The organism is Bradyrhizobium prioriisuperbiae (assembly GCF_032397745.1).
Classification (GTDB): Bacteria; Pseudomonadota; Alphaproteobacteria; order Rhizobiales; family Xanthobacteraceae; genus Bradyrhizobium_A; species Bradyrhizobium_A prioriisuperbiae.
Map to the genome: position 1 here is coordinate 1,204,487 of NZ_CP135921.1, position 113,898 is coordinate 1,318,384.

The following is a 113,898-nucleotide window of genomic DNA, read 5'->3' on the forward strand; positions in this document are numbered from 1 at the left end:
GGTGACGTCCGCCGGCCTCTCGGAACAGCAGAAGATCGCCGATGCTTTCTTTGGCGAGAACCTGATCCCCAAAAAGCTCGACACCACCGCCGTCAGGATCTGGACGCCCAAAGCGCCCTGAAATACTTTGTCGTCCCGGTGATATCGATATGAATCTGCACCATCGCCCGAGCGGACATCCCACCGTCGCGATCGTGGGCGGCGGCGTCTCCGGCGCCGCGGTCGCGCTGTTTCTCAACACGTTCGCGCCCGATACGGCCGAGATCGTCATCATCGAGCCCCGCGACACGATCGGGCGAGGGTTGGCCTACAGCACCAGCGATCCGGTGCACCGGATCAACGTTCCTGCCGCGCGGATGGTGCTCTATGCCGACGATCCCGGTCATTTCGACCGCTGGTTCACGGCCTCGGAGCTGGTGCGATCCGATCCGCACGCCGGCCTGCCGGACGGGCGGCAGTTTCCATCGCGTGATGCGTTCGGCCGTTACATCGGCGAACAGGTAGCCCTCATCGAGACCCTGTCGCATGTGCGCGGCAAGGTCGCCGACATCGTTCGCGTGGCCGATCGCTATCGCCTCACTTGCGATGACGGCCGTTGCATCGATGCCGATATCGTGGTGCTGGCGATTTGCCATCCGGCGCCAACCATTCCCTCCTCGCTTCGGGCGCTCGCAGGCAGCGACGTCATCGTCACCAATCCCTGGCAGGCGCGCGCCTTGGAGGCGATCGACGCCGACGCACGCGCTCTGATTGTCGGCACCGGGCTGACCATGGCCGATATCGTCGCCACGCTGGACCGGCAAGGTCATCGCGGCACGATCACCGCGATCTCGCGGCGCGGCCAGCGCGCGCAAACACACGCCACGACTCCCCAAGACCCGTATGGCGACTTCCTGAACCCGCCTCCGTCAACGGCAACGGCGTTGCTGCGCGAGATCCGGCGCACGCTTGCGCAGGCCGCAACCGAAGGCCTCTCCTGGCATGCCGTGCTCGACCAGGTCCGCCTGCAGGGCAGCAGCATCTGGCAGGCGCTGCCCGTCACTGAGCGCCAACGCCTGCTGCACCATCTGCGGCCGTTCTGGGATACGCACCGGTTTCGTCTCGCGCCGCAGGTTCATGCGGTGCTGGAGCGACTGCGCGAAAACGGTCAGCTGGCACTGCGCGCGGCCGCGATTCAATCCGCCGCACGTGGCGACGATGGCCTGCGGGTGACGCTGCGCGATCGGCGCACGCACGAGACCAATACACTCACGGTCGACCGGATCATTCTCGCGACCGGCCCAGCGCATGGCAGCCTGTTTCACGACGATCCATTGCTGCACAATCTGCAGCAGAACGGCCTCGCTTCTCCTGACGTCTATGGCCTCGGCATCGCCGTCGATCACGGCAGCCGCGTGCTGAGTGCGAACGGACAAGCGCAACATCAGCTGTTCGTGGCCGGCCCCTTGGCGCGCGGCACGTTCGGAGAACTGATGGGCGTGCCTGATGTCGCACGACAGGCCGAGCGCGTTGCCACGGCGATCGCATCACTGCCCGGGCTGAACAACCGACCGGAGATCGGCGCGCGCACCGCTGAATGATGGAACCGTCACATCAGCAAATCAGGCAAAATAGCGGCAAAACACGGCCGATTCGCCCACCCTTGTAATCTCGGTGACCCTCGTGTATATAGTCCGGATTCGAGTTGTAGCTCTGGCTTGTTGAGCGCGCCCTTGTGGCTCCTTTCCCCAAGACATCGCTGAAGATCGGATCGTACCTGCACGGTGGTCGTGCGGGCAGCATTTGCGCATTAGCGCGTTTTGGAGAAGATAAATGGCAAGCGGAACAGTGAAGTGGTTTAACGCCCAGAAGGGCTTCGGTTTCATTCAGCCGAGCGATGGCTCGCAGGACGTTTTCGTCCACATCAGCGCCGTCGAACGCGCTGGTTTGAGCTCGCTCAATGAAGGCCAGAAGCTCTCGTACGAGCTGAAGACCGACAAGATGCGCGGCAAGGTCAGCGCTGAGAACCTCAGCCTCGGCTAAAAGTTACGACGGTTGGCGCGGGATCACCGCGGATGTACCGGGATCCCGCCGACGTCGGTTGCGTCCTCACCCATGGGTGAGGACGTTGTTTTTGTGCTGCATTTACGCAGCCGGAATTCAGACCAAACTTTCCGGATCATGCTTCTAGAGCCTTTTCCGTTCTGGTTGAATCACGACAGAGGCTCTAGCTTTTTGTTTTGACGCGTTTTCTTCACGCGAACCGGTATCCACTTCGCTCGAAAACGCTCTAGAACTTCCGCTTCTTGGGCGGAGGAGGATTGAGCTCCGCGATCTTGGAAAGACATTCCTCGTGAGTGGCGTGCGGGCCGGTGACGAATGTCCCGCTCACCTTCGTGCTGTACCAGCCGGCTCCAACCCCGAGCCGCAGAGACTCCTCGGTTTTGACCTGGCGCGGGGAGAGAATATCCATAGCATTTCCTTTTTGATGAAGCGCCGACCGGCCGGTCAAACGCGTGTCGTCAGATCGATCGTTCGCCGGCAACGACCGGATACTGTTCAGGTATCCCTTTCAAGAATGCTTTTCAGATATACTTTTTAGATATCTTTGGAGAGCCTCGCGAAGTCCGCCAACACGGCGGCCACCAGATCGCGATGCTGCGAATCCTGCGGGCCGAGCGCCGCCGCATATAAATTCAGGACATAACGCGCTTTCGCCGCCGCCTCCGGCCATGACGCCGCAGGCACCGAAATCAACTCGGTCTCAAGAAGACGCTGCCGATCCCGCAACACGCGCGCATTGGCTTCGACCTCCGCCAGCGATCGCCTGATATCGGTCGCCTTCTGGGCCGCCATGCCACGATGCTTGTCGAGATCGACGGGCGTTTCACTCACGGGATGCGATCGCATCGATCGGCTGCGCATCCGACAATTCGATCGAACCGATCGAGATCATCTCAGCGGATGAACTGCGGGATGGCGCCGCCGGCACCATCATCATGGTGGCGGCGCGCCGAAAACTCGGAAACGACAGGCCTTCGATCATTTCTTCGTCGGTCACGACCTCATAAGCACCCGCCGGCAACAGCCGTTCGATGCTGGCAATCCGGAACGGATGCTTGAACACGATCGTCTCTCGCCGCGATCGGGTCATGGTCATGATCATACAACCACGCTGGCGACCGGACGTCGCTGCAGCGGATAATCGCCGTCATCATAGAGGCGCCGAATTTCGCTGGCGTTGAAACGCTCCTCGTTGACTTCGAGCATCGCGCCATGAAGCAGCGCCGGATCCAGCGTTTCGATGGCAAACTGGATCGCTTCCGCAGCCTGCGGAAAGCGCCGATATCCAATTTTCTTGCGAGCTTTCATCCCGGCATGCCCGGAATACAGTTCCGCGCCGGCGCGATAGTCGAACATCGATCGAGCCTGCGCCCTTTCAGCTGCAATAGCCAGCTGTTTCTGGGAACCAGAAACCCTGAAAACCTGAATGAAATCAGGCCTCATGCCTTTTTTAGGAACTCGGTCCGGAGCACCAGACCTTTCACCTTGTCGGTGCGACCTTCGATCTCGTCCTCGTTCTCGGTGAGATGAATATTCCTGATCATCGAGCCGCGCTTGAGCACGGTGGAGGAGCCCTTCAGCTTCAGATCCTTGATGAGGGTAACGGAATCACCCTCGCTCAGGATAGCGCCGTTACTGTCCCTGACCTTGATGTCCATGCCAACTCTGACTTACTTCGGCGGCTTCGCCGCCGCACGGGCGTCCGCAATCGCGCGCTTGAACATCGCCGCATCGAGCACGCCGGGCACGCGGAATGTGCCGACGATGAAGGCGGGCGTGCCGCGGAAACCAAAGGCTTCGGCCTGGGTGTTGTTGCGCTTCAGCACCGCATCGATCTCGCTCTTGCGGGCGACGAGATCGGCATCGGCCTTGACGAGGTCGACGCCGGCCTTGCTCAACGCCTCGCGCAGAGTGGTCTCGGTGAGACGGCCGGTCAAACCGATCAGCGCGTCATGGCTCGCCTGGTATTTGTCCTGGTAACGCGCCGCCAGCACCAGCCGCGCGGCGAGATCCGAAGGCGGACCGAGGATCGGCCAGTCCTTCATCACCAGCCGCACCTTGCCGTCCTCTTTCACCACCTGCGCCAGATCCGGCGCCACCTTCTTGCAGTAAGGGCACTGGTAATCGAAGTATTCGACGATGGTGATATCGCCGTCGGGATTTCCGAACGCCGGAATGTCGCGGTCACGCAGCACGCTGTCGCGCGAGAGGACATCGTCGTCTTCCGCGCGCACGCCGCCCGGCGCGCAGATCGCGACCACCGTACCGATCAGTGATGCGACGAGCGCCCGCCTGAGAACTGCAAATCCGAAGACCATGATATCCCGATGTCCTTTTGTGCCCGGCAAGTTACGCACCCCGCACCCGCGGTGTTACGCGCGCAACGCTACTTGTTCTCCATCATGTAGTCCTGGATCTTGCGCAGATCCCCCTTGCTCTTCTGCGATTGCATCGTGGTGGCGATATGATCGCGATCGCGGCGGCAATTGACGTATTCGTCGGATCCCGCCTTGAGGCCCCTGGCCCGGCAATACGCGTCATCATCGGGCGCAGGCACGGCCGCGGCTGCCGCCGGCTGTTCCTGCTGCGAGGCGCAGCCGCCGAGCAGGACACCGAGTAATCCCGCAGCTAGCAAAAATTTCATTGTCGATCGGCGCATATTGGTCCCGCTTCGTACGTCCCTCAATCGCGGCAGACTGTCGAACCAAAATCGTGGATTTGTAAAGGCGGAGATCGCAATTATCGGCATTTATTGAGGGACTTGCCGCGAGATCGGCGATCTAGTGTCCCGAATTCGAAGTTCGTATCACTTAGCAGCACGTCTGAGACGAACTTCGAATTCGATCAGGACACTAGAAAACTTTAGATTCTAGTGTGGCTTATGTTTCCGAAATCCCCCTCGAAGAGATCGCCGCGATGTTGAGGGGGATTTCGGAAACGCCACACTAGGCCCCCACACCCTTTTGCTTCAGCGCGGTTCCGATTTCGTCCAGGATGATGGGATCGTCGATGGTGGCGGGCATGGTCCAGGCATCGCCATCGGCGATCTTTTTCATGGTGCCACGCAGGATCTTGCCCGAGCGGGTCTTCGGCAGCCGCGCCACGGTGATCGCGAGCTTGAAGGCGGCCACCGGCCCGATGCGGTCGCGCACCAGGGCCACGACGTCTTTCTCGACCTCGGCGGGCGCTTTGGCCACACCGGCCTTCAGCACCAGGAAACCGCAGGGCACCTCGCCCTTGAGCTGATCCTTGATGCCAAGCACCGCGCACTCGGCCACGTCCGGATGGGACGCCAGCACCTCCTCCATGCCGCCGGTGGACAGCCGATGTCCCGCGACATTGATGATGTCGTCGGTGCGGCCCATCACGAACACATAACCGTCGGCATCCCTGTAGCCGGCGTCGGAGGTTTTGTAGTAGCCGGGGAACTCCGCCAGATAGGCATCGTGAAAACGGTCGTCCTGCCGCCACAGCGTGGGCAGGCAGGCCGGCGGCATCGGCAGCTTGATCACGATCGAGCCCATGGTGCCCGCCGGCACCGGCCTCGCCGCCTCATCCACCACGTCGACCTGATAACCCGGCATCGGCACAGTGGGCGAGCCGTGCTTCACCGGCAATTGCCCGAGACCGACCGGATTGCCGGCGATGCACCAGCCGGTTTCGGTCTGCCACCAGTGGTCGATGGCGGGCACGTTCAATTGCTGTTCCGCCCATTCCACCGTCGGCGGATCGGCGCGCTCGCCCGCGAGGAACAAGGTGCGGAACTGCGAGAGGTCGTGCTTGCGGATGAACTCGCCGTTGGGATCATCCTTCTTGATGGCGCGAAACGCGGTCGGCGCGGTGAACAACGCCACCGCCTTGTGCTGCGAAATCACCCGCCAGAACGCGCCGGCGTCGGGCGTGCCGACCGGCTTGCCCTCGTACATGATCGACGTCGCGCCATGGAACAGCGGCGCATAGATGATGTAGCTGTGACCGACCACCCAGCCGATATCGGAGGCGCACCACCAGACGTCGCCGGGGTTGACGCCGTAGAGATTGAACATCGACCATTTCAGCGCCACCGCATGGCCGCCATTGTCGCGCACCACGCCCTTGGGAATGCCGGTGGTGCCCGATGTGTAGAGAATATAGAGCGGATCGGTTGCCTTTACCGGCACGCATGGCGCGGATTTGTTGGCCGCAAGCGCCGTCATGCGCAAGCTCGCCCAGTCGTGGTCGCGACCCGCGACCAGATCGCAGCGCTGCTGCGGGCGCTGCAAGACAAAACAGGCTTCGGGTTTGGCTGTGGCCAGCCTGATCGCCTCGTCGAGCAGCGGCTTGTAAGCGACGATGCGGCCGGGCTCCAGCCCGCAGCTTGCGGACAAAATCAACTTCGGCTGGGCGTCGTCGATCCGGGTGGCGAGCTCCTTGGCGGCAAAACCGCCGAACACCACGGAATGCACCGCCCCGATGCGGGCGCAGGCCAGCATTGCAACCACCGCCTCCGGCACCATCGGCATGTAGAGCAGCACCCGGTCGCCCTTGGTCACGCCGAAATCCTGCATGACCGCGGCCAGCGCCGCCACCTCCCGCAGCATCTCGCGATAGGTCAATTTGGTGACGCTGTCCGACAGCGGCGAATCATGGATCAGCGCCACCTGATCGGCGCGGCCGTTCGCCACCTGGCGATCCAGTGCATTAAAACAGGTGTTCAGCACGCCATCGGCAAACCAGCGGCCATAGACGCCCTGAGCGGGATCGAAGATGGTTTTCGGGAATTCGATCCAGTCGATCTCGCGCGCCGCCTCGGCCCAGAAGGCCTCGGGATCGCGCATCGCCCGTGCATAAACCTCATTGTAGCGGCTGATGGCCGTCATCACATCGTCTCTCCCGAACGTCCCGGAGCCTGTTCCCGCAGCCCCTATTGGCGCTGGACACGCTCACCTTTTGGGACGTCATTGTCATGGGATTGCATGCCAGTTCAAGCCGAAACGACCGCAGCGCGGCATTTCGCATCATCACCATGCCCGGATCTCGAATGCGGCGGCACAACGGGTGGATCAGGATCATTGCGTAGAGAACACAGACCCCACTGAGACGGTCGCAGCGTCGGGCCTATAATGGAGGGAACGAGCGTTCGCGCCAGCACCTCCAAACGCCGGTAACGATACCCACGTGTTTTGGGTTGACCATTGGGCTCAGTTCGGCACATTGATTTATTGCTGCAAGTATCTGTGCCGCAGATGCCGGAGACGGTGCGTGTTGGTTAACGGGAAAACGGCTGGCTGCTCTGGTCGGATCGGCAACTTGCCGATCTCCAGCGCAGCGTTTGTGCGGCTGATTTTTCGACCGGCAGGCACCACTCTACCAGAACGCACTTCTCTACCAGAACCCACTGCTGCGATGCGCGCAGGTGTCTTGTTTGCAGGTGTCTTGCGCAGACGCACGGTCACGAGAACGATTGATTGGCGACAGCTCTTTATTGACGCAGAGGTCGCGTCAAGCTCGATTCAGTTGGGAAGACCAGATGATCCGCCCAGATATCAGCGCGAATTTCTTTCCCGAGATCAATGCGGGGGGATTCTCGCGTCTTGACGGAACGATCCAGTTCTATCAACGCGTCAATTCGATCTTGCATCCCGACGCCGTCGTGCTCGATTACGGTGCGGGACGTGGCGCACCGCATCTCGACGATCCGGTTCCGTTCCGCCGCCAGCTCAGTCGCATCCAGGGCAAGGTGCGCAAGGTCATCGGTGCCGACATCGATCCGATCGTCACAACCAACCCGGCGATCGACGAGGCGATCGTGCTCGACAATCTGGGACAGCTGCCGCTGGAAGATCGCTCGGTCGATATCATTCTGTCGGACCATGTGTTCGAGCATCTCGAAGATCCCGCCATCGTGGCGCGTGAATTCGACCGCATCCTGGTGCCCGGCGGCTGGATCTGCGCCCGCACACCCAATCGGTTCGGATACATCGCGTTTCTGAACAGGGCGATACCGGAAGCGTTTCGCCTGCGCACGGTCGGCATGGCGCAGCCGGGCCGCAAGGAGCACGACATTTTCCCGGCGTTCTACCGCCTCAACAGTCCCAGCGCACTGCGCCAGCATTTCGATCCGGCGCGCTACGACCACTTTTCGCACACCTGGGATTCCGAACCGGCGTATCACTTCTCATCGTCGGTTTTTTACGGCCTGTTCCTGGTCGCTCATGCCATTTCGCCGCCGCCGCTCAAGGCGATGTACCATATCTTCCTGCGGAAGAAGCCGGTCTGATCGCGCAGCGTCGTGACGGAGGCTTTATGGCTGAGGCTTTGGACGGCCGGGAATCGGCGGAAGCGCGGCCTGGTGCTTCTCGAACAGCTCGAGCCATCGCTTCTCGTCCGGCGACCGCCATTCGTCGGCCGACAGGGGCGGCAGCGTTTTCGGATCGGCGATCGTGGCATCGAGCTGGAAGAACTCTTCGGTTTCCGCGAACGTCAACCCGATCAGCACGCGATTGCCGTGCTCGTCGTGTTCATAGATATCGTCGTCGATGCTCATCGCCCCACATGAGAGTATCGCCACCAACGGTTCAATGCGAACCCGGTTTTAACGTAACCCGTCAAAGTTAAGAGCCCACGCGAGGGTACGATGATGTCATCGCATCGCGTAAAACTACCGACTCGATGTCGCTGCAGCCCGTCGCACGCGGTCAGTTGGCCGACGCCTTTGTCGCGCGCAAACGCGCGAGCTGCTTTTCCAGGACATCGCGGACATCATAGTCCGGCTTGCCGAATGAGGCATTGCGGGTGGCGACGAATTCGCGCTGCTGATCGCGCAGCGTTTCCGCAGCGCGCCGGTTGCCGCCCGCGGCCGCTTTGATCATCCCGGCATAGGTCTCGTTGATCTCGCGGTCGAGCTGGCTCAGACGCGGATCAGCGCAGATCACTTTCTCCACCGCACGCTTCGCCGTGGCGCAGTCGAACGACGGGACTGCCTTGGTGATCGCCGTGTTAGTGGCGGGCGGCTGCAGCGGCATATGCGCACCGACGCGCTCGATCTCCAGCGCCAGCGACTTGCGGCCGGCCACTGCATTCTCGAAGCGCGGATCGATCCGCAGCGCGGCCTCATAGTCGGCCAGCGCCTTGACGCGATCGCCCCTCTTGCGCCAGACCACGGCGCGGTTGTTGTAGGCGAGCAGGAATTTCGGATCGAGCCGCAGCGCCGCATCGTAATCCACCAGCGCGCGATCGAAATCGCCCCTGAACTGGTAGGAATCGCCGCGGTTGGTCAGGAAATTCGCCGCTGGACGGAGGCGGATGGCCTCGCTGTAATCAGCGATCGCCTTGTCGTAGTCACTGCTGCCCGCATAGGCCAGGCCGCGATTGTCGAAATATTCCGGCACCGTCGGATCGAGCCGGATGGCTTCACTATTGTCCAGCAGCGCAAGATCGTTGCGGCCGATTTTCCTGTAGGCCGCGCCGCGGTTGGTGAAGGTCCGGGGCCGGTTGGGATCGAGCTGGATCGCCTGGCCGTAGTCCCGGATCGCGGCCTGATAGTCGCCCTTGAAATAATATGCGGCGCCCCGATCGGAAAACGCCTGGGCGAAATTCGGATCGAGCCGGATCGCCTCATTGTAATCCTCGATCGCGCGATCGTATCTGCGCTGGTTGTTGAAGACGATGCCGCGCTGGCCGAACGCGGCGGCGTCATTCGGGTTGAGCCGGATGGCTTCATTGAAATCCGCAACCGCGCGGTCGAGATCGCCGCCGGCGCGGCGCAGCAGATCGCCGCGCAAACGAAATGCCGGCGCGCTGCCGGCATCCAGCTTGATGGCGCGATCGAGATCAACCATCGCCCGATCCGTCTGTCCCTTGCCATCGAACGCGCGCGCGCGCGTGACCAGCGCGAACACGCGATCCACGTCTGCGGTCGCGGTGTTATCGATCAGGGCGCCGCAGCTTTCAATCAGCCGGTCCGCGGGCGCTTTGCTGTCGGCGAGACACGCGACCGGATCTGTTGCCGTTTGCGCGAGAGCCGGCCAAACCATGCACCAAGCCATCGCCAACGTCGCAGCCGAAACCAGAACCGAAGCGACCCGCATCATCGAACTCCCGACAAGCGGTTTCACCGCGCGTGCAAATTCACTTCATCATAGTCTGCGGCCGCAACCGTCCGGTTCAAAAAACTGGCATCGGTTCCCCCCGGCAATATAATGGAAGGTCAGGGTTTCCCGCCTCGCTCAGCACTACCGCCATCAGACCAAGGAACCGTTTTGATCACATTTGAATGGATTATCGGCCTACTGGTGGCCTCGGTCATCGTGTCGGCGCTGGCGCGGCGGCTGGGCATTCCCTATCCGACCTTCCTCGCCGTCGGCGGCATGCTGCTGGCGTTCCTGCCCTGGGCCCCGGCCTGGGCGCTGGAGCCGGAACTGGCGCTGGCCCTGTTTGTCGCGCCGGTGCTGCTCGACGCGGCCTACGACACCTCGCTGCGCGATCTGCGCGACAACTGGCTGCCGGTCACGACCCTGGTGTTCGTGGCCGTGGGCGTGACAACCGCCTGCGTTGCGGTGGTCGCGCGCTGGCTGGTGCCGGACCTGCCGTGGTCGGCGGCGATCGCGCTCGGCGCCATTGTCGCGCCGCCCGATGCTGCGGCGGCCACCGCCATCCTGCGCTCGGTCAAGCTGCCCTATCGCATTCTCAAGATCCTGGAGGGCGAGAGCCTGCTCAACGACGCCAGCGCGCTGCTGATCTACCGCATCGCCGTCGGCGTTGCGGTGACGCGGCATTTCAGCTGGGAGTCCTTCGCGCCGACCATCGCCCTGGCCCTGCTCGGCAGCCTGATCGCAGGTTATCTCTTCGCCAAGCTCTCGATGCTGCTGAGCACGCGCATCACCGATGTTCCCAGCGCGATCATCGTGCAGTTCGCCGGCACCTTCACGGTATGGATTCTGGCCGAGCATCTCGGCCTGTCCGGCATCCTGACCATCGTGGCTTATGCCATCACCATCGCCCGGACCGCGCCGGCGCGAACACCGGCCCGGCTGCGCGTGCCGTCCTACGCGGTCTGGGAAACCACGGTGTTTCTGCTCAACGTGCTGGCGTTCATGCTGATCGGCATGCAACTGCGACCGATCTGGGAGCGAATGGACGATACCCTTCGCTTCGACTATTCGGTGGTGGCTGGCGCGGTGCTGGTCACGGTCGTTGTCGCGCGCCTGGTCTGGGTGATGTCCTACAACACGCTGGTGCGGCTGATGATGACGCGTTTCGGCCGCCGCACCGATTTGCCCCGCATGCCGCCGACGCTGCAGGGCGGCCTGGTCGTCTCCTGGTGCGGCATGCGCGGCATCGTCACGCTCGCCGCCGCCGTCGCACTGCCCGAGCAATTCCCGCATCGCGACCTGATGCTGCTGACGGCTTTTGCCGTGGTGCTGGGCACGCTGGTGATCCAGGGCCTGACGTTGCGGCCGCTGATCGCGGCCCTTGGGCTCAAGGATGACAACCCGGTGGAGCGCGAGGTCTCGCACGCACGCGCGATCGCCTATCGCGCGGCGCTTGCCGAGATCAGCAGTGATCCGTCGGAAGAAGCCGAGGTGCTGCGGCTGGAGTACAGCGCGGTGCTGCTGCGCGCGGAGAATGATCCCGACGGCCGGATCTCCGGCGAGCTCCCGGCCGATCCGATGCGGCGACGCGCGATCGAGGCGGCGCGGCGCTCTCTTTTGAGACTGCGCGACACCGGCGTGATCGGCGACGACGCCTTTCATTTGCTGGAAGAAGAATTCGACTGGGCGGAGCTGAGTGCACAGTCGGGCGTATGATTGCGCGGCCGCAAAGCTTCCTCAACCGAGCTCGGCCAGCCGCTTCTCCAGCCAGCGCCGTTCCGGCTCCAGCCGCACCAGCGCGAGCGCGTCGCGATAGGCCTGTCGCGCCTCCGTGATCCGGTCCAGCCGGCGCAGCAGGTCAGCGCGCACCGCGGGCAACAGATGGTAGCCGGCGAGACGTTCGCGTACCGCCAGCGCATCGACCAGATTGAGGGCCTTCTGCGGCCCGTCCACCATCGAGACGGCCGCGGCATGATTGAGCGCCACCACCGGCGAGGGATGCAGCCGCAGCAGCACATCGTAGAGACCGACGATCTGTGGCCAGTCGGTCGCCGCAAACCGTTCGGCCTGGGCATGCAGCGCTGCAATGGCCGCCTGGACCGCATAAACGCTGGGCAATCCCGGACCACGCAGCGCACGATCCACCAGAGCCGCGCCTTCAACGATCTGCGCGCGATCCCATCGCGTGCGGTCCTGGTATTCGAGCTGAATGAGATCGCCCTCCGGAGTCGTCCGCGCTCCGCGTCGCGCATCGTGCAGCAGCATCAGAGCCAGCAGTCCGAGAATGGCGGCGCGCTCCGGCATCAGCGTTTGAAGCAAACGGCCGAGCCGGATCGCTTCGCTGGACAGATCGGCGCGGATCAGATCGTGACCCGTGGTCGGTGCATAGCCTTCGGTGAACACCTGATAGATCACCGCCAGCACACCATCGACGCGCTCGTCGAGACGGTCGGATTCGGGCGTCTGGTAGGGAATCCCCGCAACGCGGATTTTGGTTTTGGCACGCACCAGGCGCTGCGCCATCGTCTCTTCGCTGACCAGAAACGCCCGCGCGACCGCTTCGGTGGACAGGCCACACACCGCCCGCAACGTCAGCGCGACCTGGATCTCCGTATTCAGGGACGGATGACAGCAGGTGAAGACCAGCCGCAGCATGTCGTCGTCGAGAGCGTCCCACCCCTCAATGGGGACCGCCTGGCTGTCGATCGCGGCTTCGATCTCCATCGCCCGTTGCCGATCGCGGAACATCCTCTCGCGGCGCACGCGATCGATGGCTTTGTGCCGCCCGACATTGACCAGCCAGGCCCGCGGATTGGACGGCATCCCCGACCCCGGCCACTGCTGCAGCGCCGCCGCGAAGGCTTCCTGCAACCCCTCTTCGGCCAGTTCGAAATCACCGACCAGGCGGATCAGTGTCGCCAGGACACGACCCGCCTCAGTCCGGAAGACACGCTCGGTGTCGCTATCGCTCACGCCGGCATCAGCTCATGGCCCACACCGGGCGCACCTCGATCGTACCGTCCCGCGCGCCCGGAATTCGGGCGGCGATGGCGGAGGCTTCGTCGAGATCCTTGGCTTCGATCATGTAATAGCCGCCGAGCTGTTCGCGGGTTTCCGCGAACGGCCCGTCGGTGGTCAGGGTCTTGCCGTTACGAACCCGGACCGTGGTCGATGCCGCGACCGGGTGCAGTCGCTCACCACCCTTGTAGTGACCACTCTGGATGATGCCCTGGGTAAAGACGCCGTATTCGGCGGTCATCGCCGTTCTCTCGGCATCCGACAGCGCCATCATTTCAGCCTCGTTCCGATAGATCAGCAGCAGATATTGCATGGGATCGCTCCATTATTCTCGTGCGTATTCCGATCGCAAAGCCGGTATCCACTTTTGCGGAATACGCACTGATTGGCGAGCAGGATAGCTCAACCCCCAGTCGAACGGGGCGGCGGCAGATCGACAGCGGCCGACGAAAATTCCAAAAAATGTCACTCCGGCGACGGCGCCTGCAAGCCTGTCCCGCTTCCAGCGCGGCCCGGCCGCTGTATTCTGCCGGGAACCAATGCGGCCGTGGCGCATTCGGACAGGGTTGTTTTGCGGAGACACGAGCCCCCATGACGTCCAAGGGTGAACCGGCCCGCCGACCTCTGGACGCCCTCAATTTCTTCCTGGCCGACGTCCGCGACGGACTGGGGCCCTATCTCGCCATCTACCTGCTCACGGTTCAGCAATGGAACGAGGCGCAGATCGGTCTCGTGATGTCGATCGCGGCGCTGGCGGGGATCGCCGCCCAGACCCCGGCCGGCGCCCTGGTCGATCATATCAGGGCCAAGCGCGGGCTGATCATCACGGCCGCTGTTATTGTGACGCTGGGCTCGCTGCTGCTACCGCTGATCTCGAATTTCTGGCTGGTCGCGGCCACCCAGGGACTGACCGGGGCGGCCGGATCGGTGTTCGCGCCGGCGATTGCGGCCATCACCCTCGGCATTGTCGGTCCCAAGGCGCTTGCCGCCCGCATCGGACGCAACGAAGCCTTCAATCATGCCGGCAACGCCACCGCGGCGCTGCTGGCGGGCGGGCTTGCCTACGTGTTCGGCCCCGTGGTGGTGTTCTGGCTGCTGGCGGCCATGGCCATCGGCAGCATCGTGTCGACGCTGGCGGTGCCGGCGGCGGCGATCGATCATGACGTCGCCCGCGGCCTCGACGGCGACACGGCTGCAGCGGCGCAGCACAAGCCATCCGGCTTCAAGGTGCTGCTGACCAACAAGCCGCTGCTGATCTTCGCAGCGGCAACCGTGCTGTTTCACTTCGCCAATGCCGCGATGCTGCCGCTGGTCGGACAGAAGCTCGCGCTGGTGAACCAGACTCTCGGCACCACACTGATGTCGGTCTGCATCGTGGCGGCGCAGCTGGTGATGGTGCCGGTCGCAATCCTGGTTGGCCGCACCGCCGACATCTGGGGCCGCAAGCCGCTGTTCGCGGTGGCGCTCGGCGTGCTGGCCCTGCGCGGCGCGTTGTATCCGGTGTCCGACAATCCCTACTGGCTGGTCGGCGTACAATGTCTCGACGGCGTCGGCGCGGGGATTTTCGGCGCGCTGTTTCCACTGGTGGTGGCGGATCTGACCCACGGCACCGGGCACTTCAATGTCAGCCAAGGCGCCATTGCCACCGCACTCGGCATCGGCGGCGCGTTGAGCACGACGGCTGCCGGCGTGATCGTGGTCGGCGCGGGCTACAGCGCAGCGTTCCTGTTTCTCGCCGCCGTCGCCGTTGTCGGGCTGGTGGTCTACGTGGTCTTCATGCCGGAGACCGCCCCGCACCTGCAGGCCGAGGTGCCGTTGCCGACAGAGGATTTGCCGCGGACAAAAGCTCCTGCACAGCCGCGTCCCACGTGATCGGCAAAACCGGTTTCCCCCTGATCCGGATCATGCTCTAAACCGACAAAATGCCGATCACCGGCTTCGCCATCCGAGCATGAGGAAACGATGTCCCAGCGCACACCCGCCCGCCTGTCCTTGCGCCCGACCCGGCGCGCGCTCCTCGCCGCCACCGCGACCCTGGTCGCCTCGCCGGCACTGCTGCGGCGACCGGCGTGGGCCGACGGGCCGTGGCCGAGCCGGAACGTGCGCTTCATCGTGCCGTTCGCGGCCGGCGGCACCACCGATATCCTGGCGCGGGTGACGGCGGCGAAGCTGTCGGAGGACTACGGCCAGCAGTTCATTGTCGAGAACAAGCCGGGCGCCGGCGGCAACATCGCCGCCGATTATGTCGCCAAGGCCGATCCCGACGGCCATACCTTCATCGTCGGCACGCCCGGCACTCATGTCATCAACCAGTTCGTCTACAAGGCGATGCCGTTCGACCCGATCCGGGATATCGATCCCGTTATCATCATCGCGCGGGTGCCGAACCTGTTTTCGGTGACACCGGACTTGCCGGTGAGGACAGTGGAAGAATTCGTCCGGCTCGCGAAGGGCAAGCCGGGCGGCTATTTCTACGGCACGCCGGGGCTCGGCAGCACCGCGCATGTCTCGACCGAATTGTTCAAGTCGATGACCGGGGTCGATATCGTGCATGTACCTTATAAAGGCAGCGCGCCGTCGCTGACCGATCTGGTGGCCGGCCGCATCCATCTCACCATCGACAACCTGCCGGCGTCGCAGCCGTTCGCGGAATCGGGCGCCATCCGCCCGATTGCCGTGTCCAGCGCCAAGCGATGGCCGCTGATGCCTGATATTCCGACCATCGCCGAAGCCGGCGTGCCGGGGTATGAAGCCCAGTCGTGGTTCACCATCGCCGCGCCTGCAAAAACATCGCCGGAAATCATCGGCAAGCTCAATGCGAGTGTCGAACGTTTCATCAAATCGGAGGACGGCACGGCGCGCCTGCGCAAACTCGGCGCCGAGCCGGCCGGCGGCTCGCCGGCGGACATGGGCCGTTATGTGCTGGCCGAAGCCGAGAAGTGGGGCAAGGTCGCCAAGTTCGCCGGCATCAAGCCCGAATAGCTGTTCGCAACTACTCGAACTTCATGTCGACGCAGCGCTGCACATCGGGCTGGTTGCCGCCGATGGCGATGGAGAAACAGGCCTTCGCGGCAAGCTTGGTATTCTCGCTGACCCAGATCACGAAACCGCCGGGACCGAAGAACGAATTGGTGTTGGGACCCTCGGTCTCCGCCGCGTCGAAGGAATAGCTGGAGTCGCCGGGGAACAGACGCTCCCGCTTCTGGCAGGCGCCACCTTCGGTCTGGATCTGGATGAAGTCCTTGTTGTCCTTGGTCACGGTGACCGAGGCCGCACACCTGTAATATTCGGTGGTCTTGGAATTGAAGATGTAGGCATAGGAGCGGCAGGTCGACGTCTGCAGCTTGCCGGCCATCAATCCGCGGCCGCAGGAGATGCGCTGGTTGCTGCTGAGCTTGATGTCATCAGCGGCCGCGGCCACAGAAATTGACAACGACATCGACGCCGCGGCCATCATAGCAGCGAGAGACAACGTTCTGAACAAAACGGACATCCACCGGCTCCGGAAATTCCTGAAATTACATCTAATCGGCGGCACGATAGCGGGACTGCGCACGGAGGGATAGCGGGAAATTCCCGCCGGGACTACGGTCGTCCAAGCGACAAGACCGCAATGGGAGATGGACACGATGGCCGGCCATATCGACCCGTCAAAAGAGCGTTATCAACTGTTCAGGGACCTGCCGCGCAGCGGAGCAATCCACATGCTCAATCTGGTGCGCTTCCGCAGTGAGGCGGCTTATCCGGATGGCCGCAAGGCGACCGGCGCGGAAGCCTATGCGGCTTACGGCCGCGACAGCGGACCGGTGTTCAACAGGCTTGGCGGCAAGATCATCTGGCGCGGCAGCTTCCAGTTCATGCTGATCGGCCCCGCCGAGGAACGTTGGGACGAGGTCTTCATCGCGGAATATCCGAGCGCCGATGCCTTCATCGAGATGCTGCGCGACCCTGTGTATCGCGAGGCGGTCAAGCATCGCCAGGCTGCTGTCGATGATTCCAGGCTGATCCGGCTATCGCCAGCGGAAACGGGCGCGCACTTCGGGTAACCGTTCCTCAGCCCCGGCGCCGCGTCCATGCTTGCGCATTGACGGCGCCTTCGGGCACCTCGCCGCGCGAGAGCGCCTGCACCTGCCGCACGGTATCAAAGGCCTGCGATTCCACCGCCTCAGGAGTCAACCCGCCGATGTGCGGCGTGGCGATGACATTGGGCAGAGCAGCGAGATCGGGCGATGGCATCTGATCGGCGGCGCGGCCGACATCCATCGCAGCACCCGCGATTCGTCCCGCACGCAGCGCATCAGCGAGCGCGGCCTCATCCACCAGATTGCCGCGCGACAGATTGATGAAACAGGCGTCAGCGCGCATGCGTGCAAGCGCCGCCGCATCGATCAGGTTCTCGGTCTCAGCCGTCGCCACCGCGAGACAGACGACATAGTCGGACCGCGCCAGCAGATCGTCCAGCGCCACCTGCTCGACACCTTCGTCGTCGATCGACACATAAGGGTCCGTCACCAGGACATTCATGCCGAGGCTCGATACCATGGGCGCGAGGATACGGGAGATGGCGCCATAACCGATGATCCCGACGGTTGCCCCTGCAAGCTCGCGGCCCATCCGAATCTCGGGCTTGCGCCCGGCATGATAATCGCCAGTGGCACGAGAGATCCCGCGCGCAAGGTCGATCATGAAGCCGAGCCCGAGTTCAGCCACCGCTGTCATGAAGCCGGGTTTCGCCCGCGTCACCAGCACGCCTGCGGCACTGGCCGCGGCGACGTCGATATTGCGAATATCGACCGCGACACGACAAAACGCCTTCAGCTCGGGCAGTGCCTGGAACACTTCGGCGGGAGCAGCGGTGAGCCGGTCTGCGACGATGACATCGATGCCGGCGGCCGCGGCCACCAGTTGCGCCGGTGCAAGGGACTCACTGGCTTCGTGCAGGCGAACATCAGCCATCTCGCGCAAGGCGGCCAACGCCCGCGCGCCATAATATTGCCCGCGCGCCTGCGGGATATGGGTCAGAAGAATCTTCATGGCGTCCTTAATACCCGAGCGCGTGCGGCAGCCACAGGCTGATGGCCGGCACAAAGGCGATCAACAGCAAGCAGAGGAACAGGAGGCCGAGATAACCGAGGATCGGCTTGACGGTCTGCTCGATCGGCACGTTGCCAATCAGGCAGGCGCCATAGAGCCCTAATCCGAGCGGCGGCGCAAACAGCCCGATGCCCATGGCGATCACCAGCACAACACCGAAATGCAGCGGCGCGATGCCGAGCTGCCCCGCCACCGGAACCAGCAGCGGCCCGAAGATGATCAGCGCCGCCGCGCCCTCCAGCACCGACCCCATCACGATCAGGATCGCGATGGAGAGCAGGATGAACATCCAGGTGCCGCTCGAATGCGACAGCTCGATCATCATGTCGGCGACCGCATGGGGCACCTGCTGCAGCGTCAGCACAAAAGCCAGCGCCTGCGCCGCCGCGACAATGAACAACACCAGTCCCGAGCGATTGGCCGCATGGATGAAGCAGCGCACCGCATTCGCCCACGACAGCTCGCGGAACACGGCGGCGCCGACCACGATGGCATAGAGCACGGCAAAAGCGGAAATTTCCGTCGCTGTCGCAAACCCGCTCTTGAAGCCGATAAAGATCATCGCGATCAGCCCGAGCGAGACGATCGCGCCCAGCCACATGCGATTGAGCGAGCCCGCGGGAATGATCTCCGCGGTTACCGCAGCCTTGGTGCCGAACAGGATCGACACACCAATCAACGCCGCCGCCATCAGGCCGGCCGGCAGGAGACCCGCCATGAACAGGCCGCCGATCGACAGATTGGCGACAAAGCCGAGGATGATCAGATTGATGCACGGCGGGATGGTTTCGGCCATCACCGCGGACGCCGCCAGCAGCGCCACGGCATTGCCGGGATTCTGCCGCGACTTGCGCGCGGCCGGAATCAGCACCGAGCCCACGGCGGCGACATCGGCCATCTTCGACCCCGAGATGCCGGAGAACAGCACCATCGACATCACCATCACCACGTTGAGTCCGCCACGCATGCGCCCGACCAGCCGTTGCAGCAACTCGATCAGGCGGACTGACATCCCGTTGGCTTCCATCAGGTAGCCGACCAGGATGAAAAACGGGATCGCCAGCAGCACGAAATTGTCGATGCCCCGCGCCATCTGCTGCGCGAAGATCACTCCCGGCAGCGTGCCCTCGGCCCAGATGTAGATCAGCGCCGCAAGCGCCAGCGCAAACCCGATCGGCAGGCCGCCGACCAGTGTCAGCGCAAAGCCGGCCAGCATCAGGGTGCGTGACGCAGGCACCGTCTCGGGCGAAGCCGCATCCCAGAGCAGGTAAAGTGCGACGACGGCCAACACCAGCGCGAGCCCGGCCGCAATGTCGCGCGTCGGACGGCGCAAAAACAGATCGGCCGCGAACACCGCCATGAACAGGCCGCCGGCCCCCATCGGATAGAACGTCCATTCCAGCGGCAATCCCGAGCCGGTGGTCTGTCCGGTGGTGAGCCAGCCGAGCTTCAAAGCGTTGAGCGCGGCATAGGCCGCGACGATGAACACCAGCAGCGCCTCCGCCGCGTCGACCACGCGGCGGACGGCACCAGGCGCCATGTCGATGAAGAAAGCGACGCCGGGATTTTCGGCGCGTGCGAGTGCACTCGCCGCGCCGAAAAAGCTCGATCCGACCATGAGGCCACGCGCGACGTCGTCGGCCCATTCCACCGGTGCGTTGAACAGCGAGCGCAGCAGCACCGAGCCGATCACAACGGCAAGATCGGCGGCCAAGAGCACCGCCGCCACCGCGTCGGCTAACGTGAGCAGGACCTTCGTCGCCGGACGCGCGACGGGCCCGGTGAGCGCGATATCGCCGGCCATTAGAGACGATCCTAGGCTTGGGTGGCGCGGATGGCGTCGACAATCGGCTTGGCCTCCGGCCGCGCCTTCACGAAATTGTCGGTTTGCGGCAACACGCGTTTGCGGAAGGCCTCGCGGTCGCAATCGATGATGGTGACGCCTTTCTGGGTCAGAACGTCGAGTGCTTCCTTCTCGACCGCCAGCCCGTGCACGCGGGTATCGGCCGCCGCCTTTTGCGCGGCATCGACAAATCCCTCGCGCAACTTCGCGTCCATGCGTCCGAACGTGGTTTCGCTGAAGTACACCGCCAGCGGCGAGAAGTTATGTTTGGTCAGTGCATAGAATTTCGCGGTTTCAAAGAACTTGCTCGACACAACCGTCGGCGGATCATGCTCCAGCCCGTCGAGCACACCGGCCTGCAGGGCGGTATAGATCTCCCCGAACGCCAGCGGCGTCGCCGCGGCCCCCATCAGGCGCAGGCACTCGGTGATGACGGGATTGGGCAAAGTCCTGATCTTGAGACCAGCGAGATCCTCCGGTGTCTTGACCGGCTTTTTCGCCAGTACGCTGCGCGAGCCGAAATTATAGGCCCAGGCGATGACACGGATGTTGGCGCCCTTGAGCAGCGCAGCTTCGATCGATTTGGTGGCGCCGGCATCGAATGCCTTGGTCTGCTGTTCGAAGCTCGAGAACAGATAGCCGAGGTCGAAGGTGCCGACCAGCGGCACCAGATTCGCCGAAATCGAGGAGCCGGACAGCATCATGTCGATGACGCCGAGCTTCACCGAATTGATGACGTCGATTTCCTGCCCCAGCTGGTTGTCGGGGAAAAACGCCAATTCGATCTGCCCGTCGAGACCAGTAGCTTTCAGCTGTTTGACCAGGTTGTCGAAGTAGACGCGGCCGTTGGCATATTTCGGGTCGTTGGCGAGCGACGACGACACCTTCATCTTCATGGTGGCGGCTGTGGCGCGACCAATGATCGCAGGCGAAACGACGAGACCGGTGGCCAGCACGGCCGAGCTTTTCAGCACCGTGCGGCGGGACAGGAATACGGGCATGGCTTTCCTCCGAAGGCAGGTCTGGCGCCTGCTTTTGAAAAGATGGGTGGTGATCCGCCCCATCTAGCCTTAATGTAAGACCAGATTCGGAGAATGAGCAAGCGCCCCGACGGCACTCACTGAGATTCTGGCCAGCCAGAAGCGTTTTGCGGGACTGCTGGACATTCTCGACCACAGGACACCATGCTGAAGACATCCGCGCATTTGGTGCGCAACATCCACAGCCAGATCGCGGAGCAGATCGGCGCCACCATCGTCCGCGGCGAAATCGGCCCCGGCGAGCAACTGCCGTCCGAAATGAAAATCTGCCAGATGTTCGATGTCTCGCGACCGGTGGTGCGCGAGGCGATGCGCATTCTCACCGGCAAAGGCCTGATCGAGTCCCGCGCCAAAAGCGGCACGCGGGTGCGGCCTCCGGAGCTCTGGAGCCATCTCGACCCCGACGTGCTGCGCTGGCGGCTCGCGACCACAAGTCTCGACAGTTATCTGCAGAAGCTGTTCGAGCTGCGCAATGCGGTCGAGCCGGCGGCGTCGGCCCTCGCCGCAACCGCCGCGACCCCCGACGATCGCAGCGCGATCGCCGAGGCGATGGACGGAATGGCGGCGGCGACCACCAACGACGAATTCGTGAACGCCGATATCGCGTTCCACAAGGCGATTTACATCGCCACCCGCAACGAGCTGTTCTGGCCGATCGCCCAGATGCTGGAGATCCTGTTGCGCCGTGGCTTTACCATCGCGGCGATCGGCGACCATCGCGCCCGCGCGCTTGCCGAGCATCGCGCGGTGATGCAGGCGATCTGCGCCGGCGACAGCGCCGCCGCTCACAAGGCAGCCACCGTCCTGCTCGGCAACACCGTCGACGATCTTCAGCGGATTCGGACATACGGGGAGTGAGGCGAGAGCATCCGGCAATCAGGCGGAGCTCGGTTCCATTACCGTAGGCAACAATCAGCGATCCATGTATGCGCGACGACAAATCGTTTGCTAGTCTCGTCTCCAACGCGCAGCAAGACGCGTTGCAATGACGAGAGGAAACGACATGGACATTGGTTACTTCGCCATGCCTTCGCATCCACCCGAGTGCGGTTTGAAGGAAGGCCACGACTGGGATCTTCAAGTCCTTCGCTGGCTCGACGAGCTCGGCTTCAAGGAAGCCTGGATCGGTGAGCATCATACCGCACCATGGGAACCGCATCCGGCGCCCGACCTCCTGCTTGCCCAGGCTTTCCTGCAAACCAAGAACATCCGGCTCGGCCCAGGCGGCTTTCTGTTGCCCTATCACCACCCAGCCGAACTCGCGAACCGCGTGGCGATGCTCGACCATCTGTCCGGCGGCCGCCTGAATTTCGGCGTCGCCGCCAGCGGCCTTCCCAGCGACTGGGCGATGTTCAATGTCGACGGCATGTCCGGACAGAACCGGGACATGACCCGCGAGGCGCTGGAGATCATCCTGCGGCTGTGGTCCGAAGATGCGCCGTTCACCCACACCGGCAAGTACTGGACGGTGACCAAGCCGGATACGATGTTCGACTTCCTGAAGCCGCATCTCAAGCCGGTACAGGCGCCGCATCCGCCCATCGGCGTCGCCGGTCTCAGCAAGAACTCCGACACCCTGAAGCTTGCGGGCGAACGCGGCTTCATTCCGATGAGCCTGAACCTCAACCCGGCCTATGTCTCAAGTCACTGGGACTCTGTCGAGGCGGGTGCTGCGAAAACCGGACGCAAGCCGAACCGGCAGGACTGGCGGCTGGTGCGCGAAGTCTGCGTCGCCGAAACCGACGAAGAAGCCTGGAAACTTTCGGTCGGTGACATGATGGGCCGGATGATGGGCGAGTATTTCCTGCCGCTGCTCGGGCATTTCGGCTTCAAGGACTATCTCAAGCATGCACCGGATGTGCCCGACAGCGACGTGACGGTGAAGTACTGCGCAGAGCGCAACTGGATCGTCGGTTCACCTACGACCGTCGCCGACAAGATCGAGAAAATCTATCAGGAGGTCGGCGGTTTCGGCACGCTGCTGGTGTTCGGGTTCGACTACAAGCACGAGCCCGAGGCCTGGCACAACTCGCTGCGGCTGCTGAGTCAGGAAGTGATGCCGCGGCTGGCCCATCTCAAGCCGGATGTCGTACGGGCGGCCTAGACACTGTCACGAGACGGCGCGGATCATCCCGCGCCGCTTCCTTCGGTATACGACGATGACCGGCTTTTGCTCAAAACGCTATCTGCTCGTCGACTCTCGCGTCGGTTCGCCCGGCGCGCGCTGCAGCGGCGGATGCGGACGGGCCAGCCCTGTCGTTCCCGGCGGCTGATCGGTCGCAGCAGTTTTGACGTCGACCCGATTCAATGTCGTGACAAACGCCAGCGCCACGATGGCTGCCACCAGAATGGCGAAGGCCATCACGGTCAGATGAGCGTTGCCCAATCTCGGCGGTTCGTTATCGCCGGCCATGCCATGCTCCGTCAGTCACCGGTTGGTGTCACCAGCGCACGTACTGATCGACCCCGGCCGTCTGTATCGGCTCGATCGCGAAGCCGCGATTGATCAGGATCAGCGACATCCCGACGAAGGCGGCAAGGACGATCACAGCGACCAGATCGAGATAGCGGGGGTCGCGACCAAAGTTTTTGTTCTCATCGCGCATGACGATGCACTCCTCTTTGCGGAAGTTGCACGTCAACGCGCGGCCATTTCCCCGGTTCCCCCGCTTGAAAGATTAGGATGGTCAGGCAAGCGAATGGGAGCGCCGCAGCATGACTTGCTGCGCCGCGATGCAGGCCGGGACGGACGATCCGGCTATTCGATTCGCCAGCGCGGCCTGCCCGGAAGGCCTTCGGGTTCATTCGGGGCCAGCGTACTGGCGCTGTGCTCGGATGTCCCCTCGCCACTTTCCAGTTCGATGACGGTACCAGGAAAGCGGATGGCTCGCTTTTCGCCATCCTGCACGACGCGCCCCACGGCGAGAATGTGCTTCAGGTCCCCGTTCGGCAACGCCAGACGGTACGTCGCTCGATACGCGCCGCCGGTCCGCCTGGCCCGATCGATCAACATCGTCACTCGGGCGACGTCCTCGGGCAGAATGCGGGGCAGGAAGGCCTCGATGGACGCGCCGAGTTCGGCGTCAAGCGTCGACACGCCGAACAGCTCAGCCACCTCGGCGTCGGCATAAATGCGATCGGCGACCAGATCCCAATCCCAGGAGCCCACAATCGTGAACTTTTCGGAATTGAAGCTCTTTCGATTGGTCACCGGATCGGCCCGGGCCTCATCGAATTCAGGACGCGAATCGATCAATTCCAGCAGGGCCATCGACAACAATTGCCTCAAGAACCCAAGATTCAGCCGGGAAGCGATCATCATCGCCGATTGAATATGCACACCAAGTTTAAGAACACGATCTCTATCGGACATGCTGCCTCCGAAAAAATACATCAGGCATTTTCACTTTCTCTAATCGAATACGAGCAATACGAACGGTTCGGGCAATGAGAGCACTTCAAGCAATACGAGCGTTTTCAAATGAATAAACAAATCAAGCCGCAGTTTTCTCTTTGGCTATTCCCTGTCTTACCTCGATCCGGATCGCCATGGGAGGTGGAATAAGCGTCACCGAGGCCTTGGGCCATGGGGCCGGGTTGGGAGCGACGCCAACGAAACGATAGGCTGCGGCCATTTCGAGCGCCAGCAGCTGGAGCTCCAGCATCGCGACCCCCATCCCGGCGCAGGCCCGCGGGCCGGCACCGAACGGGATATAGGCGTCGCCGAAGTATCGTCGGTTGACGTCGAACTCGTCGGGACGTTCCCAGAAGCGAGGGTCGCGCTGCATCTGCCATGGACAAATCAGCAACGAAGTTCCTCTGGCAAGATCCCGACCGCCGATTTGCGTCGGCGCCAGCACCTCGCGCGAAAACCACCAAGCCCCGGGATAGAGCCGGCAAACCTCGCGAACCAGATTGAGGCTGATATCCGCCCGCTTGACCTCTTCGATCCGCAGTTCGCCATTGGGATCGCTGCACCGGCGAGCCTCTTCCGCGATCGCCTCCGCCAAGTCGGGGCGAGCCGCCATGTGGTACAAGACCCAGGCCGCCGTCGTCCCCGTCGTATGATGGCCCGCAAGCAGCAAGGTCAGAATTTCGTCCCGCAGATCCTGGTCGGACAGGCCAAGCTCTTCGAGATCGCGCAGCGCGCTGGTTTTCATGGCGCACTCGCGTAAACGTTGTACCACCGTCGACATTGCAAGCTTGGCGAACGTCCGTCGCCGGCGGCGGCGCAGCCATCCGACCGGCCCGATCGGCAGCGCACGAAACATATCGTCCGCCAAGTCGTCTTCGATCAACCCAACGGCCCTGACCAGCGCCTGCTCATCACCGCCCGAGATCACTTGCGTGCCGAAAACGGCGATGCAAATGGTGCGCAATGCCAGCGCCGCGGTATATTTCTGCGGATCGAACGTACCTGCGGTTGCGATCCGGGCCCCCACCGCTCGAATTTCCGCGCACATCTGCGGCAGGTATCGCTCCACATTGCCGCGCGCCATGTGCTTGTGCAGAACAGCCCGCCGCCGCTTGTGCTCGTCGCCATGCAGCATCAGCGAGCTGCGGCCGAACACAGGCGTCAGTTTCTTGATCAGGCGGCCTTTGCCGATGAGATGCTCCGGCGCCTTGAGGATCGGCCTGATCAGATCCGGATCAGTCACCAGCATGACCGGGCTCGGCCCAAGATGCAGCCGTTCCAGTCCCAGCGGGGCGGCATTGCCTTTCTGAAGCAGAAATCCGAGCGGATCACGCCGAAATGAGCGCACGTCCGAAAACATATGCAGCATCTTCAACCTCCAGTTTATCAGACATGATCTTCAACGCATGGTAGCGGCGATCGCCATCCTGCTGGTTGATCGGGATCTCGCCTGCGACGGCCATAATGTCGCAACCGTCGCGATCGGCTCCGATGACTTGCGGCACACCGAAGCGGTGCGATCGAATGCCGAGGCTGGCCAAAAATCGCTCGTACGGAGGCTCCGCCGTCGCCACCAGAGCCGTTGCCAGGCGCAATTGCGCGAAGCGAAACATCAGCGCGTAATTCATCCGGGCGGCTTCCAGCCGCCTGGCCATCGGCAGCACGCCGAAGCGACTGATCTCCCAGACGTCCGGCCGGCGTGGATAGGGCTTGATTGTTGCCAGCTGCGGAAAGATCGTGGCCGACAGATACGGCCGATCGGTTCGAATGGCGCGGAAACCGCCGATCAGCTTGTCATCGCGAAAGAGCAGGCAATGCTCGGTCAGGCCGGTATCGAATTCGTCCCGCTCCAGCCCGCCGCGGCTGGCAAGCTCCCAGCCGCACTCCTCGACAAACAGCTTCCGGCGCAGCCGCAGCAGGCTTGCGACCAATTGAGGGTTTCTCGATTCCCTCACGATCGTTGCATGATACCGTTCGAGGGGGACGTGCATTCCTTCGCTCCCTTGGATGGCGCAGTTTGGGTGCAGAAGGCTTTGCCGCGGTACCCCGGGTTTCGGGGGGTTGACGATGGAGATCGAGGAATCAATTGCCGCAATAGAAAGTTGCCAGACGATCGGCGAGCTGCGGGACACGCTCCACCGCATTATTCAAGACTACGGATTTTCCGCGTTCACGTTCATCGATGCCGGCCAGCCTGAGCTGGATGTTCCCTACTACACGGGCACTCATGCGGCGGCGTGGGAGCAGACGTATCTGCAGTACGGATTCGTTCATATCGATCCGGCCCTCGCCCAGGTTCGCCGGAGCAACACGCCATTCCACTGGAGCTCACTCAAGCTGCCGCCGATCCTGGGACGACGAAAGCCGCCGGAAGTCCAGATGATGGATGCGGCGCGCGAGTTCGGATTCAAGGAAGGTTATGTGGTGCCGTTCCACTACCGCGACCGGATCGGAGCCACCCATTCCAGCTCCACCGTATTCTTCTGGGAAGATGAGCCGCGCTGGTTTCAACAGCTGTTTTCTCGCCACGGCTACGAGCTGCATCTCATCATGATCTACTGGATTCAAAGAGCGATCGACGTGGTTCGGCAAGACCAACGCAACGCGACACCCTTCTTTCGTGCCGCCGACATCGCGCATCCCGTTCACCTGACGCCGCGCGAGCGTGAAATCATGAGCTGGGCAGCACGTGGCAAAACCGTGCAGGACACCGCCGACATTCTGCACATATCGTCAGAAACGGTAGAATGGCACTTCAAGGGCGTGCTGAAAAAACTTGATGCGACGAACAAGACCCACGCCGTCGCGAAGTGCATCGCCTGGGGATTGATCGACCTCTGACGTACTTTTAAATGAGCGAGATACCGTCGCGCGTAAGTAAATTACGAAGGACGAATGCAACGCATGTGACGATTGCGCTCACTCTCGCGTGAATCCATGCCGCGTGATGAACCCGTTAACTCTCCGCCCTTTACCCTATGCAGCGAATTCACATCGACGCTCTGGCAACTGCGAACATCGTGTCGCAGAATCTCGCGCGCGACACAGACGTGCCCTGACAATCAATCCCCCACTTGCTGCAAGAATGGAGTCTCGCGGGATGTCGGTAAAACAGCGATCGTTCGATATGCTCGCCGCGCCACGCAGCGTCGATACCGTGCGCTCACCTGCCATTGCGATCGCAGATGAATCTTCCGTCGACAACCGGAAACAGCGCGGCGCCGGCAACGACGTCACCATCCGTGTCGAGCAGAGCACCGATATGGACCTGACGGTGTCGCTGCTCGAGCGCGCTTTCCCGCAAGGCTATCCTCACGACAGCCAATATCTGCGGTGGCTGTATGATCGCTCCGGACATCACGCGGCCGTCGTGGTGGCCGCCCTGAAGGAGAGCAGCAAGATCGGCCAGATGGTTCTTGTTCCCTACGAGATGGATGTCGATGGACACAGCAGGCTGTTCGGCCTGGTGGTGGATTTTTTCATTCTACCGGAACACCGCAGCGGCCCACTGACGATCCGATTGTGTCGCAAGGTCATAGAGTTCGGCGCGGCCGCCGGCTTCGATGCGATCTACGGTGTGCCGAACACGATTTCGATGAGTGTCACGCCGCGCCTGATGAAGACCCGGACGATCCGCAAGCTCAGCGTCCGCGCCGGACTTGCGCCACCGGTTCGGCGGCACGCAATCAACCTGAGCGCGCCGGTCGATACGCTACGCGATGAGGAGGTGCTGCCGCTGCTCGATCGTTTCGTCTCCCACCCCGCCGGGGGACGGATATGGAACGGCCCCTCGCTGCTGCGCCGGCTGCGGAGCCCAATTACGCGCTTCGCGCTTCACGTCAGCGACGACGCGATCGCGATCTCGTGCAGCCACAAGATCAAGGGGCTGGACTTCACCATGCTATGCGGCTTCCTGCCGGCCGGCGGCCAACCGATTTCGTCCGCGACGACCCGGGCCCTGATCGCTGCCGCCTGCCACAGCCACCGCAACCCGAAGTTCTGCTATATCGGCTTCAACGAGGCGCTGATACGGCCGCCGGGGTTTTCAATTCCCGAGCGATGGCATCCTTCGCCGGTGACCCTCATCACCCGCGCCTTCACACCGGGCGGGGACGCATTCCACCCGCGGCGCTTCGAACTGATCGACTTCGATCTGGTTTAACGTTCAGGGCACGCCGCTCATGGCGCCCATGGCAAATGCAGCGTCCACGTCCAGAACCCCAGGTAGTCCGCGCGCGTGGCGTTGTTGTGCGGCAGCCAGCCCCTGACGTAACCGTTGAACTGCACCAGGTTGAACGAGATCAGCAGCGCGACCACGGGGCCCGCCACTCGCCGCCAGCGCGACATCCGGTGAAATAATTGTCGACGCACAGCACCTCTGCACCATGGCCAAGCAGGCGCTCGCACAAATGCGATCCGATGAACCCGGCCCCGCCAGTCGCCAAGATACGTTTGCCTCTGTAAAAATCGTCAAGACGCCCCGATTGCATGATCACCGCGCCCCTCGATCAGTTTCCAGGACTGATCCGATAGCGGACCAGATACCACAGCGCCTTAAGACCATCCTTCCAGTTGATCTTCTTGCCCTCGTGATAGGTGCGCCCGTAATAATGCATGCCCATCTCGTAGATCCGCCATTTCTGCGCCAGCGCGGTCTGCGTGCTGATCTGCACCTCGAAGCCGAAATCGTTCGCGGTGATATGGAGCGACTCCAGCACCTCGCGGGGTCGCGGTCCGCATGGCGGTCTGGATCGCGCCGCCCTTGCCCTTGTTTTTCGCATGGAAGATGACGCGGACAGTGCATTCAGCGGACACCGTGCGCCCAGGTGATGCTGCCAGCGCGACACCGTCACCCTCGACCGTCGGGTCGAAATGCTGCGACAGCCAGTCGCGGGTGCCGTCTCGCGAACCGTCATCGACCAGGACAACCTCCTAGGTGACACCCGGCAGCGCCGCCTGCACGATCCGGAGGATGTCAGCGATGGTACCGATCTCGTTGTAGACGGGCATCAGGATGGAGATGTCGGGCAATGCGGAGGAATCCATTCCAAATCCAACTCAGAATCTGCGCTTCAAAATCCACACGTCGAAATCTACACTTGGCGAAGCGGTCCTTCACCCATCAACCGCGCCTGGGCGATGCTACTTTGGAATACGGATCAGTTTTAGTCTCCACCGAATCCTGTCGCTGCAATTCGGACGAACGAAAACCGCCTACCCAGATCGCGACCCAGCAAGGCAGCGAACCGGAGGGGATCAAAGTCCATCGCAGCAAACGTCGCTCCAGGCGAAAGTACGCAGAGGCACGTTACCGGGCTGTTCAATGCCAGGTCAGCCTCGGAGAACAGCTTCAGCCGGCGAACTGTGCGCTGAGACGGACAGCCGCCCCACAAGTTGATTGTCGGATGACTTCGAGTTTTGCAGGCGGCATTCGGTGTGCAGGCCCAAAGCTGACCATGATGCCTACGAGATCCCCTCCCCTGCCCGTTACAGCAGCGGCGACGGCATTTGCGTCCTCGACCCACTCCCCCTGCACAAGGGCGTGTCCGTCGCGACGGACCATCTCGATACGCGCCATCTGTTCCGTGACGTAGGATGGCGGATAGCCCAGCTCCTGCGAGATTGTCTCCAACGCGCGCCGCACCTCGTCCTTTGGCCGGAATGCATAGACGACCAATTGGAGCGCGCTGATTCCCCGCCCGGACAAAAGCACGTGGTCGACAGGGTGCGTGTCGCCAACGGAATAAAAAACACGAACGGTATGTGGGGTTTCCACCTGATCTATCATCACAATATTCTTGCCCTCGACGATTGCGAAGGATGCACTCTCGCCAGTCTCGACGACAAGTTCGCTCAGAACGGGATGGACCAGTGCGAGAAGAGTGTTCTGCTGGCGCTGCATGCGGGAGAGACGCCACAACTTGGAAGTCAGCACGTAGCGGTCGCCTCCGGCGTCTCGGGCAACGAAGCCGCTCGCGATCAGTGTTTGCAGCAGTCGATGTACGTTACTCCGTGTGAGCGACAATTCGTTCGCAAGATCCGAGACCCCACGTGATCGCTCACTCCGGCTGATGGCCTCAAGGAGAAGCAACCCTTTCGTCAGGGTTTTGTCGACACCTGGCACGGCTCCGCTTCGCGCGTCATTCCCAGTTCCGGCCTGGCGATCAAGCTTCATCGAACAGTCACCAACGTCCTCACAACGAACCTGATTGTGCCCGGACTTCTACGTTCCTCATCAGCGCGCGGGCAATCAGCTGCAACGTATCGCAAATCCGCAGGGGAATAGCGCCCCGGACGCGAGGGCACGCGCTGACCCGCCTCGATCCATTGACCACGCATCTTATTGTTCATATAATGGAATCTAATTCTGAAATACAGAACAAAATGCCAAGAACGGGCGGAAATAGATTTAATGTTACCACTAGGAAAAAGTGCATGGTGGAGCGTCGTTGGGGCCAACTTGGGCTTGATGGTATCGAACGGTCCGATCGTTCAATTCAGCTTCGGATCCTTGATCAAGCCGCTCGCCGACGAGTTCGAAACCGATCGGGCGACCCTCTCCAGTGCGGTCCTGATCGCCTTCACAGCCACCGCTATTTTCACGCCGTTCGCGGGCCGCCTTGTTGATCGCTTCGGCGTCCGCCCGGTCGTGCTGCCCGCCATCGTCCTGTTCGCACTGGCGATCGCGGCACTGTCCCTTTCGCCATCGTCGGCGTACGGCTTTCTCTTTTTCTATGGCGTCTTGGGTATTTTCGCTGCGGGGCAGACGCCCCTACCCTACGCGAAATCCGTCGCGGGCTGCTTCGACGCGAAAAGAGGCTTGGCGCTCGGCATATCGATGGCAGGCGTGGGTCTCGGAGCGGCCATCATCCCGCAGGTAACCCAAGCGCTCATTACAAGTGTGGGCTGGCGCAACACCTACCTCGCGCTTGCTGTGATCGTGTTCGCGGTGGGCTTTCCAGCGGCATTGCTTTTGTTGAAAGAGCCCGCAAGAGCCGGCACGGGACCGTTGCAATTGGAAGGCCTCGGCGCCCAGGAGGCTGCCCATTCGCGTCAGTTCTGGTCTCTTGTCATTATCTTTCTGACGATGGTCATGGCTTGTGCGGGTGTGATCGCGCATATCGTGCCGATACTGACGGATGCGGGCGTTAATCCCCAACTGGCGACGAGCGCCGTCGGTTCGGCGGGGCTGGCTCTGATCATAGGCCGCCTGATCGTGGGTTACCTGCTGGACAAGATCTTTGCGCCCTACGTTACGCTTTTCTTCCTGTTAGTTATTCTATTCGGCATCGGCCTGCTCCAAATCTCCACGTCTCCGATGACGGCTGTGATGTCGGCAATGTGTATCGGCTTGGGACTGGGCGCCGAGATCGATCTGCTGGCGTACCTGATCTCGCGATACTTCGGGATGCGATCGTTCGGAACGATCTACGGCTATATGTTCGCCGCTTTCAACATCGGCTGTGGGCTGGGGCCATTCTTGATGGGTCTGTCGCAGAGCCAAACCGGATCATATGGCACGGCGATTCTCACTTTCGCCGTTGGGCTGATGGTGGCCGTCGCCCTTGTCTTCGGCCTTGGCCCATATCGGTATGCGAGCGCTTCGAAGGTCGAGCTTGCGTCACCCGTGCCAGCTTCGGTCTGACCTGCTTCGCCCGCGAAGCGAATCAAAAAACACCAAGAAAGAAGAGGATGCGCCTGTATGAGCACAATTGAGATATCCAAGGCCAACCAAGATCGAGTTGTTGCTGCCTGGCTCGCCGATTTTGAGGCGATGCTCAATCGCGGCGACCTGTCCGATCTCGCGACGCTCTTCCATCCCGACGGCTATTGGCGCGACCTCCTTGCGATGTCGTGGCAGTTGAGAACATTCCACGGAACTTTCCAGATCGAGCGCGGCCTTCGCGGGGTCGAAGGAAAGCAACGCCCTCGCAGCTTTCGTTTTCGAGGTGAAGCGACGCAGGGTCAACTCGGCGAGTTCGGCGCCACGGTCGAAGGCTTCTTTACTTTTGAGACCGACCTTGCTTATGGGCGCGGATACTTGCGGCTCGCCCAGTCGGACAGCACGGAGGAATCCGGATACTTAGCCGTTACCCTCCTGACAGCCATGGCTGAGCTCAAGGGCTTTCCCGAACGCCGCGGCCGTCACCGTGACCGAACGTTTGCGAGAGCCGTGGAAGGCAATTCGGACAACTGGCTAGACCGCCGTCAGGCGGATATTGCATATCGTGACAGGGATCCGGAGGTCATAATCGTTGGTGCTGGCCAGGCGGGGCTCGCGTTGGCGGCACGGTTGCGGCATCTGGACGTCGACGCGCTGGTGGTGGACCGCGATGAACGGATCGGCGACGTCTGGCGAAAGCGATATCACTCGCTCACGTTACACAACGAGATCTGTACCAACCATTTTCCTTATATGCCGTTTCCGGACAGTTGGCCTGTCTTTATCCCGAAGGACAAGCTCGCCAACTGGATGGAATTTTATGCAGACGCCATGGAAATCAACGTCTGGGCGCGAACAGAATTCCTCGGTGCCAATTACGCCGACGGGCGTTGGACCACTCGGTTGCGAACGCCCGAGGGCGGCATCCGCGTAATGCGACCGAGTCACGTTGTGCTGGCAGTCGGCGTCAGCGGACTCCCGAACATTCCTGGAATTGAGGGGCTCGACGAATTCGAAGGTACTGTCATTCATTCGAGCGGGCAGACCAACGACATCGACACACTGGGCAAGTCGGCACTTATCGTCGGGGCTGGCACGAGTGGTCACGACATCGCCCAAGACCTCCATCTGCGTGGCGCACATGTCACGATGCTGCAGAGGTCTTCGACAACTGTGGTCAGCGTCGAGCCAAGTTCCACAAGGGCGTACGAATTGTATCAGCGCAACGAGGGAGTGCGGCCGATCGAAGATATCGACCTGATGAGCGCTTCGATACCCTACGATCTCGTGCGTCGCCTGCACGGACCCCTCAGCCGACGAATGGCAGAGGACGACCATGATCTACTCGACCGCCTGCGTAAAGTTGGCTTTGAGCTCGACAACGGCGAGGACGATACCGGGTTCTTCCTGAAGTTGCTGCGGCGCCTCGGCGGCTATTACCTCAACGTGGGCGCGTCCGACCTCATTGCAGACGGCAAGATAAAACTGAAGTCGGGCGTCACGCTTGAACGCCTTGAAGGAAAGCGGGCCGTTTTCTCGGACGGATCGATTCTCGACCTGGATTTGCTCGTGCTGGCCACGGGCTATAAACCCCTGCAGGAGGCCGTGCGAGCGCTGTTGGGCGATGAGATCGCTGACCGCGTCGGACCGATCTGGGGTATCGGAGCGGATGGTGAACTCTGCAACATGTTTTGCGCTACGCGACAGGATGGCTTTTACGTGATGGGCGGAACGCTCACTTTGTGCCGGTCCTTCTCGCGCTATACAGCGCTGATCATCAAGGCCAGACTCGAAGGTCTTGTGGACTGCTCCCGTGCCCGCAGGTCAGCCGGAATGCGCTGCTGAAAATAGCTTGATCGCGATCCCTCGCGCTTCATCGGACGCACTGCCCGGAATAGCATTGTAACTCACCCTTGTTACACAGGCGGGCAAGCACAACGCTTTGATAGGGCTTAACTTCTTGAAGGAAAAGAGGTCTTGAAGTTTATGGTGCGCCATTCAGTATAAAATTGCGAACTCATATATAATTGAAATTATTATATAATTTTCCACCCAGTGTGTTGAAGATCGACAGAGTGAAGCCTTTCATCGCGGATTAGACCCTGGATCGAGTGCAACCCAGTAGCAATTCTACTAGCGTATTGCGCGAACCCTCCGCTAGGGTGGAGGACCTTCGGTATGAGGCCCCATGCGAAGCGTGAGCGAGTCGGCCGACCTTTTTAGGCACGTAAGCGCCGATAAATCGGAATTCTATCGCCGCATCATGGACGTCTTTGCGGCGGCCAAACGGCAATACCGCTTGCAACTCAGACCCGACGAGGTTTTGGCCGAGGCAGAGTGGAGCGGCGCGCCCCCTCGAATAGAGGAAGTCAACGTGGCCCTCACTCAGCTTACCGTCTGGGGAAACCTAGAATCGCATCCCGATACGGCGCGAGTTTCAAGTCTCAGCGACTTTTACCGCGCCCGCTTCCTCTACCGTCTCTCCCAGGGTGGAGAGGCCGTCGAGGCTGCGCTGACGCTCTTCGTACAAACGCTGCAGCGGCGCGCCGAGCTGCAAACTGTCGCACTCGAGGACATCGCAAATCGCTTGCGAGCCCTGCAGACGCTTGCGGGCGAGCGGGAACCCGATGTCGCGAAAGTTCACGAAACGCTGCGCGACCTCGTGCGCGTATTCGAGGGGCTGGCGGAGAACGCGCAGGCCTTCATGGCGGGCGTCGCCCGCAGCATCGAGCTGCAGCAGGCCGAGTCCAGCGCCGTATCGACTTACAAGCGGCAGCTGATAGATTATCTCGAACGTTTCATCGGCGACTTGGTGCGCCGCTCCGATACAATCGCGGGCCACATCCTCGCCCTCGATCCACGTATCGACGTCTTGCTGCAGCAGGTCGCAGCGCGCGAGGCGCGCGACGCCGCCCCAGGAAACGAAACCGATCGCGTCGAAGCACAAACGTCCCATTGGAACGCTTGGCGCGAACGTTGGAAAGGCCTCCATGGATGGTTTTTCCGCAGCGGCCACGAACCCTCTCAGGCCGAACTGTTGCGAGCGAGAGCAAGATCTGCGATCCCGCAACTCCTCGGTGCGATCGCCGCGCTCAACGAGCGCCGCAGCGGGCGCAGCGATCGATCGGCGGATTTCCGGATACTGGCCAACTGGTTCGTCGCCTGTCAAAACGACGGCGAGGCTCACCGCTTGGCACGCGCAGCCTTCGCGCTCAATCCTGCCCGACATTTCGCGCTGAACATGGACGCCGACGCCGATCTGCCGGCAAGCACCCGCTGGGCCGATGCTCCACCACTGAAGATCCATCCTCGGCTGCGCGAATACGGCGAGGCGACGCCGCGCGGGCCGATGGCCAGGATCCGGGATCGCGCCGAAGCCCGCGCACGGCTGGCGCGGGAGTTGGCCGAGGAGTTTCTGCAGGTAGAGGCCGCGCGCCGGCGTCTCGCGACCGGCCATTCCATCCGACTTTCGGATCTGGGAGAGCTCGACGGACATGCCTTCGGTCTCTTTCTCGGACTACTCGGCGAAGCTCTGACGGAACAGACACATCCGGAAGCCGCTGTGTCCCGGCAGACGGGCGATGGCCTGCTCCACATCGACCTCACGCCTCTGGCGGCCGAAACCCGGGCAGAGATATCGACGCCGCACGGCATCTTTTCGGGTCGCGATCACCTCATCACAATTACGCCGACGCAGGACTTGCGCTGATGTCCAGCGCCGAGGATACGCGAGGAAGCAGCAACATCGGCCAGGAGCAGCGCAAACATCAACGCGAGGAGTTCAGGACGGCGGTCCGCGCGCTCCTGATGACCCCGCTGATGACGCCGGCCCACGACGAATTCCCCTCGGTACGCCGGCAGGCCGACGTACTGCGTGCCTGGTTCTCCCGCGAAGCCGGGTGGCCTCTGCATATCGAACAGGAGGGGGCTCGTCTGTATAAGAGACCCGCCGAACTGTCCGCGACCACGCGCGGGCTACCCGACTACGACAGGCGCCGCTACGTCCTACTATGCCTCGCATGCGCCGCGCTCGAGCGTTCAGAATCGCAGATCACGTTGCGTCTGCTGGGCGAGAGGCTGCTGCAACTCGCTGCCGAGCCCGTTCTGACATCGCTTGGCTTCGCCTTCACGCTTGGCACGCAACATGAGCGTCGCGAACTTGTGGCGGTCTGCCGGACGCTGCTGGAGATCGGAGTGCTCCAACGCGTCGTCGGCGACGAAGAGGCGTTCGTGCAGACGCGAGGCGAGCAGGCCGACGCGCTCTACGACGTGCAGCGCCGGACGCTCGCCGGCCTGCTCGCCGCCGTGCGCGGTCCATCGACGTGGCGACCGGAGGATGCCCCCGAGACCCTCGAGGAACGCCTGAGCGCGCTGGTCGACGAGCACGTCGCGGATAGCGACGAGGGACGTCGCACCGCGCTTCGCCACCAACTCGCGCGCCGCCTCCTCGACGATCCCGTGATCTACGTCGAGACGCTCGATGCCGAGGCTAGGGCATATTTCGTCAATCAACGCGGAGCCATGTCCGCACGTCTTTGCGAAGCCTCGGCTCTGACCGCGGAGCATCGGGCCGAAGGCCTGGCGCTTGTGGACGAGACTTGCTTGCTTACCGACGTCGCCATGCCGGCTGAAGGCACCGATGCCCATGCCACTCTGCTCGTCGCGGAATATCTCGCGGGTGCGCTCAAGCGACCCGATGCCCTCGACGCGGGCGCAAATCCGCATCGGATCGAGTTCTCCGAGCACGAAATCATCGCTTTTCTCCGCGATGCCAAGATCAGATACGGTCGATATTGGCGGAAATCCGCCCGCGAAGCCGGGGCGGAGCGCGAACTCGCCGACATCGCCATCGAACGGTTGGAAAAGCTTCAACTCGTTGTACGCGGCAGCGAGGGAATCCGACCGTTGCCAGCGATAGCCCGTTTCGGCCTCGGCGAGGCCGAAATCCGAGATCCTCCCGATGCACGGCGGGCGTCGATCGCCGAAGGGATCGGCCCGGCGTGAACGAACGGCCCACCTCCTTTGCCGCGACCTCCGAACGACCGGCGCTGCCGATTCCGGTCCGGGATCGCTGGCAGCCCCTGCGCCTCGGGCTGGTAGAGATGTTCCAGTACGACAGCGAAGAATTCTGGTTTCGCGACGGCCACCTGCTGCTACGCGGCAACAACGGTACCGGCAAATCGAAGGTGCTGTCGCTGACGCTTCCCTTTCTGTTCGATGGACAGCTAAAGCCCTCTCGCATCGAGCCCGACGGCGACAACGGCAAGAAGATGTCGTGGAATCTGCTGATGAATAGTTACGACCGCAGGGTCGGCTATTCCTGGATCGAGTTCGGCCGTCTCGGCAACGACGGCACGCCACACTATCTCACGCTCGGCGCCGGCCTCTCCGCCGTCGCCTCGCGTCCGAACGTGGAAAGCTGGTTCTTCGTCCTGGACGACGCGGACAAACTGACCCGCATCAATCAGGATCTATGGTTGATGAGCGAGCAGCGAGTGGTCCTCACCAAGGAGCGTCTGCGCGAGGCTCTCGAAGGCCGAGGTCAAGTGTTCGACACCGCGGCGAACTACCGTCGCGCCGTCGACGAGCGGCTTTTTCATCTGGGCGCCAGGCGCTACGACGCGCTGATGGATACGCTGATCCAATTGCGTCAGCCGCAATTGTCGAAGAAGCCCGACGAGACGGCGTTGTCGAATGCATTGACGGAAGCATTGCCGCCGTTGGCTCCGGAGCTGCTGGCCGACGTCGCCGAGGCGCTAGGCCAACTGGAAGAGGATCGCCAGCAGCTCGAGGAATACCAGTCGCTCGCCAAGGCCGTCGATCGCTTCGACCAAAGATACCGGGTCTACGCGGGCACGCAGACGCGAAGGCAGGCACGCACGCTGCGTCAGGCCCAGACGGAGTTCGACAATGCGAGTCGTTCGCGCGGCGAGGCAGAAGCGAGACTGGAGACCGCTTCGGCCGCCGAGGCCGAGGCGCGCAAAGCTTGCGATACGGCCGAAGTCGAATTCAAACGCGAGCGATCCCGCCTCGAAACCCTTCGCTCGGGAGCGGGGATGGAGGACGCGAACCGCCTGGAATCGGCGGAAAAGGACGCGGAAGGGCGTCAGAGGGCTCTGTCCAGCGCCGAAGGCGCGATGGAATCCGCGAGCCGGCGATTGAGGTCCAGCGTTGGGGAGACCAACTCCGCGGCGGAGCGAGTTCGGCAGATCGAACGACGCGTCGCCGATCTGCGCCGGGAATGCGAAGCCTTCGCCGACACGGCCGGAGTCCTCAATGCGCATGCCGACAATCCGATCGCCAAGCTCGACGCCGAACGGCTTGCGGCGTTGACGCCTCAGACCTTCGAAAAGGCCGGCTCCGAGCTTCGGGCCCTCGTTGAGGGCCGGCGCGAGGAGATTGCGTCGTTGCGGAGGCGGGATGCCGAAGTGGTGGCGGCGGAGTTGCTGAATACGCAACGCCGAAACTTCCGAGACGAATGTCAGGACGCCGCCGATGCCGCCGCGGAGAGACGCGAATCGGCCGATGCAGGCGTGGAGCGCGAGGGCCAAAACCTGATCGAGGCATGGGAGAGTTGCTTCGCAGGCTTGAAGCAACATCGCGTCACGTCGGACGACCGCTTCGCGACTCTCGCCTCCCTATCCGAGTGGGTCGTCACGCCGACCGGCGACAATCCCGCGCGTCGACTTCTGCAGGACGCGCAGCAGCAGACCAGCGAGCGCCTGGCGGCGACCCGCATCGCGCTCGAAGGTCGGCGGCAAGGCCTGTTGACGGAACGCAAAAATCTCGAGGAAGAACGCAGCCGCCTGGAAGGCGGGATCGATCCCGAGCCGTCCCCGCCGCATACCCGCGATCCCGAAGCCCGCACGGGGCGCGAAGGGGCCCCTCTCTGGAGGTTGGTGGACTTTCACGCCTCGGTGACGCTTCCTCAACGTGCCGGATTGGAAGCCGCGCTGGAGGGCGCCGGGCTCCTCGATGCTTGGCTTTCGCCCGACGGTCGCCTCCAATCGTCCGATCGAGGCACACCCTTTCGAGACGCGCAGATGCTCGAACGACGGCCTCAATCGCCCTCGCTCGCCGACTGGCTGCGCGCGGACGTGCCGGCCGACAGCGGCGTACCTAACGCGATCGTGGAAAGCATCCTGCGCGGAATCTCCTGCGCGGACGACGAGCCCGCGGAGGCCGAATCCTGGATCGCTCCCGATGGCCGCTTTCGGCTCGGGGCCCTGGGTGGTGCGTGGGAGAAGACGGAAGCGGTCCACATCGGCTACTCCGCACGTGCCGCCGCCCGCGCTCGAAGGTCGGCGGAAATCTCGGAACGGCTGGCGGAGATCGCCGACGAGACGATCGGACTGCAGGCGGAGTTCGACGGACTGGCTTGGGATCAGAACGAAGCGGCCGACGAATGGCGCCGTGCGCCGACCGACGATGCGCTGCGCAACGCCCATCTCGCCGCCGCGACCGCCGCTCGCGAGGCGGCAACGGCTCGCCAGCGGTTGACCGAAGCCGCGATGCAATTCCATGCGAGTGAAGAAGAACTCGCTTCGGTGGGGCGACGGCGCGCCACCGACGCCGCCGACCTTCGGCTTCCGGCGTCACCTTCCGCATTGGCGGCCGTCGAAGCGGCTCTGGGACGCTACCAGGAAAACCAACTGCGGCTCACGCAAGCCGTCTTGGAAGTACGCCTCACGTTGCCCGATCTGGAACGGCAACGCGTCCGCGAAAGCGAGGCGCGAGAGACCGCTGCAGCTCATGAAAGCCAGCTCGCGACCGCAAGAATCGAGGCCGAAGAGGCCGCCGTCCGATTCGACGTGCTGCGCAAAGCCATCGGTGCGAAGGTCGAGGAATTGCGGCGCCAGTTGAACGAAGCGCGCGCGGCCTCCGATGCCGCTGAGGTCGCTCTGGACGGTGCGGAGGAAGCCCTGAAAAACGCAGGGGAGACGCGCGCGGTCGCTCACGAAAAGGTCACGACCGCGACCGGCGTCTTCGAACAGCGGAGCGAAGCGCGCAGCGAGGCGATATCGAGGTTTCAACAGTTCACCGCGACCGGTCTTCTGGCCGCCGCGATTCCGCAGGTCGTGTTGCCGGACATGGGTGGTCCCTGGACGATCGATCCGGCCCTGGGGCTCGCCCGACGCGCCGAGCAGGCGCTGTCAACGCTCGACGACAAGGACGAGGCGTGGGCGCGCGTCCAAAAGCAGATCAGCGAAGAACTGACGGAGTTGCAGACCGCGCTCAGCGCGCTCGGGCACCGGGCCCAAGCCGAGCAGAACGATTGGGGATTGATCGCGCACGTTATCTACCAGAACAGGCCGGAGCGTCCCGACATGCTCGCGGCGCGTCTCGCCGAGGAGATCGCCCAGCGGAGCGAACTCCTGACCGCGAGCGAGCGGACGGTGCTGGAAAATCACCTGCAGGCGGAGATCGCCTCTGAAGTGCAACGCCTGCTGCAGGCCGCGGAAATCCGGCGGGACGCGATAAACAAGGAACTGCACAGCCGTCCGACATCGACCGGAGTGCGCTACCGCCTGATATGGCCGACGCTGACGGAAGAAGAAGGCGCTCCCGTCGGACTGGAAGCCGCACGCAAACGTCTGCTGAACGTCAACGCGGATCTGTGGTCGGCCGAGGACCGGAAGGTCGTCGGAGCCATGCTGCAACAGCGCATCACGGCCGAGCGAGAGCGCGCAGATTCGGGAGCAAGCAGGGATTCGGCTGGACCACTGATAGACCAACTCTCCCGTGCCCTGGACTACAGGCGCTGGCACCGCTTCAGGGTCGAGCGTTGGCAGGACGGACACTGGCGCAAGCTCTCCGGCCCCGCCTCGAGCGGCGAGCGGGCACTCGGACTGACCGTGCCGTTGTTCGCCGCGATAGCGAGCTTCTACAGCCAGGGAAGTTTTCCGCTGGCGCCGCGTCTGATGCTGCTCGACGAGGCGTTCGCCGGAATCGACGACGCCGCGAGGGCGCACTGCATGGGATTGATCCGTGAGTTCGATCTCGATTTCGTCATCACAAGCGAACGCGAATGGGCCTGCTACGCCGAGCTTCCCGGCGTCGCGATCTGCCAGCTACAGCGGCGCGAAGGAATCGACGCGGTCTTCGTCTCCCGTTGGAGCTGGGACGGCAGAGCCAAGGCACGCGAGAGCGATCCCGACCGCAGGTTCGCGCCTTCATGAGGCCGCCGATCGAGCCACGGCTGCAGCGCCTGCTCGGAGGAGCCGAATACTCGAACCTCCGCAAGCGGCTTCGCGACCGGTTCGCCCGGGCACCGGTCGGCGAGGAGGTCGAAAGCTTCCGGATCGGCAAGCTGACCTCCGACGAGCACGCCCTGTTGGCGTCGCTGCTGGGCCGCCATGTCCGCCATTCCTCCTCGCTGCAGGTCGAAGTCGGCCGGGTCGATGCGACCTTCCGCGATTCCGGCATCGCCATGTCTCTGCGCGATGCGCTCGAAATCATCGACGGGCCGATCGCGAACCTGGCAGAAACGCGGCGCGCATCGAGAGAGATGTGGTCGTATGTTCTCGACGGATGCACCCACCAAGCGCTCGTCGAGCTGCTGCGGACCCCCAAGGGGTTAGGTCTGCTCAAGCGGCTTTCAGGGTCGCGGCCGGATGCGGCGATCGAGCTGTGTCGCAGGGTCGAAGCGACGCTGCGGCGACTGCCCGCCGATGCCGTCACGCGCTCGCAATTGGCGGCCGAAGCCCTGGGAGACGCACATGCCCTCGACAGCGGCAGGCCGGCCGCGACCTTGATCCTGACGATCTGGCGGCGACCGATCGCGCGGACCGGTGGCGACGAAGGCTTCGACGAGCCGGAAGGGGAGACCGAAATCGAGCCCGCCGAACGGGCCGAGCGCGACCGCGACGTCTGGGCCAAGGCCGGGGTCCTGGTCAACGAATTGGCGCGGCCCGCCTTGTTCCTGAATCTGCCCGTCGAGGGCATAGAGAGGTACGGACAATTTCCGGGAGAGCCCGTCTACGCCTCGTTGCGGTCGCTCTTGCGCACGCCTCCGGCATGGAGGGTGGCGGGTCGAAAGGTCTACGTCTGCGAGAACCCCAACCTTGTGGCCATCGCTGCCGATCGCTGGGGCGCCGGCTGCGAGCCGTTGGTCTGTACCGACGGAATGCCCGCCGCGGCACAGAGGTGCCTGCTCTCGCAACTGACCGAAGCGGGTGCGAGGCTTCACTATCATGGCGATTTCGATTGGGCGGGTGTCCGCATCGGCAATCACATGATGCGCGAGCATGGGGCCAGTTCCTGGCGGTTCGATGCCATCGACTACGTTTCGGCCGTTAAAGGAGCATCAAAACTCGGACAGAAGCTCACCGGAAGGGCCTTACGTGCATCTTGGGACGAAAGCTTGACGACGGCGATGCAACTGCACGGCCTCTCCATCGCTGAGGAGGCTGTCGCTGCTCCCCTCTTGAAGGATCTCAAATCGGCAAAATAACGGTTCGTGGTTCTATCTTGGATGGTAGCAAAATGGTGCCCAGGGACGGAATCATACGCAACCACCGACACGACGAACCGCTGTTTGTCCTTACTATGGTGGCCTGAGCGCTTGGCGTAGTTGACGGAGGTCGGCTGCACCGCCATCGGAGGCGCCCAGTTTTTCTGTCGGAGGGGCGCGCGCAGAACCATCAGGCTTCCCGGATGGTCGACAACTGGAATGCCGTGAAAAGCCTTTGGGCGAGCGGCTGCATGAAGGCCACGAAGGTTGCGATCCCTTCTCTGTCCACTGACAGAAGCTGTAGCGAATGTGCGTTCCAGCGCCCCTCGGCGCCGAGGGTGTAGAGGGCGAAGGCCGGCTGGAGGTTAGCGCCGACGGGAACAAGCCGAAAGCCGCGATAGGCGGGCCAGACAGCGCCGAAGAAATCCCCGATCGAACGGCGGCCCCGATACCATTCTCGCCACGGAGGCATCGCATAGACGGCGTCTTCCTTCAGAAGCGCGACGAACCGTTCCAGGTCTGCGCTTTCCCAAGCCTGCACATACCGCTCGAGCAGGCTCCGTTGGTGTTCGTCTGTCATCGGGGCTGGTCGAACGTCGCGGTCGATCGTGGCCAGCTTGGCCCGGGCCCGCTGCAGGGCGCTGTTCACCGACGCAACGGAAGCATCAAGCACGGAGGCGACCTCGATCGGGGACCAGCCCATGACGTCGGCCAGCAAGAGCACTGCCCGCTGACGCGGCGGCAGTTGCTGGATCGCCGCGACGAACGCGAGCCGGACAGACTCACGTAGCTCGTAGCGGGCATCTGGCCCTGCAGCGGGATCGGGGAGGCTCTCCAGCTCGGCGTCGGGATAGGGCTCGATCCACAGCGTCCCGGTATCCGGGCGCCCCTGCGGCTTCTGGGTCGCCGGGCCCTCCACCTGATCGGGCATCATCCGGCCGCGCCTCGAACGACTCGCGATCATGTTCAGGGACGCGTTGGTCGCGATCCGGTAGAGCCAGTTCTTGATCGAGGCGCGCGCCTCGAAGTCGTCAAAACCCTGCCAGGCCCGCAGCATGGTTTCCTGGACCGCATCCTCGGCCTCGTGCAGAGACCCGAGCATGCGATAGCAGTGCAATTTGAGTGCGCGGCGATGCATCTCGGCTGCCTCGGCGAAGTCGGCGCGGCTGGGCTGGGTGTCTCCCGCAGAGCTCCCCAGCATCCTGTCTTTCATCGCAACACCCTCGACTTTCCGCCTGCGCAGCTCGTCCAGTCTGGCATCTTTAACTCGCTGCCGCGACGCCTTCGGCTGAAATGGTGAAGATCGATCCCGGTTCCGCCGGGGGCTTCATCGCGATGTCGAGGACCGCCTTGGCGACATCCGTGGGCGACTGTCGCGGGCCCATGTTCTCGATAAACTTTTCCGCGGGAACGCCGAGGTATTGGGCGTAGCCATTCACCGCAGCCTGCCCGAGGTCGGTCTCGGGCATGACGCGCGAAGGCACGAGCGCCACGAAGCGGATGCCAAGTTCGCGGCGATCGGATTCGGCCTCGCAGTACTTGGCGATGAACATCTGCATCCGCTTGGCACCGGCGTAGCCGCCGGAAATCGGCGACCCGCCAAGACCGGCGCCGCTGGAAATGATCACCACGACCGAGCCCGGCGCGAGCGGCAACCGCAACGCCTCGCGGCAGAACAGGAACGCCATTTTAGCGTCGACTTCCCAGTTGATGCCGAATTCGGCCCAGCTCAGCTCGGACATCGGACGGGTCGGCGGGGTGGCGCCGCCGCATATCACCAACAGGTCGGGCTTCGCCTGTCGTAGAACCTTCAGCGGTGCGGCTTCCGAGGCGGCGTCCAGCGCCAGCGTGTCGACGCCCCGCATCTTTTTTTCGAGATCGGCCAAGCCGTGCGCGTGCCTGGCGACCGCCAGGACCTGCGCACCCTCGGCCGACGCATTTCGCACAATCTCGCGGCCGACGCCGCGGCTGGCGCCCAGCACAACCACACGCTTGCCGCGCAACAACCCATTCTCCGATGACATGGTCCAGAACTCCTCTGATCGACAGCTGTTGATGTTGTGGAGACCGCAGGCCTCCGGAAACTCATCGGTCGGGCCAAGACTTTTTGGGTCTTGTGCCTGCCGGCGGCCGGGGAGTCAGTGCAGATACGCGTCGATGCGGATCTTCCCGGTGGCCAGGTTCGCGTAGCCAGCGCCCCAGGCCGGTCGAGCGTTGACCCAGGCATAGGCCGCCGCGGCCGTCAGGAGATGTATCTTCACGGCCAAGTCGACGATCGGCTCACCGTCTCGCGGGGTTCCGACGCCGTCAGCGGAAAACGCAATACGATTTCCGTCGTCGGTTTCGATGGTTCCCCGGAGATCGAGCTCCCGGCGGCCATCGGCGCGTACCCGCAGGTAGTCGATGCCCCGCATCGCCCCGGTTACGCGACCCTTGATGGAGCCCGAGAGCGCGACGTCGAATTGAGCGCCTTGCAGCGGCACATTCTCTCGCCCCGTAAACAGAGCCTCCATGTTCGCGCCGTAGTCGGTCACGGCCGTGATATCGAGATCGTATTCGAAGATCTTTTCGCTGCTCATGACTGTCCTCTTCTGTCCGGCGTCGCTTGTGAAGACAAAGCGACTTGGCGGGATTCATCGGCCTCCGGAAAATTTTCTCACAGAGGGCTGCAGACTCTCTCGCACCTACAGAGGCGCTGCCCGCATCGCGTAGACCGCGTCCTCCTCCAGAAGCGCGACCAACCCTTTCGAAAAGTCACATTTTACTGCATATACATATATAGCCTCACGATCATCACCAACGCCGGATTGATTGGAGAACCGCACGAAATGGACAAAGACCTGCGAGAGGTCGCCGGGTGTACGTGCCTCAGTATGCGACGAGCAACACGGCGCCTGACGCAAATCTACGATCATATCCTCGAACCGTCTGGGTTCACTGTGACCCAGTTCGGACTCTTGGCCACGATCTTGGCTTCGATGGCTCGGCCAGACAATCTATCGATCGGAGCGATCGCAGAAGCCTTGGGCACGGATCCGACGACACTCAACCGGAATCTGAAACCGTTGAAAGCAAGGGGCCTGGTGAAGGACGCTTCCGACCCCTCCGATGGACGGGTTCGGACAATTCGGGTCACTGAAAAGGGTCAACGTGAATGGTCCAAAGCACTCCCGCTTTGGCGTCAGGCCCATGAAACTGCTGAAGAAGTACTCGGCCAGAAGTCAAGACTCGCCTTGAACGAGTTACTCGATCGCCTGGTAACGAAGACGGCTAACTTGAGGTAGTTTCGTCGGAAGGCATAACAATCTCGATGTGCCAGGGCGGCTGTCTGCAAGGAGGTTTGCGTGACGTTGTACAAGGGTCGTTGTGCCTGCGGAAAAATCCGCTACGAGATTGCGGCAGTGCCGCTTCGCGGCTTCCAGTGTCATGGTATTCCCGCGCGCCGCGCTCAGCGTCACCGGCGACGTTACCGAAATCATGCGCATCGCTGATTCCTGCGAGCAGAAAATAAAAGGGTTCTGCGGGTCCTGCGGCTCGCCGCTTTACAATAAGCCTGTTTCCAAGCCCGACATGCTCGGCGTCTATGTTGGCACGCTGGATGATCCATCCGGCTTCAAACCGGAGCTTGTGATGTTCGCATCCCGCGGGCACGCCTGGGACCATCTGGATCCAGCCCTGCCCAAACTCCCGGGCATGCGGCCGTCGAAATAGCAGACGACGCACCGGCGACGGGACCAGCAGAATGACAAGTTCGGCTGTCCAATATGAGACGAACATGCGGCAAAGCCCGAAAGTGCGTTTCCGCTAATGGCTCGCTACGTTCAACAAGATCCAGAATATTAAGCCATGCGTGATCAACAACAACGGCACGTAGAAGGTCGGAATAAAATATGTTGCCCCAAAGTACGCGGCCTCAAGCTTTCGAGCGCCGACCAGACGACCTCCGATATAGAACGCATACAAGAGATCCGCGCTGCCCCAGATGTTAAACATCCATACCAAGGCCGTGCCTGCCGCGTTACCAAGCCCCAAGAGCGCTAGTAGTGCCAGGAGCGCTGCAACGACATCGCCGATAGCAGCAGGTCTTGCAAACGCAGCAGGCAAATCCGGGGAAACGACCCCAGGCACCAAGAACGCAAGGCCGACATACCGGAAGCTATGAAGAACCAGCAGCGGCCGCACCGCGTCCGACAACTCCAGGCCGCGCAGTGCGGGCCAAATGTAGAGGGCCGCAACTGTTCCCCACGCGATCAAGCCGAAGGGCACGCTCATCCTGATAGCAAAACGGGGAGGCACCATCTAACTCCTTAAATGGCCGCGCCGCATCAACGAGATTATATAATTATCTGTATATACAGTTATATCCTCATCGTCAATCCAAAAATGGGGCAAGCAGGAAATGACGCCCGAAGGCACGACAAACTCAAAACAGTTCGCTTCGCTCACCCCATTGCAACTTTGCGAGTGCCCGCGGCCCCGATCGCAACAAGATGTTCGATTGCGGTATGGTCCCGGAAGGCCTCAGCCGGTGGACGATTTGATCGTGGGCAAGCAGGCTGACGCAAATTTATTCGGGCAAATCTTATGGGGAGCGTACCGGTCGGCGCTTTGAATAAGCCCGTCGTGCGCGCTCCCGGTTGCCGCAGACCTCGCTGGAACACCAAGCTCGTGAATGGTTTGGACTCTCATCAACGAAAAACCAGCCGCAACCTTGCGCTTGGCAACAACCCAATCGAGCTGCGTCCTTCGATGAAAGAAGTGCCGTCAGTGACCAGAGAACTGGCCATAACGGCTCCTCAGGATCAGCGCCCCGCAAATCGTGAACGTATCCCGCTCCATCCCTAACCAGCCCCGGCTGCGCCGGCAAAGCTGCGAGCAATCGGTTAAACGGCGCAAGGCGCACGGATTTTCCACGGCACAATGCCTCCGCGGCCTCCCGAATTTCGCCTCGCAAGGCGCGCGCTTCTCGCATGATGGCTTCCGCTGCCGTTGGGAAAATTATGGTGACAGTGCATTTAATTGCGAGCAAAAATTAAATGCACTGAAGATCATCTAGCCGGCCTTCGCAACACAGAAGGCGGTGGGGCTAATGTGAATTCGGCATCACCGAATCACTTTAGGCCACAAGGAGGCGAAGATGATGTACAGCGGGATTGATCTGCATTCCAACAACAGCGTTATCGCGATCATCGACGATGCCGATCGCGTTGTGGCGCAGAAGCGCCTGCCGAACGACATCACGAAGATCGTCGGATTTCTAACTCGATGGCAAGATGACTTGGCCGGCGTCGTGGTCGAGTCGACTTACAACTGGTATTGGCTGGTCGACGGGTTGCAGGACGCGGGACTCCACGTGCACCTCGCCAACACCGCCGCGATCAAGCAATACGACGGACTCAAGCACAGTGGCGACGAGACGGATGCGCAGCACCTGGCCCACCTGCTGCGGCTGGGTATCCTGCCGACGGGCACGATCCTGCCACGAGAGCACCGCGTCGTCCGCGATCTGGCGCGCAAGCGCATGCAGATGGTGCACTGCTGCACCACGCATGTCCTCGCGGTCGAGAACATCATGGCCAGGCAATTGGGTGGGCGGATGACCAGCAATCAGATCAAGCGCCTGACCGCCGACGCAATCGACAATATGCCGCTGGCGGCCGATGTCGGCCTGGCGATCAAGACCAACGTCGCGGTCATCGCGACCCTGCAGTCACAGATCTCGGTCCTCGAAAAGCGCCTGCAAGAATGCGTCAAACCCCGACCTCACTACGGCTTCCTGACTAGCGTACCCGGCATCGGCCCGACGCTCGCCACCGTCATTCTTCTGGAAACCGGTCCGATCGATCGGTTTGCCGGCGTCGGCAACTTTGCGTCCTACGCGCGCTGCGTCAACAGCGTGCACACCAGCAATCGCAAGAAGAAAGGCGAAGGCAACGTCAAGAACGGCAATAAGTATCTCGCCTGGGCGTTCGTCGAGGCGGCGAATTTTGCCGTGCGGTTTTGCCCAGAGGCCAAGCGTTTCCACGAGCGCAAGAAGGCCCGGACCAACAACATTGTCGCCACCAAGGCGTTGGCGCACAAGCTGGCGCGCGCCTGCTACCACATCCTGAAGGAGAGCAAACCGTTCGACGTAACGCGCTGCTTTGCCTGAAGGACGACGACGATCCGGCGAGCCACGTACGGTGACTGGGGTCGCAACCAGCTGCACTGAATTGGACGCCGGATCGCCGTCACCAGTTGCAGTGACGACGATCGCCCGCACCGCAAGCCATTCGGAGATTGGCGCCGGCACGCCGGTAGCCACGGTTCTGTGAAATTCTTTTGGATGCGGCTCGGTACCAACGTTCTTCTGGGGCGGCTATGCCGCCAGGGCGCAGGCCTCAATCGGGCCGATGCTTGATCCTCATGGGTGTCTGGCGCGATCCGTGATGCGGCGCAGCCACAAACCGAAGAAACGGGCGCGGCTCGAACACTATCGCTGGAACGACGAACGAAACATTGAGCAGCTCGCGCTGCTGAAAAGTAGTTTTGCACCCTTGACGAGGGGCCGGCTAATGGGTGTCACCGTAACTCCGTAACTCGAGGACATGCAGCAGCGCATTATCGCGCTTATGGATGCGTTCGAAGTGCGTGACACCAAGTGATGTTGCATCCGCCTCGGGGCGAAAGCGAAAGCTCAACGCTGCGCGCCCAGAGTCCGTTTTGGCCTCACACACAGACATCATTCCAACGATGGCGGGGGCATGCACCAGCGTCACGAAGGCGCGCGCTTCGATGGTGATGTTGTAGCTGGCTGGTCGGGGTCATGGGTGGGGCGCCAGGGCAAAAGGCCGAATGGGACATGTCCTGCGAAGCGCCACCAACGCGAAGCAGGAATGGTGCCCAGGGGCGGAATCGAACCACCGACACTGCGATTTTCAGTCGCATGCTCTACCAACTGAGCTACCTGGGCGTCTTGCCCGAACGGTCGCCGGGAAGAGCGCCGGTTTATAGTGAGCCTAAGGCCTTCTGTCCAGCCGGGACGGACAAAAAGTGGACATCTTTTCCACCGCGGCCCCGGCTGTAAGACTTTGAAAGCAGGCCGTTTCTTGGCGGCGTTGCCGGCGGCCGGGCCAGCAGTCAATCGATCCGGATTTTGGCGTCCCGGATCACAGGCCCCCATTTGTCCATTTCCGCGGCGAGATGGGCCGCCAGCGCCTCCGGCGTCGATCCGACGATTTCGGACCCGAGTTCCTCCAACCGCGGCTTGACGGAAGCATGCTGGAGGGCCGCGGCGGAATCGCGGTTGATGCGGGCGATGATCTCCGGCGGCGTCTTTGCCGGCACATAGAGGGCGAACCACGACGACACGTCGAACCCGGGAACACCCGCCTCCGCGATGGTCGGCAGGTCCGGCGTCGCCAGGATGCGCCGCGCCGTGGTGACAGCAAGGCCGCGCACGCTGCCCGATTTCACATGCGGCTGGATCGAGGAGACGTTGTCGAACATCACGTCGACGCGGCCGGGAATGAGATCGCCGATGGCCGGCCCGGCGCCCTGATAGGGAACGTGGATGATTTCGACACCGGCCAAACGCTTGAACAGCTCACCACACAGATGCAGCGAGGTGCCATTGCCGGACGACGCATAACGCAGCTTGCCGGCATTGGCTTTGGCATGGGCGATGAAATCGCCCACCGACCTGACCGGCAACACGTTCGAGACCGCTATGATGTTCGGCTGCATCACCAGGAGCGACACCGGCGCGAAATCGGCCACCGGATCATAGCTCAGCGAGGCATAGAGAAACCTGTTGACCGCCAGCGGCACCGACATCACTGCCATCGTATAACCATCCGGCGCCGCCTTCGCCGCGACCTCGCTGCCGATATTGGCGTCCGCGCCAGGCAGGTTGTCGACCACGACTTGCTGGCCCCAGATCTCGGACAGCCGCGTGGCCAGGAGACGTCCGATCACATCCGTGGCACCGCCCGGTGCGAAGGGGACGATCAGGCGCACCGGCTGGCCGGGCCAGTCGGCGGCGCGCGCAGGTGAAGTCGCGATGGACGGCGCCGCGAGAGCGGCAGCCAGAAAATGACGGCGATCCAACATCGGCCCCTCATGCCGTCACCTGCTCCAGTGCTTCAAGTGTGAAGAGCAGCAACGGGAAAAGCAATCGACGTCTGGGCCGTGAGACAGGAGGTGTGCCGTGCAAGCGGTCCAGCGTGACTAACGCCCTATTCGGGGTCGTCATCCTCTTCGCGTGCGGGAATGACATAGGAGCCCGACAGCCAGCGGCCGAGATCGACATTGCGACAGCGCTCGGAGCAGAACGGCTTCGAGGCTTCAACAACCGGCTTGCCGCACACCGGGCATCCCTTGGCTTTCACGGACCTGGTCGCCTTGTCAGGAGGCATTCAACCATCCGAACCGGACCGGAAATCCCTCGCCGCCGAGCAGCGAGACGGATTCATACAGCGGCAATCCCACCACATTGGTGTAGGAGCCGACCAGCTTGACCACGAACGAGCCGGCAATGCCCTGCACCGCGTAACCGCCTGCCTTGCCGCGCCATTCACCGGAGCCGATATAGGCCTTGATGTCGTCCTCATTGAGACGTTTGAAGCGCACCCGGGTTTCGATCAGTCGCTGGCGGAAGGATTCCTTCGGGGTCACGATGCAGATCGCGGTGTAGACGCGATGATTGCGCCCCGACAGCAGCCGCAGGCACTGCGCGGCTTCGTCGACCAGCTCGGCCTTGGGCAGAATCCGGCGTCCGACGGCGACCACGGTGTCCGCCGCCAGGATAAAGGCGCCGCGCAATTCGTCATCAAGCCGCACCGACTTCAGCGCAGCGTCGGCCTTGGCGCGCGCCAATCGCGTGGCGCAGGCGCGCGGCAGCTCGCCTTTTCTCGGCGTTTCATCGACATCGGCCGGACGCAGTGCGTCGGGCTCGATGCCGGCCTGGTTGAGCAGGCCGAGACGGCGGGGCGAACCGGAGGCGAGAACGAGCTTGGGGCGGCCTAACATGCGGGCTACATCGATCCGAACTGGGGGATGCCGCGAGGTTGTTGTCGCCCACGGACTGCAATCGGCGCGGAAATTATCGGAACGCCCGGCATTCGACAACAGCAGCAGCCGGGCAAAATAAGCAATATCACAAAAGCTAGAGCCGGCTCACGCCTGTCCCCGCCCCGTTCCGCCGAACCGCTTGCGGATACGCAACGACAGCCCGTCGCAAACCTCCCGATAAGCCTGCAGCCGCTGCTCGCGGGTGCCTTCGGTGCCGGTCGGGTCTGGAGTGGGCCAGTATTCGACCTCGGCGGCGATGGTATGGGTGAGTTCAAGCGCCTTATGGTGCGCCTCCGGCGACAGCGTGATGATCAGGTCGAAATTCAGCCCTTCCCAATCCTCCAGCTCGGCGAACGTCTGCGGCCGATAGCGGGAAATATCCTGTCCGAGTTCCTGCATCACCGCCACCGCGAAGGGATCGAGCTCGCCTTTCTTGACCCCGGCGGAGCGGACATACAGCGTATTGGGAAACATGGTCTGCAGCAGGCTTTGCGCCATCGGGGAGCGGACGCTGTTGAACCCGCACGAAAACAACACGGCCTGCGGATTGCGCACCCGCGCCGGCGCGACCATCTAGCGTCCCGAATCCGACGTTCGCTCAAACATTGCGGCAGCCCTTCCGTGCGAACGTCGGCTTCGAAAGGACGCTAGAATCTAGGACAAGCGTGTGATTGTGGTCCAGAAGGTCCCTCGACGGACTCGCGGCGACTGCTGGAGGGACCTTCTGGACCATCACACGCTAGCCTTTCCAGTGCAGGACGGAAATCAGCGTGAACAGCCGGCGCGCGGTCTCGAAGTCGATCCGCACCTTGCCGTTCAGCCGTTCCATCAGCGTGTGCGAGCCTTCGTCATGGACGCCGCGGCGGCCCATGTCGATGGCCTCGATCTTGTCCGGCGTGGCCGTGCGGATGGCGTGATAATAGCTGTCGCAGATCATGAAGTAGTCCTTCACGATGCGGCGAAACGGCGTCAGCGACAGCAGATGCACCACCACCGGGCTCGCATCCTCCTGCCGGATATCGAACATCAACCGGTTACCGGAGATGCCGAGATGCAGGGTAAAGGGGCCGCCCGCGGCGCCCTCCGGCGCGAACAGGTTCTTCTCGACCAGGTCGTAGATCGCGATCGCGCGCTCATGCTCGATGTCCGGCCCGGACCGCCCGATCGATTCTTCGTCGAGGGTGATCGCAACGATGCGATTCCGGGTGTCATCAATCTCTGGCGCTGGTTTTGTCATCGCAGATTGAGGCGCAGTCCGACGGAGCGCGCATGGGCGTCGAGACCCTCGGCCTTGCCGAGCGTCATCGCGGCCGGACCCAGCGCGCGCAATTGATCCGGACCACAGCGCAAGATCGATGTTCGCTTCATGAAGTCAAGCACGCCCAGCCCCGACGAGAACCGCGCCGAGCGGGCCGTCGGCAGCACGTGGTTGGAACCGCCGACATAATCGCCGATCGCCTCCGGCGTGTGGCCGCCGAGGAAGATCGCCCCGGCGTTGCGGATCCGCGCCGCCAAGCCATCCGGATCCGATGTCATGATTTCGAGATGCTCGGCTGCAATGGCATCCGCCAGCCGCACCGCCTCATCGAGGTCGGCCACCCGGATGACGGCGCCGAACTCCGCCCACGAGGCACGCGCGATGTCGGCGCGCGGCAGGGTCGCCAGCTGGCCCTCGACCGCCGCGATCACACGCTCGGCCAGATCGTCGTCATCAGTGATCAGGATCGACTGCGCATTGGCGTCGTGCTCGGCCTGCGCCAGCAGATCGGCGGCAATCCAGTCGGCGTTCGCCGTGCGGTCGGCAATCACCAGCACCTCCGACGGGCCGGCGATCATGTCGATGCCGACCTTGCCGAACACCAGCCGCTTGGCGGCCGCGACATAGGCATTGCCGGGGCCCACGATCTTCGCCACCGGCGCGATGGTCGCGGTGCCGTAGGCGAGCGCCGCCACGGCCTGCGCGCCGCCCACCCGATAGATTTCGGTGACGCCGCCGAGATGGGCGGCTGCGAGCACCAGCGGATTGAGCTTGCCGTCCGGCGCCGGCACCACCATCACCACGCGATCGACGCCCGCGACCTTCGCCGGCACCGCGTTCATCAGCACCGAAGAGGGATAGGCGGCGGTGCCACCCGGCACATACAGGCCGACCGCTTCGATCGCAGTCCAGCGATGTCCGAGCTCAACGCCGAGCGCGTCGGTGAAACGATCGTCCTTCGGCAATTGCCGCCGGTGAAACACCTCGATGCGGTCCCGCGCCAGCTCGAGTGCGTCCAGCGTCGCGCCGTCGCACGCTTTCACGGCGGCCTCGATCTCAGCCTCCGTGAAACGCAGGCCGGCGGCATCAAGCCGCAACCGGTCGAACTTGGCGGTGGCGTCGATCAGCGCCGCATCGCCACGGGCGATGACGTCGCCCACGATGCCGCGCACCGCGGTCTCGATATCGGCGGAAACCTCCCGCTTCATGGCGAGGAAGGCGTTGAAGCGCTCGGCGAAATCGGCGCTGCGGCTGTCGAGGCGGATCGGCATGAGATGTTCCGGCGGCGGTCGGGGTTTCCCGGGCATCCTGCCCCAAAATCCCTGCTCAAAGCCCCTGCTCCAAGCCCCTGCTCAATGGCTTGCCGGTCCCGCCCCGTCAACCCTCCGGGCTAGATCCCGGCGAGGTCTTGCAGGGTCAACCGCCCGGCCGAAGCAGGGCAGCACCGTCAGCCCCCTCGGAGGCCTCATCCAGAGCGTCGGGTTCGAGGTCGTCGGGGCCGAGATCGGCCAGTTCGCACTCCAGGCATTCCACGTCCAGCCGCAGCGCTCCGCCGCCGGAAAACAGCAGTACCGCGCTGCCGGAAGGCGGGTCGGAGGGATTGAACTCGATCCCGATCAGGTCAAGCGCCGTCTCCGACGCCGCCAGATCAATGTTGCGGGATTTGCAGGCCAGCACCCGGTCGAACCGCAGCGCCGAAATCAGCCGGTTGGCTTGCGGGCCGCCGTCCAGCGCCTGGTCCCAGTCCAGCCGGCGCATGCCGACCACAAGGCGCCTCTCGCGCGGCCGCCAGACGATGTCGGCGACATTGACCCGGGCGTCCTGCACATGAGCCGAGATGACACAGAGATCATCCGCGTCCAGCGCCGCCAGTTTTCGCCGCGCCGGAGCCCGCACCATCGGGTTATCCGCTGATCCGCTCAATGGTGGCGCCGCAGGCCGACAGCTTGTCTTCCAGGCGTTCGAAACCGCGGTCGAGATGATAGACGCGGTTGACCATGGTTTCGCCCTCGGCCGCCAGAGCCGCGATCACCAGCGACACCGAAGCGCGCAGGTCGGTGGCCATCACCGGCGCACCGCGCAGTTTCTTGATGCCTTCAATGGTGGCCGTTTCGCCGTCGAGATGAATCCGCGCGCCGAACCGGGCCAGTTCCTGCACATGCATGAAGCGGTTTTCAAAGATGGTTTCGGTGAGTTGCGAGGAACCCTCGGCGCGGGTCATCAGCGCCATCAATTGCGCCTGCAGATCGGTCGGGAAGCCGGGGAACGGCGCGGTCGACACCGTCACCGGCTTGATGCCGGCACCGTTGCGGACGACACGAATGCCGTCGTTGTTCACGGTGATGGTGGCGCCAGCCTGGGTCAGCACGTCCAGCGCCGATTGCAACAGTTCCGGCCGGGCACCGGCCAGTTGCACATCGCCGCCCGTCATGGCCACCGCCATGGCATAGGTGCCGGTTTCGATGCGATCGGGCAGCACCGGGTGCCGCGCGCCATGAAGCTTGCTCACGCCCTCGATCACGATGCGCGGCGTGCCCGCGCCGGAGATGCGCGCGCCCATCTTGTTGAGGCAATCGCAAAGGTCGACGATCTCGGGCTCGCAGGCCGCATTGCGGATGACGGTCGTGCCCTTGGCAAGCGTCGCCGCCATCACGGCGACATGGGTGCCGCTGACGGTGACTTTCGGAAAATCGATCTCGGCGCCGATCAGCCCCTTGGGCGCCGTCGCCACCACGTAACCGGCATCGATCTGCAGGTCGGCGCCCAATTTCTCCAGCGCCATGATCAGGAGGTCCACGGGACGGGTGCCGATGGCGCAGCCGCCGGGCAGCGACACCTTGGCCTCGCCCATGCGCGCGAGCAGCGGCGCGATCACCCAGAAACTGGCGCGCATCCGCGACACCAGTTCGTACGGCGCGGTGGTGTCGATGATGTTGGCGGCGGAGATGTGCAGGGTCTGGCCCTGGTATTCATGATCGCCGGGGCGCTTGCCCGCGCTCATGATGTCGACGCCGTGGTTGCCGAGAATGCGCTGCAGCTGCGCGACATCGGCGAGACGCGGCACGTTGTCCAGGATCAGGGTCTCGTCGGTCAAAAGCGCCGCGATCATCAGCGGCAGGGCCGCGTTCTTGGCGCCGGAAATCGGAATGGTGCCGTTGAGCTTGTTGCCGCCGACGATGCGAATGCGATCCATGCCGCCCCCTGAAGTGTTGCTGCGCCTGAGTTAAGCGCATGGGGCGAGCATTGCAAAACTTTTGCTCGAATCCGTGAAGCCGCCCCGAAAAGCCAGTCTTTTCAGTCCAATGAGGCGAAAGTCGGGTGACTCAAGGCGGTGCTGGGCAGATGGAGGACGGGGAAAAGCGGGGAATTCGCCGTCCTTTCTGTGTCACGGAGCCTCGCCGGCCGTTCAGGCTGTGCCGAGGCCCTTGAAACGGCGCACCGAGCCGATCCCCAGCAGCACGAACAGCACCAGCGCAATGCCCTGGGCGATCAGGAACGGCGGTTCCGATCCGGTCGGCGCCGCGGCCTTCAGCGCCGGTACCTTCAGGAAGGCCTGCGCGATGAAAACGAAGAAGTTGAGATAGAGCGCGATCACCGCGGTGACCACATAGGCCGAGCGCCAGGCGCCGGCGAGGTGCTGGCCGTAGCGCGCCAGCAGCGCGATCGCGAGCACCACCAGGGAAATGATGCCGACGATGTGCGAGGGTAGCAGCTTGTCCGCGGGCAGGACAAAGCCGGTGGCGCTGGTCAACACCGTGGACGCCAGAAACACCGCGGTCCAGCCGTCGCGCCGTTCTCCCGACAACAGGCCGAACACGGCAGCAAAGCCGGTGACCAGCCCGACCAGGCTGAGCAGGACATGTATGAAGACTTGAATGGTCATCCCGAAGATCATGGCTGGGGCCCCCCGCTTGGCTGGATCCGGCGGCCCCAATGCTACATGCCCGTCGCGAGAAAAACCACGCATGGGTTCGACGGCAAGTCGCCTGTCAGGCGGCGTTGATGTCACGGGTCTCGAAGATTCTTTGCGCGGGTTGAGACTGTGTCACGCGGATCATCGCGCGGCCCAACTGCTCCGTCGTCGTCACATAGGTCGGCGCTATGGCTTTCACCACACCGAACAGCGGCCCGAACACGGTGTAGATCGCCTGGACCCACGCCGTCTTCGACTTCGCGCCGTGCAGCGGCTGGATCGCGCCGGGACGAAACATGTAGGCCGCCTTGAACGGCAGGCGCAGCAGGGCATTCTCGGTCTCGCCCTTGATCCGCGCCCACATGGTGCGGCCGCGCTCGCTCGAGTCGGTGCCCATGCCCGTGACATAGACGAATGTCATGGCGGGGTTGAGCTTCACCAGCGTGCGCGCCGCTGCGAGCGTGATGTCATGGGTGATGCGCCGGTACGCGTCTTCGCTCAAGCCCGCGACGCTGATGCCGAGACAGAAAAAGCAGGCGTCGTAGCCCGACAGCTCCGGCTCGATCGTGGAGAAGTCGAAAAAATTTGCGTGCACGATCTCGCGCAGCTTTGCATGCGGCTGCCCGGTGGCACTGCGCCCGACGGTCAGAACCTGTTCGACGGAGGAATCGAGCAGGCATTCGCGCAGAACGCCTTGCCCAACCATGCCGGTCGCGCCGAACAGAATCACCTTCATGGCGCCCCCTTGTCGAGACCGATCGAGACTTACGCCGCTACCGGCATGCTGTCGAACCTGACTTTGGTGAGCGTTTCCGAAATCTCCCAAAGCTGCGCTGCCACGGCCGCGTCCTTGGCCCGCGGCATGATCCGGGACGGCGCCGGCGGTCCCTTCATTTCATAGAAGCCATCGGGGCCATAATAGCCGGCCTTTTGCGCCCTCGGTGAGGTTGCGGCGAAAAGTGTCGGCAGCGCATCGTTTGCGGCGGAGTGGCTCAAATAGGGCTGGAGCAGCAGCCGGTTGAGTTGCCACAGCACGCCGCTCGTGCCCGGACCGTTGGGGATCAAATCGGTGCGCGCGTAGCCGGGGTGCGCGGCATTGCTCATCAGCCCCCAGCCATGGGCGTCGCTGCGGCGCTGCAGCTCGATCGCAAAGATCAGCATCGCGAGCTTGGACTGGGTATAGGCCTTCCAGGGACGATAACTGCGCTCGGCCTGCAGATCGGCGAAGTCGATCACGCCGGAGCGATGCGCCAGGCTCGAGAGATTGACCACGCGCGGCTGCAGGCTGCGCTTGAGCAGCGGCAACACATGCGCCGTGAGCGCGAAGTGGCCGAGATAGTTGGTGCCGAACTGCATTTCGAAGCCGTCCGCCGTGGCCTGCCGCCGCGGCAGCGCCATCACGGCGGCGTTGTTGACCAGCAGATCGAGCGTGGCATGTCGCGCGGTGAGACGGCGGGCGAAGTCGGCCACCGATGCGAGATCCGCGAGGTCGAGCATTTCGAACGCGATGCTGGCGTTCGGATGCCTTGCCTTGATCTTCGCGATGGCTTCGCCACCCTTCGCCAGATTACGCCCCGCAAGAACGACATCCGCACCGGCGCCGGCGAGCGCCAGCGCGGTCTGATAACCCAAACCACCGGTGCCGGTGATCACGGCCAGCTTGCCGGCCTGGGAGGGAATGTCTGCAATCGTCCACGCGCTCATGTCGTCGGCTCCACAGTTGGTGAAAGCCAGAAATATGCATCAAGTGCAAATTTGCAATTGGTAAAATTAAAAATCCAACAAGCCCATGATCCGCAACTGAAAACGGCGGCCAAACCGGCCGCCGCTGGGTGGGCGATCAATCCTGGTCCGGCGCCGGGCGCGGGTCCGCTGGATCGCCGTCGTCGGTGGCCGGTCCAGCCTCACTGGCGCGCCCCCGCGCCTGCGCCTTGCGCCGCTTCAGGTTTTCACGCAAGGCAGCCCGCAACCGCTCCTGGCGGCTGTCTTGACGTTGGCTGCGCTGTTTTGGCTCGTCGGTCATGGATCGGCGTCGGCTATCAAGGCACTGTCGCGAAGCGTGAGCGGCCATATAATCCCGATCCGCACGGAGGCCAATCGATGACATCCCCCAATCTTGCCACCAACCAGCTCGCCGAGCTGCCGCGCCGGACGCTCACAGGCTGGCACCGTTTTGTGGAGGCCAGCGATCCGGCGCTGCTGTCGCCACTGCTGGCCAAAAACGTCGTGTTCCGCTCGCCCTTCGTCCACAACCCGATTCCGGGCCACGCCGCGACGCTGCTGGTGCTCAGCACGGTGGTGGGGGTTTTCGAGAATTTTCGGTATTTTCGAGAGTTTGTGGCCGGCACCCACGATGTGGCGCTGGAATTCGGCGGCAATGTCGGCCGCTTCGAGCTGAAAGGCATCGACCTGATCAAATTCAACGACGCCGGCGAAATGATCGAATTCGAGGTCATGATCCGGCCTTTCAAGGCCCTGGAAGCGGTGGGCGAGGCCATGAACGCCCGGATCGGGCCGCAATTGGCTCAATTAAAACAGCAGGCAGCCTCGGGAACCTGACCGCAGCTCTGATTCTGCATCTGTTCCCCCTGCCGGAACGCTTGCGCCGCAAGATGCCTTGTGGCAAGGAACGCGCGCCGCAGCGGGCTTTTCATATCAGATGATTCCCGCCTCCGGACTTGCTGCCGTAGCTCAGTGGTAGAGCACTTCATTGGTAATGAAGAGGTCGACAGTTCAATCCTGTCTGGCAGCACCATTCCGGTTTCAAAAAGCTGCTCATCCCATGATCGCCCCGCTCAGCTGAGCGACGCCACAGCCGCCCATTCCCGCATGCGCGAAAAGTGCGCCTGCACACCGGACTGCCAGCCGACGCCGGCAGCAGGCGCGACACCGCCATGCCTCGCTTCACTGGGCGTCATGTCGAACCGTGCACGAAACGCCCGCAGGAACTGACTGCTGCTGGAAAACGCCAGGTCGGTTGCGATGGTGGTGATGGAGCGCGTCGACCCCGGGGATACGAGCTCTCGATAGGCGGCCTCCAGGCGGCGCTTGCGCACCATTGCCGCCACGCCGCCCTCGTCCGCGAACATCCGATACAGATGCGCGCGCGAGATCTGGAACCTGCGCAGCAGCAAATCGGGGCCGAGTAGCGGGTCGAACAGATTGGCATCGACAAAGGCCAGCACCCGCCGGCGCCATGTCTGGGTGATCGCTGTCTCAGCCGGTAATTCGCGCGCGGCACGGCGCGCAAGCGTCGATGCCAGCACCATGGTGGCGGTCTCTTCGACAGCCAGCGCATCCGCGCCGTTTGTCGAGGCAGGCAGGTCCGACAGGCTGACCAGGAAATCGGACATCAGCCGCGCCACCGGAGAGCCGGCCTCGAGCCGCGTGCCGTGCAAGCTGCGCCCGCCGGCGGCCTGATCGATAGCCGCACGCGGCAGCATCACAGCGAGGGTGGAACCGGTGGACGAGCGGCTGGACCAGGCTCGGCTCAGATCGAAAGCAACCACGTCGCCCGGCTTGATCGAGACTGCGCGCCCCTCAAAATCAGCGTCGGCGGTGCCGATCCGCCGCGACTGGATCAGGTAGAAGTCGTCGAGCCGGCTTTTGCGAATCACCTGCCGGTCGCGACAGTAATGCTGGGAGTTGAACTGCGTCCGGGCGACCATCAGCGTGGCGCCCAGCCGCGAGCGCACCGAGCCCACGAGACCCCTGACGTCATCGCCTTGCGCCTGGGCGTCGAACAGCGGGCCCATGATGGCGCGCCAATAATCGCTGCGAAATTTCGGCTCGATCAGGTCCGTCGACAGAAACAGCTCTTCCGGCATTTCGCCTCCGACCTTCCACGCCCCGGACCGCCAAAAGGACTGCCAAGGCCATGCCGTGCGGGAAGGCTAGGAGATTCTCAACCCTGCGTCATTAGCCGGCATGCCGGCAGTCCACCTGAAATTGAGACGTGCGGCAGACAAAAAGGAGATTGGGAGAGGAGCGAAGCAGTGAGGTTTCGTGAGAGTCTTGCCGTCGCGGACAGGGTCACCGCGCCATCTTCTGCTCGCCCGGACCGCGGAGCCGACATGAATGATCTGACATCTACCAGGCCGATTCCTTCCGAGCCTGACTCACAGGTCCACCTCTCGCTGCGACTGCTGGAGGCGTTCAGGAAAATCAGGGGCGAGCCCGCAAGGCGGGAGGTGATTGCGCTGGTGGAGCGGCTGGCCGAGGCCGATTCAAACATCGAACAAGCGAAGGCCAACTAAGCCGGATTGCGGCGCCGCAAGGGGTGTATGCGACCGCCAGATCCGACGTCCGGATCATTGCGCGCCTGATGTCTCCACCTTGTCCTGATGGAACCGGCCGAGGAATGATTTCAGCCGCTCGCTGCGCGGCTGGCGGATGATCTCCTCGGGCGAGCCGATCTCCTCCATCACGCCATTGTTCATAAAGCCGACCCGGGTCGAGACATCGGCGGCGAACGCCATTTCGTGGGTGACCAAGATCATGGTCATGCCTTCGGCGGCGAGATCGCGGATGACTGCGAGGACTTCGCCGACCAGTTCCGGATCGAGCGCCGAGGTCGGCTCGTCGAACAGCATCACCTCCGGCTTCATGGCCAGCGCACGGGCGATGGCGACGCGCTGCTTCTGGCCGCCGGACAAACGGCTGGGGAACGCCTCGGCCTTGTCGGCAAGGCCGACCTTGGCGAGCAGGTCACGGCCCAGTGCGTCGGCGTCCGCCCGCGCCATGCCCTTCACCTGCACCGGGCCTTCGGTGATGTTGCCGAGCACCGACATGTGCGGGAACAGATTGAAGTGCTGGAACACCATGCCGACACTGCGCCGCAGCAGCGCCAGCTGTGCATCGACCGGCGCGCGATGCCCGCCGCCGAACGCGAAGCTGTGTGAACCGACATCGAGCTGGCCCTGCTGCGGCATCTCCAGCAGATTGAGGCAGCGCAGAAAGGTGGACTTGCCGGAGCCGCTGGCGCCGATCAGGGTCACCACCTCGCCGCGCGCGACCGACAGCGAAACGCCCTTGAGCACCGCGTTGCTGCCGAAGGACTTGTGAATGCCTGTGGCGGAGAGCGTTGCGCCGTTGCTGCTCATCGATGCGCTCCCAGTCGCTGTTCGACCTTGTCGGCCACCAAGGTGAGCGGAAACAGCACCACGAAATACAACACCGCGATGGCGGTATAAACCTCCAGCGGCCGATAACTTGCCGCCGTGATCACCGATCCCTGGTACAAGAGATCACCCACCGCCACGACCGACACCAGCGAGGTGTTCTTCAACTGCAGGATGGTCTGGTTGATGAAGGACGGGATCATCACCTGGATCGCCTGCGGCAGCACGATGCGGCGGAAGATCTTGCCCCGCCGCATGCCGATGGCCCGGCCGGCCTCCCACTGCCCTGTATCGACCGCCTCGATACCGCCGCGGAAGATCTCCGCGTAGAACGCACCTGCGTAGAGCGACAGCGTGAGGAAGCAGGCGGTGGCCGCCGACATGTCGACGCCGATCAGCACCGGCAGGGCGTAATAGACCCAGACCAGTTGCACCAGCAGCGGCGTGCAGCGGAACACTTCGATGTAGCCGCGCAGCGGGATGGTGACCCAGCGCGGCGCCGTGGTGCGCAGGATGCCGGTGGCGAGGCCGATCATCAGGCCCGCGATCACCGTGGTCACCGTATAGACCACGGTGACGAGCAGGCCCTGCCAGATCAGCGGCAGATAGGGCTTCAGCGCCGTGAAATCCCACGCGTACATCGGAGCCTTTCGTTCAGAATTGGACTTCGGCCGGAATATCGTCCGGCGACAGTCCGACGGCTTCGAAGCCCTTCAGCATCCATTCGCGGGTCTGGCCGAGGGAGCGGTTGTAGTCGGCCCAGGCGCTGAGGAAATCCTTGTAGCGGCGGTCGGTCTCGGCGCGGATGCCCATGTTGGTCGGCAGCGTCAGCAGCGGGCGCGGGATCGCCAGTTCGCCGAGATTGGGATTCTTCTTCAGTGTCGACACCGCGAGCACCGCCAGCGAGACGTTGCAGTCGGCGCGGCCGGTGGCGACAGCGAGGATCGCCTCGTCGCGGTTCTTGAACCCGAGGATGGTGGCCTTCGGGCAATAGCGACGCGCAATCATGTCGTGGGTGGAGCCGATATCGATGGCGATCTTGACCTCGGGCTTATTGATTTCCGCCCAGGTCTGCGGCTTGGCGAAGCCTTTCTTGGTGATGACCGTGAAGGAGTGAACCAGGATCGGGGTGGAGAAATCGATCACCAATGCCCGCTCCGGCGTCGGGTTGACGGCGAAGGCGAGGTCGACCTTGTCGCCCTGCAGATCCAGGATCTGGTTGCCCCAGGTCGATTCCACCACCTCGACCTTGGCGCTCAGCTTCGATGCGATGTCATTGGCCATGTCGATGCAGGCACCGGACCATTGGCCACTGACGAGGTCCTTATGGAAATAGGGCTCCTGGCCGACGATCACGGCGACCCGCAGCACTCCGGTGCGCTTGATGCGATCCAGCGTCGACGCACCGGCCGCGGCCTGGGCGTTGGCCTTGTCCCGGGACGCGCCGGCCGCGATCGCGGCGCCGGCCAGTGCAACAGTCAGTGCATCTCTGCGATTCATCGTCTGAACCCTCTCTGAAAATATCCGCCCGGTCAGGGGCCGTCTCGATCGTCCGTGATCGGCCGCCGGCGCGGGCATGCGGGCCCGCGCCGGCGTGCCGCATTACATCTTGCTGTAGCTGTCGATGATGGCCTGGCCCGGTGCGCCCGCCTTCTTGATCCAGTCGGCGGTCAGGGTTTCGCCGATCTTCTGCAGGCCGGCCTTGAGTTCCGGGCTTGGCGGCTGAACCTTCATCTTGTTCGCCCTGAGCTGGTCGACGTACCAGACCGCTTTTTCCTCGGCGAGTTTCCAGCCCCGCTCTTCCGCGACCGCCGCCGCCTTCAACACCGCGTCCTGCGTCGGCTTGTCGAGGGCATCGAACGCGGCCTTGTTGACGAATGTCAGGTTCTTCGGAATCCAGGCCTGGGTGTCGTAATAGTGGGTCATCGTCTCCCACACCTTGCTGTCGTAGCCGGTGGAGCCCGAGGTCATGAAAGCGTTGACAACGCCGGTCGCGAGCGCCTGCGGAAGCTCCGCGGCCTGGATGGTGACCGGCTGCGCGCCGACCAGATCGGCGATGCGCGCGGTGCCGACATTGTAGGCGCGCCATTTCAGGCCCTTCATGTCGGCCACCGTGTTGATGTCCTGCTTGGCATAGATGCCCTGCGGGCCCCACGGCACCGCGAACAGCAGCATGATGCCCTGCGCGGCGAGCTTCCTGGTGACGGCTTCTTTCGAGGCCTGCCACAGCTTCTTCGCGCTGGGATAGCTGTTGGCGACGAACGGCACCACGTCGATGCCAAAAATCGGATCCTCGTTCTCGTGCAGCGAGATCAGCACTTCGCCGGCCTGTGCCTGCCCGGTCTGCACGGCGCGCTTGATCTCCGGCGCCTTGAACAGCGATGCCGCCGGATGCACGGTGATCTGCAGCTTGTCGCCGGTCGCCGTCTGCACGTCCTTTGCGAACGCCATCAGGTTCACGGTGTGCGGATTGTCCAGCGGATAAGCCGCCGGCAAATTCCACTTGGTCTGCGCCGCCGCCGGCAAGACCAGTGCAGCGCTCAGCGCTGCCCCCGCGGCGAATGGCTTGATCCAGTGTCTCATCGCTCTCCTCCTCCGTTTTTGTGAGCCTAGCCCGGAAATGCCCATTGCGGCAGAACCATTACAATCGAGGGGAACACCGTGATGATGGCGACCGCAGCGACCAGCAGGAAGAAGAACGGCAACGCGGCCAGCGCGACCGTGTTGGAATCCTTCCCGCTCATGGTTTGCAGCACGAACAGATTGAAGCCGACCGGCGGCGAAACCTCGGCCATTTCCACCACCAGCACCAGGAAGATGCCGAACCACACCGGATCGAAGCCGGCCTGCCGGACCATCGGGATGACGATCGCGGTCGTCAGCACGATCATCGAAATGCCGTCGAGCGCGGTGCCGAGAATGATGTACATCACGGTCAGCGCCGCGATCAGCGCGTAGGACGACAGATGCAGGCTGTCGACCCAGACCGCGAGTTCGCGCGGAATGCCGGTGTAGCCCATCGAGGTCGACATGTAGGACGCCCCCGCGAGGATCAGCATGATCATGCAATTGACCCGCGTCGCGCCCATCACGCTCGCCCAGAACGCCTCCCAGGTCAGCGCCTTGTGCCACCATGCGATGGCCAGCGATCCGAGCACGCCCCAGGCCGCGCATTCGGTGGCGGTGGACCAGCCCGTGAGCAGCGCGACGAACACCAGAGTGATGAGCAGCATCAATGGAATGAGCTGCTTCGACTCTTTCAGTTTCTCTGAAAACGTCATCGACGGCTCGGGCGGCGGCGAGCGCTCTGGATGCAGCATCGACCAGCCGGCGATGTAACCGGAGTACAGCACCATCACCAGCAGGCCCGGCAGGAAGCCGGCGAGGAACACCTGGATGATCGAAACGTTGGCGGCCACCGCATAGACCACCATGGTGATCGACGGCGGAATCAAAATGCCGAGCGTGCCGGCGCCCGCGAGCGAGCCCAGGCTGACGGTCTCGTCATAGCCGCGCTTCTTCAGTTCCGGCAGCGCAATCTTGGCCACGGTGGCGCAGGTCGCGGCCGACGAGCCCGAGACCGAGCCGAACACGCCGCAGGCCAGCACATTGACGTGCAGCAAACGCCCGGGAATCCAGTTGAGCCACGGCGCGAGCCCGCGGAACATCTCGTCGGACAGTTTGGTGCGAAACAGGATCTCGCCCATCCAGATGAACAGCGGCAGCGCGGCCAGCTCCCACGACGCGCTGTTGCCCCACACTTTCGTGGCCAGCACCGGCCCGGCGGGAATGTTGCCGCCGACAAACTGCATGCCGACATAGCCGGTGGCCAGGAGCGCGATGCCGATCCAGACGCCCCCCGCCAGCAGGGCGAACAGCAGGATGAGCAGGAGTCCGGAGATCTCGAGCAGCAGCATCAGACGGCGCTCTGGATCGCACGTTCGACGGCTTCCTCGGCCGTTTGCGGCGGCGGCTTCTCGAAGTGCGTGGCGTTGCCGCGGAGCACATGAACGAGTTCGTCGACAAACGCGATGGTGAGGATCACGAGACCGCCGGCATAACCAAGCTGCGGAATCCAGAGCGGGATCGCCAGCACACCCTGGGCCATGTCGTTGAAGCGGTAGGAATCGTAGGTCATCTGCACCGCATAGACGGTGAAGAAGCCGATGAAGCCGAGCCCGATCACCAGCGACAGCACCTCGAACCACCAGCGGGTGCGCCCCTTGAAGCGATCGATCAGCAGACCGACGCGGATCATCTCGCCGGAGCGGAAGGTGTGGGCGAGGCCAAGGAACGCAGTCGCTGCCATGCACCAGGCGATCAGTTCGTCGCCGGCCGGAATGTTGAGACCCAGCGGCCGTCCCGCCGACAGCAGCAGCATCAGGACAAAGATGGCCACCACGAACAGGCCGGCGAGATAGCCGGCCCCAAGATACAAACGGTCAAGACAGGTGCGGAGCATGGATGAAGCGCTCGGTTGCCGGGAGACGTTCAAGGGAGCCACGCCGGCACGATCATCCGCACAATGGCCTGCAGGCTGAAAATATCCCTGCGTGACATGGCTTGGACCCCCTGCTGCCGGTCTCCCCGACGGCTCGATCGCCGGGTCTGATCAAACTATTTCTGTATTCAGGATAAAATGCAACATGGTATTTTGAAAAGCTGTCCATTTATGCATCAGCCTCTCCCCGAGCCTAACTTCTCGGCAAGCGCAGTCAATGTCTCATGAAATCAGGGCTTGCAAAACGAATTCAACTCTGAATACAACTCTGAACGCAGAATGGCGCGCCCCTTCCGGCCCGCCCGGAAGCCTACCCCTTCTGCTGCCTGAAGATACAAGGAGAAGCCCTTTGCGCGCGCTGTTCGTCGATGCCAACGACACCCTGGCCGCGGTCACCGACAAACTGTTGGTGTCTGCGAAGCTGCCGGTCACCATCAACCGTGACCCCGGCGTGAAGCCCGAAGCCCTCCCCGGCCTGCTCGACGGCGTCGAGATCGCGATTGTCGACCACACCGCGGTGCCGACCGCGATCGCCGCGCAGTGCAAGAGCCTGAAGCATGTGGTGTTCCTCGGCACCGGCGCGCGCAGCTATATGAATCCGGAAGAGCTCGAAGGCCATGGCATCGCCGTGCACACCATCAAGGGTTATGGCGACACCGCGGTGGCCGAGTGCGCCATCGCGCTGATGTGGGCCTCCGCCAAGGGGTTTGCGGTGATGGACCGCGGCATGCGCGCCGGCAACTGGCTGCGCTCCGACGGCATGCAGCTCACCGGCAAGACGCTCGGCCTGATCGGCTTTGGCGGCATCGCCGCGGAAGCGGCGCGTCTCGCGCTCGGTTGCGGCATGAAGGTGCTGGCCTGGAACCGGACGCCGAAAACCCATCCCGGCGTGGAGTTCGTCTCGCTGGAGCGGCTGCTGGCCGAGAGCCACGTGGTCTCGCTGCATCTTTTGCTCAACGACGACACCAAGAATTTCCTGTCGCGTGAACGCATCCAGGCGATGCGTCCCGGCGCCATCCTGATCAACACCGCGCGCGGCGCCGTGGTGGACGAGGATGCAATGATCGAGGCGCTGCGCTCGGGCCACCTTTCCCACGCCGGCCTCGACGTATTCACCATCGAGCCGCTGCCGGCCAACCATGTGCTGGCCACGCTGCCAAATGTCACGCTGTCGGCGCACTCGGCGTTCCGCACCCCCGAGGCCAGCGACAACCTGATCGGGGCGGCGCTCGATCACTGCCGCCGCATCATCACGACCGGCCGCTGATCCGCAGCCGCAATCTGGAAATTGGAAGGACACGACATGTCTGAGATCGTTCGCATCGACCAGAACACCCGGCGCAGCCGCGCCAGTGTGTTTGGCGACCTGGTTTTCCTCGCCGGCCAGGTGGCCGACGACAAGGCCGGTGACATCACCCAGCAGACCCGCGAGGCCCTGGCCAAAGTGGACGACATGCTGGCGCGCGCCGGCACCGACAAATCGCGCCTGCTCAGCGTGCAGGTCTGGCTGCGAACCATGGATGACTTCGATGCCATGAACGCAGTCTACGACGCCTGGGTGGTGCAGGGACAAACGCCATGCCGCGCCTGCGGCAAGGTCGAGCTCGCCGATCCCCGCTTCCTCATCGAAGTCATCGCCATCGCCGCGCGCTGATCGCGTAGCGCCTTGCTGAATCCTGCCCGTTCGGACGACGAGGACGCCCTTGACCCTCATGGCTTCGCCAGCAACTGGCTTCCGGTCCGCCCGCCGCATCAGTGCCATCGGCGTCTCCGAAATTCTCAAGATCGGCGCCATCGCCAACCGGCTGAAACGCGAGGGACGCCCGGTGATCCTGCTCGGCGCCGGCGAGCCTGACTTCGACACACCCGACCACGTGAAGGCCGCTGCGGAACAAGCCATCCGCGCCGGCCAGACCAAATACACCATCCTCGACGGCTCCCCCGAGCTGAAGACGGCGATCGCCGAGAAATTCCGCCGCGACAACGGTCTCGATTACGCGGCCAACGAAATCACCGCCGGCACCGGTGCGAAACAAGTGATCCACAACGCTTTCATGGCGACACTCGATCCCGGTGACGAGGTCATCCTCGCCGCACCGTACTGGACCAGCTATGCCGACATGGTGCTGATCGCCGATGGCACGCCGGTGAACGTGACATGCACGGAGGCCAACGGTTTCCGGCTGGACGCCGCGGACTTTGAGCGCGCGATCACCCCGCGCACGCGCTGGCTGCTGCTGAACTCGCCATCCAATCCCACGGGATCGGCCTATTCGGAAGCGCATCTGCGGCCCATTCTCGAGGTGCTGAAGCGCCATCCCCATGTCTGGCTGATCGCCGACGACATCTATGAGCACCTGATCTACGACGACATGCCGTTCGTCACCGCCGCCCAGCTCGAGCCCAGCCTCAAGAGTCGCACCCTCACCGTCAACGGCGTCTCCAAGGCCTACGCCATGACCGGCTGGCGTGTCGGTTATGGCGGCGGGCCGCGCGAGCTAATCTCTGCGATGGCGGTGGTGCAGAGCCAGAGCACCACCAACCCCTCCTCGATCAGCCAGGCGGCCGCGATCGCCGCCTTGAGCGGGCCGCAGGATGGCCTGATCGAACGGCGCCGCGCCTTCCAGCGCCGGCGAGACCTGGTGGTCGACGCGCTGAACGCTATCGACGGCATTGTCTGCCGCCGGCCCGAGGGCGCGTTCTACACCTATGCAAGCTGCGCCGGGCTGCTCGGCCGAAAAACCCCTGACGGCACGATCATCAACAGCGACAGCGACTTCTGCCGCTATCTGCTGGAGCGGCACGACGTCGCCGTGGTGCCCGGCAGCTGCTTCGGCCTTGCACCTTATATCCGCCTGTCCTACGCCGCTTCCGAACAAAACTTGAGCGAAGCCACCCGACGCATCGCCAACGCCTGCAAGGAGCTGTCATGAGCACGACCAAGAGCAATACCCGCACCGGCGGCCAGATCCTGATCGACCAGCTCGTCGCCCAGGGTGTCGAGCGGGTGACCTGCGTGCCCGGCGAGAGCTATCTCGCCGCGCTGGATGCGCTGCACGACACCTCCATCGATGTGATGATCTGCCGCGCCGAAGGCGGCGCGGCGATGATGGCGGAAGCCTATGGCAAGCTGACCGGGCGCCCCGGCATCTGTTTCGTCACCCGCGGCCCCGGCGCCACCAATGCCAGCCACGGCGTGCATATCGCGATGCAGGATTCGACCCCGATGATCCTGTTCGTCGGCCAGGTCGACACCGCGATGCGCGAGCGCGAAGCGTTCCAGGAGCTCGACTACCGGGCGGTGTTCGGCAGCATGGCGAAATGGGTGGTCGAGATCGACCAGCCCGACCGCATTCCCGAACTGGTGGCCCGCGCCTTCCGCGTCGCCATGCAGGGTCGGCCCGGCCCCGTGGTGATCGCGCTGCCGGAAAACATGCTGACCGAGAGCGCCGCTGTCGCCGACGCGCCGCGGGTGGAGCCGGCGGTGAGCTGGCCCGCGCCCTCCGACGTCGAGCGCCTCGGCGCACTGCTGGCGAAAGCCAAGGCGCCGATCGTGGTGCTCGGCGGCTCGGGCTGGAATGCGGAGGCCACCGCCGCCATCGCGCGCTTTGCCGAACGTTTCGACCTGCCAGTCGCGACCTCGTTCCGCCGCGCCTCGCTGTTCGACGCCGATCATTCGCATTATGCCGGCGACGTCGGCATCGGTCCGGATCCGCGGCTGAAGGCCCGGGTCACCGGCGCCGACCTGATTCTCCTGATCGGCGGCCGGTTGTCGGAGATGCCGTCCTCGTCCTACACCCTGCTCGACATTCCGGTGCCGGCGCAGAAGCTCGTGCATGTGCATTCGGGCGCCGAGGAATTGGGACGCGTCTATCAGCCGGAGCTGGCCATTCAGGCCAGCCCGATTGCCTTCGCCGGGGCGCTCGACACGCTGAAGCCCACGGCCAAGCCGGCTTGGGCCGGTGAAGCGGCCAAGGCGCATGCCGACTATATCGACTGGACCCAGACGCCGCGCGAACTGCCGGGCGCGTTCCAGTACGGCCAGGTGATGACCTGGCTGCGCGACCGGTTGCCGAAGGATGCCATCGTCTGCAACGGCGCAGGCAATTATGCCGGATGGATTCACCGCCATCATCGTTTCCACAGCTTTGCCGCCCAGCTTGCGCCGACCTCCGGCTCGATGGGTTATGGCGTGCCGGCCGCGGTGCTCGCCAAACGGCAACATCCGGATCGCGTGGTGGTCGCATTCGCCGGCGACGGCTGCTTCCTGATGAACGGCCAGGAGTTCGCCACCGCCGTACAATACGACGCGCCGCTCATCGTGATCGTGGTCGACAACGCGCAGTACGGCACCATCCGCATGCACCAGGAGCGCGATTATCCCGGACGCGTGGTTGGAACGCAGCTGAAGAATCCCGACTTCGCAGCCTATGCCAAGGCGTTCGGCGGCCATGGCGAAAAGGTCGAGCGCACCGAGGAGTTCGCGCCGGCGTTCGAGCGCGCGCTCGCTTCGGGCAAACCGGCAATCCTGCATTGCTTCCTCGATCCGCGCGCGCAATCGGTCGGCAAGGATTTCGTGCCGCGCGACAAGGCCTGATGATGACCACAGCCACCAGCCGCCATGTTGCGATCATCGGCGCCGGCGCCGTCGGCGTGGTCAGCGCCATCGAGGCGCTGCGCGACGGCCATCGTGTCACTCTGATCGATCCGGGCGAGCCCGGCGGTGAGCAGGCGGCGAGTTACGGCAATGCCGGCTGGCTGTCGTCGCATTCGGTGATCCCGCCGTCCGAGCCAGGGGTGTGGAAGAAGGTTCCCGGCTATCTGATGGATCCGCTGGGACCGCTGGCGATCCGCTGGTCTTATCTGCCGAAGGTGCTGCCCTGGTTGGTGCAGTACCTGCTGTCCGGCTGGACCGAGGCGCGGGTGGAAAAGACAGCCTGGGCCTTGCGCGACCTGCTGAAGGACGCACCGAAGCTGCACAAGGTTCTCGCCGACGAAGCCGGCGTCAGTGAATTGATCGAGCGCAACGGCGTGATGCACGTGTATCCGTCACGCGCGCCGTTCGACGGCGACCTCGGCTGGCGCATCCGCAAGCGCGTCGGCATTCAATGGCTGGAGCTCAATGCCGATGAAATGCGCCAGCGCGAGCCGGATCTCGATCCGCGCTACACTTTCGGTGTGCTGGTGGAAGAAGCCGGCCGCTGCCGCAATCCCGGCGGCTATGTCGCGGCGCTGGCGGCGCATGCGATGGCGCAGGGCGCCGAGATCGTCAAGGCGCACGCGAAGGGCTTCAGGATCGACAACGGCAAACTGGTCTCGGTCATCACCGACAGCGGCGAGATCAGCTGCGATGCAGCTGTGATCGCGGCCGGCGCCCGCTCCAAAGCGCTGGCTGCCTCGATCGGCGACCCGCTGCCGCTGGAAACCGAACGCGGTTATCATGTAATGATCACCGATCCCGGCACCGGCCCGCGCACCTCAATGATGGCCTCCGACGCCAAGATGGTGATCAACTGGACCGACAAGGGCCTGCGCGCCGCCGGCCAAGTGGAATTCGCCGGTGTCGATGCCGCGCCGAACTGGAAACGCGCCGAGATCCTGCGCGAGAACCTGATCGGCATGTTTCCCAAACTGCCGAAATCGATTTCCCCTGATCGCATCAAGGTCTGGCTCGGGCACCGGCCCAGCATGCCCGACGGCCGCCCCTGCATCGGCCATGCTCGCGCCACGCGCGACATCGTCTATGCCTTCGGCCACGGCCATGTCGGCCTGGTCGGCTCGGCGCGTACCGGCCGGCTGGTCGCGCAGCTTGTGAGCGGCCGCGATCCGGAGATTCCGCTCGCACCGTTCGCCCCCACGCGTTTCCTCTGACGAGACCTTCGACATGACCGCTCAGCCCATCGCATCCCCCTCTCGCATCGCCCGCGGCGGCAAGGCCATCTATGGCGCACCGCTCGGCATCTTGATGCTGGAGGCGAAGTTTCCGCGGATTCCCGGCGACATGGGCAACGGCACGACGTGGCCGTTTCCCGTGCTCTATCGCGTGGTCGACGGCGCCAGCCCGGAAAAGGTGGTGCTGAAAGGGGCTGCCGGCCTGCTGCCGGACTTCATCGACGCCGCCAGGGACTTGGTCCGGCTGGGCGCCGAGGCCATCACCACCAATTGCGGTTTCCTGTCGCTATTCCAGAAAGAGATTGCGGCTGCGGTCGGCGTGCCGGTCGCGACATCATCGCTGATGCAGGTGCCATGGGTGCAGGCAACGCTGCCGCCCGGTAAACGCGTCGGCCTTGTCACCGTCTCCGGCTCGACCCTGACGCCGGCCCATCTCGAAGGCGCCGGCGTGCCGCTCGATACGCCGCTGGTCGGCACGGAAGGTGGCAAGGAATTCTTCCGCGTCCTGATCAAGGCCGAGAAGGAAGACATGGATGTCGCGCTGGCCGAGCAGGACGTGGTCAATGCCGGCAGGGAACTGGTGGCGAAAAACCCCGACGTCGGCGCCATCGTGCTGGAATGCACCAACATGCCGCCCTACGCCGCCGCGCTGCAGGCCGCGGTCGGCCTGCCGGTCTACGACATTTATTCAATGATCACCTGGTTTCATGCGGGCCTGCGCCCGCGTGTGTTCGACTGATATCAGCCGCTCCACAGGCCGATGTCCCGGCTGCATTGCAAGAGCAGTCGCCGCATCGGTATATTGAACTCTGTTCGGGACGACATGCAGCGATGGCAGAGAACGTGGAATTGAGCTCCGACAGCGTCGTCGACCGGGTTTATGAACAACTCAAGGCGATGGCGGTCAGCTATGAGCTGAAGCCGGGCGAACGGCTCAACGAGGGCGAGCTCGCCAAGCGCCTCGGCGTCAGCCGCACACCCCTGCGCGAGGCACTGAACCGGCTGAACACCGAAGGCTTCCTGCGCTTTACCCCGGGCAAGGGCTTCTTCTGCCGTGAGCTCGACGCCCACGAGATTTTCGATCTCTACGAACTGCGCAAGTCGATCGAGGTGGCCTCGATCCGCCTCGCCATCAAGCGCGCCAAGGACGAGGATATCGACGCGCTGCTCGCCTTCCTCGACGCCACCGGCCCCGATCCCGGCGAGCGCAGCTCGGTGGAGCTGGTCGAGCTGGATGAGACGTTCCATGAGCGGCTGATGGCGATGTCAAACAACGCCGAAATGCTGCGCGTGCTGCGCAACGTCAACGCTCGCATCCGCTTCGTGCGCTGGATCGACATGGACCGCATCAACCGCTCCAACACCCAGGCCGAGCACCGCGCCGTGCTGCTGGGAGTCAGGGACCGCGACGAGGCCGCCTGTGTCGCCGTACTGGAGAAGCACATCGACCGCCGGCTGGACACCATCACCTCGGCGATCAAAGAGGGCTATGCCCAAATCTACATGCCTGCGGCGGCGCGGGCTGCAACGATCTGATTTTTAGCGCAGATAACTCGCGAGATTCAGGCCCTGGATCTTGGCGATCGCGGAATAGGACGCGGTCAGCTGCGCCTGGTAGGTCGAAAGCTGCGCCGTCACCGCCGCGACGTCGACACTGGTGAGGCTCGTGCCCAGCGTCTTGAGATACGACTGGTACTCGGTCTGCCCGGAACTCGCCGTCTCGATGGCGGAGGCGGCATTGGCGAGCTTGGTCTGCACCACGCTCGTATCATCAAGCGCGGTCGACGCCAGCGCGAGGGCCTGACTTATCGTCGTGGAGTCCAGCGACGAACTGTTCGCCACCAGCTTGAGCGCGCGCAGAGCCTCCTCGAATCCGGTGTTGTCCGCGGTCACTCCGTAGGAGATCGTCTGGGAGTCGGAGACCCGGACCGACGCAGCCTGAGAGTCGCCCTGATAGTAGCTGGTGTCCGGTGTCGACGCCGAGGCGGTGTTGGCCGCGTAGGTCGAGTCGCTGAGATCGACCGGCGCGGTGTCGGTGCGCCCGCCGCTGAACACATACTCGCCGTTGTACTGGGTGTTCATCAGCCCCGCGATCTGCTCCATCATGGCCTGGGCGGACTGAATGGTGGACGCCGAACCCGTGGCACTGCTCAGCGAGGCGCCGGTCAGCAGGCTGCGGAAATTGGTGATGACGTCGGCCATCGATCCCACCGCCGAATACATCACCTGCACCTTGCTGTCGGCGAGCGAGGACGCGTCGATATAGGACTGTGATCGCGCCACCGAGACCTGCAAGTTGATCACGTGCTGCGCCGTCGCACCGAGACCAGCGAAATCCGAGGAGATCAGGCCCGAGGCTTCCTGGATCTGCTGGTTCGCCATGGTCGCCTGCGTCCGCAACGCAGCGGTGATCATCTGATCGTTGATGGCGAAGGTCGCAACACGCATGGCCATGGGACTGTCCTTATGTTCCGGCGCTCTGGACCGCGGTGAGCAGCGAGGAGAACATCTCGTTGATGATCTGGATCAGCTGCGACGCCGCGCTGTACTTGTTCTGCAGCATGCTCAGGTTTGCCGTCTCCTCGTCAAGATTGACGCCGGACTGCGACGAGAGCGCGTTGGCGAAGGTCGACTGCGCGGTATTCTTCGCGGTGTAGGCGCTGGACGCTTGCGACGCCTTCGAGGCCGCGTTCGCCACAATCGCCGCCGCATAGTCGGTGAATGACTGGCTCGACCCGCCCAGGCCGCCCGCGGCCGCAAAACTGGTCGATCCCGTCAGCGCGCTATAGAGCGCATCCGACACGGTGGCCGAGCCTGCGCTCAACACCGTATCCCCTACGTTCAGTGTCGACGACGAATCGAGCGTGGAAACGGCGAGCAGTCCGGTGTTGTTCAGAATGCTGCTGCTCACCGCGAAAGTCGCAGCACTGGTCCCAGTGACAAGGTCGTTCAGGCCGAAATAATCGGAAAAACCCTGCGCACCGCTGCCGATCGAGCTGGTCATCTCGTTGATGGCAACGCCACCACCGGACGTGGAGGTGTTGAGAACAAGATGGCCGTTGCCGTCGATCGACGCAGACACACCCGACGTGCTGGTCGTCCCATTGATCGCATCGACCAGATCACTGACGGTCGGAGGACTGCCGGCCACGGTCGACAGGTCCAAATCGGTGTAGGATTCGAGTACGCCCTGGCTGTTCGTCACCGCAAGCCGCACGGTTCCTGTCATGGGGGACAGCGTCGTCGTTGCGCTGACGCTGGTGGTGCCCGTCAGGGTCGAGGGCGGCGGTATCGCCGTTCCCTGGTTGTGAACCGAATTCAGGGTGGATGCCAGCTGACTGGCGAGCTCGTCGAGCTGGCTCTGCGCCGCCGGCAGGGTGTTGTCGCGCAGGTTAACCAGCGCGCCGATATTGCCGGAGGTCATCTGCGACGTCACGTCGACGCCGTTGACCATGATGCCGTTGAAGGTAGTACCGGAGGTCACCTTGGCCGCCGGCGTATAGCTCAGCAGATGCGCCGAGGTGTCGACCAGCGCCTGTCCCGAGGTGGTATAGACCTGGAGATCACCGCTCGAATTGGTGAAGTAGCTCACATTCATCTGCGAGCCGATATCCTGCAGCGCGGTGTTGCGCTGGTCCTCCAGATCACCAGTCGGCTGACCGGAGGCCGCGGCCTGCTTGATCTGGGCGTTGAGGGTCGCGATCTGCTGCAGTTGCTGATTGACGTCGGTCACCGCCGAGGAAATGTCATGGTCGGCGTTTGCGCGCAGGGTCTGGATGCCGCTCGAGGTCTCGCGCAGTTGCGAAGCGACCGCGTCGAGCGAGCTGACGACGTTGGCCTGTAGCGACGAACTGCTGGGCGTGCCCTGGAGCGCCGAGATCGCCGATTCCAGCGATGCCAGCGAGTTCGCCAGCGACGTTCCTGTCGAGCTGTTGGAGCTGCTGGAGGTGCTGCCGTAGAGCGCCTGCAGTTGATTCAGATAACTGTTCGTTGTGTCGGCGGAGCCAAGATCCGAGGTCGCGCCGATCAGCGACTTCAGGAGCAGCTTGTTGACACTGCTGGTGATGCCGGTCACCACCACGCCGGTGCCGACGCCCCCCGTCACGACCGACGACTGGTTCGCGGTCTTCTCGGTGTAGCCCTTGGTATCGGCATTGGCGATGTTCGCCGATGCGACGCTGATCTGAACCTGCGTCGTCATCAGCCCGCTGAATGCGATGCTTCGTGCGATATCAAGCGACATGGCTGCCCCTCACACTCAAGAATTCGTCACGCCCGCACGTTGGTGCCGCAGGACATCGCATGCCCCGCCAACCGCCCGCTCGCGCCATAGGGCGAAACGTTCGATATCTGCTCGCGGATCGCCTGCATCACCGCATCGATCCGCCGGTTGCTGGCATCGATGGCGGCGCGCAGCCGCATCACGTTCTCGTCCATCGAGGATCGCAGCCGCAGGATCCGCTCCATCAGGTCTTCCCTGAGCTGGCGGTCCTGAACATCCAGGCTCACGGCCCTTGCGGAGCATTCCGCCACCCGCTGCTCGAACAGATCGGCCAGGCGGTTCTTCTCGTCGACCTGCTTCAGCCGGGAGGCCGGCAATCCCTTGGCGAGCTCGACATTCTCGTCGATGACGACCGCGATCAGATCGTCGATCAGCGCGATCAGCGACCTGACGCGATCATCGGTCGCGGCGGGAAGGCTGGACTTGATGTGGCGCACCGAACTCATGTGTTGGCTCCTTGGATTATTGCTCGCCTCGAAGCGGCTGCTGTCGTGTCGGTCTCGCGGAACGCGCATAGGCGCTCGCCGCATGAACCCTCGCGGCGGACTGCCGCATGTCCTCGTCCAATCGTTTGCATTCGAGCATGAGACCGTGCCGCACCGCCTGAATGTCGTCGAGCAGCGCCAGAATTTTGGCGCGATCGCCGTCCAGATCGGACGACTGAGCGAGTGCCGTCAGGCGCCGCAGGCGCCAGATCAGGGCTTCGCCTTTGCCTGGTGCGGAAGAGGTCATAGCTACCTCATGGCCGAAATCAGCGTATCGAACATCTTGTTGACGGTGGTGATGACCTGGGACGCCGCCGAATACGCCTGCTGCGCAGAGATCATGTTGCTGAACTGGCCATTCGTGTCGGTGGTGCTGGATTCCAGTTCGCTGCCGTAGATGGTGCCGGCGCCGTTCTGGCCCGAGGTCTGCAGTGACACGTTGCCGGACGATGCGGTGGCCGCGTACATGCCGTTGCTCTTGGCCTCCAGTCCGTTGGGATCGTTGAAGGTCGCGACCGGAATCTTGTAGATCGCGATGGTCTGGCCGTTGGAATAGGTGGCGTTGACGGCCCCATCCTTGCCGACGGAGACGCTGCTGAGCTTGCCGTAAGGCAGGCCGTCGGAGGAGATGCTGGTGGTGTTGACCGTCGGGGTGGTCTCGCCCGACGCATATTGCGTCAGTCCGTCAGTTCCACCTGCCGTGCCGAGATTCAATGTAATCGTGCTGCTGCCAGCTCCATCGGTCCAGGCGACGTCGAACGTCGGCGAGGTCGTCGGAGTGGCCAACGAGCCATCGGAATTGAAAGTGATGGTGATCGGGCTGCCGCTCGAGATCGATCCGGTGGACGTCGTGCTGTCGCTCGACAGCGTCGGATCCCCCAGCGTCGCCGTCCATGTGTTGGACGCTGTCTTCTCCCAGGTGACCTGGATCGAGCTGGCGGTTCCGAGCGAGTCGTACACCGTCATCGAACTGGAGTAGGTGGTGGTGGGCGTGGTGGTGCTGCCGATGACAGCGTCGGCCGGCAGGTTCGCCGCGATCGTGGTGGTGGTGGTCGCGCTGCCGCTGGTGGCCGCGACGGTGGTGTCGATCGGCACCAGATTGCCGGCGGACGCACCACCGGTCACATTGCCCGACGAGTCGGTGCGCCAGCCCATCAGATAGTAGCCGTTGTTCTGGAGATAGCCATCCTTGTCGATGGTGAAGGCGCCGTTGCGGGTGTACAGCGTGGTGCCGCCGGTGGTCGCGGTGGTCACCGGGAAAAAGCCGTTACCCTGGATCGCCACGTCGGTGGCGTTGGTGGTGGTCGCGAGCAGGCCCTGCTGGCTGATGTTGGCGCGACCGGACACCGTGACGCCGCCCGACGAGTACTGCTGCGCGCTCGACGACCCCGTCACCATGGAGGCAAACATCGCCGACGTGGTCTTGTAGCCGGTGGTATCGGTATTGGCGATGTTGTCGCTGATCATCGCAAGCGACTGGCTCTGGGAGCTGAGCGCCGAAATCGCCGAGGAAAGTGCACCGCTGAGACTCATGATCGAACTCCGAAGATGTTAGGATTTGACCGCAATGATGTTGCTTGCGCTGACGGAGACGCCGTCGACGGTCAGCGCCGGCGTGCTGCTCGACGCATCGATGCCGGTCACCGTCCCGGTGATGGTGGTGTAGCCGTAGACGGAGTTGCCGGCGGAATCGGTCGCGGTCACGCTCATGGTGTACTGGCCGCCGTCGCTGAGCTGCGTTCCGTCGGTGGTCTGGCCGTTCCAGGTGAAGCTGTTCGAACCGGCATTGCCGGTGCCGGTGCCGCTCCAGACCGTGTTGCCCGAGGAATCCTGGATGCTGAGCTTGACGTTCGCCGCGGACGAATTCAGCGAATATCCGTATGTCGCCGACCCGCCGGTCAAGGTTGCCGTATCGGTCTTGGCTTCCACGGTGTGGCCGATGTAATTGACCGAGTTCAGGGTGACGAGGCTGCTGAACGAGCTCGCCAGCGAGGTCAAGCTGGTGTTGATCGACTGCTGCTCGTTGAAGTTCGCGTAGGACGTCAGCTGATTGATGAAATCGGTAGTGCTCGTCGCATTGAGCGGATCCTGGTTCTGCAACTCGCTGACCAGCAGATTGAGGAAATCGGTCGATGAGAGCGCGGACGAACTCGACGACGAGGATGTCGTCGCTGTGCTCGAGCTCGAAGCGGCTGCGGAAACGGTCATGACATGCTCCGGCGGCTTCCGCCACGCGCGGCGGCGGGAAGCGAAGATCGTGTGGTTTGCGGTCGTGGGTGTCGTTCGCAGATGAAACGGACGGCGCGGAGAAATCAGGCGACTTTTTCACGCACCCTGGAATGCGATCCGTGATGAAAAACCCCTAATGAAAACCGGCAAAACTTGCCGATGCCGCGTGGGCAAAAAGCGCGGCGGCATGATCATCTGAAGCGAATACGATGATGGGCGAAATCTCTCGCGCGACATGACGGCAATCGGCCGCTATGGTTCGCGCGTGTCGTCGCCGACGGTCCGGCGATCACCTTGCCGTTATGATGATTTCAGGGAATTCGATAAGCCGGAGCCGCTGACGGCAGGGTCCGTCTTGCCGGGCGCTGTCAGCGCCTGTCCGCGCTGTTCACGCAGGCATCCGCGGCATCAGGCGCGGGGGACGTCGGTTCCGAAGTTTGCTGCAATGCAGCCGAAACGATTCGCTCGGCCAGGCCAGCCGGGGCCTTGATCGGGGGAGCGGACAAGGCGCGTCGCAGCACCCCGGCGGCGTCGAGGACAGTCCGGGCGTGATCCGATGTTTCTAGCAGTTGCGCGGCGGCCACGCGCTGCGGTTCCGGCCAGAGCGACATATCCTCGCCCAGCCGGTCGATGAGATCTTCAAACTCCGCAACGTCCATCGTCCGCCAAACCCCAATCGGCGTCGTATCCCTGCGGGAGTCATAGAAGATATTCGCTGGTGCCGCTACCCGGCAGCGGCCGTCACCCCCAGCCGCTGGGGCCGGTGCGGCGTTCGGGCACGCCTATGCGCCCTTGGCGGGACGCTCCGCTCGCGTCCGGGACCGATCTCAGGGCTGGCCGACGGGCGGCTTGGCGGCGTCCTTGGTGCGGGCCACGAATTCCCAGGCTTCACGCAGTTCCGTCAGGCTGGCGATGATGCGACGATAATTTTCCGACACATCGCGGCGGCCGAACGAACGCAGACAGGCCAGGATCAGCGCGTTGTAGGTGTCATAAAGCCGATCCGCGACCGCGCCACCGCGAGCGAAATCGAGATTGTGACTGAGACCGCGCAGGATCGCCGTCGCGCGCATCATGTGTCCGTGCGCCTCCTCGAAACGCCGGGCTTCCTGGGCCTCGATCGATTTCTGCAGGAACATGATGGCGCCATTGTAGAGCATCACCATGGCCCTGAGCGGAGGAACAGTGACGGCGACCCCGCGATAGGCCTGGGCGGCGCGATAGGCCATCGAATTCTGTGTCATCAGTTGTTTGAACTCGCATCGAGCAACGCGGTGAGATAGTTCAGCGTATTGTTGGCGCTCTGGATCGCCGCCTGATACTGCGCGTACTGGTTCTGCAGCATGGTCTGGTAAGTGGCGGCGTTGGCCTGGATGTCGGAGACCTTCTGCTCCAGCGTGGTGTCCTGCGTCTGCAAACCGGAGATCAGCGTCTGCAGCGCGCCGGATGTGGTGTTGGAGAAATTCTTGGCTATGTTGTAGATCTGCGCGGCGATCCCCGTCGTCGAGGTCACGGTGACCGACTGCGAGGTGGTACCGCTATAGGTGAAGGCCATGCCGGCATAGGCAGTGCCGGAGGCACCGATGATGGTTTTGCCGCTGACCGAGAACATGGAACTATCGCCCCCGACCGAAGCGGATGTCAGGTTTCCCGAGCTGTCGACCTCGATGTCCAGCGTGAACGACGACGGCGGTGAGGTTCCGCTGTTCACCACGTTCAGTTGGCCGCTGGAGGTCGTGGTCTGCGCCGCCAGCAGACTGGTCAGGCCGCTCAGGTTCGACGACAAGCTCGTCTCGAGCGCGCTGCTGTCGAGGACGAGTTCGTTCGAGGTGTTGAAAGACAGCCCGAGATCGCTCATCGACAGGCTGTCAAGCGAGGTGCTCAGCGCCTGCTGGAGCTGGGTCATGATATCGCGCATGGTGCCGTCGCCAAACAGCACCGCGCTCGACGCCGCGGTCCCGTCCGAATTCTGCGCCTGCTGAGTGACCACATAATCGCGGAATGCGTTGTAATCGGTGACGAAAGTCTCGATCGCCGACTCGATCTGGCTGGTGTTGGTGCCGATGCTGATGTTGAGGGAGGTTCCGCTCGGGGTCGCCTGCAGCAGGTTGAACGTAACGCCGCTCAGCACATCGGTGATGTCGTTGGTGTCGCGGGTGATGGTGATGCCGTCGAGACTGATGATCGCCGACTGCGCCGTCTGCAGCACGTCAGTGAAGGCACCTGAACTATCGGTCACGCCGAGCGCATTGAGAATATCCGTCGACGATCCGGATGTGCTGCTGGTGACGATATCGGCGGCATCCTGGGTTCCGGACAACACCAGCTCGTACTCCCCGCTGGACACCTGCACGACGGAGGCCTGCACGTTCGTCGTGGACGTCTGCGCATTGACGGCATCGACGATATCGAGCAGCGACATGTCGCTGGTGACGGAGATGGTGGCGCTGGTGCCGCCGGACAGGCCGAGCGAAAAAGAACCGGAATAGCCGAGCGCCGTGCTCTGGCTGGATTGCGCCGACCCGATCACCTTGTGTGCGGTCGCGAGCTGAGTGATCTCAAGAGTATGGTCGCCGGTTGCGGCGCCGTTGCTCACGGACATTCCCAGCGCCGAGCTCGCGCTGACGTCGCCAGTCGCGGTGATGGTCGCCGACCGCGACGCGAAAGCGTTGGTCGCCAGCGAGTTAACGATCGAGGAATTGAGAGAGGTCAGCCCCGATGACAGCGTGCTGAGCAGCGTCTGCAGCTGCTGATAGGCTGTGATCTTGGCCTCGTTGGCCGTGATGGTGGTCTGGATGCTCGTTGCGGCGGCGAGCTTGGCATTGACCTGCGCCGTGATCAGCGCACTCCAGTCGAGGCTCGTCGATGTCGTGGTGCCCGTGGTCGTCACCGTGCTCGCCGAACTGCTGCTCGTCGAGGAGGAGGTCGCGCTGCTCACCGTCATCTGGGCCATTCCATCTTGTGAGGAAGCGGGCCGGACAATGGCCGGCCCGCCTTACTCGTGGCTTTTGTTAGCCCAGCAGCTTCAGCAGGTACTGCGGCATCTGGTTGGCCGCGGTTTCCGCGGACACCGCCGCCTGGGTCTTCACTTCCGCCGACGACAGCTTCGCCTGCTCCGACGCGATATCAACGTCCTTGATGGCGGAGTTGGCCGACTGCAGGTTCTGGACCTGGGTCGCAATCGTGTCGGCACTGAAGTTGAACCGCGACTCCTGGGCACCGATGTCGGCGCGCGCCTTGGACACGGTATCGATCGCGCTATCCAGCGCGGTCAGTGCGGTGGTCGCGCCGGTCTGCGTGCTGATATCGAGCGAGACGCCGAGGGTCGATGAATTGATGGTCGAGAGCGTGATGTTGATGGTATCGGTGGATGACGAGCCGACCAGCACCGAGATGCCGGACGAGAACGCGCTGCCAGAGCCGAGCAGGGTCTGACCGCTGTAGCGGGTGCCGGTGGAGATGCTGTCGATTTCGTCCGAGAGCTGCGAGAATTCCGACTGGATGTAGGCGCGGCTCGAAGTGGTGACAGTGCCCGAGGCGGACTGCGAGGCCAGCGACTTCATGCGGGCCAGGATGTCGCTGATGTTCGAGGCGGCGCCGTCAGCGGTCTGCAGGATCGAGGTGGCCTGCGAAGCGTTGGTCGCGGCCTGCTGCAGGGCGGTGACGTCCGACGAAATGCGGGTCGAGATCGCAAGGCCGGCGGCGTCGTCGGAGGCGGAGGTGATGCGCGAGCCGCTGGACAGCTTGGCGAGCGAGCTCGATTCCTGGGCGGAGTTGATATTGAGATAGCGGACGGCGGCGTTCGCGGCGATGTTGGTCGAAATGACGGGCATGTACAAGCTCCTGTAATGATGGGCACGACATGCCGCATCAGGGATACAACGGTGACGCGGGCCCAGCCCCCGTCTGTGCGATCAAACGGGACGACCGTCATTTGTCAGGCGGCAAATCTTGCGACGCCGATTTTTATGGTTAGGAATCGGTAAACGAGTGGCGGATGTCCCGCTCATGCCGGCGCAGGATTTCGCGCAGTTGTTGCCGCCCGCGCTTGAGCAGTGACTCCACCGCACTGACCGTGGTCTCCATGACGTCGGCGATCTCGCCGTTGCTCATGTTCTCGTGATACGACAGGATGACCGCGACACGCTGCTGCTCCGGCAGACGCTGCATCGCCGCCTCCAGCATGCCGCTGACTTCATTGCGCTCGATCACGCTGGTGGCGTCGGGCTGCTTGTCGGCCATCTCGGGAACGGCATCGACGTTCTCCGTGCGCGGCCGGCGGCGCATGTCGATGCAGCGGTTGGTGACGACGCGATAGAGCCAGGTGGAGAACTTGGCGCGGCCGTGCTGCCAGCGGCCACGATGGGTCCAGACCTTCAGCAGCGTGTCCTGCACGACGTCCTCGGCATCAGCACGGCTTTCGACGATGCGCAACGCGATGGCGTAAGCGCGATCGATGTGCCGCGCCACCAGAAGCCGAAACGCCGCCTCGTCGTTGGCGGCGAGGCGGTCGAGCAATTCCTTGTCTTCGTCGACGACGTCCACGGTCGCAGCTTCGCCCGCATCGACCTGCACATCGGCCGAAGGCCAGGCCGGCGCGTCCCCAGCGGGCACTACTGGCACCACATTTGCCTCGATCTCGGCCGGAGCCCAGATATCAAGCGCGTAGCTCATCCCCAATCTCCAACCCGCAACGCCGATGGCGCACATCCCAAGCGGCTTCTGACGGTTCAACGCAGCGGCCAAAAAATTCAGGCGAATATTTTTTCTTATTTTTCAATAACTTAGGTGGAGTTTTTTGCCGGCCGGGAGGCAAAACATGCCGAGCGGGCACGTTGCCGGCATCCCCCTTCTCCCCTGTCGACCTGCAGATCAGCATGATGACCGTCACCCAAAGACATGCGGCGGCGCACGAATGCGGCCGGAAATACTGGCTAAAACGCAAACTGGATCGAGATACGCGCACGCACATCGACTGTGTGCAGATGACCGGCAGCCGAATATCGCGAACTGGCGTTCGATGATTTTCACTCGGCAATTTTTTCCGAATCATCGATTGCACGTTATCGCATTTTTCGAATCTGTCTGGATCGCGCGACCAAAAAATCGCCACGTAGAAATTTTCTGAAACAACACCGCCTGATTTTTCTCGCTGCATCGTTGATGTGATGCTGAGGGACGGGGAAAATCTGCAATGACGATCGTGACGGTCGATGCGGCGCGTCGCGAGCGCGCCGTTGCCGCGTGTTCATTCGACGTGTTCGATACGTTTCTGCTGCGCGCCTGCACCACGCCGGACGGCGTGTTCGAGCGCGCGTATCAACGCTTGTCCTTGTCCAAAGCATTTCCAAACGTATCTGAAAGTTTCATTCAGCATCGCATCATGGCGGAAGCGCGTGCGCGCCGCGTGGCCAAGAACGCGCGCGGATCGAGCGAGGTCGGCATCGCGGAGATCTATTCCTTCTTTCCATTCAGGCTGTTCGGCCTCGATCGCAGCGCCCTGAGCGATCTCGTCGACGCGGAGTTCGAAGCCGAACTGGAGCTGTGTCGCGAAAATCCGGAAATGATTCAGCAATACACCGACATGAAGCGCAGGGGTTATCGCACCGGCTTCATCTCGGACACCTACTGGAGCACGGACCAGCTCGGCCGCTTGCTGCGCGCATGCAGTCCGGGCCTCGACTGGGATTTTCTCTACGCATCGTGCGAGAACGGGACCAGCAAGAGCGAAGCCCTGTTCGCGCGGTATCTGTCTGAACAGCAGGTCGATCCGGCAACAGCGCTGCATGTCGGCGATAACGCGACAGCCGATATCAAGGGCGCGAAGCGGCACGGCATCCGGGCGCGATATTATCCGCAGGCGAGCCGGGCTCTGGCCGCACAGCTGCAGCGGGAGAGTTCGGTCTTCACGCTGTTGTGTCCGGGACATTCCCCCCGGCTCGATCAGGGATCACGCACCCTGCGCCGGATCGTGTCGGCCCAGACCCCGGAAAAGTCTCCGGCCTTTCGGCTCGGCGTCACCACGCTGGGACCGATGATGGCGGCCTTCGATGCCTTCATCGACGAACGCGCCGCACGGCTGCGGCAAGACAAGGCAAGGAAGGTTGCAGTCGCCTTCCTCGGCCGTGACGGCTTTCTGCCGCATCGCATCTGGCAGGCGTTGCACGGCGACACCGCGTCGTATCTCGAAATCAATCGGCGCGTCAGCCTGATCGGCTCCGCCACCACCACCGCGCCGCTGGTCAAACTGCTGCGCGAGATCGTCAAAATCGACGCTACTGCGTTCGGCGCCATCGTCAAGGTCTTGCCGCCCGCCGTCGTTGCATTCTTCAACCAATTCCCCGACGGCATCACCAGCGGCAAGGAGCTTGCGAAAGCCTTGCCCCACCTGATCGAGGAAGCGCAAATCAGGGATCTCGCAGCCGCGGTGCGCGCCTCGCTGCTGGTCTATCTCAGGCACACCATTCCGGACTTCGACACCTGCACTGATCTGGTTCTTGCCGACCTCGGCTATGCCGGCAGCGTGCAGAAGGCTCTTCGCCAGATTTTCGATCAGGAAGGCATCGGCATCCGCATCCACGGCGCCTATCTGATGACGCTCGATGATGCCTTCCACGACCTCGACGACAACGACACGGCCGAGGGCCTGATCTCGGACCTCATCGTCACACCCCACGTCAAGCGCATGCTGGGCCATAACATTGCGCTGCTCGAGCAGATCTGCTGTTCCGCCGACGGCTCGGTGCGGGACTATCGCGGCGGCGAGGTGCTGCGCGAGATCAACCCTCGGCCGGCAGAACAGCTCGCGCTTGCCGCGAAGATCCAGGCCGGCGCCCTCGCTTTCGTCGACCGCGCATGCGAGTTCAGCCCGCGATATGGTCTGCACCCGTTCAAGGCGCCGGACGTGATGGCGCGCTGGACCGCCGCGATCCTGGGTCGCCTGCTGCTGCTGCCCGATGATGACGAACTGCTCCTGCTCGGCACTCTCAAGCACGACGTCAATCTCGGCACCCAGGCGCTGGCGCCGATGCTGGATGATGCGGCGATCAGGCATCAGCTGGTCGCCGGCGGACTATTGGCGGCCTGCGCCAACCCGGGGCCATCAATGTGGATCGCCGGCAGCTTCGCGTGCCTGTCCCCGTCGCACGCGTTCCTGTATCTGCTGTTCGGTGCCAACCGGCTGCCCGCCGATGTCTTTGGCGACATCAGATGCGGCGATATCCAGATCGGCCTGTTCGCGGCGAATGGCAGCGCAACCATGGAAAACGTGCCCTGCTATCGCACCGGATTCGGCGATATCCGGATTCGAATTCCGGTGTCGAGCACCATGGATGTCCAGACCATCGCCGTTCCGCTGGCCACAATCGCGCCCGAGGGGCTGTTGCACGGTGTCACGGTCGAAGCCGGAACGACGATCCAGACAATATCGAAGAGCCTGGACGTCACGGCACTCCCCGACAGCAAGCTGACGATGGCCGGTCTCACGGTATCCGGCCGCCACTATCGCGCGAACGATGGTGACGGCTGCCTGCTGATCACCGTCGATCCACTGAAACAGCCGGTCGCGATCTTCAGCGTGGCCCTGACCTCGCTCAGCGGCAATCGCATCCTCGCCCTGCAGGACACAGACGCCGCCGGACCTCATACCAGCGTCGCATAATTTCCACCGCCTGATTGCCGCCGCTCGTCCGTAAAACCCTGAAAAGGGGCGATATGGACATGATTGAAACGACCACGGCGCATGACTTTTCGGCGGATGCACTGGATGCGCTGCTTGTCTCCCACCATATCAGGCTGAATGACCAGCAGCGCCGGCGCTTGCAATGGCTCGGCTCCCGGTTCGGCATGCCCGTGCTCTGGGACGGTCCCGATGCTGCGATCGCCGACAGCAAGTTGATCATCGTTCTCGAGCCACCGAGCGGCCCCCGCGCCGAACTGTTCTTTCGCTCCCTGCATGCCGGCTGCATCGTGGTCATTCCATTCGGGGAAAATCCCGGCTTCGATTTCCTGAAATCCAAGCTGATCGATTTCGGCACCGTCGGCGCCACCGGATGGAAGGGGCCGCATGAAATGTGGTGGGGCGGCGTCAGTTGGTCGACCGTCATGCCCGCGGCCGGCGATCGGCAGCTGCCACGCGTCGCCTCATGCTATCCACGCGATTGCGGCAAGGATCACATCCGCCCGCTGGCGCGCTCGCTCACCACGCTCGGCCTCGACTTCGACATCGAGGTGATCGATGCCACGACGCCCGGCCAGTTGCTCGGCTCGGAGAAAGCCGACTTCATCCTGAAGATGTGGCAGAAGCACACGCGCCCGATCCTCTGGGTGGAGGCTGATGCGGAGATGATCGACCTGCCGCACCTGCCCGCGAGCCTCGACTGCGATTTCGCCGTCCACAAATGGAATCGCTGGGAGATGTCGACCCGCACGCTTTACTTCGGACGTTCGCCGGCCGCGGAAGCGATGCTGCAGGCCTGGCTTTGCTTCGCCTCGACCTACCCCGCAATCTGGGAGGGTTATGTGCTGGACCAGGCCTGGAGCCTGATATCGTCACAGATGTCGCTCGACACGGTCTGGCTGCCCCGCGCCTATCACGCCATGCGCGGCGATCAGGATCCGCGCCGACGCCCGGTCGTCGCGCACAGCGTGGAGACCACTACGGCCGATCTCGGCCCCGAACTGAACTTCCCGAAGACATTGCAGAGCGCACGGCGCGCCAGCCGCACCGGCGCGCCGGAATCGCTGGTGGTGATGACAGCGCCGGTGCAGCCGAGCCAGCCGGTGACGGTAATCCTGCGCGACATCCAGTCCGCCGGAGCCCGCACCGTCGCGGCGAGCATCGAAGCCGTGACGCAGGCCTTCGCAGATGATCCCGGCGGGTTCAGCCATATGGAGTTGTCGCTGTGCCCCTGGCAGGACGACGTCAAGGCCGCGACATCCGTTGCCAATTCCGCCAACCATCGCATTCTCGAGATCGCGCCGTCATCCAGCGTACCAAGCTCGTTGTTTCGCACCCTCGCGGATTCGATCCCGCTGGCGCCCGGAAACGTCGTCGCGCTGGCGGCACGGCGCGAGAGTGGCCGCAACCAACCGGAATTGCTTCCGCCGGCCTGAACCAGCAGACCACAACAGAGTTCTCGAACGAGATTGAAAGACCATGCTCACCGATATCATTCTGCTGACCGGCCTTCCGCAACAGCACGTTGCCCTGAGTGCGTTGCTGAGGGAGCACAATCCGCAACTTTCGTTCCGTTTCGCTCTGACCGCTGACGATCTGGAGGCGCTCGATCCGGCGACCCTGGACAACACGCGCCTTATCGCTTTCACCACCGGCGTGATTGTCCCGCCACGCATCCTGAGCGCGCTCGGCCACGGCGCCTATAATTTCCACCCAGGTTCACCGGATTACCCCGGCTGGGCTCCGGCTCATTTCGCCCTCTATGAAGGCGCGACAAGCTTCGGCGCGACCGCGCATCTGATGGCGGAGAACGTCGACTCAGGTCCGATCATCGGGACCGAAAACTTCACAATCCCGGGCAACATCGCGGTGCGTGAACTCGAACAGATCGCTTTCGTGCGGCTGGCCTATCTGTTCTGGCGGCTGGCCAAGGATCTGGCGACCCGCGCGGAACCGATGCCGGTGCTGCCGGTCTCATGGAGTAACCGAAAGAGCACCCGGCAGATGTATCTGTCGGCCTGCGATATCCCGGCGGACATTTCGCAAGCCGACCTCGAACTGCGCATCCGCGCTTTCCAGGACGATTTCCGAGCCATCCATCCGACGATCACGCTGCATGGATTTCAGTTTCAACTGGTGGCGGACGACAAGACAACCACAGCACCCGCGCCCCAGAGCCATTCCACGGCGCCATTCGCAGTATCCATCGACGCGCCACCGATCGCTGCGGCGCAGCAATATTAGCACAGGCCACTTCCAGAACGTCGCGATCCCTTAACAGCAGCTCGCCCAATCGATATCGTACGGCCCCAACGTATTGGAATGGGCGGGGACATGGGAATTCATTCGAAGGCGGTTATCGCACTTCTGTGCGTCATCTTCAGTGGCTGCATGGCGCAGCCTTCGTCGGCACAGCAACGCGTCATTTTGTATGAGGAAGAGCCAGGCAAAGATCCCATTCAATCCACCGGCACCGTGAAGTGGCGTACCCAGCAGATGAAATCGGCCCCCAATTTCCCCATGGATTTGGCCATCGTCGCCGATGTCGAAATACCGGCTCGCAAGCTCAAGCTGAAAATGTCCGTCCAGCGTAATCTCGATTTATCTCTCCCCGCCAGTCACACCGCCGAGCTGAAGTTCGATCTGCCACGGGACTTCAAGCCAGGCGGCATTCAAAACGCGCCGGGCATACTTGTGAAACCCACGGCCGATCCCCGCGGCACCGCTCTCAAGGGCCTCGCGGTCAAGGTGAACGACAAGACTTTCCTTGTTGGGTTCTCCAATGTCGCTGCCGAACGACAACAGAACATCCAGCTTCTCAAGGACGGTCAATTGTTCGAAATTCCGCTCGCGTACGCAAACGGCAGAAACGCGATTATTTCCCTTGAGAAGGGACCTGCGGGCAAGGCCGCGATTGAACAGGCCTTTCAAACCTGGAAACAATAGGACGTTCCAGGAGGCGGAACGTTGCACACGTCTCAAGCAGGAATGGATTTGCGACTGCCGCTAAACTCTCGTCCTGGAATCGAAGCGAGCAGCGCACGGGTGTAAGGATGCTGCGGGGCGCCGAACACGGTTGCGATCGGCCCACTTTCCACCACCTCGCCGTCCTTCATCACCGCAACCAGATCGCAGACCTGCGCGGCGACGCGCAGGTCATGGGTGATAAAGACGATGGACAGGTCGAGCCGCGCCCGCAGATCGCTGAGCAGCGCCAGCACCTGTGCCTGCACCGAGACGTCCAGCGCGGACACCGGTTCATCCGCCACCAGCACCTTCGGCTTCAGCGCCAACGCCCGGGCCAGCCCAATGCGCTGGCGCTGGCCGCCGGAGAATTCGTGCGGATAGCGATCCACGGCTGCCGGATCCAGCCCGATCAGCTCGAACAGTTCGCGGACCTTGGCCAGCGCCTGCGCACGCGGCACGCCGTGCACGATGGGGCCCTGTGCCACCAGTTCGCCCGCGGTGCGGCGCGGATTAAGCGAGGCGAACGGATCCTGGAACACCATCTGGATGTTCTGTGTCTCGACCCGCATTTCCTCGCGCGTCAGTCCAGCCAGATCCTTGCCTTCGAGCACGATCGCCCCGGTGTCGGGATCGATCAGGCGCAACAGGCAGCGCGCCAGGGTCGATTTGCCGGAGCCGGACTCTCCGACAATGCCGAGCGTGCCGCCTTTCGGCAGGGTCAGCGACACATTCTTCACCGCATGGGTGACGCGCGCGCCGCGACCGAGAAAGCCGCCGGTGCGATAGGTCTTCGAGACATTGGTGACCGTCAGGATCGCCTGATCGGACAGCTTGCGCGGCGGCGGCGCAGTCAGCCGTGGCACCGCCGCGATCAGCTGCCGGGTGTAGGGATGCTGCGGATGATTGAGGATCCGATCGGCGGGTCCCTGCTCGGCAATGCGCCCCTGCTGCATCACCACCACCCGATCGGCGATGTCAGCCACCACGCCGAAATCATGGGTGATGAACATCACCGCGGTGCCCTTGCGCTGCTGCAGATCGCGGATCAGCGCCAGAATCTGCGCCTGGGTCGTGACATCCAGCGCCGTGGTCGGCTCATCGGCGATCAGCACCTTGGGATCGAGCGCCAGCGCCATGGCGATCATGGCACGCTGGCGCTGGCCGCCGGAGAGCTCATGCGGGTAGGCCTTCGCCGCGCGCTGCGGATCCGGGATGCGGACCTCGTCCAGCAAATCCAGCACGCGGGCGCGGATGGCGGCTTTCGACAGATCGGTGTGGATGGAGAACATCTCGCCGATCTGATCGCCGATGCTGCGCAACGGATTGAGCGCTGTCATCGGCTCCTGGAAGATCATGGCAATGCCGGCACCGCGGACCCGGCGCATGTCGGCCTCATCGATCTCCGCGAGGTTCCGGCCCTCGAACAGCACCTGGCCACCGGAGATCGTGACGCCGCCCGGCAACAGACGCATGATGGCGTTGGCGGTCATCGACTTGCCGGATGCAGATTCGCCCACCACGCAAACGATCTCGTTGGCAGCCACCGAGAATGATACGTTTTCCAGCGCATGAGGACGATCGGCGCCCGCCGGCAGCCGCACGCTGAGATCGTTGACGGTCAGGATCGCGCTCATCGGCCCTTCAGTCTCGGATTGAAGGCATCGTTGAGCCCCTGCCCCACCAGCGATACCGCCAGCACCGTCACCAGGATGGCAACGCCGGGAATCGCCGACACATACCATTGCACCCGCAGCACGTCGCGTCCGAGCCCGATCAGATTGCCCCAGGAGGCGACGTTGGGATCGGACAGCTTCAGGAACGCCAGCGCGCTTTCCAACAGGATCGCCACCGCCATCACCACACTGGCATAGACCACGATGGGCGGCAGCGCATTGGGCAGGATCTCCCTGAAGATCAGCCCGACGTCACGCACCCCCAGCGACCTTGCCGCCTGCACGAACTCCCGGTTGCGGAGCGACAGGAATTCGGCGCGGGTCAGCCGCGCCGGCGCCGGCCATGACACCACGCCAATAGCGATGGTCACGGTCGCCAGGTTCGATCCGAACACCGCCACCAGTACCAGCAGCAGGATGAAATTCGGTAGCGTCTGGAACGCTTCCGTGACCCGCATCAGAATGGTGTCGATGCGGCCACCATAGAAGCCAGCGACCGCTCCGATCACCACGCCGATTGCGACAGCAACCAGCGTCGCCACCAGGCCAATCAGCAGCGAGATGCGCGCGCCGTGAAAGATCTGCGCTGCGATATCGCGACCGGAATTGTCGGTGCCGAGCCAGAACCGCGGATTGGCGCCCGGCCACACCAGCGGACGTCCCGCAAGCGACAACGGATCGCGCGGGAACAGCCAGCCGGCGGTCAACGCCATGGCGACTACGATCGCGAGCAAGATCAGCCCGATCACCGCCGGTGGGCTTCGGAAGTAATGCCTGACCGCCTCCATCAGACCCCCGAGGTGATGCGCGGATCGAGCCGCGCATAAAGCAGATCGACCAGGAAATTCACCGCCACCACCAGCAGCGCCGAGATGAACACGATGCCCAGCAGGGTGTTGAGGTCGCGCTGGATCACCGACTCATAGGCGAGCCGCCCGAGCCCTGGCAGCGAGAACACGCTCTCCACCACCACCGAGCCGCCGAGCATGGTGCCGGCCTGCAAGCCGATCAATGTCACCATCGGCAGCATGGCGTTGCGCAGCACATGCCGCACCACCACACCCGTCTCATCCAGGCCCTTGGCGCGGGCGGTGCGGACGAAATCGAGATTGAGCACCTCCAGCATCGATGCCCGCATGATGCGCAGATAAATCGCGAGAAAGATGAAGCCCAGTGTCAGGGTCGGCAACACCAGGTGATGCGCAATATCGAGGGTACGCCAGATGCCGGTCTTCGCCGTGGTGATATCCTCGAAACCGCCCGGCGGCAGCCATTGCAGATAGATCGAAAACACCACGATGGCCATCAGTCCGAACCAGAACGACGGGGTGGCGTAGAAGATCAGGCCGAGAGTGGAGATGACGGTGTCAGGCCATTTGTTGACGCCGCGCGCCGCGATCACCCCGAGCACAAGGCCAAAGAAGAATGCGAACGACAGCGATGCCGTCATCAGGAGAATGGTGACCGGCAGCCGCTCCGCAATCACAGCCGCCACCGGCTTGCCGTAGATCGATGAGAAGCCGAGATCGAAACGCACCAGCCGCCACAGATAATTGCCGAGCTGCGCCGCGACCGACAGATCGAGCCCGTAGAACTTGCGCAGCTCACGCGCAGTCGCGGCATCGCCGCCGCCCATCTGCGCCATCATCGCGTCCACAGTGTCGCCGGGCGCGAACTGCAGCAGCAGAAAGATCCCGATCAGGATCAGGAGCACGGTTGGGATCGAGGCGGCCAGCCGCCGCCCCGCAAGGGTGAGGATACGCATCTGGCAAGACTAGCGGATTTTTCCGTTCCGATAGGATCGGAACGGAAGCTTTAGATTCTTTTTTTGACGCGGCTTCTTCACGCGAACCGGTATCCACTTCGCTCGAAAACGCTATCTACTCCGCGAGCCAGAGATCGTGCCAGGTCGACGATCCCCAGCGCGGCGTATTGGAGTGATTGCGTGCCCTTGCCGAAATCACCGTGAGGAACAGCTGTTCGATCGGGGTCCAGATCGGCAGCTCGGCATTGGCGCGGCGGACGAAATCGCCGTACAGCGCCTTGCGCTTGCCCGGATCGACCTCGGTCGCCGCATTGTCGATGATGGTGTCGATGACCGGGTCGGTCCAGCCCCACTGGTTGGTCCAGGGCGCGCCCTTGGGCTGGCCGGAGCGGTACCACACCGTGGTGGAAACGGCCGGATCATTGCGATACTGGTGCCAGCCGGACGCCAGATCGAAGGCGTGCTCATCATAGACCTGCTTGAGGAAACCTCCGCCATCATTGCGCACGATCTCGACCTTGATGCCGACTTCCGACAGCGACTGCTGGATGAAGGTGGCGAACAGCGAGATGTCCTCGCCCCACGGCGCGGGCAACAGCCGCAGCGAGAAGCGCTCGCCGCCGGCGCCGGCCTTGTAGCCGGCTTCGTCCAGAAGCTTCGCGGCGCGCGCTTTGTCGTAGGCATATTGCGGACCGTTGTCGCTGGGGAAGAAATCCCTCGACACCGACGGAATGGGTCCAACGCCGAGCTTGGCGAAATCGCCAAGGAAGTTCTCGATGAAGAACGGGATATTGAGCGCATGCGCGATGGCCTGACGCACCCGGATGTCCGCCAGCTCCTTGCGGCGGAAATTGAACTCCACGGTGTTGGTGCGCGGATTGCCCTCATTACCCTTGGTGGACACGATGTAGCGCTTGTCCTTGGCGAGCCGCGCGGAGTCGGAAATGGTCAGGCCGGAGAACGGGCTGTAATGAATTTGGCCAGCCTCGACCTGTGCCGACGCCGCCGCTCGGTCGGTGACCACGCGCCAGATGATGCGGTCAAGATAAGGGGCGTTGGGGCGCCAATAGTTCGGATTGCGCTCGGCAATGATGTGTTGCCCCCGCTCATACTGGACGAACTTGAACGGACCGGTGCCGACCGGAGCGAGGTTCGCCGGATTGGCGCGAATGTCGCCGGTCTCGTAGATATGTTTGGCGGAGATATAGCCGAGATCCGGCAGCGCGCGCAGCAGCAGGCTGAGCGGCATCGGCCGCTCATAACGAAACACGGCGGTGTGCGGATCGGGCGTATCGACTGCGGTCAGGAACAACTGCAGCGTCGAGCCGTAGTTCAGGATCTTCTTCCACATTTCCATGGCGGTGAAGGCGACGTCGGCGGAGGTGAACGGCTTGCCATCGTGCCAGGTCACGCCCTGGCGCAGCTTGAAGGTGATGGTCTTGCCGTCCGCGGACGATTCCCAGCTTTCGGCCAGAACGCCGACCGGCTGGCCATTGGCGTCGAGATCGACCAGCGCCTCCTGGATCTTGCCGCCGATGATGTAGACCCCGGTGGAGGCCTGCAGGCTGGGGTTGAGCTGGCGCTGCTCGGCGCCGTAATGCACGGTGAACACCCCGCCTTTGCGTGGTGTCTCCTGCGCGAACGAACGCTGCGGAAACGCGACATTGGCGGCAATCGCCGCCGACGTCATCAACGCAGCGCGGCGGGTCATGTCAAATCGATGAGAGCTCATAAAATCCCCTGAATATCAAAGCTTCGGATAACGGCGCTCACTGCGCCACAAAACTCAGGATCGCGCCGTTGGCGGCCGCCGCCGGCACGCTCACCGCATCACCATGTCCAACCGCGCCGCCGATCGCATGCGCCTTGGCGAGATCGTCGGTGGCGATGACGATCGCCACCGCACCATTCGCTACTGCGCCCTTGCGCACCACCTCAGGATAGCGCTTCGCAAAAACAGCAGCATCATAGAACAGAAAGTCCGCACGCGTGCCGCCGGACGCGACGCGATATCCATCCGCGGTTTCGGCCACCGGTCGATCGATCAGCCGCGACAATTGCGCCGCGGCGTCCTTCGGCGTGGCCGACAACACCTCGACCTGCACCAGGCGCTTGGCACCGTTGGCATGGCTCCTGAGTTCGGGAATCCACACCGCTTCCGGTGTCAAATGCTGGCAGGCGAAGATGCGCAGACCACCAGGAGCCTCGTCGACCGGCCAACGAAAGATATTGAACTTGGCTTCGCTCTTGCCACCGTTCGGCAGATCGACCGGACGGCCGAAGTGAACCGGACCATCGGCGGCGATGCCGCGCGCTTTGACCTCGGCCACGCCGGCGGCGGCATCATCGGTGGTGAACGCCGTGCGCTCGATGCCTTCATGCTCCCGGAGGAATTTGACCGTCGCCTGGTTGTGCGGGGTCTCGTTCAGAATGCCCAGCAGCTCGAGATAATCGTCGGAGAACACGATGGTGTAGTTGCCGGAGCCGAGATGCGCGGAATGGGTGCCGCGCGGCGAAATGGTGAAGCCCAGCCGCTTCCAGGCTGCTCCGGCCGCATCCAGATCGCGAACGGCGACGACAGCATGATCGAGACCGATGAGATGTTTGAGTGGCATTCTTTTTCCTTCCGAGTCTCTGACTTTATAATGTTCGCAATCTTCGCACCCTTCGGGCCAGCATGAATATAGCCATGCCTGCGTCGCGACCCAGCCGGACTTTGGTTATTTTTCCTCCTCCCGACAAGATATTGCGACAGGATAAGTTTGTTGTTCTACTGACGCGCATATCGTTGGCACGTTCTTTCGCCGGGATGGCGAAGGACGGCCCGGCCAATTGAGTGGCCGACAACGGGATGATAGATCGACCCTATGGATGCAACTTCTGCGCGACGACATGATGCCGCGGTCGCACGCGATCTCGATTGCCTCGGCCTGCCCCCGGAGAACTGGCCCGCGGTCGTGACCGGCCCCGACGGACAGCCGGTGCTTGACGTACTTGTGGTGGGCGCGGGGATGAACGGCATCGCCGCCACCGCGAGCCTGATCTTCAAAGGTGTGCGCAACACCGCTCTGATCGATCGGTCCGAGCCCGGGCGGGAGGGGCCGTGGCTGACCTATGCCCGGATGGGCACGCTGCGTTCGCCGAAGACGCTGCCGGGACCCGCACTCAATATCCCCTCGCTGACCTATCGCGCCTGGCACGAAGCCCGGTCCGGGACGGAGGATTGGACCACGCTTTACAAGATTCCGAACGAGCTGTGGGCCGCCTACCTGAGCTGGTTGCAGACCGTTCTGGTGCTGCCGGTCCGCCATCGCGTCCAGCTTGTCGGACTTGAGCCGGCTGGCCACCTGCTGCGCGCCACGCTGCGCGAAGGGGATCACGAACGCTCAGTCTTCGCGCGTCGAGCTGTACTTGCCACCGGGCGGGGTGGCGCTGGCGGCGACGACTGGCCGCCACTGGTCGATCGTGCCCTGGCGCCGCAGTTCGCCGCCCACACCAACGACCCGATCGATTTCGCGCGGTTGCGCGGCAAATCCATCGCTATCCTGGGCGGCGGATCCTCTGGCTGGGACAATGCGGCCACCGCCCTCGAACAAGGCGCCGCTCGCGTCGACATGTATGTGCGCCGCCGTGTCCTGCCGCAGGTCAACAAGGGACGCGGCTCGGCGTTTCCCGGATTCCTGCACGGATGGTCGGCGTTGCCGGATGCGGAACGCTGGCGGCTGATGGTCTATCTCAACGACGTGCAGGCGCCCGTTCCCCATGAGACAGTGCACCGAACGCTGGCGCAGCCCAACTTTCACATCCATCTGGGATGCCCGGTGCAAGCGGTTCATGGCGACGACCAAGGCGTCACCGTGGTGCTTGCCAATGATCCGCAGCCGCACCGGCATGATTTCCTGATCGTCGCCACCGGCTTTCGTGTCGACGCGCGGGCCGTTCCCCAACTCGCGGCGTTTTCAGACGATATCGCCACCTGGGGCGATCGTTATGCGCCACCACTCGAATTGCAGCGCGGCGATCTCGCGCGCCATCCATATCTGGGGCCCGGTTTCGAACTGACCGAGCGCGAGCCGGGACGCAATCCCACACTGACGCAGATCCATCTGGTCAATCACGGCGCCACGCTGAGCCACACTGCAATTGCCAGCGACATCCCCGGAGTCAATATCGCGGCCGAGCGGGTCTCAGTCGCGATCAGCGCGTCGCTGTTTCGCGAGGACATCGATGTGATGCGTCGCAGGGTCGAGGACTTCGACGAACCCGAACTGGCGGGGACGCCGTTCTTCGTCCCCACCCCCGCGCGCGACCGAAGCTGAGCGCGGGCGCCTACCTGATCTCGTCAGGACGCCAGTGGTGTTTTCAGATCACGCGAAGCGGCCACAAGCTCAGGAGCGAGATCGTCGAGTTCGACGGCGAGCGCCTGCTGCCATGTCGGCATCGTCACGCCAAACACGTGATTGAGCCTGTCGTGATCGAGCCGGCTGTTGGCCGGCCGCGCCGCCTTGGTTGGAAAATCCGCCGTGCAAATCGGAAGGACCTGCTCCGCCACGACATCGACACCGCGCTGCTGCAAGCCCGTGACAATGGCGGAGGCAAAGCCGTGCCAGCTCGTCGTGCCCGATGCCGAGACATTGACCGCGCCGCCGTTGCGCTCGAACGGTTTGCCGCCCCCGGACAATTCTTCGCGCAAGATCTTCACCACCGCCTCCGAGATGATCTGCGCCGACGTCGGCGCACCGAACTGATCGGCGACGATCTTCAACTCCTTTCGCTCGCGCGCGAGACGCGCGATGGTGCGCAGGAAGTTTCGTCCCTGGGATGCATAAACCCATGACGTGCGGACGATCAGGTGTCGCCCCCCGGCCTCGCCAAGCGCTCGCTCGCCGGCGAGCTTGCTCGCGCCATAGACCGACAGCGGCGATGGCCTGTCCGTTTCGCGCCAGGGCACGTCGCCCGACCCATCGAACAGATAGTCGGTGGAAAAATGGATTATCGGCACATCGTGTCGAGCGCCCCAGCTCGCCATCGCGGCGGGTGCATCCGCGTTGACGCGAAACGCCAGATCGCGTTCGTCCTCTGCGAGATCAACCGCGGTGTAGGCCGCCGGATTGACGATCAGGTCGGGCCGCAGCTGATCGAGCACAGCCGAGATCGTATCAGGTTGAGAGAGATCGAGCTGACTGCGATCGGCCGCCACAACCGATCCGAGACCGGAAAGCAGAACTTGCAGCGCACCACCGACCTGGCCGGACACACCGGTTAAAAGGATGCGCATCAGATCTCACCATATTTCGGCAATGTTGCGATATCGGCCAGCCGCCGCCCGGTGGAATCGCGCGCCGACAATGTCGGTGCATCGACGCCCCATTTGATGGCGAGATCAGGATCGTTCCACAGGACGACGGTTTCATCTTCCGGACTGTAGAATTCATCGCATTTGTAGAAAAAGTCCGCGGTCTCCGACAACACAACGAAGCCGTGCGCGAAGCCGCGCGGAACCCAGAACTGCCGGCGATTGTCGTCAGTGAGTACGACGGAGACATGACGCCCAAATGTTGGGCTGCCGATGCGCACATCGACGGCAATATCGAGCACTTTGCCGCGCAACACCGTGACGAGCTTGCCTTGCGACTTCGGATTCTGCAGATGCAATCCGCGCAACACACCGAATGCGGAACGCGACAGATTATCCTGCACGAACGGATGTCGGATTCCTGCCGCAGCATAACGCTCTCTTTGGAACGTCTCGAGGAAAAATCCTCGCTGATCGCCGAACATTTTCGGCTCGATGATCAGCACCTCTGGAATTTCAGTCGGAATGATTTGCATGCTTGCTCCGCACTCGCTTCATTGGTCGAACTTTAACAAACCTCTTTAGCTCCCTTGCACTCACCATCCGGTATGAGAAATCTGTAAAAATATTCGCAGGGGTGATCATGAAGGGTATCATACTCGCCGGAGGCACGGGAACACGCCTCTATCCGATCACGACGGTTGTATCGAAGCAATTGCTTCCAGTTTTCGATAAACCGATGATCTATTATCCGCTCGCGACACTGATGTTCGCCGGCATCCGCGAAATCCTCATCATCTCCACGCCGCAGGACCAGCCGCTGTTCGAACGTCTGCTCGGCGACGGCTCCGACTACGGACTGGACCTGTCCTACGCCACCCAGGATAAGCCGCGCGGACTTGCGGACGCCTTCATTGTCGGACGTGATTTCGTCGGCAATGACGATGTCGCGCTGATCCTTGGCGACAATATTTTCCATGGCAGCGGCCTGCCGGACCTGCTGTCGCGCGCGGCGATGCGCAGCGGCGAAGCGACTGTGTTCGGCTATGTGGTCAACACGCCGCAGCAGTACGGCGTGGTCGAGCTCGACGGCCGCGGCCGCGCCATCTCGATCGAAGAGAAACCGCTAGCTCCCAAATCGAACGTCGCGGTCACCGGACTTTATTTCTACGACAACGATGTGCTGGACATCGCGGCTTCGCTGAAGCCATCGGCGCGCGGCGAGATCGAGATCACGGACATCAATCGCACTTATCTGGAGCGCGGCGACCTGTACGTCGAAGTACTGGGCCGCGGCTTTGCCTGGCTCGACACCGGCACGCATGAGACCCTGGTCGAAGCGAGCCACTTCGTGCAGATTCTCGAACAGCGGCAAGGCATGCGTATCGCCTGTCTCGAGGAGATTGCATTGCGGCTGCGTTATATTACTATCGATCAATTCTACAAGCTGGCGCAACGCGCCTCCAAGAGCAGCTACGGACAGTACCTGCTGTCCGTCCATCGTTCGTTTGCCGCAGAACCGAAGGTCAGGGGCTCGCAGTCATGGGTTTCGACGGCTCAACTGTTTTCGTAACCGGCGGGGCCGGCTTCATCGGCTCCGCACTCGTCAGGCACCTGCTCGACAAATCAGGCATCTTTGTCGTCAACATCGACAAGCTGACCTACGCGTCGAACCTCGACTCGATCCCTCAGGCGAATGGCCATCCGCGCTACGCCTTCGCAAAGCTCGACATCTGCAATAGCGCCGGGCTCAGGGCGCTGTTCGAACGTTACAAACCCGCCGCGGTGATGAACCTCGCCGCGGAAAGCCATGTCGATCGTTCGATCGACGGGCCGGGCGAGTTCATCCAGACCAACATCGTCGGCACCTTCACCCTGCTGCAGGAGGCGCTGCGCCACTGGCGAACACTGGCGCCGGCCGAGCGCGACGCATTCCGCTTTCTCCACATCTCGACCGACGAGGTCTACGGATCGCTCGGGCCCGACGGCCTGTTCACCGAGACCACCGCCTATGCGCCGAACTCGCCTTACTCCGCCAGCAAGGCGTCGTCGGATCATCTGGTTCGCGCCTGGCACGAGACCTATGGCCTGCCGACACTGGTGACCAACTGCTCCAACAATTATGGTCCCTATCACTTTCCGGAAAAGCTGATTCCGCACGTCATCATCAAGGCGCTCGCGGGCGAACCGCTGCCGGTTTATGGCGATGGCAAGAACGTCCGCGACTGGCTCTATGTCGAGGACCATGCCAAGGCGCTGCGGCTGGTGCTGACCCATGGCAAAATCGGCGAGACCTACAATATCGGCGGGCGCAACGAGCGGCAAAACCTTCATGTGGTGCAGACCATCTGCGACCTGCTGGATCGGCTGCGGCCCTCGCTGCACGGACCTCGGAGGAAACTGATCACATTCGTGTCGGATCGCCCCGGGCATGACCGCCGTTATGCCATCGATGCCAGCAAACTGGAACATGATCTCGGCTGGCGCGCCGAGGAGACGTTCGAGACCGGGCTGCTGAAAACCGTCGGATGGTATCTGGACCACGAACCGTGGTGGCGAGCGATCCTGGAGCGCGGTTATCAGACCACGCGGATCGGACTGGTCCAGTCCGGCACCGCAGCGGGGTAAGAGCCGCTTCCGGCAGATGCTCAATAGCGCTCGCGCCCAACGCGAGCGCGTTATCCGCCGATCCGGTTTCCGAATGACGACACGGCGCTCCGATGTTTGACCAAGTTGAACAGCGGACCGTCGGTCGCCTCGAACACCACCTCGACATCATCGAGCACCAGCGGCGCCATGGCCACCGCCGCGCCGAGGTCGACAATAAAACCATGGGCGCCGTCGCCAACGCCGGCTTCGAACAGATCCTGGCGGAATCCATCCGCAGCGACCTTGGTCAAGATCTTGCCCTTGTGCCTGACGATCACTGAAACCCGCTCTGTCGGACGGCCGGTATGCCACGCCCATCCGCCGATGGCGGAGCCGGCGACGAAATCGAGTACCCCTTCCAGACGAGTCGCATCATCAGAGACCGGCAACATGATGTCCGCCCCGATAACACGTACACCCATTTGCGCGACATCGAGCTGTGTCCCATAAGGAACGCTCAATTCGAATCCGTAGCCGGTTTGCTTGCGCGCGCCGCGCCGGGCGTCCGATCGAACCGTCGTCGCCGGCGCCGATGCCACCTGCCGTTCGCCGACATAAAGCTCCACGACGTAGCGCCGGTCCGGTTTCTGCTGATCGAACACCCAGCCGATGATCTTTTCGCGATTGACCCGTTCAACACATCCAAGCACTGCCATGGCATATCCCGATCGATTTTTGTGACGACGTCAGCTCGCGTACAGGATCCGGCGATCCGCCTCTCTGTAGTTGCCGGCGACAAGCAATGCGTTCCTCGCCATGTAGTCCAGGAAGCCGTCATAATACCCGGAGAATTTTTTCACGAATTCCTGCAATTGCGCGCGCGAGTACAGTGCGGCGATATCGATATCCCGATCACAGGGAATGTCCTGCCAGCGGACGATCGGCACCCCCATGATGTCGGCCATTTCCACCGTTCGCGAATCATGAACGATCAAGGCGGCGGGCGTTCCGGCAATCAGCGCTGCCACGGTTCCGTGGATTCGGGTGCCAAAACAGAAGGATCGTTGCTTCATGTAATCGATCCAGTCCTGGTAGAGCGTGAAGACGCGGCCATGACGAATCAGAAAGTCTTCGACTTGGCCCGCCGCCGCGCCATACACCGCCATCACGGCTTGCTCCGCCTTCTCGGGAAGGGCTTCGCCAGTCCTGTGCTGCATGATGTAGTGGATGTCCGCAATCTCGGATTGCAGCACGAGATCGATGTTGCGGCTGATGGCCTGTCGATACAGGAATGTCTGGAAGGAATCGGTCTTCGAGAAGCCGTGCCGCGTGGCATGCATGCAGCAGGCGTCGAACCCGACGTCATTGAGAAGCGACGGACTGGGGCCGTCGCGCCCAATCAGCATCAGCGAAGGGCAGCCGGTCGGATGAACGTTGGTGATGCCATAGCGTTCGAGAACCTCACAGCTGAAGGTGCCACGCGCCGAAATGCTGACGGAGCGGTCCTGCACCAGACGGAGCAGCCGCAGCGTCCCTTCGGTGACGTTGGGGATTTCTTCGGAATTCGAGGCTTGAGCGCCCACACCGATCAGGAAAACCGGCAGCTTGGTCTTTTCCAGGCGATCCGCGAGCCAGCCGAAATCGTCGAAATGATTGACCCAGTTCGCCGCGGCCAGGACGATCGCGTCATGCCCCTCGATCTCTTCCGGCGACAGGGCGAACGAGCCCCATTTGGCGCCATGAAGCACCCGCAGGAGCGACTGGGTAAACATCATGTTGCCGGTGTTTTGTCCAAGGCTGAGCATGGTCTGCTCGACCGTTGCAGCCTCGCCATGCTGGTTCACCTGGCGCACACCGACCACAAGAGCGTTGCGAAACATTCAAGTCACTCCGAGCATCGTGGGCCTATCATGGAGCCCGAAGCGCAATACGGCATCGCGCTCCATCTTGTGTTGGAACATCATCGTGTCGGAAAGCCGGCGTCCCTGTTTCCGGATCATGTCTCTAACTCGCTTTGAGCGATAGTTGCCCAGCCTCTTGCTCAGTCCGGTTAACCAATGTGGTGAATAGGCTCTTATAAGTTTCCGCTAAACGCAGCATGCTGAAGCGACTGGACGCTTCGATCGCATTCGTGCGCATGCGTTCATAGCGGGTCGGATCCTTCAGCAATCCTGCAACTGCCTCGGCCACGGCATAAACAAGATCGATACGGCTCGCCTCATGCGGCACGAGAATGCCGGCACGTTTCCCGGCATCGTCTCCGAGGATGGTCGGAATTTCGCCAATATCGGTCGCGACGACGGGCTTGCCCGCCTGAAAACATTCGACCAGAAACAACGGGAAGGTTTCCCCACTGAATGTGCTGGGAAAAACGCCGAGGTCGAAGCAGCCGAAGTAGCGCGACGGGCTGTCGACATGACCGAGGAAGATGACCCAGTCGAGGGAACCATAGGCCTGGCGCAGCTCCGCCGCACTCGGCCCGTCCCCGATCAGCACCAACCAGACCGGCTGGTTCCCAAGGGCGCGGACCAGTTGGAGAGCTTCGATCGCGACGCGCCAACCCTTCTCCGGGATCGCGCGCGAGCACAGGAAGGTCACGAAGCCGTTCTCGGGAATGTCATACTCGTGCCGGAACTCGGCACGATCGATCAATCCGCTCCGTATTGCTGGAACCGCATTGAAGCTGCGCGCGAACCTGTCCTCCGGAATGCCCGCTTTGCCGAGCAGGACGGTATTCTTTTTCGCCAGATAGAGCCACGTGTCGACTGTCCGGCGCAGATAGTCGGAGAAATGCTCCGTCATCAGGTCCGGAACAGTCTCGTAACCGCCATGCAGCGAGCCGACGTAGGGAATCTGAACCTCGACATGCTTGCAGTACAGCGAAAACTCGACACTCACATTGTGGGAATTGAAAACCTGGATTCCGAAGCTGCTGAGAAAGCCGCCGAAGTCGTCGCTGACGTCGGGCCAGAACACGATGGGAATGTCGGAGCGCAGACGCCGGCGCACACTCTTGCGGGAATCGGCAAGTTCATCCTCCACAATCAGATAAGTCACATGCAGGCCAAGCTGCTTGAGCGCGTTTGCAAGCTCAAGCGGCAGGATCTCGCCGCCCCCGACCTCGAAACTGTGGGCGGCGATGCAGACCCGCAGCGGTGGCTCGGCATCCCTGGCCGGCGCGAGCCGCGCCAAAAGATCACCACCCTGCCGATCGGGGAAATGGGCGAGTAATGTGTCGACATGCGCCCTGACCGCGGCATCGCCGACCCGATATTCGGATGACAGATCTTCCAGAACCATCCGATGCTCTTCGAGATGGCGATCGGTGAAGAACGCGCTTCGCGACGTGCCGGACCGGCTCAAGCGGAAATAGGAATTGGCCTCCGGCTCATACGCCAGGCAACCGCCGCGCAGCAGCAACGCGTAGAAATACCAATCGCCCGCGAAGCGGTATTGCTGCAGACGTTCATATTCCAGCGCGGTGAGATGCGGTTTGCGGAACACGAAGCCGGATGCGTTCGGTACCACGTTTCTGACAACGAAATCCCGCCGGAACGCCTGATAGGCCGGCACCACGCAGGCACGGTCCCAGGAGAAATTCAGAAGGTTGTCGAAGTAATTATCGAGATCGGACAGGATCGCACCGCTGTCATCGACACAACGGATGTGGCCGAACGCGCCGGCGACATCGCGACGCGCCAGGTAGGGCGCAAGCTTCGCGAGAAACTCCGGATGAGCGGAGTCATCCGTCTCCGCGATCCAGATCAAATCATTGCGCGCGAGCTCCAGGCCCTTGACCCACTGCCGGAACACGCACCCGGAATTCTCCTCGTTGAGGACGATCCGATAGGGGATGTCCGACTCGCGAAGGATCGACTCCGCCAGGGCGACGCTGCCGTCGGATGAGCAATCGTCCAGGAAGACAATCTCGTCGGGCTTGTGGGTCTGCGCCAGCACGGACCCGATGCGTTCCCTCAGGAAACGCTCATGGTTGAAGTTCGGCAAAATCACGGAAACGGCGAGGGATTGCACTTGTTCGCGACGGACTGCGGCAACCGGCGGCCGCGCAACGCGGGTGGCCTGGGTCAGCGCGCGCGCCGTGGCGTTGAGATTGGCCGCGCCATAATGAACGTCGGGCTCGAGGTAGGCGCCTTCAGCCCATTCGTTCCAGGCGTTCACAGCGACAATCGGCCGGCCGAACACGGGTTTTGCGATCGCCCGTTCCAGCAGTGTCTGGAGCCATTGCTGGTACTTCTTCGGTGACGTGTTCTCAAGCGACAGGCCGCGATTGGGGCGCCGGGAGTCATTGTCCCAGCTCGGCACCACGGTCTTGATCAGCGGAAACGGTTTCTCGGCCTCGTTCAGCGAGGCCTCACAGAATTCGTCATAGTCAATGACACGCCCGGTGAAGTCGGAACTGTAGGCGTCAGGCGTCGGCCGGCCCGGCAGGTTGTCCGAGAGCTTGTGTGGCGGAAACTCCATCGCACCGTCCAGCCCGAACGGTTCCGGATCCTGCGCACCGAAGGTCTGGGCCATGAAGATCAGGGGATCGACGCCATGACGGCTTGACAGCAGCCTGCGCCAGCGCGCGATGGTCACCTTCGGCTCGGGAATGTGGCTGGGATTATAGATGATGAACAGCGGCCGCCCTTGCAGGCGAACGTAGCGGCGATCGTTGAAATAGCGCGCCAGATTATTCACCAGCGCCTCTTCGTCTTCCTCCTTGTAATCCTGCCGCAGCAGCACGGAGGTATCGGCCCCGTCCCAGGTCCGAGTCCAGTTTTCGTTGGCCCAGATCAGGAGGAACGGCATGTCGACATCGGACGCCAGCAGCGCGTCGAGCGGCCGCTCCAATACCCGTTTGGTGTTGAACCAGTAATAGTAGTAGGCGAATGCGTTGATGCCGGCCGATCGCCCCAGGGTCACCTGCCGCTTGAGCGCGTCGGACTCCATCAGGTCGTAGAAGCCGAGGTCGCGTGGAATGCGCGGCTGATAGTGCCCCGGATACCGCGGCAGCCCGCGCGGCATCTGCCGCCATTCGGTGAAACCCTTGCCCCAAAACTTGTCGTTCTCCGCAATCGGATGGAATTGGGGAAGGTAGAACGCCATCAGCAACGGCTCTTGCCCGCCAGAATGGCTTCTGTCCTGGTCCAGCAGACTGGCATCGAACTCTTCGAACTCCGGGCCACGCGAGGTGAAATGCGAGTGATCCTGCAGCAGTCTGCTGATCGTTCCCCGCGATTTCGGCAGCTTCGATTTGGCATCTTGCGGCGGCAGCTCGTTCGCGACCTGCAGCGGATTGACGGCATTTACCAGCGCGCGAAATTCAGGCAGCTCCTCGTCCAGCGCTTCATCGAATTTCATCATGAAGCCGTACTGGCCGGTGCCCTTGCCGTATTTCGCGAGATCCGGGCGCGGTTCGGCGGCTCTCACCCGTCCGATGACGCGATCGCCGAGCACGGCTTCGACCAGAACGGCCTGATCTGGCGCTTTCGGCGCCCATGCCCAACCGGTGGCGCCCCAGCGCGTGAGATTGTCGACATGCCCTTCCACTTCGGGGATCGGCGTCAGTGGAGGAGACCGAACAACGACTGGGGCGGGTGGCACGACAACCGGAGCCGGCGGCAACTCCGTGACGCCTTTGAGATCGTGGGTTTCGCCCAAACCGATGCCACGAAACTGCGGAGGTTCGTCACCATCCAGCTGATGATCGAACTTCAGGGTAAAGCCGTAGAGCCCGGTGCCCTTGCCGTATTTCAAGAGATCGGGCCGTGGCTGCTCCGCCCGTGTCCGGCCGATCATCCGTCCATGGCGAAAAGCTTCGACTTCCACCACGGCCTGGGGGGCCTCGGGCAGCCAGGCCCAACCCGATGCGCCCTGGCGCGTCAGCGTGTCGACGAATCCTTCCAGACGTAGCGGGCCCTTGCGCTTCGGTTCGGTCGCAACGTTCGAATCATCGGTTTGGTCGACGGCCTCAGTCATCATTCCACTCGCACACTCGTGGTCGTTCGCCGATCAAAAGCAACCCCGGTGACCACCGCAACGCCGGCTGCTGGCACGCTTGATGATGTCGATGTCTCACGGCACGGTTTCCTTCGGGCGCGCCCCGTCACGCCCGAGCCTTGGCTGCGCGATCCCGTCCGTCGTCCGGCCCGAAACCGCGCGTCCCGTCGCGTTGAGATAAGCCGAGCCGAAATGTACGTCGGGCTCGAGATAAGCGCCCTCGCCCCATTCGTTCCAGGCGTTGATGCAGACGACCGGCTCGCCGAAAAATGGCTGGTGCTGCGCTCTTTCCACCAAGGCCGCGAGCCACGCCTCGTAAGCCGCAGGCGTCGAGCCGTGGATCACCAATCCCTTGCCCTGCCGCCGGGCATCATTATCCCAGCTCGCCACCGCGGTCTTGATCAGCGGAAACGGCGGCGGCTTTTCACCAAGGGAGCAGCGAACCACGTCGTCATACCGATAGACTTCGCCCGCGAACGTATCGTCGAGACACTGAACCTGTGAATTGACTTCGCGCAGCTGTGTCGTGAGCTTGTGCGGGGGAAATTCGACGGCTCCGTCCAACCCAAATGGACGCGGGTCGGCATCTTCGAAACTCTGCCCCATGATAATGACAGGATTCTCGCCGTGCCGGTCCCGAAACATCGTACGCCAACCTGCGATGATCCGTGCGGCATCGGGGATCAGTCCCGGCCGATAGATCATCAGAAGCGGCCGCCCTTTCAGGCGGAGATAACGCGCGTCAGCAAAGTGCCGTGCGAAGTCCGCGACCAGCGGACCGTCATCCTCAGGACGGTAATCCTGGGAAATCAGCACTTCGTCGTCACGGCCGTCCCAGCGGCGCGTCCAGTTTTCGTTCGCCCACATCAGGCAGAACGGCATGTCGATATCGCCCCGATCCAGGAACTGGTCGAGCGGCTTCTCCATCAGCCGCCGGCCATTGAATGCATAGTAATAAAACACGAAGCCATGAATGGCCGCGGCCTTCGCCATCGCCACCTGCCGCTGCATGATGTCGATGTGGTCCAGCGAGTAAAATCCGAGGTCGCGCGGTATGCGCGGCTGGTAATGATCCATGAAGCGCGGCACGCCGCGCACGACATTGGTCCATTCGGTAAAGCCCGTGCCCCACCATGTGTCATTCTCCGGAAACGCATGGAATTGCGTCAGGTAATTGACGAGAATTTTCGCCTGCGGCCTGGTGCTCGCTGCCAGCGGCCGCGGCTCCTCAAATGCCGGACCGGGTTTTGTGAACCGCTTGATCTGCGAAGGAATCGTCGCCTCATTCTCCGGAGGATGGGGGAACACACCGCTCTCGTGGCGATGCGCAAGGTAATGCAGCAGCGGATTGTGGGTTGTCTCGCCGCGCAGATAGCGCTGGATATAGAACTTGGCATCGAACACGCGGGACGGATTGCGTCCCTCGCGAAAGCCGTACCGATTGAAATGTTCGAACGGATCAGCCCCGGCTTCGGCGATGTCGCGATAGGTTTCCAGATAGTAGGCAGCATCGAACTCGGGGATCGGACTGAACGGCCCGAACCGACGCCGGAGATAATGCGCCAGCGCATTATCGCTGACGGCAACACCATAAGCCTGGCGATACCAGGCTGGATCGAACAGCGGGCCCGGCCGGTATCCATCGCGCTCACCGGAACGTGCGTAATGCAGCAGTGGCTGCTGCCCGGATGAACGCACCTCCGGGTATGTCCTCAGATACCAGGCCGGATCGAACAGCGGGTTCGGGCGCCGTCCCTCCAGATAACCGTGCAGATAAAAATGCAGGAACGGATCACGGCCGAAAGACACGATATCCGGATAAGCGTTTTTATAAAATTCTTCGTCAAATAACCCGATCGAACGGAGATGTTTGGAAAGCAATTGCAGGTCTGCTCGCACGGCATCGATCGATGGCGCATCGCCTCGCGTTGCGCCTGTCCGGGGCACACGGAAGGGGGGCTTAACTGCTCCGCGGTTTTCGTCCGTGTCCGAGCGCCGCGTTGAGTCTGATGGGAGTTTTGACATGAACAGCCGTTCGACACCGCATTCAGATACAAAACCTTCAGATCATGTTTGGCTGTGAACGATGACAGTTCCAATAGCTATTACGCAACTGCACATCGCTGCATCAGGTTGCGGGTGACAAACCGTTAACGCGCCGCAGTCCAACTTGAGTCGCATTCTTTCGAATTTGTCAGCGTTTAAAACGCCAGTCTGTGGGTAAGAATGATTCCATGATCACATCGCAAAACGACACTCGGGAACTTCCGCGCTCATCGCACATGACAAGGGCCAAACGTGTGCTTAACGCGGGCTCCGGCCCGAAATCCACCCGCCGGCTGAGCGGCCTGTTCGATGCCGCTGGCTGGCAGGAAATCCGCTTCGACGTCGATCCGATGGTCCAGCCGGACGTCGTCGGATCGATGACGAACCTGCGCACGCATTTCGAGGTGCGCAGCTTCGATGCGGTGTGGTCGTCGCACAGCCTGGAGCACCTTCACAGCCACGAAATTCCGCTCGCCCTCACCGAGTTCCAGCGTATTCTGAGGCCCGACGGCTATGCGCTCATCACTTGTCCGGATCTGGAGACAGTGATGTCCCTGTTTCTGGAGCATGGATCGGATCACGTGGTCTATCGGTCCGCCGTGGGACCGATCACGCCCCTCGACATGATGTTCGGCCATTCGCCGTCGATCGCCTCCGGCAATGTCCATATGGCGCATAACTCCGGCCTGACGTCCGCCCGGCTCGGGGACCTGCTGTTGCGGGCCGGCTTCACCGAAGCCATCACAAAACGGCAGGGCTTCGACCTGTGGGCGCTGGCGCTGATGGAAAACGCAGATCGCAACGCCATCATGCGCCGGCTACAGGCCGTCGGGCTCGACTTCTCGGAAGATTCTGCATGACGACGTCACAATCGGTCGTGCTGTCGGGCGACGAGAGAACGACGACCGCGTTGTGCGAACGACCGCTCGCACTTGAGAAGGATGTGCTTCGCCGGCGTATCTATGCACCCCTGGCCTACGCGCCGGTCCGTAACGCGGCCGTTGTTCCGGCAGTCCACTCCGAGTGCCTCTCCCTCGCCTCCTGGTTTCCGCTGGTCTGGCGACGCCAGGGATCTGCCCTGGAATTCGTCGCCATCCGTGCCCTGCTGAACGACCAGCGCGCGCAACCGCCCGCCGCCCGCACGCTGCTCCCGATGATCCTTCATGGCTATCCCTTTGTGTTCGATCCAGACCTGCCGACCGGATTGCAGTCCCGCAAGATGCTGGACGACGTTTTTGCCGACGCGCCGACCGATGTCGGCGCGACCATCACGACCGTCAATCACCGGTTGTCACGCGCCACCATGAGCCGGTTCCAGACGCTGGACCGGTTTGCCCATGACATGACGGTGACGGCCGCCGTCACCGAAGCGCTTGGTGCGCTGAATGCGTTCGAGCCATGGGCCTTGAAATTCAACATCGACGGTCACACGGTGGAGATTCCAGACCTTCTGGTGATCCGCCCGGCGCTGTTCGATGGCGGTACGCTTGCCCCGCTGCTGCAACAGTTGGGAATTCCGTGCGCACAGATGCTCAGTCTGCATCGCATCTCGCTGTTCCGGGCCGGCATCCTGCTGGTGATGGCGAAAGCTTTCCTCAAAGCGACCCGCGATCAGGCGCCAGTCCCTGGGAGGACCGCCGATATGGAGCCGCCGCCCGCCCCCAACGTTCATTTGCAGCCGGCGTCAGCATGAACCAGCTTGTTCCCCTGCGCGAAGTTGCACACCTTCGCGTGAGTCCGCCTGCGGACGACCGCTGGATCGAGAACCTTAGCTGGGTCCCGGTCAGCGCCAGCGAGATCCATCTGGCATGCCGCTACTATCCCGTCGCGGTCCGGTTCGAAGCCAACCGGCCCCGGCTCGGATTGATCGTCGATCGGCGTTATACCGTGCATGCCCTTCTGACTGCTGATGGCAAGTGGCGCGGTGCCTATCGGCCGATCGCGCTGCGCTGCTTTCCCTTTCAAGCGCCAAGTGTCGGTGACGATCCTCTCTCCGATATCGTTATCGACCCGGCCTCCACCTATCTGTCGGAAACAGCGGGCACTCCGCTGACCGAGGCGGACGGGCAGCCCGGCCAGTTGCTGATCGAAATGCACCGATTGTTCGGTCTCCTGCAGCAAGGGCAGGACGCATTCGCCGATACGCTGGATCATTTTCTGATCGGTGACCTGCTGGTCCCGCTCTCCGCAGAGGATAGCAGCGGCGAAAACGAAACGCCTCCACTCCATGTCCTTGACCCGGCGCGATTTTCACATGCCGAGCAGTCGGCGCTGGCCGCCATGGCGCGCCGCAGTTTCGCCAGTGTGGATACCGCCGTCGCCTGTCTGTTCTCGCTGCAGAACATGCGCGCGGATCACCGCCCGAAAGACAGCGGACGATGGCACCGCCATGCGCCAGCCGCCGCGATCGCCCCCGACATGCTCGCGATCGACGATCTGTCGCTGGCGCTCGATGACAGCGAACTGATCTCGCTCGCAGACATCGGAGCGATGCCGGCGCCGGCCGGTGCTTAGAGCGTTTTCCAGCGAAGTGGATACCGGTTCGCGCAAAGAAAACGCGTCAAGAATCTAGCGCTCACGCATCGATTTCGCCAGCCGATTTCGCAGCGGCGCCGCCAGATAGGATAGCACCGTGCGTTCCTGCGTCCGGATGATCGTGTCGACCGTCATGCCGGCGATCATACGATCGCGAATATCTTCTGGAATGGAGTTGCGATCGACGGCAACTTCCACCGCGAAATAGGACAGTGGTGGATTCGTCGACGTATCGATGATGCTGTCGCGCGAAATGCTGCGGATGACGCCTTCGAGCGGTTTCAGCTCGAACTTCATGAACTGCGGAACGCGAATTTCAGCTTTCTCTCCGGTCAGGATGCGGTCGACGTCGATCGGCTGCACTTTGGCGCGGACCACCAGTGTATCGCTCAGCGGCACGATGTCGAGAATCGGATCACCGGGCTTGACCACACCGCCAATGGTAAAGATCTTGAGTTGCTGCACGGTGCCCGCCACCGGCGCCTGGATATCGATCCGCCTCAGCGCATCCTTGGCGATAATCAGTTGCTGCCCGGCGTCGCTGATGAGCTTGCGAACGTCCGGAAGCGTATTGCCGCCCTCCTGGCGGTAGTCCTGTTTCAGCTGATCGATGCGCGCCTGCAGCTCGCCGACCTTTTCCTTAGCTTTCGTCCCGTTGATCTTGGCGCTCTCGAGCTGCCCGCGGACCTGAATCTGCTGGCGTTCCAGCGTCGTCACCCGTGGCAGGGCGACAAGCCCCTTCTCCAGCAACCCCCTGAGATTGGGAAGCTCGACATCGATTGAATCGACCTGGTCCTGGGCCGTCTTTTGATCGACGGTCGCCTGCCTGATCTCGTCTCTGGCTTGCGCGATCTGCTTTTCAAGCACCTCGATGCCGCGCAGCAAACTCTGGCGCCGGTTGTCGAATTGTCCCTGATTGTCCCGGATAGCGTTGGCGATGACCGGATCGTCCTTGAACGCGGTGACCTCCCGAGGAAAATCGATCACATCCAGCATGTCGCGCTGCGCCGTCATTCGGGCCAGCGCCGCACTGGCGATGGCCAGTTGCTGGCGAAAGCCCCTGTCGGTCGCCTCGTTGCGCGTCGGATCCAGCCGGATCAGGGTATCGCCCTGCTGCACCGTGTCGCCGTCACGGACCAGAATCTCGCGCACGATTCCGCCTTCGAGATGCTGAATCGTCTTGCGATTGGATTCGACGGCGATGACGCCATCGGCGACCACGCCGGAATCGATCCGGGCGACCGCGGACCAGCCGCCCAGCACCACGAAGGTGAAAATGATGATCCCGGCCGCAACCCGCAGCATGACACGCCAGTCGGTCGACGCGAGGGGGGCGGGCAGCAGTTCGATCCGTTCGCCGCTCATCGCCTATCCTCTCTGGTTTTCGAGGGCACCGGCAATGACCGTCAGCGCTGGCGGCGCCGTCGATCGCGGAATCCGGTTGACGATCTGGTCGCGCGGACCGAAGGCCTGGACGGTGCCGTTGTTCAGCACCAGAACATCATCGCAATAGCTCAGAATGTTGAGCTTGTGCGTGATGATGATGATACTCGCACCGCTCGCTTTCAGCTTCTGCAGCATCATCAGGAACGACTGTTCGGCCAGCGAGTCCAAATTGGAGTTCGGCTCGTCGAGTACCACAAACCGCGGATCGCCATAGACGGCCCGCGCCAGTGCGATCCGGCTACGCTGTCCGCCGGAGAGCACATGGCCGTTGATTCCGACAGCGGTGTTGTAGCCGTGCGGGAGGGACCGGATCAGATCCTGAATACCGGCGAGTTCGGACGCCGCAATGAAACGATCGGGGTCCGTCGCCGCCGCCGGATCGAAGCGGGAAATGTTCTCCGCAATGGTGCCGGGCAGCAGCTCGACATCCTGCGGCATATACCCGAGGTGCTGCCCGAGTTCGTCTTCATTCCAGTGCGACAGATCGTGGTCGCCGATCGCGATGCTGCCGCTGCGCGGCGCCCAGGC

At 62.8% G+C, this 113,898-nt stretch carries 112 protein-coding genes, 2 tRNA genes and 2 pseudogenes (2 of these 116 only partly in view); 41 read left to right on the forward strand and 75 right to left on the reverse strand.

The window, feature by feature from the left end; all coding sequences use genetic code 11:
* From RS897_RS05615 to RS897_RS05625, 3 genes are all read left to right on the forward strand, one after another.
* Positions 1–121 carry the 3' end of an aliphatic sulfonate ABC transporter substrate-binding protein gene (locus RS897_RS05615; RefSeq protein WP_315838534.1) on the forward strand. Its footprint begins 806 nt before the window's first position, so the window shows 121 of its 927 coding nt (coding positions 807–927); its start codon lies beyond the left edge, outside the window; the stop codon is at positions 119–121.
* 28 nt (positions 122–149) lie between these two features.
* Complete coding sequence (locus tag RS897_RS05620) at positions 150–1,580, forward strand: FAD/NAD(P)-binding protein (protein WP_315835602.1); 1,431 nt, start codon at positions 150–152, stop codon at positions 1,578–1,580.
* Between the two features lie 232 nt (positions 1,581–1,812).
* Complete coding sequence (locus RS897_RS05625) at positions 1,813–2,022, forward strand: cold-shock protein (RefSeq protein WP_315835603.1); 210 nt, start codon at positions 1,813–1,815, stop codon at positions 2,020–2,022.
* A gap of 247 nt (positions 2,023–2,269) precedes the next feature.
* On the opposite strand, the gene RS897_RS05630 is transcribed toward RS897_RS05625, so the two are convergent.
* From RS897_RS05630 to RS897_RS05665, 8 genes are all read right to left on the reverse strand, one after another.
* Positions 2,270–2,452: a hypothetical protein gene (locus tag RS897_RS05630; protein ID WP_315835604.1), complete on the reverse strand. Its 183-nt coding sequence runs from the start codon at positions 2,450–2,452 to the stop codon at positions 2,270–2,272.
* Positions 2,453–2,577: 125 nt separating this feature from the next.
* Positions 2,578–2,874 (reverse strand): hypothetical protein, encoded by a 297-nt coding sequence (locus tag RS897_RS05635; protein ID WP_315835605.1) that lies wholly within the window; start codon positions 2,872–2,874, stop codon positions 2,578–2,580.
* Positions 2,867–3,139 carry a hypothetical protein gene (locus RS897_RS05640; RefSeq protein WP_315835606.1) on the reverse strand — a complete coding sequence of 91 codons (273 nt, stop codon included), beginning with the start codon at positions 3,137–3,139 and terminating at the stop codon, positions 2,867–2,869. The genes RS897_RS05635 and RS897_RS05640 overlap by 8 nt, the downstream gene beginning before the upstream one ends.
* A gap of 2 nt (positions 3,140–3,141) precedes the next feature.
* On the reverse strand, positions 3,142–3,486 hold the full coding sequence (locus RS897_RS05645) for a hypothetical protein (protein WP_315835607.1): 345 nt from the start codon (positions 3,484–3,486) through the stop codon (positions 3,142–3,144).
* On the reverse strand, positions 3,483–3,701 hold the full coding sequence (locus RS897_RS05650; protein ID WP_315835608.1) for an alkylphosphonate utilization protein: 219 nt from the start codon (positions 3,699–3,701) through the stop codon (positions 3,483–3,485). The genes RS897_RS05645 and RS897_RS05650 overlap by 4 nt, the downstream gene beginning before the upstream one ends.
* 12 nt (positions 3,702–3,713) lie before the next feature.
* The gene (locus RS897_RS05655) at positions 3,714–4,361 is read right to left on the reverse strand and encodes a DsbA family protein (protein WP_315835609.1); all 648 of its coding nucleotides are present in this window, start codon (positions 4,359–4,361) and stop codon (positions 3,714–3,716) included.
* 68 nt (positions 4,362–4,429) lie between these two features.
* A complete protein-coding gene (locus tag RS897_RS05660; protein WP_315835610.1) occupies positions 4,430–4,687 on the reverse strand; it encodes a hypothetical protein in 258 nt (85 codons plus the stop codon).
* 301 nt (positions 4,688–4,988) lie between these two features.
* Entirely contained in the window at positions 4,989–6,902 is a 1,914-nt protein-coding gene (locus RS897_RS05665; RefSeq protein ID WP_315835611.1) for a propionyl-CoA synthetase, read from the reverse strand.
* Positions 6,903–7,552: 650 nt separating this feature from the next.
* Between RS897_RS05665 and RS897_RS05670 the strand changes: the two genes are divergently transcribed.
* A complete protein-coding gene (locus RS897_RS05670; RefSeq protein ID WP_315835612.1) occupies positions 7,553–8,302 on the forward strand; it encodes a class I SAM-dependent methyltransferase in 750 nt (249 codons plus the stop codon).
* 24 nt (positions 8,303–8,326) lie between these two features.
* On the opposite strand, the gene RS897_RS05675 is transcribed toward RS897_RS05670, so the two are convergent.
* Both RS897_RS05675 and RS897_RS05680 read right to left on the reverse strand, forming a co-directional pair.
* Positions 8,327–8,569, reverse strand: a complete 243-nt coding sequence (locus tag RS897_RS05675) for a hypothetical protein (RefSeq protein WP_315835613.1) — start codon at positions 8,567–8,569, stop codon at positions 8,327–8,329.
* Between the two features lie 151 nt (positions 8,570–8,720).
* Positions 8,721–10,112 (reverse strand): tetratricopeptide repeat protein, encoded by a 1,392-nt coding sequence (locus RS897_RS05680; RefSeq protein ID WP_315835614.1) that lies wholly within the window; start codon positions 10,110–10,112, stop codon positions 8,721–8,723.
* Between the two features lie 171 nt (positions 10,113–10,283).
* Here RS897_RS05680 and RS897_RS05685 point away from each other — a divergent pair, with 171 nt between their 5' ends.
* Positions 10,284–11,831, forward strand: a complete 1,548-nt coding sequence (locus tag RS897_RS05685) for a cation:proton antiporter (RefSeq protein ID WP_315835615.1) — start codon at positions 10,284–10,286, stop codon at positions 11,829–11,831.
* A 21-nt stretch (positions 11,832–11,852) separates the two neighbouring features.
* Here the strand turns inward: RS897_RS05685 and RS897_RS05690 are convergent, their stop codons facing one another.
* Both RS897_RS05690 and RS897_RS05695 read right to left on the reverse strand, forming a co-directional pair.
* Positions 11,853–13,088: an RNA polymerase sigma factor gene (locus tag RS897_RS05690; protein WP_315835616.1), complete on the reverse strand. Its 1,236-nt coding sequence runs from the start codon at positions 13,086–13,088 to the stop codon at positions 11,853–11,855.
* Positions 13,089–13,095: 7 nt separating this feature from the next.
* Positions 13,096–13,446 (reverse strand): YciI family protein, encoded by a 351-nt coding sequence (locus tag RS897_RS05695; RefSeq protein WP_315835617.1) that lies wholly within the window; start codon positions 13,444–13,446, stop codon positions 13,096–13,098.
* Positions 13,447–13,724: 278 nt separating this feature from the next.
* On the opposite strand from RS897_RS05695, the gene RS897_RS05700 reads away from it, so the two are divergent.
* A complete protein-coding gene (locus RS897_RS05700) occupies positions 13,725–15,005 on the forward strand; it encodes an MFS transporter (protein WP_315835618.1) in 1,281 nt (426 codons plus the stop codon).
* A gap of 90 nt (positions 15,006–15,095) precedes the next feature.
* On the forward strand, positions 15,096–16,115 hold the full coding sequence (locus tag RS897_RS05705; RefSeq protein ID WP_315835619.1) for a Bug family tripartite tricarboxylate transporter substrate binding protein: 1,020 nt from the start codon (positions 15,096–15,098) through the stop codon (positions 16,113–16,115).
* 10 nt (positions 16,116–16,125) lie between these two features.
* On the opposite strand, the gene RS897_RS05710 is transcribed toward RS897_RS05705, so the two are convergent.
* Positions 16,126–16,626 (reverse strand): hypothetical protein, encoded by a 501-nt coding sequence (locus tag RS897_RS05710; protein WP_315835620.1) that lies wholly within the window; start codon positions 16,624–16,626, stop codon positions 16,126–16,128.
* Between the two features lie 136 nt (positions 16,627–16,762).
* On the opposite strand from RS897_RS05710, the gene RS897_RS05715 reads away from it, so the two are divergent.
* Entirely contained in the window at positions 16,763–17,179 is a 417-nt protein-coding gene (locus RS897_RS05715; protein ID WP_315835621.1) for a DUF1330 domain-containing protein, read from the forward strand.
* Between the two features lie 7 nt (positions 17,180–17,186).
* Here the strand turns inward: RS897_RS05715 and RS897_RS05720 are convergent, their stop codons facing one another.
* Genes RS897_RS05720 through RS897_RS05730 form a run of 3 tightly spaced genes read right to left on the reverse strand, consistent with a single transcriptional unit; the run spans position 17,187 to position 21,071 of the window.
* Entirely contained in the window at positions 17,187–18,167 is a 981-nt protein-coding gene (locus tag RS897_RS05720) for a hydroxyacid dehydrogenase (protein WP_315835622.1), read from the reverse strand.
* A gap of 7 nt (positions 18,168–18,174) precedes the next feature.
* Positions 18,175–20,031, reverse strand: coding sequence for a TRAP transporter large permease (locus RS897_RS05725; protein ID WP_315835623.1), 1,857 nt, complete (start codon positions 20,029–20,031; stop codon positions 18,175–18,177).
* A gap of 11 nt (positions 20,032–20,042) precedes the next feature.
* A complete protein-coding gene (locus tag RS897_RS05730; protein ID WP_315835624.1) occupies positions 20,043–21,071 on the reverse strand; it encodes a TRAP transporter substrate-binding protein in 1,029 nt (342 codons plus the stop codon).
* A gap of 183 nt (positions 21,072–21,254) precedes the next feature.
* Between RS897_RS05730 and RS897_RS05735 the strand changes: the two genes are divergently transcribed.
* Positions 21,255–21,968, forward strand: a complete 714-nt coding sequence (locus RS897_RS05735; protein WP_315835625.1) for a FadR/GntR family transcriptional regulator — start codon at positions 21,255–21,257, stop codon at positions 21,966–21,968.
* Between the two features lie 145 nt (positions 21,969–22,113).
* A complete protein-coding gene (locus tag RS897_RS05740; protein ID WP_315835626.1) occupies positions 22,114–23,214 on the forward strand; it encodes an LLM class flavin-dependent oxidoreductase in 1,101 nt (366 codons plus the stop codon).
* 78 nt (positions 23,215–23,292) lie between these two features.
* On the opposite strand, the gene RS897_RS05745 is transcribed toward RS897_RS05740, so the two are convergent.
* The 5 genes from RS897_RS05745 to RS897_RS05765 form a co-directional block, all read right to left on the reverse strand.
* Positions 23,293–23,523 carry a hypothetical protein gene (locus RS897_RS05745; protein ID WP_315835627.1) on the reverse strand — a complete coding sequence of 77 codons (231 nt, stop codon included), beginning with the start codon at positions 23,521–23,523 and terminating at the stop codon, positions 23,293–23,295.
* Between the two features lie 28 nt (positions 23,524–23,551).
* Entirely contained in the window at positions 23,552–23,716 is a 165-nt protein-coding gene (locus tag RS897_RS05750) for a hypothetical protein (RefSeq protein WP_315835628.1), read from the reverse strand.
* A gap of 152 nt (positions 23,717–23,868) precedes the next feature.
* Positions 23,869–24,483: a PAS domain-containing protein gene (locus RS897_RS05755; RefSeq protein ID WP_315835629.1), complete on the reverse strand. Its 615-nt coding sequence runs from the start codon at positions 24,481–24,483 to the stop codon at positions 23,869–23,871.
* Between the two features lie 121 nt (positions 24,484–24,604).
* Entirely contained in the window at positions 24,605–25,894 is a 1,290-nt protein-coding gene (locus RS897_RS05760) for a cytochrome P450 (RefSeq protein ID WP_315835630.1), read from the reverse strand.
* On the reverse strand, positions 25,854–26,657 hold the full coding sequence (locus tag RS897_RS05765; protein ID WP_315835631.1) for an acyl-homoserine-lactone synthase: 804 nt from the start codon (positions 26,655–26,657) through the stop codon (positions 25,854–25,856). The genes RS897_RS05760 and RS897_RS05765 overlap by 41 nt, the downstream gene beginning before the upstream one ends.
* Between RS897_RS05765 and RS897_RS05770 the strand changes: the two genes are divergently transcribed.
* Together RS897_RS05770 and RS897_RS05775 are read left to right on the forward strand one after the other, a co-directional pair.
* On the forward strand, positions 26,593–27,366 hold the full coding sequence (locus tag RS897_RS05770; protein ID WP_315835632.1) for a helix-turn-helix transcriptional regulator: 774 nt from the start codon (positions 26,593–26,595) through the stop codon (positions 27,364–27,366). The two genes, RS897_RS05765 and RS897_RS05770, sit on opposite strands and share 65 nt — an antisense overlap.
* Before the next feature lie 259 nt (positions 27,367–27,625).
* The gene (locus RS897_RS05775) at positions 27,626–28,687 is read left to right on the forward strand and encodes a GNAT family N-acetyltransferase (protein ID WP_315835633.1); all 1,062 of its coding nucleotides are present in this window, start codon (positions 27,626–27,628) and stop codon (positions 28,685–28,687) included.
* A gap of 17 nt (positions 28,688–28,704) precedes the next feature.
* Here the strand turns inward: RS897_RS05775 and RS897_RS05780 are convergent, their stop codons facing one another.
* The 5 genes and pseudogenes from RS897_RS05780 to RS897_RS05795 form a co-directional block, all read right to left on the reverse strand.
* Positions 28,705–28,896 (reverse strand): hypothetical protein, encoded by a 192-nt coding sequence (locus RS897_RS05780; protein ID WP_315838952.1) that lies wholly within the window; start codon positions 28,894–28,896, stop codon positions 28,705–28,707.
* A pseudogene (locus RS897_RS05785) lies at positions 28,866–29,015 on the reverse strand (NAD-dependent epimerase/dehydratase family protein); the annotation flags it as partial. The gene RS897_RS05780 and the pseudogene RS897_RS05785, both read right to left, overlap by 31 nt.
* Positions 29,016–29,033: 18 nt before the next feature.
* Positions 29,034–29,243, reverse strand: coding sequence for a hypothetical protein (locus tag RS897_RS05790; RefSeq protein WP_315835634.1), 210 nt, complete (start codon positions 29,241–29,243; stop codon positions 29,034–29,036).
* A gap of 19 nt (positions 29,244–29,262) precedes the next feature.
* Positions 29,263–29,448: pseudogene (locus tag RS897_RS42240) on the reverse strand (hypothetical protein); the annotation flags it as partial.
* 427 nt (positions 29,449–29,875) lie between these two features.
* Complete coding sequence (locus RS897_RS05795; RefSeq protein WP_315835635.1) at positions 29,876–30,700, reverse strand: IclR family transcriptional regulator; 825 nt, start codon at positions 30,698–30,700, stop codon at positions 29,876–29,878.
* A gap of 294 nt (positions 30,701–30,994) precedes the next feature.
* On the opposite strand from RS897_RS05795, the gene RS897_RS05800 reads away from it, so the two are divergent.
* From RS897_RS05800 to RS897_RS05825, 6 genes are all read left to right on the forward strand, one after another.
* The gene (locus RS897_RS05800) at positions 30,995–32,170 is read left to right on the forward strand and encodes an MFS transporter (protein ID WP_315838535.1); all 1,176 of its coding nucleotides are present in this window, start codon (positions 30,995–30,997) and stop codon (positions 32,168–32,170) included.
* 57 nt (positions 32,171–32,227) lie between these two features.
* Complete coding sequence (locus RS897_RS05805; RefSeq protein WP_315835636.1) at positions 32,228–34,033, forward strand: FAD-dependent oxidoreductase; 1,806 nt, start codon at positions 32,228–32,230, stop codon at positions 34,031–34,033.
* 343 nt (positions 34,034–34,376) lie between these two features.
* Positions 34,377–35,897 (forward strand): TIGR02677 family protein, encoded by a 1,521-nt coding sequence (locus RS897_RS05810; RefSeq protein ID WP_315835637.1) that lies wholly within the window; start codon positions 34,377–34,379, stop codon positions 35,895–35,897.
* A complete protein-coding gene (locus RS897_RS05815; protein WP_315835638.1) occupies positions 35,897–37,192 on the forward strand; it encodes a TIGR02678 family protein in 1,296 nt (431 codons plus the stop codon). The genes RS897_RS05810 and RS897_RS05815 overlap by 1 nt, the downstream gene beginning before the upstream one ends.
* Positions 37,189–41,367, forward strand: coding sequence for a TIGR02680 family protein (locus RS897_RS05820; RefSeq protein ID WP_315835639.1), 4,179 nt, complete (start codon positions 37,189–37,191; stop codon positions 41,365–41,367). Before RS897_RS05815 ends, RS897_RS05820 begins: the two co-directional genes overlap by 4 nt.
* Positions 41,364–42,641: a TIGR02679 family protein gene (locus RS897_RS05825; RefSeq protein WP_315835640.1), complete on the forward strand. Its 1,278-nt coding sequence runs from the start codon at positions 41,364–41,366 to the stop codon at positions 42,639–42,641. The genes RS897_RS05820 and RS897_RS05825 overlap by 4 nt, the downstream gene beginning before the upstream one ends.
* A 190-nt stretch (positions 42,642–42,831) precedes the next feature.
* Here the strand turns inward: RS897_RS05825 and RS897_RS05830 are convergent, their stop codons facing one another.
* From RS897_RS05830 to RS897_RS05840, 3 genes are all read right to left on the reverse strand, one after another.
* Positions 42,832–43,854 (reverse strand): RNA polymerase subunit sigma-70, encoded by a 1,023-nt coding sequence (locus tag RS897_RS05830; protein ID WP_315835641.1) that lies wholly within the window; start codon positions 43,852–43,854, stop codon positions 42,832–42,834.
* A 49-nt stretch (positions 43,855–43,903) separates the two neighbouring features.
* Positions 43,904–44,665, reverse strand: a complete 762-nt coding sequence (locus RS897_RS05835) for an SDR family NAD(P)-dependent oxidoreductase (RefSeq protein ID WP_315835642.1) — start codon at positions 44,663–44,665, stop codon at positions 43,904–43,906.
* A gap of 114 nt (positions 44,666–44,779) precedes the next feature.
* Positions 44,780–45,220: a DUF3237 family protein gene (locus RS897_RS05840; RefSeq protein WP_315835643.1), complete on the reverse strand. Its 441-nt coding sequence runs from the start codon at positions 45,218–45,220 to the stop codon at positions 44,780–44,782.
* A 294-nt stretch (positions 45,221–45,514) separates the two neighbouring features.
* Between RS897_RS05840 and RS897_RS42245 the strand changes: the two genes are divergently transcribed.
* Both RS897_RS42245 and RS897_RS05845 read left to right on the forward strand, forming a co-directional pair.
* The gene (locus RS897_RS42245; RefSeq protein WP_407654534.1) at positions 45,515–45,925 is read left to right on the forward strand and encodes a MarR family winged helix-turn-helix transcriptional regulator; all 411 of its coding nucleotides are present in this window, start codon (positions 45,515–45,517) and stop codon (positions 45,923–45,925) included.
* A gap of 142 nt (positions 45,926–46,067) precedes the next feature.
* Positions 46,068–46,352: a GFA family protein gene (locus tag RS897_RS05845; protein WP_315835644.1), complete on the forward strand. Its 285-nt coding sequence runs from the start codon at positions 46,068–46,070 to the stop codon at positions 46,350–46,352.
* Between the two features lie 93 nt (positions 46,353–46,445).
* Here RS897_RS05845 and RS897_RS05850 read toward each other — a convergent pair whose 3' ends face one another.
* Both RS897_RS05850 and RS897_RS05855 read right to left on the reverse strand, forming a co-directional pair.
* Positions 46,446–46,913: a hypothetical protein gene (locus RS897_RS05850; protein ID WP_315835645.1), complete on the reverse strand. Its 468-nt coding sequence runs from the start codon at positions 46,911–46,913 to the stop codon at positions 46,446–46,448.
* 310 nt (positions 46,914–47,223) lie between these two features.
* Positions 47,224–47,670 (reverse strand): CGNR zinc finger domain-containing protein, encoded by a 447-nt coding sequence (locus tag RS897_RS05855; protein WP_407654441.1) that lies wholly within the window; start codon positions 47,668–47,670, stop codon positions 47,224–47,226.
* Between the two features lie 108 nt (positions 47,671–47,778).
* Between RS897_RS05855 and RS897_RS05860 the strand changes: the two genes are divergently transcribed.
* The gene (locus RS897_RS05860; protein WP_315832213.1) at positions 47,779–48,792 is read left to right on the forward strand and encodes an IS110 family RNA-guided transposase; all 1,014 of its coding nucleotides are present in this window, start codon (positions 47,779–47,781) and stop codon (positions 48,790–48,792) included.
* Positions 48,793–49,517: 725 nt separating this feature from the next.
* Here RS897_RS05860 and RS897_RS05865 read toward each other — a convergent pair.
* The 12 genes from RS897_RS05865 to RS897_RS05920 all read right to left on the reverse strand — a co-directional run bounded on the left by RS897_RS05865 (position 49,518) and on the right by RS897_RS05920 (position 58,567).
* Positions 49,518–49,593 (reverse strand) — tRNA-Phe (locus tag RS897_RS05865).
* A gap of 167 nt (positions 49,594–49,760) precedes the next feature.
* Complete coding sequence (locus RS897_RS05870; protein WP_315835647.1) at positions 49,761–50,732, reverse strand: Bug family tripartite tricarboxylate transporter substrate binding protein; 972 nt, start codon at positions 50,730–50,732, stop codon at positions 49,761–49,763.
* A 125-nt stretch (positions 50,733–50,857) separates the two neighbouring features.
* Positions 50,858–51,037: a DNA gyrase inhibitor YacG gene (gene yacG, locus RS897_RS05875; RefSeq protein WP_315835648.1), complete on the reverse strand. Its 180-nt coding sequence runs from the start codon at positions 51,035–51,037 to the stop codon at positions 50,858–50,860.
* Positions 51,027–51,650, reverse strand: a complete 624-nt coding sequence (locus RS897_RS05880) for a Maf-like protein (protein WP_315835649.1) — start codon at positions 51,648–51,650, stop codon at positions 51,027–51,029. The genes yacG and RS897_RS05880 overlap by 11 nt, the downstream gene beginning before the upstream one ends.
* Before the next feature lie 147 nt (positions 51,651–51,797).
* Positions 51,798–52,265: an arsenate reductase ArsC gene (locus RS897_RS05885; RefSeq protein ID WP_315835650.1), complete on the reverse strand. Its 468-nt coding sequence runs from the start codon at positions 52,263–52,265 to the stop codon at positions 51,798–51,800.
* A gap of 166 nt (positions 52,266–52,431) precedes the next feature.
* A complete protein-coding gene (locus tag RS897_RS05890; RefSeq protein WP_315835651.1) occupies positions 52,432–52,929 on the reverse strand; it encodes a UPF0262 family protein in 498 nt (165 codons plus the stop codon).
* Entirely contained in the window at positions 52,926–54,221 is a 1,296-nt protein-coding gene (gene hisD, locus RS897_RS05895; protein ID WP_315835652.1) for a histidinol dehydrogenase, read from the reverse strand. The genes RS897_RS05890 and hisD overlap by 4 nt, the downstream gene beginning before the upstream one ends.
* 145 nt (positions 54,222–54,366) lie before the next feature.
* Complete coding sequence (locus RS897_RS05900; RefSeq protein WP_315835653.1) at positions 54,367–54,849, reverse strand: DUF2948 family protein; 483 nt, start codon at positions 54,847–54,849, stop codon at positions 54,367–54,369.
* Between the two features lie 4 nt (positions 54,850–54,853).
* Entirely contained in the window at positions 54,854–56,143 is a 1,290-nt protein-coding gene (gene murA, locus RS897_RS05905) for a UDP-N-acetylglucosamine 1-carboxyvinyltransferase (RefSeq protein WP_315835654.1), read from the reverse strand.
* A gap of 213 nt (positions 56,144–56,356) precedes the next feature.
* On the reverse strand, positions 56,357–56,833 hold the full coding sequence (locus tag RS897_RS05910) for a hypothetical protein (protein WP_315835655.1): 477 nt from the start codon (positions 56,831–56,833) through the stop codon (positions 56,357–56,359).
* 106 nt (positions 56,834–56,939) lie between these two features.
* Positions 56,940–57,599: a Rossmann-fold NAD(P)-binding domain-containing protein gene (locus RS897_RS05915; RefSeq protein WP_315835656.1), complete on the reverse strand. Its 660-nt coding sequence runs from the start codon at positions 57,597–57,599 to the stop codon at positions 56,940–56,942.
* Positions 57,600–57,628: 29 nt separating this feature from the next.
* Positions 57,629–58,567 (reverse strand): SDR family oxidoreductase, encoded by a 939-nt coding sequence (locus RS897_RS05920; protein WP_315835657.1) that lies wholly within the window; start codon positions 58,565–58,567, stop codon positions 57,629–57,631.
* A gap of 51 nt (positions 58,568–58,618) precedes the next feature.
* Here RS897_RS05920 and RS897_RS05925 point away from each other — a divergent pair, with 51 nt between their 5' ends.
* Both RS897_RS05925 and RS897_RS05930 read left to right on the forward strand, forming a co-directional pair.
* Entirely contained in the window at positions 58,619–59,422 is an 804-nt protein-coding gene (locus RS897_RS05925; protein ID WP_315835658.1) for a nuclear transport factor 2-like protein, read from the forward strand.
* Between the two features lie 121 nt (positions 59,423–59,543).
* Positions 59,544–59,618, forward strand: a tRNA-Thr gene (locus RS897_RS05930).
* 40 nt (positions 59,619–59,658) lie between these two features.
* Here RS897_RS05930 and RS897_RS05935 read toward each other — a convergent pair.
* Positions 59,659–60,690, reverse strand: coding sequence for a helix-turn-helix domain-containing protein (locus tag RS897_RS05935; protein ID WP_315835659.1), 1,032 nt, complete (start codon positions 60,688–60,690; stop codon positions 59,659–59,661).
* 246 nt (positions 60,691–60,936) lie between these two features.
* Between RS897_RS05935 and RS897_RS05940 the strand changes: the two genes are divergently transcribed.
* Positions 60,937–61,119, forward strand: a complete 183-nt coding sequence (locus tag RS897_RS05940) for a hypothetical protein (RefSeq protein ID WP_315835660.1) — start codon at positions 60,937–60,939, stop codon at positions 61,117–61,119.
* 54 nt (positions 61,120–61,173) lie between these two features.
* On the opposite strand, the gene RS897_RS05945 is transcribed toward RS897_RS05940, so the two are convergent.
* The 6 genes from RS897_RS05945 to RS897_RS05970 all read right to left on the reverse strand — a co-directional run bounded on the left by RS897_RS05945 (position 61,174) and on the right by RS897_RS05970 (position 66,445).
* Positions 61,174–61,965 carry an amino acid ABC transporter ATP-binding protein gene (locus tag RS897_RS05945; RefSeq protein WP_315835661.1) on the reverse strand — a complete coding sequence of 264 codons (792 nt, stop codon included), beginning with the start codon at positions 61,963–61,965 and terminating at the stop codon, positions 61,174–61,176.
* Positions 61,962–62,624, reverse strand: coding sequence for an amino acid ABC transporter permease (locus RS897_RS05950; protein WP_315835662.1), 663 nt, complete (start codon positions 62,622–62,624; stop codon positions 61,962–61,964). The genes RS897_RS05945 and RS897_RS05950 overlap by 4 nt, the downstream gene beginning before the upstream one ends.
* A 13-nt stretch (positions 62,625–62,637) precedes the next feature.
* Complete coding sequence (locus RS897_RS05955) at positions 62,638–63,483, reverse strand: transporter substrate-binding domain-containing protein (protein ID WP_315835663.1); 846 nt, start codon at positions 63,481–63,483, stop codon at positions 62,638–62,640.
* Between the two features lie 102 nt (positions 63,484–63,585).
* Positions 63,586–64,566, reverse strand: coding sequence for a TRAP transporter substrate-binding protein (locus RS897_RS05960; RefSeq protein ID WP_315835664.1), 981 nt, complete (start codon positions 64,564–64,566; stop codon positions 63,586–63,588).
* Positions 64,567–64,592: 26 nt separating this feature from the next.
* Entirely contained in the window at positions 64,593–65,900 is a 1,308-nt protein-coding gene (locus tag RS897_RS05965; RefSeq protein ID WP_315835665.1) for a TRAP transporter large permease, read from the reverse strand.
* Positions 65,900–66,445, reverse strand: a complete 546-nt coding sequence (locus RS897_RS05970; protein ID WP_315835666.1) for a TRAP transporter small permease — start codon at positions 66,443–66,445, stop codon at positions 65,900–65,902. Before RS897_RS05970 ends, RS897_RS05965 begins: the two co-directional genes overlap by 1 nt.
* 388 nt (positions 66,446–66,833) lie before the next feature.
* Between RS897_RS05970 and RS897_RS05975 the strand changes: the two genes are divergently transcribed.
* From RS897_RS05975 to RS897_RS06005, 7 genes are all read left to right on the forward strand, one after another.
* Positions 66,834–67,751 (forward strand): NAD(P)-dependent oxidoreductase, encoded by a 918-nt coding sequence (locus tag RS897_RS05975; protein ID WP_315835667.1) that lies wholly within the window; start codon positions 66,834–66,836, stop codon positions 67,749–67,751.
* Between the two features lie 36 nt (positions 67,752–67,787).
* Complete coding sequence (locus RS897_RS05980) at positions 67,788–68,138, forward strand: RidA family protein (protein WP_315835668.1); 351 nt, start codon at positions 67,788–67,790, stop codon at positions 68,136–68,138.
* A 58-nt stretch (positions 68,139–68,196) separates the two neighbouring features.
* Positions 68,197–69,417: a pyridoxal phosphate-dependent aminotransferase gene (locus RS897_RS05985; RefSeq protein WP_407654442.1), complete on the forward strand. Its 1,221-nt coding sequence runs from the start codon at positions 68,197–68,199 to the stop codon at positions 69,415–69,417.
* Entirely contained in the window at positions 69,414–71,081 is a 1,668-nt protein-coding gene (locus RS897_RS05990; protein ID WP_315835670.1) for a thiamine pyrophosphate-binding protein, read from the forward strand. The genes RS897_RS05985 and RS897_RS05990 overlap by 4 nt, the downstream gene beginning before the upstream one ends.
* A 2-nt stretch (positions 71,082–71,083) precedes the next feature.
* Positions 71,084–72,355: an NAD(P)/FAD-dependent oxidoreductase gene (locus RS897_RS05995; RefSeq protein ID WP_315838536.1), complete on the forward strand. Its 1,272-nt coding sequence runs from the start codon at positions 71,084–71,086 to the stop codon at positions 72,353–72,355.
* Between the two features lie 13 nt (positions 72,356–72,368).
* The gene (locus RS897_RS06000; protein WP_315835671.1) at positions 72,369–73,115 is read left to right on the forward strand and encodes an aspartate/glutamate racemase family protein; all 747 of its coding nucleotides are present in this window, start codon (positions 72,369–72,371) and stop codon (positions 73,113–73,115) included.
* A 92-nt stretch (positions 73,116–73,207) separates the two neighbouring features.
* On the forward strand, positions 73,208–73,912 hold the full coding sequence (locus RS897_RS06005; RefSeq protein WP_315835672.1) for a GntR family transcriptional regulator: 705 nt from the start codon (positions 73,208–73,210) through the stop codon (positions 73,910–73,912).
* Positions 73,913–73,915: 3 nt separating this feature from the next.
* On the opposite strand, the gene RS897_RS06010 is transcribed toward RS897_RS06005, so the two are convergent.
* From RS897_RS06010 to RS897_RS06065, 12 genes are all read right to left on the reverse strand, one after another.
* Positions 73,916–74,830 carry a flagellin gene (locus tag RS897_RS06010; protein ID WP_315835673.1) on the reverse strand — a complete coding sequence of 305 codons (915 nt, stop codon included), beginning with the start codon at positions 74,828–74,830 and terminating at the stop codon, positions 73,916–73,918.
* A 10-nt stretch (positions 74,831–74,840) separates the two neighbouring features.
* A complete protein-coding gene (gene flgK / locus RS897_RS06015) occupies positions 74,841–76,619 on the reverse strand; it encodes a flagellar hook-associated protein FlgK (RefSeq protein ID WP_315835674.1) in 1,779 nt (592 codons plus the stop codon).
* 26 nt (positions 76,620–76,645) lie between these two features.
* Positions 76,646–77,104 carry a flagellar protein FlgN gene (locus RS897_RS06020; RefSeq protein WP_315835675.1) on the reverse strand — a complete coding sequence of 153 codons (459 nt, stop codon included), beginning with the start codon at positions 77,102–77,104 and terminating at the stop codon, positions 76,646–76,648.
* A 16-nt stretch (positions 77,105–77,120) separates the two neighbouring features.
* The gene (locus RS897_RS06025) at positions 77,121–77,390 is read right to left on the reverse strand and encodes a hypothetical protein (RefSeq protein WP_315835676.1); all 270 of its coding nucleotides are present in this window, start codon (positions 77,388–77,390) and stop codon (positions 77,121–77,123) included.
* 2 nt (positions 77,391–77,392) lie between these two features.
* Complete coding sequence (gene flgE / locus RS897_RS06030) at positions 77,393–78,676, reverse strand: flagellar hook protein FlgE (protein ID WP_315835677.1); 1,284 nt, start codon at positions 78,674–78,676, stop codon at positions 77,393–77,395.
* A gap of 18 nt (positions 78,677–78,694) precedes the next feature.
* Positions 78,695–79,351: a flagellar hook assembly protein FlgD gene (locus RS897_RS06035; protein WP_315835678.1), complete on the reverse strand. Its 657-nt coding sequence runs from the start codon at positions 79,349–79,351 to the stop codon at positions 78,695–78,697.
* A 389-nt stretch (positions 79,352–79,740) separates the two neighbouring features.
* Positions 79,741–80,031, reverse strand: coding sequence for a hypothetical protein (locus tag RS897_RS06040; RefSeq protein ID WP_315835679.1), 291 nt, complete (start codon positions 80,029–80,031; stop codon positions 79,741–79,743).
* A gap of 168 nt (positions 80,032–80,199) precedes the next feature.
* On the reverse strand, positions 80,200–80,616 hold the full coding sequence (locus tag RS897_RS06045; RefSeq protein ID WP_315835680.1) for a flagellar export chaperone FliS: 417 nt from the start codon (positions 80,614–80,616) through the stop codon (positions 80,200–80,202).
* Positions 80,616–82,316 carry a flagellar filament capping protein FliD gene (gene fliD / locus RS897_RS06050; protein WP_315835681.1) on the reverse strand — a complete coding sequence of 567 codons (1,701 nt, stop codon included), beginning with the start codon at positions 82,314–82,316 and terminating at the stop codon, positions 80,616–80,618. The genes RS897_RS06045 and fliD overlap by 1 nt, the downstream gene beginning before the upstream one ends.
* A 67-nt stretch (positions 82,317–82,383) precedes the next feature.
* A complete protein-coding gene (locus RS897_RS06055) occupies positions 82,384–83,205 on the reverse strand; it encodes a flagellin N-terminal helical domain-containing protein (RefSeq protein ID WP_315835682.1) in 822 nt (273 codons plus the stop codon).
* A 139-nt stretch (positions 83,206–83,344) separates the two neighbouring features.
* On the reverse strand, positions 83,345–84,046 hold the full coding sequence (locus RS897_RS06060; RefSeq protein WP_315835683.1) for an RNA polymerase sigma factor: 702 nt from the start codon (positions 84,044–84,046) through the stop codon (positions 83,345–83,347).
* Positions 84,030–84,530: a hypothetical protein gene (locus tag RS897_RS06065; RefSeq protein WP_315835684.1), complete on the reverse strand. Its 501-nt coding sequence runs from the start codon at positions 84,528–84,530 to the stop codon at positions 84,030–84,032. The genes RS897_RS06060 and RS897_RS06065 overlap by 17 nt, the downstream gene beginning before the upstream one ends.
* Positions 84,531–84,566: 36 nt before the next feature.
* On the opposite strand from RS897_RS06065, the gene RS897_RS06070 reads away from it, so the two are divergent.
* The 4 genes from RS897_RS06070 to RS897_RS06085 all read left to right on the forward strand — a co-directional run bounded on the left by RS897_RS06070 (position 84,567) and on the right by RS897_RS06085 (position 89,996).
* Positions 84,567–87,032, forward strand: a complete 2,466-nt coding sequence (locus RS897_RS06070) for an HAD family hydrolase (RefSeq protein WP_315835685.1) — start codon at positions 84,567–84,569, stop codon at positions 87,030–87,032.
* A 59-nt stretch (positions 87,033–87,091) separates the two neighbouring features.
* Positions 87,092–88,486 carry a hypothetical protein gene (locus RS897_RS06075; RefSeq protein ID WP_315835686.1) on the forward strand — a complete coding sequence of 465 codons (1,395 nt, stop codon included), beginning with the start codon at positions 87,092–87,094 and terminating at the stop codon, positions 88,484–88,486.
* A 43-nt stretch (positions 88,487–88,529) separates the two neighbouring features.
* Positions 88,530–89,294: a formyltransferase family protein gene (locus RS897_RS06080; protein WP_315835687.1), complete on the forward strand. Its 765-nt coding sequence runs from the start codon at positions 88,530–88,532 to the stop codon at positions 89,292–89,294.
* Between the two features lie 90 nt (positions 89,295–89,384).
* On the forward strand, positions 89,385–89,996 hold the full coding sequence (locus RS897_RS06085) for a hypothetical protein (RefSeq protein ID WP_315835688.1): 612 nt from the start codon (positions 89,385–89,387) through the stop codon (positions 89,994–89,996).
* A gap of 32 nt (positions 89,997–90,028) precedes the next feature.
* On the opposite strand, the gene RS897_RS06090 is transcribed toward RS897_RS06085, so the two are convergent.
* The 5 genes from RS897_RS06090 to RS897_RS06110 form a co-directional block, all read right to left on the reverse strand.
* Complete coding sequence (locus RS897_RS06090; protein ID WP_315835689.1) at positions 90,029–91,651, reverse strand: ABC transporter ATP-binding protein; 1,623 nt, start codon at positions 91,649–91,651, stop codon at positions 90,029–90,031.
* A complete protein-coding gene (locus RS897_RS06095; RefSeq protein WP_315835690.1) occupies positions 91,648–92,478 on the reverse strand; it encodes an ABC transporter permease in 831 nt (276 codons plus the stop codon). The genes RS897_RS06090 and RS897_RS06095 overlap by 4 nt, the downstream gene beginning before the upstream one ends.
* Complete coding sequence (locus RS897_RS06100) at positions 92,478–93,455, reverse strand: ABC transporter permease (protein WP_315835691.1); 978 nt, start codon at positions 93,453–93,455, stop codon at positions 92,478–92,480. The genes RS897_RS06095 and RS897_RS06100 overlap by 1 nt, the downstream gene beginning before the upstream one ends.
* A 115-nt stretch (positions 93,456–93,570) precedes the next feature.
* Positions 93,571–95,187 (reverse strand): ABC transporter substrate-binding protein, encoded by a 1,617-nt coding sequence (locus tag RS897_RS06105; protein ID WP_315835692.1) that lies wholly within the window; start codon positions 95,185–95,187, stop codon positions 93,571–93,573.
* Between the two features lie 37 nt (positions 95,188–95,224).
* Positions 95,225–96,070, reverse strand: coding sequence for a VOC family protein (locus RS897_RS06110; RefSeq protein ID WP_315835693.1), 846 nt, complete (start codon positions 96,068–96,070; stop codon positions 95,225–95,227).
* A 252-nt stretch (positions 96,071–96,322) separates the two neighbouring features.
* Here RS897_RS06110 and RS897_RS06115 point away from each other — a divergent pair, with 252 nt between their 5' ends.
* Positions 96,323–97,774: an FAD/NAD(P)-binding protein gene (locus RS897_RS06115; RefSeq protein ID WP_315835694.1), complete on the forward strand. Its 1,452-nt coding sequence runs from the start codon at positions 96,323–96,325 to the stop codon at positions 97,772–97,774.
* 23 nt (positions 97,775–97,797) lie between these two features.
* Here RS897_RS06115 and rfbD read toward each other — a convergent pair whose 3' ends face one another.
* Complete coding sequence (gene rfbD, locus RS897_RS06120; RefSeq protein WP_315835695.1) at positions 97,798–98,733, reverse strand: dTDP-4-dehydrorhamnose reductase; 936 nt, start codon at positions 98,731–98,733, stop codon at positions 97,798–97,800.
* Positions 98,733–99,287 carry a dTDP-4-dehydrorhamnose 3,5-epimerase gene (gene rfbC, locus RS897_RS06125; RefSeq protein ID WP_315835696.1) on the reverse strand — a complete coding sequence of 185 codons (555 nt, stop codon included), beginning with the start codon at positions 99,285–99,287 and terminating at the stop codon, positions 98,733–98,735. The genes rfbD and rfbC overlap by 1 nt, the downstream gene beginning before the upstream one ends.
* Before the next feature lie 107 nt (positions 99,288–99,394).
* Here rfbC and rfbA point away from each other — a divergent pair, with 107 nt between their 5' ends.
* Both rfbA and rfbB read left to right on the forward strand, forming a co-directional pair.
* Positions 99,395–100,324, forward strand: coding sequence for a glucose-1-phosphate thymidylyltransferase RfbA (rfbA, locus tag RS897_RS06130; protein ID WP_315835697.1), 930 nt, complete (start codon positions 99,395–99,397; stop codon positions 100,322–100,324).
* Complete coding sequence (rfbB, locus tag RS897_RS06135) at positions 100,294–101,379, forward strand: dTDP-glucose 4,6-dehydratase (RefSeq protein ID WP_315835698.1); 1,086 nt, start codon at positions 100,294–100,296, stop codon at positions 101,377–101,379. The genes rfbA and rfbB overlap by 31 nt, the downstream gene beginning before the upstream one ends.
* A 50-nt stretch (positions 101,380–101,429) precedes the next feature.
* Here the strand turns inward: rfbB and RS897_RS06140 are convergent, their stop codons facing one another.
* From RS897_RS06140 to RS897_RS06155, 4 genes are all read right to left on the reverse strand, one after another.
* Entirely contained in the window at positions 101,430–102,056 is a 627-nt protein-coding gene (locus RS897_RS06140; protein WP_315835699.1) for a hypothetical protein, read from the reverse strand.
* Positions 102,057–102,086: 30 nt separating this feature from the next.
* Positions 102,087–103,220, reverse strand: coding sequence for a polysaccharide pyruvyl transferase family protein (locus RS897_RS06145; RefSeq protein WP_315835700.1), 1,134 nt, complete (start codon positions 103,218–103,220; stop codon positions 102,087–102,089).
* Positions 103,221–103,344: 124 nt separating this feature from the next.
* Positions 103,345–107,322 carry a glycoside hydrolase family 99-like domain-containing protein gene (locus RS897_RS06150; protein ID WP_315835701.1) on the reverse strand — a complete coding sequence of 1,326 codons (3,978 nt, stop codon included), beginning with the start codon at positions 107,320–107,322 and terminating at the stop codon, positions 103,345–103,347.
* Between the two features lie 96 nt (positions 107,323–107,418).
* Entirely contained in the window at positions 107,419–109,152 is a 1,734-nt protein-coding gene (locus RS897_RS06155; protein WP_315835702.1) for a glycoside hydrolase family 99-like domain-containing protein, read from the reverse strand.
* Positions 109,153–109,625: 473 nt separating this feature from the next.
* Between RS897_RS06155 and RS897_RS06160 the strand changes: the two genes are divergently transcribed.
* The 3 genes from RS897_RS06160 to RS897_RS06170 are packed head-to-tail and all read left to right on the forward strand — an operon-like array spanning position 109,626 to position 111,903.
* The gene (locus tag RS897_RS06160; protein WP_315835703.1) at positions 109,626–110,249 is read left to right on the forward strand and encodes a class I SAM-dependent methyltransferase; all 624 of its coding nucleotides are present in this window, start codon (positions 109,626–109,628) and stop codon (positions 110,247–110,249) included.
* Positions 110,246–111,082, forward strand: coding sequence for a SapC family protein (locus RS897_RS06165; RefSeq protein WP_315835704.1), 837 nt, complete (start codon positions 110,246–110,248; stop codon positions 111,080–111,082). The genes RS897_RS06160 and RS897_RS06165 overlap by 4 nt, the downstream gene beginning before the upstream one ends.
* Before the next feature lie 38 nt (positions 111,083–111,120).
* On the forward strand, positions 111,121–111,903 hold the full coding sequence (locus RS897_RS06170) for a SapC family protein (RefSeq protein WP_315835705.1): 783 nt from the start codon (positions 111,121–111,123) through the stop codon (positions 111,901–111,903).
* A 54-nt stretch (positions 111,904–111,957) separates the two neighbouring features.
* On the opposite strand, the gene RS897_RS06175 is transcribed toward RS897_RS06170, so the two are convergent.
* The gene (locus tag RS897_RS06175; protein ID WP_315835706.1) at positions 111,958–113,289 is read right to left on the reverse strand and encodes an HlyD family type I secretion periplasmic adaptor subunit; all 1,332 of its coding nucleotides are present in this window, start codon (positions 113,287–113,289) and stop codon (positions 111,958–111,960) included.
* 3 nt (positions 113,290–113,292) lie between these two features.
* Positions 113,293–113,898, reverse strand: the end of a protein-coding gene (locus tag RS897_RS06180) for a type I secretion system permease/ATPase (protein ID WP_315835707.1). It continues 1,086 nt past the right edge of the window; only the last 606 of its 1,692 coding nucleotides appear in the window; its start codon lies beyond the right edge, outside the window; its stop codon occupies positions 113,293–113,295.

Coding starts and splice junctions, on each gene's coding strand:
- RS897_RS05620 (WP_315835602.1), top strand. CDS start 150: ATGAATCTGCACCATCGCCCGAGCGGACATCCCACCGTCGCGATCGTG.
- RS897_RS05625 (WP_315835603.1), top strand. CDS start 1,813: ATGGCAAGCGGAACAGTGAAGTGGTTTAACGCCCAGAAGGGCTTCGGT.
- RS897_RS05630 (WP_315835604.1), bottom strand. CDS start 2,452: ATGGATATTCTCTCCCCGCGCCAGGTCAAAACCGAGGAGTCTCTGCGG.
- RS897_RS05640 (WP_315835606.1), bottom strand. CDS start 3,139: ATGACCATGACCCGATCGCGGCGAGAGACGATCGTGTTCAAGCATCCG.
- RS897_RS05645 (WP_315835607.1), bottom strand. CDS start 3,486: ATGAGGCCTGATTTCATTCAGGTTTTCAGGGTTTCTGGTTCCCAGAAA.
- RS897_RS05650 (WP_315835608.1), bottom strand. CDS start 3,701: ATGGACATCAAGGTCAGGGACAGTAACGGCGCTATCCTGAGCGAGGGT.
- RS897_RS05655 (WP_315835609.1), bottom strand. CDS start 4,361: ATGGTCTTCGGATTTGCAGTTCTCAGGCGGGCGCTCGTCGCATCACTG.
- RS897_RS05660 (WP_315835610.1), bottom strand. CDS start 4,687: ATGAAATTTTTGCTAGCTGCGGGATTACTCGGTGTCCTGCTCGGCGGC.
- RS897_RS05665 (WP_315835611.1), bottom strand. CDS start 6,902: ATGACGGCCATCAGCCGCTACAATGAGGTTTATGCACGGGCGATGCGC.
- RS897_RS05670 (WP_315835612.1), top strand. CDS start 7,553: ATGATCCGCCCAGATATCAGCGCGAATTTCTTTCCCGAGATCAATGCG.
- RS897_RS05675 (WP_315835613.1), bottom strand. CDS start 8,569: ATGAGCATCGACGACGATATCTATGAACACGACGAGCACGGCAATCGC.
- RS897_RS05680 (WP_315835614.1), bottom strand. CDS start 10,112: ATGCGGGTCGCTTCGGTTCTGGTTTCGGCTGCGACGTTGGCGATGGCT.
- RS897_RS05695 (WP_315835617.1), bottom strand. CDS start 13,446: ATGCAATATCTGCTGCTGATCTATCGGAACGAGGCTGAAATGATGGCG.
- RS897_RS05700 (WP_315835618.1), top strand. CDS start 13,725: ATGACGTCCAAGGGTGAACCGGCCCGCCGACCTCTGGACGCCCTCAAT.
- RS897_RS05705 (WP_315835619.1), top strand. CDS start 15,096: ATGTCCCAGCGCACACCCGCCCGCCTGTCCTTGCGCCCGACCCGGCGC.
- RS897_RS05710 (WP_315835620.1), bottom strand. CDS start 16,626: ATGTCCGTTTTGTTCAGAACGTTGTCTCTCGCTGCTATGATGGCCGCG.
- RS897_RS05715 (WP_315835621.1), top strand. CDS start 16,763: ATGGCCGGCCATATCGACCCGTCAAAAGAGCGTTATCAACTGTTCAGG.
- RS897_RS05720 (WP_315835622.1), bottom strand. CDS start 18,167: ATGAAGATTCTTCTGACCCATATCCCGCAGGCGCGCGGGCAATATTAT.
- RS897_RS05725 (WP_315835623.1), bottom strand. CDS start 20,031: ATGGCCGGCGATATCGCGCTCACCGGGCCCGTCGCGCGTCCGGCGACG.
- RS897_RS05730 (WP_315835624.1), bottom strand. CDS start 21,071: ATGCCCGTATTCCTGTCCCGCCGCACGGTGCTGAAAAGCTCGGCCGTG.
- RS897_RS05735 (WP_315835625.1), top strand. CDS start 21,255: ATGCTGAAGACATCCGCGCATTTGGTGCGCAACATCCACAGCCAGATC.
- RS897_RS05740 (WP_315835626.1), top strand. CDS start 22,114: ATGGACATTGGTTACTTCGCCATGCCTTCGCATCCACCCGAGTGCGGT.
- RS897_RS05745 (WP_315835627.1), bottom strand. CDS start 23,523: ATGGCCGGCGATAACGAACCGCCGAGATTGGGCAACGCTCATCTGACC.
- RS897_RS05750 (WP_315835628.1), bottom strand. CDS start 23,716: ATGCGCGATGAGAACAAAAACTTTGGTCGCGACCCCCGCTATCTCGAT.
- RS897_RS05755 (WP_315835629.1), bottom strand. CDS start 24,483: ATGTCCGATAGAGATCGTGTTCTTAAACTTGGTGTGCATATTCAATCG.
- RS897_RS05760 (WP_315835630.1), bottom strand. CDS start 25,894: ATGCTGCATATGTTTTCGGACGTGCGCTCATTTCGGCGTGATCCGCTC.
- RS897_RS05770 (WP_315835632.1), top strand. CDS start 26,593: ATGGAGATCGAGGAATCAATTGCCGCAATAGAAAGTTGCCAGACGATC.
- RS897_RS05775 (WP_315835633.1), top strand. CDS start 27,626: ATGTCGGTAAAACAGCGATCGTTCGATATGCTCGCCGCGCCACGCAGC.
- RS897_RS05795 (WP_315835635.1), bottom strand. CDS start 30,700: ATGAAGCTTGATCGCCAGGCCGGAACTGGGAATGACGCGCGAAGCGGA.
- RS897_RS05800 (WP_315838535.1), top strand. CDS start 30,995: ATGGTATCGAACGGTCCGATCGTTCAATTCAGCTTCGGATCCTTGATC.
- RS897_RS05805 (WP_315835636.1), top strand. CDS start 32,228: ATGAGCACAATTGAGATATCCAAGGCCAACCAAGATCGAGTTGTTGCT.
- RS897_RS05810 (WP_315835637.1), top strand. CDS start 34,377: ATGCGAAGCGTGAGCGAGTCGGCCGACCTTTTTAGGCACGTAAGCGCC.
- RS897_RS05815 (WP_315835638.1), top strand. CDS start 35,897: ATGTCCAGCGCCGAGGATACGCGAGGAAGCAGCAACATCGGCCAGGAG.
- RS897_RS05825 (WP_315835640.1), top strand. CDS start 41,364: ATGAGGCCGCCGATCGAGCCACGGCTGCAGCGCCTGCTCGGAGGAGCC.
- RS897_RS05830 (WP_315835641.1), bottom strand. CDS start 43,854: ATGAAAGACAGGATGCTGGGGAGCTCTGCGGGAGACACCCAGCCCAGC.
- RS897_RS05835 (WP_315835642.1), bottom strand. CDS start 44,665: ATGTCATCGGAGAATGGGTTGTTGCGCGGCAAGCGTGTGGTTGTGCTG.
- RS897_RS05840 (WP_315835643.1), bottom strand. CDS start 45,220: ATGAGCAGCGAAAAGATCTTCGAATACGATCTCGATATCACGGCCGTG.
- RS897_RS42245 (WP_407654534.1), top strand. CDS start 45,515: ATGCGACGAGCAACACGGCGCCTGACGCAAATCTACGATCATATCCTC.
- RS897_RS05845 (WP_315835644.1), top strand. CDS start 46,068: ATGGTATTCCCGCGCGCCGCGCTCAGCGTCACCGGCGACGTTACCGAA.
- RS897_RS05850 (WP_315835645.1), bottom strand. CDS start 46,913: ATGAGCGTGCCCTTCGGCTTGATCGCGTGGGGAACAGTTGCGGCCCTC.
- RS897_RS05860 (WP_315832213.1), top strand. CDS start 47,779: ATGATGTACAGCGGGATTGATCTGCATTCCAACAACAGCGTTATCGCG.
- RS897_RS05870 (WP_315835647.1), bottom strand. CDS start 50,732: ATGTTGGATCGCCGTCATTTTCTGGCTGCCGCTCTCGCGGCGCCGTCC.
- yacG (WP_315835648.1), bottom strand. CDS start 51,037: ATGCCTCCTGACAAGGCGACCAGGTCCGTGAAAGCCAAGGGATGCCCG.
- RS897_RS05880 (WP_315835649.1), bottom strand. CDS start 51,650: ATGTTAGGCCGCCCCAAGCTCGTTCTCGCCTCCGGTTCGCCCCGCCGT.
- RS897_RS05885 (WP_315835650.1), bottom strand. CDS start 52,265: ATGGTCGCGCCGGCGCGGGTGCGCAATCCGCAGGCCGTGTTGTTTTCG.
- RS897_RS05890 (WP_315835651.1), bottom strand. CDS start 52,929: ATGACAAAACCAGCGCCAGAGATTGATGACACCCGGAATCGCATCGTT.
- hisD (WP_315835652.1), bottom strand. CDS start 54,221: ATGCCGATCCGCCTCGACAGCCGCAGCGCCGATTTCGCCGAGCGCTTC.
- RS897_RS05900 (WP_315835653.1), bottom strand. CDS start 54,849: ATGGTGCGGGCTCCGGCGCGGCGAAAACTGGCGGCGCTGGACGCGGAT.
- murA (WP_315835654.1), bottom strand. CDS start 56,143: ATGGATCGCATTCGCATCGTCGGCGGCAACAAGCTCAACGGCACCATT.
- RS897_RS05910 (WP_315835655.1), bottom strand. CDS start 56,833: ATGACCATTCAAGTCTTCATACATGTCCTGCTCAGCCTGGTCGGGCTG.
- RS897_RS05915 (WP_315835656.1), bottom strand. CDS start 57,599: ATGAAGGTGATTCTGTTCGGCGCGACCGGCATGGTTGGGCAAGGCGTT.
- RS897_RS05920 (WP_315835657.1), bottom strand. CDS start 58,567: ATGAGCGCGTGGACGATTGCAGACATTCCCTCCCAGGCCGGCAAGCTG.
- RS897_RS05935 (WP_315835659.1), bottom strand. CDS start 60,690: ATGCCGGAAGAGCTGTTTCTGTCGACGGACCTGATCGAGCCGAAATTT.
- RS897_RS05940 (WP_315835660.1), top strand. CDS start 60,937: ATGAATGATCTGACATCTACCAGGCCGATTCCTTCCGAGCCTGACTCA.
- RS897_RS05945 (WP_315835661.1), bottom strand. CDS start 61,965: ATGAGCAGCAACGGCGCAACGCTCTCCGCCACAGGCATTCACAAGTCC.
- RS897_RS05950 (WP_315835662.1), bottom strand. CDS start 62,624: ATGTACGCGTGGGATTTCACGGCGCTGAAGCCCTATCTGCCGCTGATC.
- RS897_RS05955 (WP_315835663.1), bottom strand. CDS start 63,483: ATGAATCGCAGAGATGCACTGACTGTTGCACTGGCCGGCGCCGCGATC.
- RS897_RS05960 (WP_315835664.1), bottom strand. CDS start 64,566: ATGAGACACTGGATCAAGCCATTCGCCGCGGGGGCAGCGCTGAGCGCT.
- RS897_RS05965 (WP_315835665.1), bottom strand. CDS start 65,900: ATGCTGCTGCTCGAGATCTCCGGACTCCTGCTCATCCTGCTGTTCGCC.
- RS897_RS05970 (WP_315835666.1), bottom strand. CDS start 66,445: ATGCTCCGCACCTGTCTTGACCGTTTGTATCTTGGGGCCGGCTATCTC.
- RS897_RS05980 (WP_315835668.1), top strand. CDS start 67,788: ATGTCTGAGATCGTTCGCATCGACCAGAACACCCGGCGCAGCCGCGCC.
- RS897_RS05985 (WP_407654442.1), top strand. CDS start 68,197: ATGGCTTCGCCAGCAACTGGCTTCCGGTCCGCCCGCCGCATCAGTGCC.
- RS897_RS05990 (WP_315835670.1), top strand. CDS start 69,414: ATGAGCACGACCAAGAGCAATACCCGCACCGGCGGCCAGATCCTGATC.
- RS897_RS05995 (WP_315838536.1), top strand. CDS start 71,084: ATGACCACAGCCACCAGCCGCCATGTTGCGATCATCGGCGCCGGCGCC.
- RS897_RS06000 (WP_315835671.1), top strand. CDS start 72,369: ATGACCGCTCAGCCCATCGCATCCCCCTCTCGCATCGCCCGCGGCGGC.
- RS897_RS06005 (WP_315835672.1), top strand. CDS start 73,208: ATGGCAGAGAACGTGGAATTGAGCTCCGACAGCGTCGTCGACCGGGTT.
- RS897_RS06010 (WP_315835673.1), bottom strand. CDS start 74,830: ATGGCCATGCGTGTTGCGACCTTCGCCATCAACGATCAGATGATCACC.
- flgK (WP_315835674.1), bottom strand. CDS start 76,619: ATGTCGCTTGATATCGCACGAAGCATCGCATTCAGCGGGCTGATGACG.
- RS897_RS06020 (WP_315835675.1), bottom strand. CDS start 77,104: ATGAGTTCGGTGCGCCACATCAAGTCCAGCCTTCCCGCCGCGACCGAT.
- RS897_RS06025 (WP_315835676.1), bottom strand. CDS start 77,390: ATGACCTCTTCCGCACCAGGCAAAGGCGAAGCCCTGATCTGGCGCCTG.
- flgE (WP_315835677.1), bottom strand. CDS start 78,676: ATGAGTCTCAGCGGTGCACTTTCCTCGGCGATTTCGGCGCTCAGCTCC.
- RS897_RS06035 (WP_315835678.1), bottom strand. CDS start 79,351: ATGACCGTTTCCGCAGCCGCTTCGAGCTCGAGCACAGCGACGACATCC.
- RS897_RS06040 (WP_315835679.1), bottom strand. CDS start 80,031: ATGGACGTTGCGGAGTTTGAAGATCTCATCGACCGGCTGGGCGAGGAT.
- RS897_RS06045 (WP_315835680.1), bottom strand. CDS start 80,616: ATGACACAGAATTCGATGGCCTATCGCGCCGCCCAGGCCTATCGCGGG.
- fliD (WP_315835681.1), bottom strand. CDS start 82,316: ATGACGGTGAGCAGCGCGACCTCCTCCTCGACGAGCAGCAGTTCGGCG.
- RS897_RS06055 (WP_315835682.1), bottom strand. CDS start 83,205: ATGCCCGTCATTTCGACCAACATCGCCGCGAACGCCGCCGTCCGCTAT.
- RS897_RS06060 (WP_315835683.1), bottom strand. CDS start 84,046: ATGAGCTACGCGCTTGATATCTGGGCTCCGGCCGAGATCGAGGCAAAT.
- RS897_RS06065 (WP_315835684.1), bottom strand. CDS start 84,530: ATGCAGCGAGAAAAATCAGGCGGTGTTGTTTCAGAAAATTTCTACGTG.
- RS897_RS06070 (WP_315835685.1), top strand. CDS start 84,567: ATGACGATCGTGACGGTCGATGCGGCGCGTCGCGAGCGCGCCGTTGCC.
- RS897_RS06075 (WP_315835686.1), top strand. CDS start 87,092: ATGATTGAAACGACCACGGCGCATGACTTTTCGGCGGATGCACTGGAT.
- RS897_RS06080 (WP_315835687.1), top strand. CDS start 88,530: ATGCTCACCGATATCATTCTGCTGACCGGCCTTCCGCAACAGCACGTT.
- RS897_RS06085 (WP_315835688.1), top strand. CDS start 89,385: ATGGGAATTCATTCGAAGGCGGTTATCGCACTTCTGTGCGTCATCTTC.
- RS897_RS06090 (WP_315835689.1), bottom strand. CDS start 91,651: ATGAGCGCGATCCTGACCGTCAACGATCTCAGCGTGCGGCTGCCGGCG.
- RS897_RS06095 (WP_315835690.1), bottom strand. CDS start 92,478: ATGGAGGCGGTCAGGCATTACTTCCGAAGCCCACCGGCGGTGATCGGG.
- RS897_RS06100 (WP_315835691.1), bottom strand. CDS start 93,455: ATGCGTATCCTCACCCTTGCGGGGCGGCGGCTGGCCGCCTCGATCCCA.
- RS897_RS06105 (WP_315835692.1), bottom strand. CDS start 95,187: ATGAGCTCTCATCGATTTGACATGACCCGCCGCGCTGCGTTGATGACG.
- RS897_RS06110 (WP_315835693.1), bottom strand. CDS start 96,070: ATGCCACTCAAACATCTCATCGGTCTCGATCATGCTGTCGTCGCCGTT.
- RS897_RS06115 (WP_315835694.1), top strand. CDS start 96,323: ATGGATGCAACTTCTGCGCGACGACATGATGCCGCGGTCGCACGCGAT.
- rfbD (WP_315835695.1), bottom strand. CDS start 98,733: ATGCGCATCCTTTTAACCGGTGTGTCCGGCCAGGTCGGTGGTGCGCTG.
- rfbC (WP_315835696.1), bottom strand. CDS start 99,287: ATGCAAATCATTCCGACTGAAATTCCAGAGGTGCTGATCATCGAGCCG.
- rfbA (WP_315835697.1), top strand. CDS start 99,395: ATGAAGGGTATCATACTCGCCGGAGGCACGGGAACACGCCTCTATCCG.
- rfbB (WP_315835698.1), top strand. CDS start 100,294: ATGGGTTTCGACGGCTCAACTGTTTTCGTAACCGGCGGGGCCGGCTTC.
- RS897_RS06140 (WP_315835699.1), bottom strand. CDS start 102,056: ATGGCAGTGCTTGGATGTGTTGAACGGGTCAATCGCGAAAAGATCATC.
- RS897_RS06145 (WP_315835700.1), bottom strand. CDS start 103,220: ATGTTTCGCAACGCTCTTGTGGTCGGTGTGCGCCAGGTGAACCAGCAT.
- RS897_RS06150 (WP_315835701.1), bottom strand. CDS start 107,322: ATGACTGAGGCCGTCGACCAAACCGATGATTCGAACGTTGCGACCGAA.
- RS897_RS06160 (WP_315835703.1), top strand. CDS start 109,626: ATGACAAGGGCCAAACGTGTGCTTAACGCGGGCTCCGGCCCGAAATCC.
- RS897_RS06165 (WP_315835704.1), top strand. CDS start 110,246: ATGACGACGTCACAATCGGTCGTGCTGTCGGGCGACGAGAGAACGACG.
- RS897_RS06175 (WP_315835706.1), bottom strand. CDS start 113,289: ATGAGCGGCGAACGGATCGAACTGCTGCCCGCCCCCCTCGCGTCGACC.